A 115,343-nucleotide genomic window follows, 5' to 3' on the forward strand; every position below is an offset into this window, starting at 1 on the left:
GGCGAGCGTCAGCGCCGCGGTGAATGCGGCGATGACGGCCGGCAGCATCCGTCGCGTCGAGACCGTGACCTCCACCGCCCACCAGGTCGCCAGGGTGCCGAGGACGATGATTCCCTCGCTGCGCAGCCCCGAACACATCGGGAGCCAGAACGCGAGGAAGACCGCCGCGCCGGTGAGCATCGCCCACTGTGACCGCCGCACGGCGCCGCCCAGACGGGGCAGGAGGACTCGGCTGAGGATGAACCAGGCGGCCAGACCCGCGAAAAGCGACGGGAGCCGCATCCACAGGCCGGTCGTCGAGATGGTCGACCAGTACGCCAGGAAGTTGTAGTACCAGTCGAACGGTGCCTCGGGGATGCCGTAGAAGCGGTAGTAGTTCGCGAGATATCCGGCGTCGGCGGCGTTGCGCCCCATGTTGAGGATGTAACCGTCGTCGGGTGACCCCGCCCCGAGGAAGTGCCAGACCACCAGCGTCACCGTCACGCCGATGTCGGTGGGGCCGGGCCGCAGGACCCGGCGCCACCGGAGGCGCCGGCCGACTCGTCGGTGATAGCCGTGGATGCGGTCGAGGCGTCCGACGGCCACGAGCGCGACGATCGCGGCTCCGACACCGACGACCATCACCACCCACTTGAGGATCGACGGCGACGAGTCGAAGCGATCGTCGATCTCGAGGCGGACGTCGACACCCGGGGCGGCCCGGAGCTGTTCGGGCGTGAGGTCGGTGAAGATGCCGGCGATCTGCGGGTTCGACGCCGGTTCGGCGAGGCCGACGGCGCCGCCGCCCGCGATCGCCGGTCCCGGGGGCAGACCGACGAACTGCGCGCCGGTCGTCGTGGCGTCGGAGAAGATACGGAGTTCGGTACAACCGGCCAGCGCGTCCCGCGGCACCGAGGCGAGCGTCTTGTTGCGGTTGGTGACGGATACGCCGTTCGCGTCGGCGACGACGAACAGCCCGTTGTCCCGCGCTTTCACCGCGGCCGCGGGCATCGTCGACAGCACGACGGTCGACGTGTCGGCGGGGGTCGTCGACAGCACGCGACACGGGATCGAGATGTCGACGTTCCGGGCGGTCTGCGCCACGAGCGGAGCCGTGACCGATGCCGAAGTGCCGGTCTGTTGTGGCCATGTGATCGACGCCGTCGAGGTGCTGACGGGCAGGAACGGGGTCAGGACGCCGGCGACGACGGCGATGAGCCCGGCGACCGCGGCGACGAGCGCGACGGTGCGGGACTGCGGTGCGCCGGACGCACGCTGGGCAGCAGCTCCAACGGTGGTGTCGGCGTTGCCAGCGGACACTTCAGGCGACTTCGGCACAGGCGCATCGTAGTCAGCCATGCTGTGACAAACCCAAATCCCCTGACCGGATAGCTCGATGTGGCTTGGGTGGCTTCGACACGGCTCCTCGCTGCGCTCGTCACCTGCTCAACCAGCGGGAGAGGCGAGACCGCCGGAGTTCCGCCCGCTGGCCGAGCAGCGTCGTCCGAGCGCAGCGAGGCCGCCGGAGTCCCGCCCGCTGGCCGAGCAGCGTCGTCCGAGCGCAGCGAGGCCGCCGCGTCCGTCGAGGTCACGTCCCGCGCGCGACTCGGATCAGGAGAACCGCATGAGGATCGAGTGCACGGCCTGGGTGACGGTCATGCGGTCGTAGGTCTGCACGAACTCGAAGGTGCGCTCGAGATCGGGACCGGCGTCGTGCTGGTCGCGCGCCGAGAGCAGCGCCGCGAAATGCGGCCCGAGGACGGCGACATTCCACTCGTTGATCAGGTCGTCCTCCGCGTCGAGCGGCGCGCGATGGACGTTCCCGTCCCGGATGTCGGGCAACCCGACACCGTAGACCCCGGCCAGACCGGTCTTCTCCGACATCTCCCGCCACCGCTTGGCGGTTCGCGAGGTGAAGTGTTCGGCGAACTGGAAGGTGCCCAGCACGATCGCGGCACCACCGATGGCCGCCTGCTCCTCGAGTGCCTTGCTCATCTCGATGAGCAGGCGTTTGTTGCCCATACGCGGCGGGATCGAGGTCGACGCGATGCGGTACGGCGTCGACTTGTCCGGGCCGGGGGTGGTCCACACCGGCATCTCGGGCAGCGGCACGACGGTCCGGCTGGCGAGGACGGACGGGTCGGTCACGGCGGGATACAGGTCGCCGATACCGAAAGCGGCGCCCATCGTCTGGGCGGTGATCCGGGTGGCCTCGTCGTCGACGCCCTCGGCGATGACGACGGCATGGCTGCGTTCGGTGTGCGCGGCCAGCGCGTGGGCGAGGTGCGCGGCGTCGGAGCTGGTCTGCGACGTGAGCAGTTCGGCACCGGTGACGATGATGTCGGGTTCGACGAGGGAGAGCAGCGTGGCCGCGTGCTCGCTGCGGACGAGCCCGTCGACGCAGATGATCTTGCCGGCCGCCCGGGCGCGGGCGACGCGGGCGAGTGTCCGCTGCGGGCTGCGTTCGACGGCGTCGGGGAGGATGACCATGACGTGACGTTCGAGGCTGCGCGCCGTCTCGTCGTCGAGGTTGTCGATCAGGTCGAGATCGAGGGAGACCAGCAGCGGCAGGATCTTGGCCAGCGACTGCGCACGTTGGGACGCGGCCATCTTGCGCTTGCGCTCGTCGAGTACAGGGTGTTCTTCGACGAGACGGGCGGCGCGTTTGAGGGCGGCGGCGGTGGCGAGCCGGGTACCGGCCGGCCCCCGGAGCTGCAGTTCGACGGCGGCGAGAGCGCCATCGGACAGCCGGCAGACCGGCGCGAACTGCATGTGGAGCTCCAGATCATCGAACAGGGTGAATGATCGCGTTTCGGACACACGTGCCTCCCCGTCAGAGCGGAAAAGCGCTCCGATCGATCTGGTGGACGCGGTTTGCTTCACATCCTGTTCGCGGCATCAGCCTGTGGTCAGCGTAACAAACCACGAACCGTGGACATGGTCGAGAAGCCCTTGGTCCCTGAGGTCCCAAGCGGCGCAAGGTATTCGGCTGTGTATCCGGGTGCGGGTGTCAGTGCCTGTTCGTAGTTGGTGGGTACAGAGAGGTGTTACCGCGGCCGCGACCAACGGGGCGGAAGGTCGCGACCGCGGCTCCGGGCGGGTCCGGGGGTGTGGTGACCCGCTACTCGGTCTGTTGCGCCAGGTCAGCGGGCTGCGTCGGCCGCTGCCTTTTCGCCGCTGGCGCCGGCGTGGGTGAGCTCACCGGTGTAGCTCTCGAGGTGTGCGCGGACGAACCACTGGAATTTCTCCAGTTCGGCGGTGTGTCCGATGAGGATGTCCTCGGTGATCGGATCGATGTCGCCGATCTTCTTGATTCCGTCGCGGTGCGAGGTGATGAACCCGTCATAGACCAGGTCGAGCGCGCCGAGGTGGGCCTGCGCGGTGTCGCGTCCGATGGAGTAGTCGTTCCACGAGCGGTCGTTCTCGATCGCCTTGGCGGTGCCCTTCGGCGACGCGCCGAGCGTGGCGATGCGTTCGGCGATGGTGTCGGCGTAACCGCGGACGAGCTCGACCTGCGGGTCGATCATCTCGTGCACGCCGATGAAGTTCGCGCCGACGACGTTCCAATGGATGTGCTTGAGGGTGAGGTGCAGGTCGTTCAGCGCGCTGAGGCGCTCCTGCAGAATGCCCACGACCTCGTTGGCGGCTTCGTTGCTGAGTCCAGGTGCGGTGAATGAAGGCATGACTCGAAGCTAGGCCGGTATCGGCGGCGTGACGAGGACAGCCGGCCATGAGTGACGGAACCGAGACAGCACATCACAGTGAGATAACGAAGGCCTCGAGTGTGTTTGCCGCACCGACCGTGGGGAAACGACAAAACCCAGGTCGTCGCGGTGTCAGAGACCAGGTCAATACCCGCTGGAGCGCATCGGCGCGGGGTCGTACAACCCTGAACGACGAGCCGTCCCGAGGTCCAGTTCCGCAGCCGGAGCCGGGATGATCTCGGTGAACTTCTGCAGGCCGCCCCAGTCGCGTCCCCAGTTGTTTCGGAGGTACGTCGGCAGCAGGGTGGGTCGCAGCATCGCCTCGGTGATGCCGAGCGGACCGCCCGCGGTGCCCGACATCCAGGTCTGGCTGTTCTTCCGGGTGGCCTCGGCGTCGGGCATGATCCGCCATTGCGGTACCTCGAGGACGCCGTTGCGTACCTTCATCGGCTGCTGGCACGGGAAGACCATGCCGGGCAGCCAGTCGATGAAGACCGGGTCGGTCTGGCCCACGACGTCGTTGAGGGTGGCCAGGGTGCTGACCCGCGGTGGCGTCACCGCGACCCATTCCGACGGTGCGGCCGCGGTGTCGGCGACCTCGACCCGGACGACATCGGCCCGGGGCGGTGCGTCGGCGAGCGGGAACCGCAGGTTGCGCCAGGTGGGGCTCTCGCCGATGTCGATCGGGAACATCCGGCCGAGCGCGCTTACCCGCCCGTCGGCCTCCACGCGGCCGAACTGCATCGTGACCTTCTGGCCGGCGTGCACGACCCCGATGCCGTCGACCGCCTCGACCGATCCGGCGACTGCCATCGTCAGCAGCGGTGTGTCGTCGGAACGTTCGGGCAGCCGGTACCAGTCCGAGGTCAGCGAGCCGGTACCCGACGGCGAGCCGTAGCTGCCCAAGACGGGGGTCTGGGCGGGGTTCAGGCCGAACGGCAGACGCACCGTCGACCCGTTGACGCCTCGTGCACCCTGACCACCCTCGGTGCCGCCCTGCGCGGACGAGCTGTCGCCGGATTCGTCTGAGCCGGCGCCGGTCTGGGCGCTGTTCTGCGCGCCGGAGGTGGTCGACGACTCCGTGCTCTCGGTGGCGTCGACGGACAGGCGATCGGGTACGCCGTTCGGGGAGAAGCCCGTCGCGACCGGTCCGGCCAGCGCCGCGGCGATGCCGGGGGCGGGCCGACCGTCGACGGCCGCGGGCTGCAGCAGTCCGGCGGTCGGATCGGCCTCGACGAGGACGTCGTTGGCCAGCCCACACGAGTTCCCGGTGAGAGCGCGTGCGTTCGACTTCATCCACGACCACGAATCACGTTGCTCGTAGGCGCCTTTCGCGAACGAAGCGACCATGAACAGCACCATCAGCCCGGAGATGACCGGCAGCGGCGAGAACTTGAGCTTCGAATACCACTTGTCGGCCCCGCGCGTACGGGTCTGTTCGTCGACGAAGTCGTCGCGGAAGTGGAACCACAGGCCGGCAAGTGCGGTGGCGACCGCGGCGGCGAGGATGAACCAGGCGATGTTGATGCCGCCCACCGTCGGCGGGCGATCCCACCACGGGACGCCGTAGCTGCCGACGAACCACCAGCCGTTGGTGCCGGCGAAGGAGATCCCCGTGATCGCGAGCACCGCGGCGGCGAAGAAGCTGCGATTGCGTCGCGACCGCAGCACGGCCGGCGCCATCATGGCGCCCGCCGCGGCGGCGAGGCCCGCGGCGATGCCCGCGTACACACCGAAGTGGTGGGTCCACTTGGTCGGCGTGAAGGCGATGAAGAACATCGTGCCGAGGGTGGCGGCGACCAGTCGCCAGATAGGTGCGCGCGCAATGCCGTTGGGATGCTCCCGCCGAAGTAGGCGGAGCAACACGACGAACAGGCACAGGATCATCGCCAGCACGCCGAAGCGTCGTGCGAGCGTGCCGTCGGCGGTCGGCAGGATCAGGTAGTAGTACCGGATCGGTTCCTGCCACCACTCCAGCGTCGGGCCGACGTCGGAGGCGACCTTGTTACCCGCGATGAGCGGGGCGAGCGGCTGATCGGCGAAGATCTGGAACAGTACCGCGGTGCCGGCCGCCAGGATGGGCGCGAGCATCGGCAGCAGGCCGTCCCGGGACCGGCGCGACACCAGGGTCTTCACGATCGGTCGGATCCCGGCCAGCAGTGCGGCGACCGCCATCAGGCCGCCGGGCGCGAGCGCGAGGGTGAAGGCGGCGGTGACCACCGCGACGGCGTAGGGGAGCAGTCGACGGGTCGCGATCGCGCGTTCCACGCAGCACCAGGTGAGCAGAGCGCCGACGGCCTCGGCCGGTTCCGGACGCAGACCGTTGTTGAACGGCAACCAGATCGCGAGGAAGACGAACGCGGCCGACCACGCCGCCGGCGTGCTGTGCCGCACCGCGCGGCCCAGGCGCGGGATCACCTCTCGGCTGATGAGCCACCAGCCCAGCAAGCCGAGGAGGAAGGCCGGTAGTCGCATGAACGGTGCCGCGACGCTCACGTCCGTCATGGCCGAGATGACCTGGAAGTGCCAGCCGAACGGGTCCTGCGGCACACCGAAGTAGCGGAAGTAGTTGTCGGCGTACCCGGCGTCTCCGGTGATCCGGCCGACGATGAAGTTGTAGCCGTCGTCGGAGGTGTTGGCGCCCGCGAACCACCAGAAGGCGAGAATCGCGAACACCGCGACATCGGGCGGCCGGATCGTGAACCAGCCCGACGGCAGGAAACGCTTGTGGCTGCGGCCGTCCCGGCGGTCGAGGATGCCGAGCGCGATCAGCGAGACGATCGTCATGAGGATGCCGAGCACGATCGCGGTGAGCTTCAGCAGGGTCGGGGTGCTGACGTAGCGGGTGTCGATGGTGGCGCGCAGCGACAACCCGTCACGAGAGACATCGGCGGGCAGATCGCTGTAGACGCCGACGATCTGGGGACGCATCTCGTGGTCGGCCAGCGCAGAGCCGTGCGCGGCGCCGGAGTCCGCGGCGGGTTCGGGCAGGCCCTCGAATCGTCCGCTCACCCCCTCGCCGTCGGCCCGGAAGACGATGCGACAGTTCGGATTCGATTGCGCGGCCGCTCGATCGGTGTTCAGCAGGGCGACGTTGCGGTCGGTGAGGGTCAGTGCGTCGGACGTCGCCCGGACGAAGAGCCCGCGGGCCCCGGCGTCCTGGCCGCCTTCGGGGATCGTCGACAGCAGTACTCCGCCCTGGTCGGGCAGGCGGGTGGCGAGTGAACACGGAACCGACGTCTCCATGTCGATCGGCACGAAGGAGACCAGCGGGGCGGCGACATCGGAGACGTCGCCGCCCTGCGGCCACTGCAGTTCGGCGGTCGACTGGTTCACCGGCAACAGCGGGGTGAGGATCGCCAACAGGAATCCGAGCAGACCGGTGACGGTCGCGACGATCTTCGGGTTGACCGTGGTCGCCAGACGGGACGTACGAGGCGTACGGGACTCACTCATCGGATTGGGGCTCCACCCTGATCGAGCCGGCTCGTGACCAGCCCCATTGCGTCGTCTGTGCCGTGTCGATCCGCGCGTCCGGTGCGTCGGACACGAGCGGGGTCAGCTTCTCCAGTGCGCCCCAGTCGCGCACCCAGTCGTCCTGCAGGTACGTCGAGACCGCCGACGCGGACGTGGTGGCCTCCGAGATCCCCAATAGTCCCCCGTCCACGCCGGCCTGCCACGTCTTGGACTGGGAATTGGTCAGCGGATAGTCACCCAGGATGCGCCACTGTGGGACCTGGGCGACGCCGTGGGACACACCCATCGGCCGCTGGCACGGGAAGTGCGACGCCACCCCGAAGTCGATGAGGGTGGGTGCCGTCGAGCCGACGACCGCCTGCAGCGTCTGCAACCGCGGTGCGCGCGGCGGGGTGATCCCGATGAACTGCTTCTCGCCGAGGTTGTTGTCCTGCAGCGACAATCGCATCACGGTCGCACGCGGCGGGGCGGCCGACATCGGTACGCGCATGTTGCGCCAGGGCATGTTCAAGATCACGGGACCGGGGTCGATGGGCAGGATGTCGGGGCCGACCTGTTCGAAGTTCCCGTCCGCACCCGGGCGGCCGAACTGCACCACCATCTTCTGCCCGAAGTTGCGTACGCCGAAGGTGTCGATGGTCGAGACGGCGCCCGCGGTGCTGAACACGAGCAGCGGCGACGCGGCACGGTCGGCGGGCAGGTCGTACCAGCCGGTCGTGAGCCGGGCCTCGCCCGGATACCCGTAGCTGCCCAGGACCGGCGTGGTGGCGGGGTCGAGCCCGTACGGCAACTTGGCGGTGGAACCGTTCACGGTTTCCGGTCCGCGCCCGCCGGTGGTCCCGGCGCCCAGCCCGCCGGTGATCGCGAACGGGCGGGCCATACTCGCCGACACGTTCATCTGTCCGGGGCGCTGGCTACCCGGCTCGGGCTGGAGGTCGTCGGGAATCCCGTTCGGTGAGAACCCGACCGGGTTCTCACCGCGCAGCGCCTGCGTCGTGGTGGCGCCGTCGGCCGGGGTCAGCATGCCGGCGTTGGGGTCGAGTTCGACGAGGACATCGTCGGCGAGGCCACAGCTGTTGCCGCGCAGCGTTTTCAGGTTCTCGGCGAGTGCGGTCGACGCCGGGTACCGGGTCACCGCGGCTTTGGCGAACAGCAGCAACTCCACGATCACCAGCAGACCGGCGATCACCGCCAGTGGTGAGGACGCGAGAAAGAGTCGTCGGCGATCGGCTCGGGTCTCGCCGGGCCCGGTGTCGGCATGTGCGAGACCGCGATTGGCCACGTAGTCCAGCCGCAGGTGTTGCCAGACCGCGACCGCGGCCGCGAGCACGGCGAGGATGAGGAACAGCGTCGACGCCTGGTAGCCGGCGATGACGGGGGCGCGGTCGAACCAGGAGATGCCGTACTCGTAGAGGAACGGCCACGAGTTGTAACCGGCCATCGCGGCGGCCATCGCGAACAACAGTCCGGAGACGAAGACCGTCAGGTTTCGCGCCGAACGGGCCGCCGACTGGGCCACGGCGACGGTGGCCGCCGCCGCGATCGCCGCCGCCAGCCCGGCGAGCACGCCGAACTGGATGGTCCACTTGGTCGGCGTGAACGCGAACAGGAGGAGGGTGACCCCGACGGCGCCGATGAGACGCCAGACGGGTCCCGGGTCGACTCCGCGAATCCTCGTGCGCCGCAACATGACCGCGACCGTGACGAACAGGCCGGCGAGCAGCAGGAGCAGCGGTACGCGACGGGTGAGGGCGCCGTCGTCGGTCACGACCGAGATGAAGTAGTACCGCAGGAACTCCTGGTGCCAGGAGATGACCGGCCCGACCGAGTAGCGCAGCTTGATCGCTTCGAGGACGGTGACCAGGGTCTGATCGCGGAACACCACTATCAGCACCACCATGCCTGCGGCGGCGATCGGCGCGAGGAGGGCGAGCGTTGCCGCCCAACGGGATCCGTCCATCCGGTTCCGTCGGTCGATGAGGATGTGCAGCAGTGAGCGGGCCGCCACCAGCAGGATGGCCACGCCGACGACGCCGTGCGGGGCGAGCGCCAGGGTGAAGCCCGCGACGAGGGCGGCCAGCGCCGCCGGCAGGAGCCGGCGGGTCGCGATGGCGTATTCCGCTGCCCACCAGGTCAGCAGCGAACCGAGGACGATGATCCCCTCGCTGCGCAAGCCGCTGCAGAACGGCAACCAGAACGCGGTGAACGTCAGGGCGCCCGCCCAGATCGCCCACGAACTGCGCCGTACCGCCGGGCCGAGGCGTGGCAGCAGCACCCGGCTCAGGACGAACCACGAGACGAGGCCGGCGACGAGTTGCGGGATGTGCATCCACAGCACCGACGGCGAGACCGACGACCACGCCGCAAGGAAGCTGTAATACCAGTCGAACGGTGCTTCGGGGATGCCGTAGAAGCGGTAGTAGTTGGCGAGGTAGCCGAAACCGTCGGCGGTACGGCCCATGTTGAGGATGTAACCGTCGTCGGGCGAACCGGCCCCGAGGACGCTCCAAATCAGCAGGATCGCGGTGACGACCAGGTCGCTGGCCCGGGCTTTCAGTAAATGCCACCACGAGCGGGTGCGCGCGCCGATCCGCCGGTGGTACCCGCCGATGCGGTCGAGCAGCCCGAGCGCGACGACGGCGACGAGTACCGACAGCGTGGCGAGCACCATCACGATGATCTTGAGGATCGACGGGGACGACTCGTACCGGTTGTCGATGGCCACCTGCACGCGCAGGCCGTTACCAGCGGCGTCGCGTGCCTGTTCCGGGCTGAGGTTGCTGAAGATGCCGTCGACCTGCGGGCGGCGGTCCGGCGGCAGGGTCGTCGACTCGCCGAGCCCGACGAACTGCGCACCCGGGCCGGTGGGGGCGGAGAAGATGCGCAGTTCCGAGCATCGGCTCAGGTCGGCGCGGGAGGCGGTCGCGGCGAGACTGTTCCGGAAGGTCACGGTGATCGCGGCGTCGGTGGCGGTGACCCACAGCGACGACGACTTCGAGCGTGGTGCATTGGTCGGCATCGTGGCGAGGACCACGCCGTCCGGTGCCGACGCCAGCGTCGCGCACGGAATGCGGGCGTCGAGGGTCTGCGGGGTCTGCGCGATGAGCGGCGCCATCACCGACGACGTGTCGGCGTTCAGATCCTGCCCGGCCGGCCACTCGAAACCGGCATCGACGGCCTTGACCGGCAGCAGCGGGGTGAGGGCACACAGCACGATGCCGGCGATCCCCGCCACGATCGCGATCCACCGGGCGGTGCCCGCGGAGATCCTGGTCCCTTGCCCCGACGATGCCGGCCCCGACGAGGACGGTTCGGCGGAATCCTCAGGCGAGGTCGGGGCTGTCACAGGCACGGTGCCTCATCGTAAGCGACGTCCCCCGGGGTACCTAGGGCCCACCCCGCGGCTCTAAAGGTTGAGGTGCGTGAGCGCCGGTACCCCTGCTCCCTGATCCGAAAGAACGACACAACCATTGCGTCGAGAGCTGAGGAGCGGCCGGAGCTTGCGGAGGGCGCGGCCAACCACTGCTCCCTGAGGAGCGGCCGGAGCTTGCGGAGGGCGCGGCCAACCACTGCTCCCTGAGGAGCGGCCGGAGCTTGCGGAGGGCGCGTCACGAAGGGTCCCACACCGCAAAGACCGCACAGTTCTTGCCCGCAGGCGGAGACTACCAGCAACCACCGACAATCCAAGGTGGCAACTCCGCGCAGCAAAGATTCTGTTGGACAACGTATTTCGAGCTGCCGTTTACCCTTCTTTCGTGTACAGTCGAACGTACATTCGCAGCAACGGTTCTCGGGGGAGGTGACCGTCATGTCCGACACCACACGCGTCGGTGGCGATTCGACAGCGCCGCAACCGCGTGCCGTTGAGTTGGTGGCCGATCTCCACCGCACCCTCGACAAGTTGCAGACCGTGGATCTGTCACCGTGTACCGATGCCGAACTCGCTGAAGTGGCCGCGGAGACCGAACGCGCCATCGCACGTCTGACCGTCGCCGGAGACCGGCAGATCGATCAGGCCGTCGCTCGCGACCTGCCCCGCAAGGCCGGCTGCCGGACCCTCATGCAGTACATGACACATCGGCTACGAGTCTCGAACCCGATGCGCCGCCGTAAGCAGATGGACGCCACCGCCCACCGGACCAGCCTCGGCGGCGAGGTCCTCCCACCCGAATACCCCTGCCTCGCGGAAGCTTTCGCACAAGGCGCGGTCGGCACCGCGCACGTGCAGGCCGCATTGGATGTCCTCGACCGCATCCCGGTCGCCGTCGACCACGACATCAAGGTCGCCGCTGAGCGGCAGATGGCCGAGATCGCCACCGACCACACCCCCGCTGAGATCACCCAACTCGGTGCCCGCCTGCTCGCCCACCTCGACCCCGACGGCACCCTGTCCGACGACACCGACCAGAAACGACGCCGCGGCCTGTGGATCGGTCGGCAACGCGCCGATGGCACCGCCAAGATCTCCGGCACCCTGACACCCGCACTCGCCGCCCGACTCACCATGATGTTCGCCGTGTGGGGCAAACCCGGACTCAATAACCCCGACGACCCCGCCTCACCCCAAGGCCCGGCCGCCACCGCCGACCCCGACGCCCTGACCGCCGCCGCCGACCGCGACGGCCGCACTCTTGCCCAGACGAATCATGATGCGCTCGACGCCGCACTCACTGCGGGCTTCGCCGACGGGACTCTCGGGACGTCGCATCGCGGCCTGCCCGTGCAACTGATCGTCAAAGCCGAACTCTCCGACCTGGTCCGCGAAGCCGGACTCGCGACCACCGCCACCGGCGCCCTGCTGCCGATCCGGGACTTGATCGCGATGGCCGGTGACGTCCAGCCGTGGTTGGCGATCTTCAAAGACGCCACCACTGTGCCGCTGTACTTCGGGCGCGGCAGACGTCTGGCCACCCGCGAACAGCGCCTCGTCTCTTTCGCCCGCCCCGACGGGGAAGTGTGCTCGGCACCCGGGTGTGATCAGCCCGCCACCCAGGTCGACATGCATCACGCCCACAGGGATTGGGCCAAGGGCGGTCTCACCGACATCGACGACCTCGCCCCGGCCTGCCCGCGACATAACCGGATGGTCGGTGACCAGCCCGGGCAGTACACCACCCGCATCGCCCGGTCCGGACCCGACGAAGGCCGCTGCCTGTGGCGGTTGAACGCCGAACCCGGTGCACCGCCCAACCCCGAGCGCCTCAACCGCCGACCCGACATACCCCGGCGGTTCGCAGAACACCTGAACACCGTGCGCAACGAGATCCACGGACCTGCCACCAGGTCCGGCGATGACTCGCGCCCAACCCTTCGTGACGCGCCCTCCGCAAGCTCCGGGCGCTGCTCAGGGAGCAGCGGGCGCCCCGATGCCGTCGGCTACGGCGACCGCGGCCTCCGTCTCGAACTCGCTTATCGCGAACTGGTCCATCCGCGAACACCGCCGGAGCACCTCACCAGCCCACCGCTGACCCCGGTCGAAGCAGAACTCGCACGCATACTCACCGACCACCGGTGACGGCAAAGCAGATCGCCTCGCCGACTACCACCGCGGCGACCGGGCCGCCTAACCGTCAGTGCCGCAACGGCGCGGGACTCCACAGTCCGCTGCGGGTGGCGGTGCCGGTCTCGATCTCGGCGAGCGTGTCGACGTCGCCGTATGGCTCGTAGCGTTCGAGGGCGCCCCAGTCGCGTCCGATGTCGGCCATCAGATAGGTCGGCAGCGCCGTCGCCTGCTGGGAGACCTCGAGCCAGCCGAGCGGACCGCCGCCGAAGCGGTTCTGCCACGCCGACACCGCGGCTGCCAGGTCTGAGCCCGGCTTGATGCGCCACTTCGGGATCTCCGCGACCCCGACGTCGTGGGTGAACGGGCGCTGGCACGGGAACGCCAGGCCCGAAGTCCAGTCGATGTGGGCCGGATCGGTGCTGCCGACCACGTCCTGCAGGGTGTCCATCTGCGGGACCCGCGGCGGGGTGAGCACGATGAACCGGTCCTCGGCGAGGTTGTCGTCGGTCGCGACGATCCGCACGGCGGTGGTGTCGGACGGCAACTCGTCGGTGTTGTAGCGCAGGTTGCGCCACGACGGCCGTGGACCGGGATCGATCAGTTCGGTGTCGCCGGCGGCCTCGAGGTCGGCATCGCCGGTGTCGGGACCGATCGGGTCCGCGGTGTACTCGAGCATCACGTTCGGGTTGTCGTACTCACCGGCCACCGACATCGTGAGCAGCGGGCGGTCCCGCCAATCCGGCGGCAGCGCGTACCACCCGGAGGTGAGGCGGGCCGGGACCTGGTCGAGCTTGGAGTAGCTGCCCATGACCGGCGTCGAGGCGGGATCGAGGAAGAACGGGAGCGCCGCGGTACTGCCGTTGATCCCGGGTTCGGCGATCTCGCCGCCGCCGGTACCGCCGGGGTTGGAGTTGACGATGTCGGGGGACTGCCAGACGTCGCCGGACAGGACACCCAGCGACCCCTCGCTGGCCGTCGACTCGAGTGCTGTCGGCACACCGTTGGGGAAGAATCCCGAGGTGGACGGCACGCTGCCCGGTGCGGGCGGTGGTCCGCCGAGAGGGTTGGGCAGCGTCGGGTCGACCGGGCGGAGCATGTCGCGGTCGGGGTCGGACTCCACCCAGACCTTGTCGGCCATCCCGCACGGGTTGCCGGCGACGGCGGCGAAGTTGGACCGGGGTACCGAGTACGACGAGCTCTGGTGGATGCCGGCGAAGACCGCGGTGACGATCTGGAAGACGACCACCGCCATCGCCAGAAAGGCCAGCGGGGCGGCCGCCATCGAGGCGACCAGTCGTCGGTACCACCGCTGATGCGCGGCGTCGGCGCCGGTGGATTCCTCGACGTGCGGATCGGTCCCGGTGAACGGCTCGCGGAAGTGGAACCATAGCGCGACCAGCAGCAGGGCGAGCGCGGCGTAGAGCAGCACGCTGCCGAGCATGATGCCGCCGATCTTGACCTGCTCGACGCCCCACGGCATGCCCCACGCGGAGTAGTAGTAGTACGAGTTCGGCGCGGTGAAGGCGAGACCGCCGATGAACAGGACGAGCGCGCAGAACAGGGTGCGGTTTCGCCTCGAATGCATGGACTGCTGGCTGGCGGCGATGGCCGCGATCGCGGCGAGGGCGGCCGCGATACCGGCGAAGACGCCGAAGTGGTGGGTCCATTTGGTGGGGGTGAACATGAGGAACACCAGCGATGCGAAGGTGATCGCGACGATGCGGCGGGTCGGGCCGATGGCGGTCCCCGGGATACGGTTCTTGCGGACCAGCACTGCCGCCGAGACGACCAGCCCCAGGATCATGGCCAGTACCGCGAACCGACGGGCGATGGAACCGTCGGCGGAGAAGGCGAAGAGCGCCGAGTAGCGACCGATCTCGTTGTACCAGCTCATCGACGGCCCGAGCGCCGACTTCATACTCGACGCCTCGACGAACGACCGCAGGGTCAGGTTCGAGAACACGACGAAGACGACGAAGGTGCCGGCCGCGAGGATCGGCGCGATGAGCGCCACGAACGACCATCGCAGCGAGCGCTTGCGATCGCGGTCGGCGGTCTCGGGATCGCCGGATGCCGATCCCGCGGATTCGGTGTCGGCGGAGGACAGTTCGGCGACGACGCGGGCTCGCTTGATGAGCGCCATGATCATCGGGCGTGCGCCGGCGATCAGTGCCGCCACCGCGAGCAGGCCCGTCGGGCCGGCGGCGATGCTGAACGCTCCGATCAGGCACGCGACGGCGGCCGGCAGCATGCGACCGGTGGCGATGGCCCGTTCGACCGAACACCAGGTCAGCAGGGCGCCCAGGCAGATGATCGGTTCGGGCCGCAGGCCGTTGTTGAAGGGGAACCAGCACGCCAGGAACGCGAACGCCGCCGTCCAGGCGACCATCGGGCGGGTCAGCGCGGCACGTCCCAGGCGGGGCAGAACCTCGTGACTGACGATGAGCCACACCAGGATTCCGCACAACAGTGCGGGCAGACGCATCCACGGACTCGCCACCGAGATGTGGCTGAGCAGTCCGAAGACCTGGTAGTACCAGCCGAACGGCGCCTCGGGTGCGCCGTACCAGCGGAAGTAGTTCGCGGTGTAGTCGCTGTCCTGGGCCACCCTCGACATGGTCAGGAGGTAACCGTCGTCGGAGGTGTTGGGCCCGATCATGTGCCACACGATCAGCGCGCCGATCACCACGTAGTCGCGCGCATTGAGCCGCCACCACCGTGCCGGGAAGATCCGACGATGCCGTCGGCCGTCGGTTGAGTCCAGCGCTGCCAGAGCGGACAGAGCCAGTAGCGTCGACGCCACTCCGACGATCACGACCAGCCACTTCGAGATGGTCGGCGCGGTGTTGTAGCGCGAATCGATGGTGACGTGGGCGTCGAGCCCCGCGATGTCGGCCGCCGGCCCGGTGAGATCGGTGAAGAGGCCGGTCACCTGGGGGCGCTGGTCGGACGAGTACTTGAAGGCCTCTGTGTCCTCGGTCGTGCCGGCGAGTGGCTCGTCCTCGCCGTCCTCGTTCCGGGTGCCGCTCGTCATGCCGATGAACTCGGCGGTCACCGCGTCGGAATCGGCGTGCACGACGATCTCGCGGCACCCCTGGTCGCGCATGTCCTGCAGCGTCGCCGACACCAGCGAGACGTTGCGGATGACCACCTCGACGCCCTGCCGGTCCAGGGGCGCATCGGCAGCACCGGTCTTGCGGATGAACAGGCCGCGCTCACCGGACTTCGGTGCCTGCTTGGGAGTCGTCGACAGCAGCACCGATCCGCCGGGCGGCAGGTCGTTCACGGCAGTGCAGGGAATCGAGACATTGAGGTCGACCGGCGTGTAGCCGATCAGCGGGGCCGACACCGAACCGATCTGACCGTTCTGCGGCCAGTCGATCTCGGCCGTTCGCTGCGACACCGGCATGAGGGGAGTCGCGAGTGCGAGCAGGAATCCGAGCAGACCGGTGACGATGGCGACGATTCTCGCTCGTCGAACGGTCTGCGCTGGCACAAAGAGAGATGGTAACCGTTGGGACGTCTCGCCCCTGCCGGCGGCGGTGCGGGCACGACGGGCGGGTGTTCACGGTCGCTCCGCGGTGACGCAGGAACGCCGATCGCCAGGTCAGGGCCAGTAAGGTGAACGCCATGTCCGACGCCGAGGTGCCCGACCGTCTGCCGATCCTGCTGCTCAACGGCCCCAACCTGAACACCCTCGGCACCCGGGAGCCAGCCGTGTACGGCTCGGACACCCTGGCCGACGTGGTGGACCTGGCCGAGCGCACCGCTGCCGAGCTCGGTTTCGGGGTGCGCGCGGCGCAGACCAATCACGAGGGGCAGATGCTCGACTGGATCCACGAATCCGTCGGCGAGATCAGCGGCATCGTCATCAACCCCGGGGGATGGACCCACACCTCGGTCGCCCTCGCCGATGCGCTCGTCGTCCCCGATGTCCCGATCCTCGAGGTGCACATCAGCAACGTCCATCGGCGCGAGGCATTCCGGCATCACTCCTATGTGTCACCGATCGCCGCCGGGGTCATCGCCGGTTTCGGCATCCGCGGTTACGAATTCGCGGTTCGCCGGCTCGTCGATCTGATCGGCTGACCAGAGCGGCACGGTTCCCAGGAACCGTCCAGGTTTCTCCCAGGGAGGGAGCAGTGGGGGCCGATAGCTTTCGTCGTATGCACAAGCGAACCTCTGCCTCTGCCTCTGCCTCTTCTCGCCGCGTGCACGTAGCCATCGTGTCGGCGCTGCTGGCCGGGGGCCTGCTCCTCGGTGGCTGCACCACCGACGCTCCCAGCACGTCATCGGCCACGACCTCTGCGTCTTCGTCCGTGTCCTCCTCGATCACCACCGAAGACGCGTCAACCACCGCCACCACGATCTCGTCGTCCGCCGAAGCCGCTCAGGCGTTCCTGGCCACCCTGTCCGATGAACAACGCGAGCAGGTCACCTACGACTACGACGACGAGACCAAGACGACGTCGTGGTCGAACTTCCCGGTCACCTTCGTCGACCGCGCCGGGGTGAACCTCGCAGATCTGTCCGACGAGCAGCGGGCCGCCGCGATGAAGGTCCTGGAAGCGCTCCTCAGCGACGAGGGCTACGCCACCGTCACCGGAATCATGGGCGGTGACGAATATCTTCATGAGAAGAGCAGTTCGACGGAGGAGTCGCTCGGCCAGTACTACATCGCCTTCTTCGGCGATCCGTCTGATTCGAGTGCCTGGGAGATCCAGTTCGGCGGGCACCATCTCGGCATCAACGCCACACTCGATGGTGCGGCCGATGAGATCACCTTCGCTCCCACGCATCTGGGAATTCAGCCGGCGGTGTACACCGATTCCGACGGCAACGAGGTCCAACCGTTCGACGGCATCTACACCACGGCGTTCTCGTTCTACGACAGCCTGACCGACGAACAAAAGGCAACCCTGTACCAGGGGTCGACCGTCGCGAACATGGTGTGCGCTCCCGGAAGCACTTGTGATTACCCCACGGGGACAGGAATTTCGGGCGCTGATCTGACCGATGAGCAGAAGAAGCTACTGCTCGACGTCATCGCGAACTGGGTGGGCCTGTCCGACGAGGAGACCACCTCCGAGGCGCTCGCCGAGATCGAAGCGACGCTCGACGAGACCTACATCAACTGGTCGGGAGCCACCGTCTACGACATGACACAGGGTGACGGTATCTACTTCCAGATCTCCGGCCCCGACGTGTACATCGAATTCGCCGCGCAGCAGGGTTCCGCCGGTGCCGATGTCGAGGGCGTGACGACGTCGGGCTGGGGACACGTCCATACGATTTATCGCGATCCCGGCAACGACTACGCCGGCAGCGTGACCCAGCAAGCCGCCACCGGCATGGCCGGAGGAGCGGGCGGTCCCGGCGGGCAGGCTCCGGCTGGATCTCGCCCCGCCAGTGGTTAGTTGTCAGCCTCGGGCAGCCGCCGTCACGCGACTCGCGAGTCCCGAACTCATCGACTAGCGCAACCGTAGGGTTGCAGAACCTCCGGATTACTGCAACTATGGAGTTGCAGCAATCAACTTAGGCGAGGGAATATCGATGAGCGAGAACACAAACACACATGACGTGACCGATTCGGCGACAGGAGAATTCGACCGGATCGAGCGCGAGATCGCGATCGACGCACCCGCCGACCGGGTCTGGTCTCTGGTCAGCGAACCGGGATGGTTCATCAACGACAAGGCGATCACCGAGCACCGGATCGAACGCGACGGCGACCTGTCGACCATCCACGACCCGGTCCACGGCGCCTTCACGTTCCGCACCGTCGAACTCGACGAGCCGCGATACGCGGCGTTTCGATGGCTCGCCGATGCCGCTGATCCGCAATCGGATTCGACGCTCGTCGAGTTCTGGATCACGCCGGCGGACTCCGGCGTGCACCTCAAGGTCGTGGAGTCCGGCTTCGCGTCGCTGCCGGGAACGGAAGCGGAGCGACGCGCACGGTTCGACGGCAACAACGAGGGATGGACCATCGAACTCGAGCTGGCCCGAACACATCTCGGCGGCGTGCATGCCTGACGTCGCTCCCGTCGAGGTCTTCGCCGCGCTGTCCGACGAGAGCCGATGGCAGATCCTCACGCGACTGGGTTCGGAACCCGCGTCCGCATCACATCTCGCGGCCGAACTCCCGATCAGCAGGCAGGCGATCGCGAAACACCTTCGGGTCCTCACCGAGGCGGGACTGGTGACGTCCTCACGTGTCGGCCGCGAGATCCGTTACGAAGCCGTGGGGGCACAGCTGTCGCGGGTTGCGCATCGGCTCGACACCATCGGCCGTGGTTGGGATCGCCGTCTGGCCGACATCAAACTCCGCGCCGAGGAGGGCTGAGCCGCACGACAACCCTCCATGATCCGAAAGAAGCGACACCCATTGCTCCCTGAGGTGCGAGGAGCGATAGCGACGAGCCTCGAAGGGTCCTGGTGAGACGACTCGCCAGACCCTTCGTGACGCTCGCAAGTTCGCTCCTCAGGGAGCAGAGGGGGCGTCGACTCGCTCCCTCAGCTCAGAGAGCGCAGGGCTCCTCACGGGGCGGCTGTAGCGGAGGGAGCAGCGGAGCTGATCACCTCGTCGATCGCCCTGGCGGTGTCGGCGGCGTGGGGTGCGCGGATCATCGAGATGTGGTCGCCGGAGACGTCGTGAAAGGTCACTTCGCCGGTTGACATCCGCCGCCACAGGTCCGGGTCGTCGGGATTGGTGCGGGCGCGGATGACGCCTACGGGACCCGCGTACTCCCGGGGTCGGTACCGGCGGATCATCCTGGTGCCCAACCGGAAGAACACGATCCACTGCACCGGCGTCGGGAGCTCGACCATCCCGGCAGTGGGGACGAGGACGGCCAGCGCGAGCTCCTTCACGATTCGCTGGGGGAGTGGTTCGCGGGCGGGCGTGGGGTCGTCCCCGGTGCGGTCGGGCAGGGCGGTGTCGCGGGCACCGCCGCGCAGCGCACGCAGGCGTCCGACGATCCCGACCTTCTCGCCACGAACACGCTTGGCGAGTGCCGGGTCGAAGAGCGAGTCCAGAACGACGACTGGATCGCAGTTCTCGCCTGCCTTGGTCAGCTGCGCCGCGACCTCCATCGCGACGAACCCGCCCAGCGAGTAGCCGCCGACCTGGTACGGACCGTGTGGTTGCACCGATCGCATGTCGGCGATCGCGCGTCGTGCCGCGGCGCGCACGGAATGATCAGCGCGGCCGCGCTTTTCGACGCCACGCGACTGGATCGCGTAGACCGGCCGCTCGGTCTGCAGTGCTCGGACGACGGGCGTGAGACTGGTCGCCAGGCTGCCGGCGCCGGCCACCAGGAAGATCGGCCGGCCCGTGCCCTGCCGCAGCGGGATGAGGGTGGCCCCCGACGCGTTCGCCGACCGCTCCTTCGCGGCCGACTCGATGCGCTGGGCGAACAGCGCGATGGTCGGCGCCTCGGCGAGCATCGCGGTGTTGACGTCCAGTTGGAGGTGATGCTGCACCTCGGCCAGCATCTTCGCGGCGGCCAGCGAGTCGCCGCCGAGTTCGACGAAATCCTCGTTCCGGCCGATGGATTCGAGGCCGAGGATCTGGCACCAGAACCGGTGCAGCGCCATCTCGGTCATCCCACGGGGCGGTTCGTGATCCGGACGTGCGGGCGGAGGCGGCAGGGCCGCCCGGTCCACCTTGCCGCGTTCGTTGCGCGGGAGTTCGGCGAGCACGATGATGTCGCGCGGAATCATCCACGGGGTCAACGTCTTCCCGAGCTCCTGCCGGATCTCGGCCGGGGAGGGTGACCACTTCTCGGGGTCCACGGCGACGTGGGCGGTGAGCCGTGCCTCGTCGCGGTTGGCGGTGACGACCGCGTCGGTGGTCCAGGGCAGCGCGCGGATGGCGGCTTCCACCTCGAGCGGTTCGACGAGGTACCCGCGGATCTTGATCGCGTCATCACTGCGTCCGAGGAGCGCGAGTTCGCCGGACTCGTCGAAGCGTCCGAGATCGCCGGTGCGATAACGTGTCCGGCCGTCGTGCAACACGATGAAGCGCGTCGCCGTCAGCTCCGGATCCTGGTGGTAACCGGACGCTACATGGGCGGATTCGACGATGACCTCGCCCGTGCTGCCGACCGGCAGATCGTTGCCGTCCGCGTCGACGATCCGAACGTGCTTGTCTGACGCCGGCACGCCCACGGGGACGGCGCCGGGCTCGACGTCCCGCTCGGGCGGGAACAGGTTGAAGGCCAGGTTGCCGACCTCCGATGCGCCTGCCCAGCAGCAGAACACCCCGTCGGTCAGGATCGTGTCGCGGGCCAGCTGGATGTCGGCGCGGTGCGTCGGCTCACCGCAGGTGGACAGCAGTCGCAGTGAATCGACGGCGTCGTCGGCCGACAGCTCTCCCAGCCAGGATCGCAGCAGCGACGGGGTGCAGTGTGCGGTGGTCGCCTCCTGTGCGACGAGCCAGTCCCGGAGCCCGGTCGTGGTGCGGCGGCGGACATCCCAGAGCAGCATGGTCGACCCGTTGAGCAAGCTCATCGCGAGCGCGTCGAGGCCGCCGCCGAAGCTGAGGGGCAGTAGGACGACGGCGCGGTCGTCGGGTCGCATGCCGAGGAAGCGACGGCCGTCCCGGGCGTGGTTGACCGGCATCTTCTGCGCCAGCACCACGCCTTTGGGGGTGCCGGTCGAGCCCGAGGTGAACAGCAGGACCGCCGGATCGTCGGGGCCGGGCTGGTCCGCGATACGCGTCTGACCTGGTTCTCGGGCATCGGCTGCGGTGTCCAGGACATGGGCACCGGACCGTTCCAGCACGACCTCGCGTCGGTCCGGCGGCAGGAACGGGTCGAGAAGGACGAGGGGGCGTCCCGAACACAGCACCGCCAGCATCCCGATCACCGAGTCGATGTCGGATTCGATCTCCACCGCGACGGGTCGGTCCGGATCGGTGGTGGCGACGATCGTGCGCGCGAGGTCGTCGACCCGGGAGGCGGCGTCGGCGAACGTGATCGACTGCTCGGGGGTCTGGAGTGCGACGGCCTCACCACGTACCGCGGCGACGGCTCGCCATCGGGCCGCGGCGGTGTCGGCGGCGTCGACGCCCGGAAGGTCGGTGACGACCGTGGCGCCGGTGGGAGTCACCCGGGCTTCGGGAGGGTTATGGCTGTTCATGTCCTCAAACTTCCGCGGAGCGGGAAACGTCGACGGTCATGGACGGGCCAGGCGAACTCGAGCCCGGGCAACGGTGCCACGCCGCGCGGGACTCGGCCCCTCCTCCGGTCCCGACAGCTTGCCTGGCAAACCTACCCTTAGTCGCGCGAAGGAGCACGATCGGAGCGGGTGGGAGTACGGAAGCGGCCTGGTCGGCCGGGCATGACACCGGAAGCGGAGACATCCGGCCGGTCGGCGGTAACGTGTTCACCGGTCGTCGGACGGTGTGGTCCTGCATCGCCGTCCGCGACGACGGGTGTTCGAGGCGTGCGAGGAGAGATCGACGATGCAGTACGACGAAGTGGTTCTGGGACGTCGCAGCACCCGCGGGTTCACCTCCCACCCCGTGCCTCGCGAGCTCATCGAGGAGATCCTCACCCTCGCCATGCGAGCCCCGTCGTCGATGAACACACAACCGTGGAACTTCCACGTGATCACGGGCGAACCGTTGGATCGCATCCGCGCGGGCAACACCGAGCGCAACCTGGCCGGCGTTCCCCATTCGCGAGAGTTCCGGACGGGCGCGGAGAAGTTCACCGGGACGCACCGCGACCGTCAGGTCCAGGTGGCGAAGCAACTGTTCGGCGCGATGGGCATCGCCCGTGAGGACATGGAGATGCGGCAGGACTGGGTGCTGCGGGGGTTCCGTCAGTTCGACGCCCCGGTCTGCGTGATCGTGACCTACGACCGCATCCTCGACGGCAGCGACGACACCCCGTTCGATTGCGGCGCGGTCTCGAATGCGCTGGTCAACGCCGCCTGGTCGCGCGGTCTCGGCGCGGTCATCAACAGCCAGGGCATCATGCAGTCGCCCGTGGTTCGCGAGCACGCCGGGATCCCCGACGATCAGGTGATCATGAAGAGCATCGCGCTCGGCTGGCCGGATGAGACCTTCCCGGCCAATGCGGTGGTCTCCGAACGCAAGTCGGTCGCCGAGGCCGCGACGTTCGTCGGCTTCGAGTAGCGGTGACGCTGATCCTGCCGGGGCTCAGCGTGACAGCGCCGCACGCGCGGCCGCGGCCACGCCGCCGTGATGAATCGGGCCGTGGCCCGGGAGCATGATGTCGGCGTCGAGCTCGGTGAACCGTTGGACGCTGCGTCGCGCGGTGGGTTCGTCGTGTTGGAAGAGCGACGGGATGCACTGCGGGCCGGTGATCGACGAGATCTCGTGTCCGCTCACCAGTGCGTCGCCGGACACCAGGGCGCGGCCGTCGGCGACGAGGTAGGCGCTGTGGCCGTCGGTGTGGCCGGGGCTCGCCACGGGGACCGGTGCGCCCGGGAGGTCGAGCGGTCGGTGCCCATCGGTGGAGAACCCCGACGCCCGCGCGAGACCCGCGCGGCTGAGGACGCCGAGCGGAGTGGTCTTGGCCAGCCACGCCCACAGGCGGGGATTCGCCACCTGCGGGGCGAGATCGAGCGCGTTCGCCTGCTGGAGGTGATGGCGCAGCGCGTGATCCACCTCGACCGGGTCCATGTAGACGTCGAACCCGTACTGCGCCTGCAGCTTGACGAGACCACCCAGGTGGTCGACGTGGGCATGGGTGAGGAGCGCGCCACGTACGTCCTCGGGCTTGCGGCCGATCCGTTCGATGGACTCGACGACCTGGGCGGCCTGGCCCGGATAACCGCCGTCGATGAGCGTCAGCTCGCCGTCCTGCTCCAGCAGCACCCAGTTCACGACGTCGGTGGAGACGAAATGCGTTGTCGACGAATCGCCGTCGACCCGGGTGATCGTCATCGGTCGCGCGGTACGGAACGGGAGTCGCATCATCATCACTTCCGGACGACGAGCACGAACGGGCCGCGCTCGGTGACCTCGAAGCGCGGGTCGTCGAACACCGCCGGGTCGAAGGTGACCGTGTAGCGTTTCACGTTCGGATCGTTGGGATAGACGTCCTCGGCGAGGCGGAGCGTGTAACCGTCTGCGCTGTAACGGAACAGGAAGACATTCGGCGGGGTCCAGGGGGATCGGTCGAGCGCGTCGACGAGCTGGTCGGCGTTCTCGCTCTTCGCCCAACGCTCGATCGCGGCTGCGCGCTTGTCGAACTCGGCCAGAGGGTTCGCGTAGTGCGAGGTGAGTCCCTGGAATCCCCAATACGGGTAGATCGACAGGAAACCGAAGTCGGCGGTGAGGACGACGTTTTCGGTGCGCGGCCGGCCGGTCTGTTCACCGATCAGCTTGTCCAGCTCCGCGAAATAGGATTCGGCACCCGCCGGGCGGGCGTCGGCGCGTTCGCCGTATCCGTCGGTGTCGGTGTAGGCGGTGGTGATCTCGGTGGCGAGATGACCCGGGATGCTCTGTGCCATCGCGATTGCCGAGAGGACGGCGAGTGCGCCGACGACCACACGAACGTCGCCGAAGCGCCGTACCGCCGCATGCGCGAGGTCGACGACACCGAAGACGCCCGCCGCGCTCAGTGTGGCCACCAGGATCGGCTCGAGACGGAACGAGAGCAGGGTCGTGCCCAGGGCGGTCATCAGCATCGACAGCAGGCAGAAAAGATAGACCGTCACCACCGTGACGCCCATGGCCAGTGCGACGGTGCGGGTACGGAAGCGCAGCAGAATCCAGAGGAGGCCGATCATCGTGATCGCGCCCACGAGGTTCAGCCCGAACATCGGCAGCGGCAGCACCGAACCGCGTTCGGGCAGATAGTGTTCGGCGGTACCGCCGCTGGCGGGCGTGTTGGTCAGGCGTGCCCACAGGTAGGGCGCCCACACCAGCAGGGCGATCAGGCCGGAGATGACCCCGACGGCGACCAGACGACCGATCACCGCGAGCACGACACCGCGCCGGCGGCTGGTCACCGTGGCCGACGGAGTGGCCTTGTTCGACGCGCTCAGCCAGCCCTGGACGGCGAAGTAACCGGCCAGCAGGACAGCTGTGAGGGCGAACAGTCCGGTGTAGAGCGTGTAGGTAGCGGCAGAGATCCCCAGGAACACACCGGACGCCGCCACCGCAGGCCAACTCGTCGCGCCGCAGAGCGGACCCACGGGTCCGTCGGCGGCTCGGGTTCGTCCGCGCAGCGCGTAGGTCAGCGTGATCAGCATGGGTACGCCGATCAGCACCAGAATGGCCGCATACGGCTCCGGCGAGGCGTACAGCAACGTGACGGTGGTGACCGCGAGGCCCAGCGCGACACCGCGATCCGCGCCGAACATGCGGATGAACAGGATGACGCCGACGGCCGCGGCCACCGCCATCGACACGATCGCCCAGGTCTTGTAGGCCTCCCAGCCGGGTTGGCCGAGCAGGTTCGCGAACCGGCCGCCCCACCAGAACCAGCCGGCCGGGTAATAGGGCGGCAGATCGGTGTAGGTCATGTCCGCGAGGTGCGGGCTCGACGTCATGCGGGTGAGGTACTCGGTGCGGAACTCCTGGTCGACCGAGAGTCCGAAGAGGTAGAGACGTGTTGCGCCCAGCGGCATTCCGATGGTCACCGTGACGAAGCCCGACATCGCGGCCGCCGACAGCACCGGCACCAGCAGTCGGCCCTTGCCGTAGCGATAGAGCAGTGCGGCGATCACCAGGATGGCGATCGCCAGCACCTGTCCGGCGGTCGTCAGCGACCGGGTCACGTTGGAGGAGTTGAACGCCGGCCACTCGACGGTCCCGATGGCCGTCAGTCCCGCCATCGACACCAACCCGCCGACCACCACGGCGATCAGCAGCGACAGGACGGCCCGCCCGTGGTCCTTGCTGAGCTCGGGCTCCTTCCGGTTCTCGATGTCGGTGGCGGCGGAGCGATCGGTGGTGGCGGGATGCGTCATCGGTCGGCTGGGATCAGATCGGCAGCTTGCGGAAGATCGGACGCGGGATGTGGCGGAGCACCATCATGATGTAGCGGAACGGCCCGGGCACCCAGACGATCTCCTTGCCCTTGGTGGCCGCGGCCACCGCGAGGCGACCCACGTCCTCCTTGTCGACCGTGAGCGGCGCTTCCTTGACATGCGCCGACAACCGGGTGCGGACCTGGCCGGGGCGGATGACGAGGACGCGAGCACCGAAGGGGCGCAGCGCCTCTCCGAGCCCGAGGTAGAAGCCGTCGAGTCCGGCCTTGGTGGAGCCGTACACGAAGTTGCTGCGGCGCACGCGCTCACCGGCGACGGAGCTCATCGCGATGATCTGTCCGTGGCCCTGTGCCTTGAACTTCTCGCCCAGCAGGACTCCGACGGAAACGGCTGCGGTGTAGTTGATCTCGGCTTCGGCGACCGCGAGGCCGTGGTCCTGCCAGGCCTGCTCGTCGTCGCCCTGGATGCCGAAGGCGACGATCGCGACGTCGACGTCACCGTCGGCGAACGCCTTGTCGATGACCGCCCGGTGCGTGTCGGTGGCGCGGGCGTCGAAGTCGATCTGCGTGACCTCGGTGGCGCCGGCGTTTTTGGCCTTCTCCACCGCCGCGTCGGCGGTGGGATCACCCGGCAGGGTGGCGAGGATGACCCGCGCGGGGCCCTTGCTGAGGTACTCCGCGGTGATGGCGAGCCCGATCTCGGAGCTGCCGCCCAGGACCAGGATGGACTGTGGGACGCCCACGGCGTTGATCATTGTGTACTCGCTTTCGGTGACGTACAGGTCGGGTGCGTGTGCGGCGCGTCGAAAAGGCAGTCGGTCAGGCGAGTTCGAGTCGCCGACCCATGTCCGACATGAACACCCGGTCGGGGTCGATGCGACGACGCGTGGCGATCCACGCGTCGATCTCGGGGTACATGGCGTGGAAGTTCTCGGCCGAGGTGCGCGAGTCCTTGGCGGTGTAGAGGCGTCCACCCATCGCCATGACGCGGCGGTCGAGCTCGTTGAGGAACTCGGCGAGGCCGGCCTTGACCGGGAAGTCGAGGCAGACGTTCCACCCCTTGAACGGAAAGCTCAGGGGCGCGCGGTTGCCCTCGCCGAAGAGCTTGATGACGTTGAGGAAGCTGACATGGCCAGACGCCTGGATGTCCTCGATGAGCGCGGTGAACTCGCCCTCGTTGCCGGTCGGCACGATGAACTGGTATTGGCAGAAACCGCCGCCGCGTCCGTAGGCGTTGTTCCAGTCACCGAACACGTCGAGCATGTGGTAGAACTGCGCGAGATTCTTGACCTTGCCCTCACTGGGCGGCCCGATCCGGTAGTAGGCCTCGCCGACCGCGGAGAAGCTGAGCTTGTTGGCGAGCCCGCGCGGGAAGATGTCCGGGAAGCGGACCAGTGGCTTGTTGTTGAACGACAGCGGGTTGTCGCGGTACTTCTCCGGCAGTTCGTCGACGCGGGCGAGATTCCCCCGGGAGAACGTGCCGCGACCGAGCTTCGGCGGCGCGCTGATGGTGTCGAACCAGCCCGAGGCGTACTCGTATCCGTCCTCGAATCCGTCCTGGAGATGCAGGTCGAGGGTCTCTTGGAGCGAGCCGGTGCGCGCGGTGTCGGCGATGAAATAGGCGCTTTCGGTGCGCTTCATCTGGATCTTGGCGCGCAGCACGATGCCCGTCAGGCCGATGCCGCCGATGGTCGCCCAGAAGAGTTCGCCGTCCGGGTCGTCGGCCGAGCCGCCCTTCGTGAGGGTGAGGATCCGGCTGTCGGCGACGAGGAGCTGCATCTCGACGACGTGGTTGCCGAAGCTGCCCTGGCTGTGGTGGTTCTTCCCGTGGATGTCGTGCGCGATCGCGCCGCCCACCGTCACCTGTCGGGTACCCGGGAGCACCGGGACCCACAAGCCGTGGGGGAGCGCCGCCTGCATGAGCGTGTCCAGCGAGACGCCGGCGTCGAGGTCGACCGTGGCCGACTCGTCGTCGATCGCGTAGATCCTGGTCAGTGGGGTCATGTCGATCGTGAGGCCGCCACTGTTCTGGCCCGACTCGTTGTACGAGCGGCCCAGTCCGCGGGCGATGACGCCGCGCTTGAGGTAGTCCGGCTTGTCCGCGTTGTCGTCAGCCACGCGGGCCACCGCCTCGGCGATGACCTCTGGGTACGGCGTGGACAGGACGTGACCCTCGATCGGGGTGGTGCGAGACCAGCCCACCAGCTTGCGGGTCGTGATCGGCAGCAACTCTTCAGTAGACATCGCTAGAGAGGTTACCTGGGCGGGGTTCACAGACCGACCGTCATGCCGGGGACGCGGAGTCGTACCCATGACCTCCGAGCGCTCGTCGATGCCATCGAGAAACGCACCATTGACTGATGGCACGATACGTGGTGGCATGCATCACAGACGTAATACCGCGCACGACGAGGAGCCCGGCATGGAAGCGCTCAGAGATGTGACCCGTTCCGACGACGGAATCGACGAGGTGTCGCAGCGCCTACTGGCATCTGCCGCGCGGTTGTCGCGCAATGCACTGACCGAGATCGACTGGGATGCGCCGCTCGAGAAGGACAAGTACGGCTGCAGCCCGGAGTGGTCGACTCTCTATGGAACGGCCTACTGGGATGAGATGACCGAGCAGCAGCGGATCGCCCTCACCCGGCACGAGACGGCGTCGATCATGAGCATCGGCATCTGGTTCGAGATGATGCTGCAGGAGATGGTGATTCGCGATCAGTACCTCGGCGACTACCACCGCCCGGAGTTCCAGTTCGCCCTGACCGAGGTCGCCGACGAGTGTCGGCACTCGCTCATGTTCGCCAAGACGTCGTACAAGCTGACCGGGACCAGCTACACGCCGCACCCGCGCCTGGGTCGCTTCGGCAAGTTGTTCATGCGCGTCGCGGGCAGTGAAGTCGCCTACGCCGGAATCCTTGCCGCCGAGGAAGTCCTGGACGTGCTGCAGCGTGGCTGCATGCGTGACGATCGGGTGCTGCCGCTCGTGCGCACCGTCAACGAGATCCACGTCCTCGAGGAATCTCGCCACATGCGTTTCGCGCGTGAAGAGGTGCGCCAGTCCATGGCGGACGCCAGTTGGATTCGGCGACAACTCAGTTCGGTGATCACCGCGATGGCCGTGTCCTACATCCTCGTCAGCCTCGTCCGCCCGAAGGCCTACGCCGACGCCGGTCTGGACCACCGTCGGGCGGTCGGAGAGATGCGCCGCAACCACCATTTCCAGTCGATGGTCCGCTCGGGTTGCGCACACCTCATGGGCTTCCTCGACGAGGTGGGTCTGCTCACCCGGCCCGCGGCACGGATCTACCGCAAGGTGCACATGCTCTGACGGACTGAGGGCGATGGCCGCTGGTGATCACGAATCCTGGTGCGGCGGAGTGATGATCGCGGCGTTGACCAGCGAGAGCAGGTCTTCGATGCCGGTGCCGTCGGGCAATTGGTCGGCGAAGTCGGTCTCCAGTGCGGCCAGGCCGTGCGCCATGGCGAAGGTTGCGACGGCGATGAGGTTACCGGGCACGCCGCCGCCCCAACCGTGGTCGGCGGCGTCGGAGACGGTGCGCGTGTGCAACTCCCATCCGCGCGCCCGTGCCGCGATTAGGTCGGGCGCCTTGTTGTCGACGAGTCGTGAGCCCATCATCAGCGTGACCGTCGCGCGATTGTCGCGTGCGAACCGGACGTAGACCTGCCCCAGCGTGGCGACGGCCTCGCCGAGCGGGGCGTCGTCCGGCAGTTGCTCGAGCGCGCGCATGTGTTCGGTGTGGAGGTTGTCGAAACCGCGGACCGCGACCGCGGTGAACAACGCCCGACGATCGGCGAAGTGGTGGGCCACCGACTGATGCGTGATACCCACCCGGCGGGCGATCGCACGCAGGCTCGCGTTCTCGGGTCCGGCCTCGTCGAGTTCGGCGACAGCCGCGACGAGCAGAGCTTCACGGACCTCGGGCGCGGTCCGGCGTCGGATCGGGCAAGCCGGCTTCTGCATGCCCGCGATTATGGCTCACCGCGTTCGTGACGTGGCACGACCTCGCCCTCATGTGCGAGCCGGGCGGCGGGTCGGCCAGGACGTCGGCTTCGGATCTTCACGGTTGTGTTCCGATCTGGGCGTCCGACGGGCGATTCATTCTGCGACGATGGGTGCCATGGAGCCAGCCCACGCCAGTCCGGTCGACGGCACTCGATGAGAACGACCGTGCTGGGTGTGCCCAGTAGTGCCGGCGCCTACTGCGTGGGTGTAGAACGAGCGCCCGGCGCGTTGCGAGCTGCCGGCCTTGTCGAACAGCTGCGGGCGTCGGGCACGGACGTCGTCGATGCCGGCGATCTGACGACGCGGCTGTGGTTTCCCGACCGTGAGCGACCGTTCGCGCAGAACCTCGGCGAAGAGGCGGATGCACTCGTCGAGCTTTCCACCGCTGCGGCGAGCCTGCTCGCAGCGGAGCAACGTCTGCTCGTGCTCGGCGGAAGCTGCACAGTCGCCGTCGGACTCTGTGACGCGATGGCACGTGCCGGAGAACGGCCCAGCTCGTCTACATCGACCGGCATCTGGATCTCAACACCCCCCGCTCGACGACGGAGGGCTCACTGAGCTGGATGGGGATGGCACACGCGCTGGGTCTCGAGGGGGCCGCGCCGGAGTTGGTCGATCTGATGTACCGCACACCGTTGTTGCAGCCGTCGGACCTGGTCTACCTCGGCGTTGATCTGAGTCGAGAAACAACTGATTGGGAACGCGGACAGGCTGCAGAACACAGAATCGCGGTCGTCGACCAGACCGCGCTCTGCGACGACCCCCGAGGTGCGGCCGCCGACGCCCGCCGGATTCTGGCGTCCGGACCGTTCCTGGTGCATCTCGATGTCGACGTACTCGACTTTCTGGACGCGCCGATCGCCGAGAACGTGAACGGCCGAAACAGCGGGCCGACCATCGCGATCCTCGGACAGGCCCTCGGCGCGCTGCTACAAGACCCCGACTGCTGGGGAATGTCGATCGGGCAGCTCGACCCGGCGCATGCGTCGGCAGATCGAACCGCGATACCCAGGCTGGTGTCGGTGCTCGTCTCGGCACTGAGCTCCACCTAGCCCCGTGTGGTGACACCCGCTCACTTGCGTCTGTACCGGCTCGATCCGCGGTGAGCTGATCCGGCCGTGTCCCGAGTCACCGACCCATGGAATAGAACTCGTGATTGGGTGCCACCGCCGTCAGGTGTGCGAGTCGGTTCGACGCGGCGAAGAACGCAGTGATCGCCCCGACGTCCCAGATCTCGTCATCGGTGAGCCCCGCTTGCCGGGCGCGAGCCATGTCGCTGTCCGCGAACAGTTCTGGGGTCCTGGTCAGGGCGAGAGTGAGATCGACGATCGCGCGCTGACGCTCATCCAGGACCGCTCCGGCAGGGTTGGTTGCCACGTGATCGGAGAGGTGTGGATCCTTGGATCGCACGCGCAGGATGGCGCCGTGGGCGACGACGCAGTAGATGCATCTGTTCGCTCCGGACGAGGCGACGACGACCAACTCGCGTTCGGCTTTCGACAGCGGGCCCGGTTCCTCCATCAGGACGTCGTGATAGTCGAGGAACGCTCGTAGCTCGTTCGGGCGATGCCCCAGCGCGCGAAAGATGTTGGGGACGAAACCAGACTTCTCCGCGATGGGGTGGATGCGATCGCGAAGGTCATCCGGCAGGTCGGCGAGTTCGGTCAAGGGGAATCGGCTCGTGGTCATGGCAAGGCCTTCCGTCACAGGGGCGCACCCTGCTCGCTTCGCGAGGAGTCCATGGTCGCGCCTTGCGACGTGACTCACCACCCCCGGAAGAAGGGGTCACGGCCATCACGCATGGAGTTCATGGCGGAGGTCCGCGTCGGATGGCTTCGAAGCAAGACGCGGGCGTTCGGTGGACCTTGCCAACGTGCGATGTCACATATAGAGTCCCTGCCACTGGCAGGCAGAACGCGGCTCGGCAGGCATAAGGCCAGGTCGAGGCGCGGATGCCTGATGTCGATGGGGGTCCGATGAAGAAGTCCGTTGCGTATGCAGGCTCGTGGTGGATCGTGTGGGTGGTCATCGCGGTGATGTCCGTGTCGGCGTTCTACGTCGGCAAGCTGCGCCTGAGTGAGATCCCCGACCGGGCGATCGGCCACTCGCCGGCGGCGCCTGAGGCGGGCGTCGTGCGCGACAAATCGATCGAGTACGTGGTGACCGGCCCGGCGGGCTCGTCAGCGCGGGTGTCCTACATCGAGCCCGGGGGACGGGTCGTCGACGACAAGGTCTCCGTTCCGTGGCGGATGGTGCTCCGTACGCGCGAACTGACGACTTCCGTCGGGGTGCTCACTCAATCATCAGGTCGCGGCGCGGTGTCATGCGCGGTGCGGGTCAACGGATTCGAGCGAGCGAGGCAGACCGGCTCGGGTGCCGACGGCAGCACGGTCGCCAATTGTCTGGTTCCGGTGGCGTAGGTGAGCGCCGACGAAGGGGAGCGGCAGATGACCACCAGACGCGAGCGGTTCGCTCGACTCCGACAGGGACTCTCCACCGAGATCCGGCGGCCCGTTCGCCGCGAGGTGCTGCGCGGCAGGGCATCGCAGAGGCCGCGGTTCGCACGCTTTCTGTACGCCTGTTCGCTGCCGGTCATAGTCATCTGGTTGCTCATCGCCGGCGTTCTCAACATCGTTGTGCCCCAGCTGGAATCGACGGTCACCGAACATGCGCAGTCTTTCCTGCCCGACGAGGCGTCGTCGGTGCAGGCGCTGGTCAAGATGGGCGAGTACTTCGGCGGCGGGGGCAGCAACAACTTCGTCTACGTACTCATGGAGGGTGACGAACCGCTGGGGCCCGACGCCCGCACCTACTACAACGACCTGCTGGCTGCGCTGACCGCGGACACCGAACACGTCAATTCCGCGATGGACCTGTGGTCGAATCCCGATCTCGCTCCGGCTGCACAGAGTTCCGACGGTCACGTCGCCTACGTCCTGGTGAATCTCGCCGGGAACATGGGCACCGCGCTGGCCATGGAGTCGACCCAGTCCGCGCGGGACACGATCGCAGCGTCGACACCGCCACCCGGCGTCGACGTGCACGTCACCGGTCCGTCGGCGGTCGTCAACGACGAGATGGTGGCGATCAACGACTCCATCATCCTGCTGGTCTCGGTGTGCGCGTTGCTGGTCGGTGCCGTGCTGCTGCTCGTCTACCGGTCCGTGGTCACCGCGATGGTCCCGCTTCTCGGGGTGGGGCTGGCGTTGGCCGTGGCCCGCGCGACCATCTCGTTCCTGGCGGAGAACGAGATCATCAAGGTCTCGATCTTCGCGGCAGCACTGTCGGCGGTGATCGTCCTGGGCGCGGGCACCAACTACGGGATCTTCCTGGTGGGCCGATATCAGGAGGCGCGCCGAAAGGGACGTGACCCCGAAGACGCCTACTACGACGCACTGGCCGGCGTACAGCACATCGTTGTGGCGTCGGCGCTGACAGTGGCCGGTGCGATGGCGTGCCTCGCGGCAACGCGTCTGGCGATGTTCAGCACCTCCGGATTGCCGTGCACCATAGCCATTCTCATCACCCTCGCGGCTGCGCTCACCCTCGGCCCCGCGGTCCTGGCCCTCGCCACCAGGCTCGGGTTCGTGGAGCCGCGCGAGTCGGCGTCGCCACGACGCTGGCGCCGGATCGGAACCACCGTCGCTCGATGGCCGGCTCCGGTGCTCGCGGCCGCACTCGCGGTGCTCGCGGTCATGATCGTCCCGCTCGCCATGTACGCGCCGAGCTACAACGAACGTCGCGCCCAGCCGGCGGACTCACCGGCGAACGTGGGATTCGCTGCGGCAGATAGGCACCTGCCGCCCAACATCATGGCGCCGAGCGTGCTCATCGTCGAGTCCGACCATGACATGCGCAATGCGGCGGATCTGGTCGCTCTCGCGCAGATGACCGACGCCGTCGCCTCGATCGACGGGGTGAACGCGGTCCAGGGGATCACCCGCCCCCTTGGGCAGACCCTCGACCAAGGGACTCTCACGTCGCAGGCCGGGTACATCGGTAGCCGCTTCGGTCAGATGACATCGCTTCTGCGCGATCGGATCACCGATCTCGACGCGATCGGCGTAACGGTCGATCGTCTGGACACCGCCATCGACGGCCTCGACACCGCGCTGCAGCAAGGGGCGGCCGGCGCGGGATCCTTGTCCGATGCCACTGCGCAATTGCGGCGCACGAGCGAGTCGACGCTCACCAAGGTCGACGAACTGTCGGCGGGGATCGCACCGGTGCGTGGACTCGTCGAATCGGTTCCGCAGTGCCGGGACGTCGACGCATGCCGCACCGCACTGAGCGGGCTGTCTGTTCTCGATGACGTTCCGGCACTGCGCGAATCGGTCCGGGATCTCGCCGGCGGCACCCGCTCCCTGAGTGGCGCGTTGCCCACCGCCGCCGCGCAGATCCCGACGCTGCGCGCCACGGTCACCGACATCCGCGAGCTGATCGGCCCCTTGCGCACGACACTGGGTGCGCTGCTCCCGCAGGTCGGCGAGATCACCGACTTCCTCGACGAGGTCAGCGGGGCGTACTCGGCGGGCAGTCCCGCGGCCGGCGGGTTCTTCCTGCCCAGCCAGGCGCTGGAGAGTCCGCTCTTCCAGAGCGGCATCCCGTACTACTTCTCCGACGACGGCAAGGCGACGCGGATGATCGTCACCCCGCAGCGCGAAGGTTTCAGCCGCGACGCGATGGACGTGAGCGCGGAGGTGATCCCGACGTCACTGGCGGCGATCAAGAACACATCGCTCGCCGGATCGACCGTCAGCATCGGCGGGCCGGGCGGCATGCTCCTCAACATGGAGTCGTTCGCGCACGAGGACTTCATCGCGATCGTCGTCGCCGCCTTCGCCTTCGTGTTCTGCGTCGTCCTGTTCCTGCTGCGCAGTCTGGTCGCGGCACTCGCCGTGATCGGGACCGTCGGGCTTTCCTACCTGTCCGCGATGGGGGTATCGGTGTTCCTGTGGCAGGGTCTCATCGGTAATCCGCTCCACTGGTCGGTCGCACCCATCGCGTTCACCTTCCTGGTGGCGGTGGGCGCCGACTACAACATGCTGTTGGTCAGTCGTTTTCGAGAGGAGTACGGGGCGGGTGGCGGCACCGGCCTGATCCGCGCGATGGTCGGTACGGGCAGCGTGGTCACCCAGGCCGGACTCACCTTCGGGATCACGATGCTGGCCATGCTCGCCAGCTACGCCCACAACGTCGCGCAGATCGGCACGACCGTGGCGATCGGGCTGCTGATCGACACACTTCTCGTCCGCACGTTGGTGATGCCGGCGATCGCGCGACTGTCCGGTCGCTGGTTCTGGTGGCCGACGCCGTTCGTGTCGCTACCCGCGCGAGTGGCGGATCGGGCTACGACGACCATCGCCGACGACCGCCCCCTCGCCGAGGTGCGCGCGTAGGGCCCCGTCGACGGGTTTGACGCCTCGCTCCGACGGGCACGCGGATATCTCACGACCCGACGACAGGAGCGCGGCAGATGAGTCACAAGCCACCCAAGGACGTCCAGGAGGCTGCCCAGCGCGCGGTGCGATGGATCGACGACGGCAAGGCGGGTAAGGGGTTCACTGAAACCGGCCGCCATCGGGCCCACCAGTTGGCCGACGGCAAGGACGTCGACGACGACCAGATCAAGAAGATGCGCAACTACTTCTCTCGCCACGAGGTGGACAAGAACGCGACCGGGTTCAACAACGGCGAGGACGGCTTCCCGTCAGCGGGACGTGTGGCCTGGGATGCGTGGGGCGGCGACCCGGGACGCCGGTGGGCGAATGCGCAGAAGATCGAGGGTGACTGACCGGGCGTGGAGGTCCGGCCGTGATGTCTAACGAGGCGACTCGAGCGCATCCGCACCCAGCACTGCCGCAGCGGCGTTACGGCCCGGGATACCGCTGACCCCGCCGCCGCGACGAGCGCCCGCGCCGCACAACAGAAGTCGCGGATGCGGGGTCTCCACGCCCCACTGGCCGACTTCCGACACGGTCTCGGCCCACGGCCATTGCAACGGCCGGTGGAAGATGTGCCCGCCGGGCAGTCCGACGGCGTCCTCGAGGTCCTGCGGGGTCTTCGCCTCGATGCACGGCCGGCCGTTGGCATCGTGCGCGATCACCGCCTGGATCGGTTCCCCCAACACCGAATTCAACGAGGCGAAGGTCGCGCCGACAGCGTGCTCGACGGCGCCGGGTTCGTCGAACACGTCTGGTGGCATGTGCAGCCCGAAGAGCGTCAGCGTGTGTTTGCCCGCGAGCTCCGGGCCCAGGATCGACGGGTCGGTGAGCGTGTGGCAGTAGATCTCGCACGGCGGGACCTCCGGCACCTCACCACGATTCGCTTGCCGCCACGCGTCGTGCAGCTGGGTGGCGGTCTGGTTGATGTGAAAGGTCCCGGCGAAGGCCGACGCGGGCGGGGTCGACCCGTCGCGGAGTCGCGGTAGTCGGTCGAGCAGGAGGTTGATCTTGAGTTGCGACCCGCTGGCGTCTGGCTCGCAGGGGATCGGCGTCCCGTCGAGGAACGTGTTGAACACCTGCGGCGCGCACGCGGCATAGAGCATCGAACCGCGGAAGGTGCCGCTCGTCGTCTCGACGGTCCCGTCGCCGGGATCGACGCGGGTGATCTCGACGCCCGTTCTGATCTCGGCTCCCGCCGAGGTCGCCGCCTGGTAGAGCGCACCCGACACCGCGCCCATCCCGCCGACCGGGACGTCCCAGTCGCCGGTTCCGCCGCCGACCACGTGGTACAGGAAGCAGATGTTCTGGCGAAGGGACGGATCATCGAGGTCGGCGAAGGTGCCGATGAGTCCGTCGGTGGCGGCGATCCCGCGGATCAGGTCGTCGTCGAAGTACTGACGGAGCAGCGTGCCCAGCGGCAGCGTGGTGAGCGCCTCCCACAGTTCGGCGGTCGACGTGTCGGTGGTGGACTTGTCTGGGCCGACGACGAGGTCGTGCATGTCGGCGGCGGTCCGCAACGGCTGGGTCATGGTCGGGAAGACGCGGTCGGCGACCACGCCGAGCCGACGGTAGAACGACTGCCACGCGGTGAAACCGAGGTCGGAGCCGGTCACCCGCCGGAACGACGCGGCCGTCGCATCGTCATCGAGGTTGTCGACGAGGATGCCGCGCGCCGGATCCGACGGCAGGGGCGTGTACGACGAATAGCGCCGTCGGATGAGTGTGACGTCGAGGTCGAGGTCGGTGATGATCTGGCTCGGCATCAGCGAGACCAGGTACGAGTACCGCGACAACCGCGCGGAGAGACCGGCGAACGGCGTCGCCGACACCGTGGCGCCGCCGACGTGGTCGGCCTTCTCGAGGACGAGCACACGCCGGCCGGCACGAGCGAGGTAGGCCGCAGCGGTCAGGCCGTTGTGTCCCGCGCCCACCACGATGTCGTCGTACGACGCGTCGTCTCCGGTACTCATCGGTCAAGCGTTCCAGATCGACCGGCGGCGCAGGATGTGGTTGTCGACATATCCTGATGCGGTGGACATCCCCTCGGTCGAGCTCAGCAACGGCACCTCGATCCCCCTGGTGGGGCTCGGCACCTACAACATGCTCGGCCGGCCGGCTGTCAGCGCCGTCAGCTCGGCGATCAAGTCCGGTTACCGCCTCCTCGACACCGCGCCCCGGTACAGCAACGAGCTGAGTGTCGGGATGGGCCTGCACGGGACCGGCGTCCCGCGCGAGGAGATCGTCGTGCAGACCAAGCTGAGCGGCGGTGACCAGGGTTTCGACGAGGCGATCAACGCCGCCAAGGAGAGCGCTCGCCGGCTCGGTGTCGCGCATATCGACGTGTACCTCATCCACTGGCCGTGCCCGAGCCTGGGCCGCACCGTCGATTCCTGGAAAGCGTTGCTCACGCTCGCCGACGAGGGATACGTCCGCACACCCGGCGTCTCGAACTTCAAACAGCACCACCTGCAGATGCTCTTCGACGAGACTGGACGCTGGCCGGTTCTGAATCAGATCCAGTGCTCACCGTCGCTGCCGCGAACCGAGTTGCGGGAGTTCATGTCCGACAAGGGTATTCATGCTCAGGCGTGGCATCCGACCGGCCGCAAGGAAGGCCTGCTCGCCGACCCGGTCATCCTCCGGATCGCGCGCAAATACGGCAAGTCGCCGACGCAGATCGCATTGCGTTGGTCGGTGCAGAACGGCATCAGCGTCGTCCCGAAGTCGTCGCACACCGGCCGCCAGGTGGAGAACGCCGACCTGTTCGACTTCGCTCTCGACCCCGCCGACCTGGCCGAACTCGCCACCCTCGACCGCGGTGAGCGCGCCGCCCGTGACTCCGACGTCGACGAGGAGTTCTGACCCCGCCCGTCGACTGGGCGTCCGCTTTCGTTGACCGTGCGTTCTCGGGTCAGCGGATCTTGAAGATGACCATCCGCTGGACGACGAAGTTGATGACCGTCGCCGTGCCTTGGGCGACGACGTACGCCGCGAAGCTGTACAGCAGCGTCTCCTGCCAGGCATGCGACAGAAGCGTGTAGATGCCGACGTTGACGAAGTAGGTCACCACGTAGAGCGCGACGACCGACACGAACCGCGCCATGCTCGGTTCGGCTCGGAACGTCCATCGACGGTTCAGCAGGTACGCGACGGTGGTGCCGAGGATGAACCCCGCGGATTTCGCGGGCCAGAACGGCAGGTCCAGGCCGTATTGCAGGAGGATCGTCAGCCCGAAGTCCAGAAGTCCGGAGAACCCGCCGGTGATGACGAAGCGAACGAGCTGAGTCTTCAGACCGACGTTCGTCGACGCCTCTTCGTCGTCGAGGGGCAGCTCGATCGGCATCGGCGCATGGCGCGTGGCGAAGTCCTCGTGGCTCGGTTCTTCGTCATCGCGGACGTGGTCACCAGGGTCGGGTCGAGACACGCTGACACCCTAGCCGACGACGCCCTGGCAACCGTGCCGACGGGCGTGGCGGGGTTGCGACGCACAGTCGACGGGTCAGGCCCGCTGCGGGACCTCCGGCGGGATGGCCGCGAGGAGTGCGCGGGTGTAGTCGGTCGCGGGGTCGTGGAGGATGGTCGACGCCGGTCCGCTCTCGACGACCTTCCCGTCCTGCATCACCGCGACGGTGTCGCTGATCTGCTCGACGACGGCCAGGTCGTGCGCGATGAACAGGTACGTCAGACCCTTCTGACGCTGGAGTTCGGCGAGCAGGTCGAGGACGCTGGCCTGCACCGACACGTCGAGCGACGCCGTCGACTCGTCCAGGATCAGGACCTCCGGGTCGGACGCCAGCGCGCGGGCGATGCTCACCCGCTGCCGCTGGCCGCCGGACATCTCGTGCGGATAGCGGTCGAGGAAGGACGTGTCGAGGCTGACGTCGGCGAGCAACTCTTCGGCACGACTCCGCGTGCCGTCCCGGCCGTCGGTGAGGCCGTGCGTCCGCAGCGGTTCGGCGATCGACGCCGCTACCGTCATCCGCGGATCGAGCGAGGCGGCCGGGTCCTGGAACACCATGGCGACGCGGCGTCGGAGCAGGGCCTCGTCGGCACCGCGCGCCCCGATGGCCTCGACCCTCCGGCCGTCGAGGGTGACGGTCACGCTGCCCCGCACCGTCGTGCCCTGGGCGGACGTGATGAGGCCGGTGATCACGCCGGCCACGGTCGATTTCCCCGATCCCGATTCGCCGACGATCCCGAGCGTCCGGCCACGAGCGACCTGCAGGTCGACCCCGTCGGCGGCGTGCACCACCCGGCGCCCCGACGGGCCGCGGACCACATAGTCGACGCCCAGCCCCGTGACGCGGAGCAGTGGGTCGGCGTCGGTTCGCTTCTGAAGAGGCGACGCGCCATCACGTTCGGTGACCTTGCTCAACAGCGGACGTGAGTCCAGCAGTGTGCGGCTGTACTCGTCCTGCGGGTCGTCGAACAGCGTTGTGACGTCATTGTTCTCGACGATCCGGCCGGATCGCAGCACCATCACCCGGTCGGCGATCCGCCCGATGACGCCGAGGTCGTGGCTGATCCAGACCACCGCCATACCGCGCTCGCGCTGTAGTTTCGCGACGAGGTCGATGATCTGTGCCTGCGTGGTCACGTCGAGTGCGGTGGTGGCCTCGTCGGCGATGAGGAGTTCCGGATCGCAGGCCAACGCGATCGCGATCATGACGCGCTGCCGTTGGCCGCCGGACAACTGATGCGGGTATGCGCGCAAACGGCTTTCGGGGTCGGGCAGGTTCACGTCGCGCAGCAGGGTAAGGGCCCGTTCGCGCGCCTCGCCCCGCGAGAGGCCGAGATGCCGGCGCGGACCCTCGGTCAGTTGTTGTTCGACGGTGAGCAGGGGATTGAGGCTCGACGACGGGTCCTGGAAAACGAAGCCGACTCGCGAACCGTGGAGGGCCCGGAGTTTCGCCGGTGTGGCGCCGACGATTTCGGTGTCGCCGAGGCGGGCCGACCCGCGGACGTAGGCGCTGGGCGCGTCGAAGAGACCGGTGGCCGACAGCACACTGAGCGACTTGCCCGATCCGCTCTCCCCGACGATCCCGAGCGTCTCACCCGGCGCGACCGAGAAACTGATGCCGTGCACGATCTCTCGCGGACCGACACCGACGACGAGGTCCTCCACGCGCAGCACCGATCCGTCGGAGCTGACGTGTTTCGCGGTCGACGGTGTGGTCACCGTCGGCGACTTGCGTTCGTACCCGCGGTTGCGCAGCAGCGTGCGCTGGCGCGGGTCGAGCACATCGCGTACGCCGTCGCCGACGAGGTTGAACGCGAAGACCGTCACGAGGATCGCCAGACCGGGGAACACACCCATCCACCAGGCGGTGGTGATGAACCCCTGTGCGTCGAAGAGCATCCGGCCCCACGACGGGTCCGGCGGCTGGACGCCCAGACCGAGGAACGACAGCGCCGCCTCCGACAGGATCGCGAACGCGAGCGAGATGGAGGTCTGGACGATGACCGGACCCGAGATGTTGGGCAGCACATGCCGCATGAGGATGGCCGGTGTCCCCACCCCCATCGTGCGTGACGCCTGGACGTACCGGGTCTGTCGCACACGCAGGGTGTCGGCGCGCGCCACCCGGGCGAAGATCGGTATGTAGACGACGCCGATCGCGATCATCGCCGAGGTGACTCCCGGTCCCAGGATGGCGACGATGGCCAGCGCGAGCAGCAGTACCGGGAAAGAGAAGACCACATCGACGATCCGCATGAGCGCGGTGTCGAGGACGCCACCGGCGAAACCGGCGACCATACCGAGGATCACGCCGACGGTGAGGGAGATCGCCACTGCGATGACCGCCACGCGCATGCTCACCGACGCGGCGAGCACCACCCGGGAGAAGACGTCGCGACCCAGGTCGTCGGTCCCGAAGAGATGGGACCAACTGGGTGCCTGCAGCGCATTCGGGACGTCGATCTCGTTGGCGCCGTATGGAGCGATGAGCGGACCGAACACCGCGCACACGAGGACGACTGCGATGATGATCAGCCCGATCACCGAGGTGCGGTTGCGTAGCAGCAATCGCCAGGCCGAATCGGTCGACGTTCCGCTGTTGAGCTCGGTGCCGGCCGGTTCGTCGTCGACTCCGGTACCGGGCTCCGGCGGGTCGGGTGAGGTGAGGGTCATGACAGTCGAATCCTGGGATCGATGACGGCGTAGAGGATGTCGACGACGAGGTTGACGACCAGGAAGATCACCGCGATGAGCAGGATCGCACCCTGTAGAACCGGGTAGTCGCGCGCGGCGACCGAGTCGTAGACCAGCAGACCCAGTCCGGGCCAGGCGAACACGACCTCCACGACGATGACACCACCGAGCAGACCTGCGAACTGGATACCGGAGATGGTCAGCACGGGTACGAGCGCGTTGCGTCCGACGTGATCGAGGAGAACACGCTTGGTGCTCAGCCCTTTTGATTCGGCCGTCGTCACGAACGGTGCGTTCACCACGTCGAGCACCGACGAGCGCACGTAGCGCGTCATGATCGCCCCGGTCACCACCCCGACCGTGATCGCCGGCAGCACGAGGTGTTCGAGCCAACCGAGTGGGTCGTCGGCGAAGGGTTGGTACCCGGCCGATGGTAACCAGCCGAGCGCGGTGGAGAAGAGACCGATCAGCAGGATGCCCATCCAGAAGTCGGGCACGGAGATCCCGAACTGGCTCACCACGCGAATGACGTTGTCGGCCAACCGACCTTCCCGCAGTGCCGCCCAGAAACCGAGAGGGACGGCGATGAGCAATGCGACGACGATCGCCGCGGTCGCGAGTGTGATGGTGGCGGGAAGCCGATCGAAGAGCATCGTCGTGACCGGTTCGCTGTTGCGGAAGCTGACGCCCAGGTCGCCGGTGAAGGCACTGCCGACATAGTTCACCAGCTGTGATGCGAGCGGCTGGTCGAGTCCGGAGGCGCTGCGCAGGGCCTCATACGATTCCGGGGTGTAGCGGGTGCCGAGTGCGATGCGGACGGGATCACCGGGCACGACCTGCATCAGGAAGAACACCGCGACGATCACGCCGAGCAACACCGCGACCGTGTAGAGCAGCCGCACGATGATGAAGCGCGCCAGCGGCGAGTGCAATGCGGTCATCTCAGCTCCTCTCCAGCCGGGCATCGCGGAACCGGATGGCCTTGTCGGGTCGGACGACATATCCCCGGAGCTGCGTCACAAAAGCCTGGGTCGACGACGGGTTGTAGAGGTAGAGGTAGCTCACGTCGTCGGCGATGATGCTCGCGGCCTCGGCGTAGATCCGCTTGCGGGCCTCGACGTCGAGTTCGGTTCGGCCCCGGTCCAACAGCGCGTCGACCTCGGGGTTCGAGTACTTCTGCGAGTTCGACGTGCCCTCGGAATGGTGTTGGGCGTAGTAGAAGTCGTCCGGGTCGATGTTGCCCAGCCAGCCCAGTAGCAGGGCGTCGAAGTCGCCGGCGGCCTGGCGATCGAGCCATGCGCCGAAGTCGAGTTGTTCGATCCGCACGTCGATCCCGACGTCGGCGAGGTTCGACGCGATCACCTGCGCCGCCGTCACCGTCTCGGGATACTCGGTGGTCACCATCAGGCGCATGTCGAGTCCGCGGATGCCGGCCTGCCGGAGCAGGTCTCTGGCGTTCGCGACGGCGGCGTCGCGGTCGAGTCCGGCGGTATAGCGGTCGTAGGGTGCGAACCAGGGACTGGTCGAGGGGATCGCGAGCTCGTTGGGCGTCGCGGTCCCGTATCCGACGACCTGCGCGATCGAGTCCCGGTCGATCGCATACGCGACCGCCTGGCGGACCCGGGTGTCGTCGAACGGTGGGGCGTCGAAGTTCATCGTGACGTACCAGTAGTCGTTGGCGACCACGGTCCCGACATCGAGTGTGTCGTCGCGGCGCAGGATGCTGAGCTGCTGGGCGGGAATGGCGTCGGTCCAATCGATCTCACCCGACCGTAGTGCGGACACCGCGGTGGTGCCCTGTGAGATGAAGCTGTAGCGGACCCCGTCGACGGCGGGTGCGCCACCCCAGTAGTCGGGGTTGGCCGCGAGGACGATCGAGGCGCCGGGGGAGCGGGAGACGAAGCGGAACGGGCCTGTTCCCACGGGTGTGGTGGCGATCTCGCCGGATTCGACGTTGCGGCGGTTCACGATGGCCAGGCCCTTGAACCCGCCGATGCTGGTGAGGAGATTGGGCGTGGGAGCGGTGACGGTGAACCTGACCCGGCGTTCGTCGAGCGCGGTGATCGAGGCGATGGCATCGAGTTTGTATGCGTTGGAGAGCTCTTCGTCGATGATCCGACGGAAGGAGTATTCGACGTCGGCCGCGGTGAGTGGGTCGCCGTTGTGGAACGTGACCCCGTCGCGCAGGGTGAAGTCCCAGTTCAACCCGTCGGCGTCGACCACCCAGCTCTCGGCCAGGGCAGGCCGCATCTGCAGCTTCTCGTCGGGCTCGACGAGGGTGTCGAAGACGTTCTCGAGAACCTCGAACGTGAAGTAGGAACTCGATTTCTGCGGATCGAGCTGATCGGGCTCACCCGCGATGGCTGCCTTGATCGTGCTGGCGGTGTCCGATGATCCACCACCGCATGCGGCCAGCACGGACGTGCCCAGCAAGGCGGTTCCGGCGACACCGGCGACGCGAAGGAACCCGCGGCGATCGAGAACGTCGGGTCTGCGCGGCGGAAGCTGCTCGCGCACAGATGAATACACCGACCCGCTCGGCGAATCGGTCATCACTGTCCTCCCGCCCGGCGAGTGTTCGCCTCGGAGTCTCACCGCACGTCGGCCGCGCCACGGCATGCGTGAGGCGCCCTGCTGTGCAGTGTGCCCCAGCGGTACAGGTGGTGCAACCGTGCCATACCCCAGGGCAGGGCGGAGAATACCGGGAGAGGCAGGACGATCAGCCGTTGACCTTGGCGATCACGTTGTCGGCGTACCAGTTCAGATGGTCGATCTTGGTCTGCAGCGGCTCGGTGTCGTCGCCCATGACATACGGCAACCGGAAACCGACGATCACGTCGGTGATCCCCTTGTCTTCCAGCCGCTTACATCCGTCGACGGTGTAGGCGTCCATGGAGATCACGTGGATCTCGAACGGATCGTTGGTCTTTCCCTCGGCCATGCGGATCTCGTTGATCCGGTCCAGCAGCGTCTCGAGCTCCTCGGGCGGACCGCCACCGTGCATCCAACCGTCGCCGCGGATGACCGCGCGACGCAGCGCGGCGTCGGCGTGACCGCCCACGAGTAGCGGGATCGGTTCGGTGGGCGCGGGGGTCATCTTGATCTTGGGGATGTCGTAGAACTCGCCGTGGAACTCGAAGTACTCGCCGGTGGTCAGGCCGCGGATGATGTCCATGCACTCGTCCATCCGCTTGCCGCGGCGCTTGAAGTCCACGCCCATGAAGTCGTAGTCCTCGGGCCACGGACTCGTGCCGACGCCCATCGCGAAGCGGTTGTTCGTCAGGTACGCCACCGAGCTGGCCTGCTTGGCGACCAGCGCGGGCGGGCGGACCGGCAGCTTCACCACGAAGGGTGTGAAACGGATGGTCGAGGTGACCGCGCCGAGCGCCGCGGCCTGGATGAACGTCTCGATGAACGCCTTGCCGTCGAGGAACTCGCGATTGCCGTCGGGGGTGTACGGATACTTCGCGTCCGATTCCTCCGGATAGGCCAGCGAGTCGGGAATGGTGAAGCCGGCGTACCCCGCGGCTTCGGCGGCCTGCGCGAGCGGCGCGTAGTACGACGGATCGGTCATGGCCTCGGCATACGTGAACCGCATCATGCTCCTCGGGACGGCGGTGAAACTCCGTCCACAGTAGAACACGTTCTAGTTATTCGACATGGACTTCGTCATCGTCGCAGGTCTCCAGCGCGCAGGGGGATGGCAATTGTTGGCTGTGTCGGCCCAGGGTCAGCGAAGCCCCGCGAGGGGATTGTCCGTAGTCGCGCCGGGGCCCGGGTGTACCCGTAGTTCGCCGGTGCCGATTCGCTCGCCGCATGCCGAGCATGTCGGCTCGACCGTCATCGTCTGACCGCAGGAGTGTGTCGACACCACTGGTGCGCCGTCCTCGGCGGTCCACCGGTCACCCCACTGACGTAACGCGGCCAGAACCGTCCAGAGGTCCCGGCCCTTCTCGGTGAGGCGGTAGTCGTAGCGCACCGGGTTGTCCTGGTACGGCTCCTTCGCCAGGATCTCGTGTTCGACGAGGGTGTCCAGTCGCTGGGTCAACACGTTGCGCGCGATGCCGAGCCGCGACGAGAACTCGTCGAATCGCGTTACGCCGAACATCGCGTCCCGGACGATCAGCAGCGTCCACCATTCGCCGACGATCTCCAACGTTTGGGCGATCGAGCAGTTCATCTCGGCGAATGAGGCGCGGCGCATAGGATCGAGAGTAGTGGGTTGCGTGACGCAACTCAACCTGCTTGCATGAGTTGCGTGAAGCAACTCACCAGGCAAGAAGCCATTGACGGATTGTTGGACAGTTTCGGAGCGACCCCGACCGGAGACGGTCGATGGTCGGCGACCATCGACCGTTCCTGGTGGGGATGGTCGGGCCCGCACGGTGGTGCCATCGCGGCGCTGGCCGTCCGGGTCGGCGCCGATGCAGCGCCGGGTACGACGGTGCGCGCTCTCGATCTGCGATTCGTCGGCAAGCCCGACGGCGGGGAGTTGCTCCTGACGCCGACGGTCCGGGAGGTCGGTCGGCACACGAGGGTCGTCGACGTCACGGTCACCCAGGCGGGTGTCGACATCGCGTCGGCATCAGTCACGACCGGGCGGGTCGGGGAATCGGCACCCACCGATGTCATCGACCGGGTCGCGGGCGTTCCCGGCCCGGAAGGGCTCGACCCCTTCATGGTTCCGCCGGAGATCGTGCCGATGGGCGCGCAGCTCGATGTGCGACCGGTGGACGGTCCGCTCGCGCTCACCGGAGCCGACGAGGCCTGGATGCGGGCGTGGATCACCACCCGAACCCCGATGGCCGTCGACGCCGGTTACCTGGCCCTGCTGGCGGATTGCCTACCGCCCGCCGTCTTCCCGATTCTGACTGCGCCGCTTGCACTTCCGACGGTGGCATTCTCCATGCATGTGACGGCGCCGCTGGACGACGCCACTCCGGCGCCGATTCTCGTCCATACGCGTAACACCTCGACGTCCGGCGGCTGGTCGGTCGACGACACCACGCTGCGCGACCGCGGCGGCCGGCTCCTCGCCTCCGCGCGCCAGAGTCGCCGGGTTCTCGGATGGCCGGTCCGATGACGGTCACTCGAAGCGGCCCGGCGACGCCGGCGCCGACTGTCGCGCGGCCCAACCTCGTCCTGCTCATCCTGTCTGGGGCGGCGTTCATGGCCAGCCTCGACGTGTTCATCGTCAACGTCGCCTTCGACGACATCGGTGCCGACTTCACCGGTGCGACCCTGTCCCAGATGTCCTGGATCCTCAACGCATACGCCATCCTGTATGCGGCGCTCCTTGTTCCGGCGGGCCGGATCGTCGATCGGTACGGCCGCAAGGGCGGCTTCCTGCTCGGTCTCGCGATCTTCACCGCGGCGAGTGCCGCATGTGCCGCGGCGCAGGGCGTCTGGTGGCTGGTGGCATTCCGTGCACTGCAGGCGCTGGGTGCAGCGATTCTGACGCCGGCGAGTCTGGGTCTGGTCGTGGCGACGTTGCCGCCGGAACGTCGGGCCCGGTCGGTGCGCATCTGGGCGGCCACCGGCGCCTTGGCCGCGGCCTTCGGGCCGGCGGTCGGCGGTCTTCTCGTCGAGGCGTCGTGGCGCTGGGTGTTCCTGGTCAACGTGCCCGTCGGCGTGGCGGCGATCCTCGCCGGGGCGATCGTACTGTCACGTCCTGAAAACATCTCGGCGAGTGGCTTTCCCGACGCGTTGGGCGCGCTTCTCCTGGTTGTCTCGGTGGGGGCCTTGACACTCGGTCTGGTCCAGGGAAGTGAGTGGGGTTGGACGGACGCGCGGATCACAGGTGCGTGGATCGTCGCCGGGGTCGCCCTCGTCGGCTTCGTGCTCAGTTCGGCGCGTCATCCCGAACCGGTGATCTCGCCTGCACTGCTGCGGATCCGGGCCTTCTCGGTCGCGAACGTGACGATGCTGCTGTTCTCCATCCCTTTCGCCGGCGCACTTCTCGCGAACATCCTGTGGTTGCAGCGGGTCTGGGGCTTCTCGCCGATCGTGACGGGTCTCGCGGTGTCAACCGGACCGCTGATGGTCCCGATCTTCGCGGCCGTGTCCCATCGCCTCAGTGCGCGGGTCCCGGTGGGGCGACTCGTTGCGTTCGGTTGTGTGCTCTTCGGTCTCGGGTCCGTCCTCATCGCGCTGTCGGTCGACGCCACACCGGATTTCGCCACCGAGTTCCTGCCTGGCTGGCTGATCGGCGGTGTCGGAGTGGGTTTCGCGTTGCCGTCGATCCTGTCCTCGGCGACCGCCGACCTCCCCGCAGATCAGGCCGCGACCGGGAGCGCGGTGGTCAACATGAGTCGTCAGATCGGCATGTCGCTGGGTGTCAGCTTGCTGGTCGCGATCATCGGCACCTCGGCGGTGTACGCCGATGTGCACAACTCGTTCCTGACCGCCTGGTGGGTACTCGCGGGAATCGCTGCGCTGGGCGCGATCTCGGCGTTGGGGATGACCCCGCGAGCGGTGCTGAAGTCCGCTGCCTGAGGTGTGAGGACCCATTGCTCCCTGAGGTGTGAGGAGCGCAAGCCGCCGGGCCGAGCAAGCGACGAAGGAGCGCGTCGAGGTCGACGAGCCTCGAAGGGCATGGTGACGTGCCTTGTGAAACCCTTCGTGGCTCGCTTCGCTCGCAGCTCAGGGAGCAGAAGGGGGGGTGCGCTCGTCACGCACCTCAGGGAGCAGAAGGGGGGTGCGCTCGTCACGCACCTCAGGGAGCAGAAGGGGGGTGCGCTCGTCACGCACCTCATAGAGCAGTGAGAGAGCAAACGTTCAGGGACGCGTGAACCGCTCTCGGCGACCGAGGTCGCGAAGACGCACCCACTCGGCGAAGCCCTTCGGATCACGTTGCTGCACAAGGAAGAACCAGCCGAACCGGGCGTACTCCTGGGGCAGCAGCCTGCGGAGTCCCGGCTGGCTCATCAGGTAACCGCGGTTGCGGTAGGTGAAGAACCGCTTGGTGTCGTTGTCGGGGTACTGGGTGTGCATGCGACCGCCCAGGATCGGTCGGAATTCCGCCGAGCCGTCGGGGTGGAGGTATCCCGCGCGCAGGCAGGTGCCGAACCGCACGCCCGAGCGGACCAGCCGACGGTGCACCTCCACCTCGTCGCCGCGGAAGAACAGCCGCAGGTCCGGCACGCCCACCTGTTCGAGGCACCGTGCGGAGAACAACGCACCGTTGAACAGCGACGCGATGCCGGGCAGCAGATCGTCGTCCTGGGTTTCACCGGTGACATCTGACCCGCTCGCTTCGCTCCCGGCGTCGGCAAAGAGTTCCGACCGTTTACGGCGCCACACGAGTCCGCGTCGCAGCGGGAAGGCGAGGGTGTCCGGGTCGTCGAGGTTGGCGACCACCGGTGACACCTCGTCGAGGTCATGCCGTGCGGCGCAGTCGAGCAGCGTCGAGAGGACCGTCGGACCGTCGGGTCGGCCGTCGTCATCCGCGCACCAGACCCAGTCGGCGCCGAGGGCGAGCGCATGCAGCATGCCTAGCGCGAATCCGCCGGCACCGCCGAGATTGCGCTCCGATCCCAGATACGTCGTCGGAACCGGCTGCGCCGCTACGAGTTCGGCGACTTCAAGTTCGTCCGCGTTGTCGACGACGATCAGATGGTCGACGGGCCGGTCCTGGCCAGAGACCACGGCCAGCGACTCGGCGAGCAACTCCGCGCGACGGTGCGTGACCACGACCGCGATGACCTTCGGAGCGACGGCGCCGTCGGTCACTCCGGGGTCCCTTTCTTGTCCGCCTTCTCCAGGTCGGCGATCACCCTGCGGACGTGTGCCGCGGCGTCGGGGCCCTCGTACGCCTCGACGACCTCTTCGATGCCGCCTTCCATGCGGACCTGTCCGTGGTCGATCCACAGGGCGCGGTCGCACAGCTGGGCCAGGAACTCGTTGGAATGGCTGGCGAACACCAGGATTCCCGACCGCTCGACGAGCGCCTGGAGCCGACCCCGGGCCTTGCGCATGAAGTCGGCGTCGACGGCGCCGATGCCCTCGTCGAGGATGAGGATCTCCGGGTCGATGGAGGTCACCACGCCGAGTGCGATGCGCACCCGCATACCGGTGGAGTAGGTGCGCAGCGGCATCTGCAGGTAGTCGCCGAGCTCGGTGAACTCCGCGATGTCGTCGATCTTCTTGAGCATCTCCTTGCGCGTCATGCCCAGGAACATGCCGCGGATGATGATGTTCTCGTAGCCGGAGATCTCGGGGTCCATGCCGACGCCGAGGTCGAAGACGGGGGCGACCCGGCCGTGCACCCGGCAGGCGCCGCGCGTGGGTTCGTAGATGCCCGACAGCAGACGCAGCAGCGTCGACTTGCCGGCGCCGTTGTGCCCGACCAGCCCGATCCGGTCGCCGTGCTTGAGGTGCAGGTTGATGTCCTTGAGTGCCTCGACGACCACCACGTTCGACTCGGTGGAGCCGATGACGCCGCCAGCCGCGCCGATCACCGACTTCTTGAGCGACCGGGTCTTGGCGTCGAAGATCGGGAAGTCCACACACGCGTCCCACGTGTCCACGCGGACGCGGGTGTCTCCGAGATCGTTGTTCCTGGCCATCGAATCCGTCCCTACACCCAGTACGCCACGCGGGCCCGGTAGTTGCGCAACACCAGCATGGCCAGCACCCAGCCCACGGCGGTGCAGCCCAGGACGACGGCCCAGTGGTAGAACTCGACGGGCTCGCCCAGCAGCGGTCCGCGTGCGATCTCCAGATAGTGGAACATCGGGTTCAGCTCGACGAGCTTCAACCTCGACGACGCCTCGCCGGTCGCGTTCCCGAGGCTCTGCGTCGTCCAGATGATCGGCGTCATGAAGAAGACCAGCTGCACCGCGGTGGTGAGGAGCTGGCCGATGTCGCGGAATCGGGTCGACAGGATGCCGAACACGATCGTCACCCAGATCGAATTGACCACATACAGCGCGAGGGCCGGGACGATCAGCGTGACGGTCCAGTTGAGCGGAGGCGGGAAGATCAGGAACAGGATGACGATGATGACGACGTTGTGCGCGAAGATGATCAGCGCTCGCCACACGACGCGGTAGACGTGCACGCTCACGGGGGCCGGAAGCTGTTTGATCAGGCCCTCGTTCTTCGAGAAGACCTCGGAGCCCTCGAGGATCGAGCTCGAGATGAAGTTCCAGAAGATGAAGCCGAGCGCGACGTACGGCAGGAACACCCTGATGTCCATGCCGAAGAGCTCGCCGTAGAGCAGACCCATCGCGATCGCGGTCACACCGGTCGCGATCACGATCCACAGCGGCCCCAGGACCGAACGTCGGTAGCGCTGCTTGATGTCCTGCCAGCCGAGGTGGAACCACAGTTCGCGGCTCGCGAAACCGTCGCGGAGGTCCTTGACCGCGCGCGCGAAGCTGCGCGAATCAGAGCCCTGGGGACGCGCGGGGATCGCGTCGTCGTCTACTACCGCTGACACGAGGAGTCAGCGTACCCCTCGGCCCATCCGCTGCCCGCTGCCGGTTGAGCGGGTGACCCTCCGCCGGTTGAGCCGGTGTGGCGACCTAGAGGTACTGCCCCGTGCTGTGGCCGGGGCCGCCGGCACCACCGGGGGTGGGCATGCCGGGCGGCAGAGCACCCTGACGCATCTGCTCGAGCTGGGCGCGAGCGGCCATCTGCTGGGCGAACAGTGCGGTCTGGATGCCGTGGAAGAGTCCCTCGAGCCAGCCCACGAGCTGGGCCTGGGCGATGCGGAGCTCGGCATCCGACGGGGTGCCCTCGTCGGAGAAGGGGAGTGCGAGACGTTCGAGTTCTTCGCGCAGCTCGGGCGCGAGGCCTTCTTCGAGTTCACGCACCGACGACTGGTGGATCTCACGCAGGCGGTTCCGCGACGCGTCGTCGAGAGGAGCCGCACGGACCTCTTCGAGCAGCTGCTTGATCATCGTGCCGATGCGCATGACCTTGGCGGGTTGCTCGACCATGTCGGCGACGCTGGTCGATTCCGACGACTCGCCGTCCGTCTGCCCATCCGTGCCCGCGCCCACGACGATCACGTTGTCGGAGTCGCCGGCCGAGCCGAACGGTCCTGAGGTGGGGCCGGGTCCTGGAGTACCTTCGATAGCCATGCGTCCCATTGTGCCCGGACACCGCGAAACGGCAGATGGCCGACGTCTATCCTCGTGCCCATGGCTTTCGACGTCGCCTATGTGCGTGGATTGATTCCATCGCTCGGCGACGGCTGGATCCATCTCGACCCGCAGGCGGGGATGCAGATCCCCGATTCGGTCGCGACCGCTGTGACCACCAGTTTCCGCTCTCTGTCCGCCGCCCCGAGCGGGGTCTACCCGTCGGCTCGCGCGAGCGCGGAGGTGGTCGACGGTGCCCGGCGCGCGATCGCCGATCTCGTCGGCGGAGACGCCGCGGGTGTGGTGCTCGGACCGTCGCGGTACGTGCTGCTGGCCGGTCTGGCGGAGGCGCTCGCGCCGCATGCGTGGCTGCGGGGTGACGTCGTCGTCACGCGTCAGGACGACGAGCCGAACATCGTGCCGTGGCTCCGCGCGGCTGATCGTTACGGCGGCCGGGTGCGCTGGGCCGAGGTCGACGTCGAGACCGGCGGACTACCGGCCTGGCAGTTCGGCGATCTCGTCACGCCCGATACGGAGGTCGTCGCGGTGACCCTGGCGTCGTCCACGACGGGAGCCGTCACCGACATCAGCGAGATCGCGCCGCTGGTCCGCGAAGCCGGCGCGCTGCTGGTCGTCGACGCCACCAACGCGGCGCCGTACATCAGCCTGGACATCCACGACCTGGGTGCCGACGTCCTCGTCGTCTCGGCCGAGCGGTGGGGTGGTCCGCGCATGGCGGCCATGGCCTTCCGCGAACCCCACCTGATCGACCGGCTGAAGCTGATGTCGATGGACCCGTCCGCGCGCGGGCCCGCCCGGCTCGAACCCGAACCGCATCAGGGCGCGATGCTCGCCGGATTGGTCGCTTCGGTGGAACACCTCGCCGGACTCGACGAGGCCGGGATCGGCAAGCGTCGGCGGCGTCTCGTCACGTCGATGGACGGTGTCTACGAGTATCTGCAGCGCCTCAACTATTACCTGGTCACGACGCTGTCCCAGCTCAACCATGTGAACCTCGTGGGGACCGAGGAGAACCGGATACCGCTGGCGAGCTTCACCGTGGAGTCGGTGGGTGCCGACAAGGTCGTCCGGCGCCTGGCCGACAACGGTGTCTGCGCACTCGCCGACCTTCCCAACCGTGCCCTGGCTCGGATGGGCGCACCCGACTTCGGCGGTGCTGTCACGGTCGGGTTGGCCCCGTACTCGACCCCGTACGAGGTCGATCACCTGGTGCGAACGCTGGGTTCATTGGCCTGAAGTGCCCGGCAACCCTTCCGAAATTCACTATGGTGTTGTTTGGGTTAACGACAATGTATGTTGTCATGCTGTGTCGGCAAAAACGATTGATGGTCCAGAAAAGGGCCCGCCCCGGTCGCTCACCGCTGCGGAGGCCGAGAGCTGGATGAACCTCGTCGACGGCGGCTGGGCGCTCTTCGCCCGCGTCAACGACGAGTTCGCGAAACGCGGTCTATCCGTATCCGATCTGCGCATTCTCGAAGCGGTCTGTACCAACCGGCAGTTGAGCGTCAGCGAGGTCGCCGACGCCGTGCACATGCGGGTCAGCACGGTGTCGCGCATGATCGGCCGACTCAGTGACGACGGCAACATCCACCGGTTCGAGTCGAAGGCCGACGGCAGACACCGACTCGTGCGTCTGACCGATCACGGTCGGCGCACCCTCGCCCTCCATGTGAACGCCCGAGATCAGGTGATCCGGCAGTTCGTCGTCGACGCGATGACCCCGGAGGAGTTCACCGCCCTGGGCGTCGCGTTCCGCAAGATCCGCGAGGCCGTCGACGCCGCGGAGCCCGCGGCCTCCGACTGAGCCACTCTCAGCCCGCGACGCTCAGCAGTACCTTCCCGACCACGTCACCGCTGTTGAGATGGTCGTGCGCGGCGCCGGCGTCGGCGAGCGGGAACACGCGATCGACGACGGGTACGACCGTCCCGGCTTCGATCAGCGGCCAGGTCCGGGTCAGGGTCGACGCCACGACCTCGGCCTTGCCGCCGGGACCGTGCACGGGCCGGGCGCGCAGCGTCGTACCCATCACCGACAACCGCTTGGCCAGTAGATGTCCGAGGTTGATCTCGGTCGTGGTGCCGCCCTGCATGCCGATGATCACGAGGCGTCCATCAGTGCGCAGTGCTTTCAGGTTCGACTTCAGATACTTCGCGCCGATGATGTCGAGGATGACGTCGGCGCCGCCGGCGTCCTGGAGGATCTCGGCGAAGTCCTGGCTCGAGTAGTCGATGAGGATGTCGGCGCCGAACTCGCGGCAGCGCTCGAGCTTGTCCTGCGTGCGGGCGGTCACCGCGACGCGAGCGCCCATCGCGTGGGCGATCTGGGTGGCGTGGGTGCCGATGCCGCTGGACCCGCCGTGGATCAGCAGGAGCTCGCCGGTGGTCAGATGCGCGGTGTCGAAGATGTTCGACGACACGGTGCACGCCACCTCGGGCAGCGCCGCCGCGGACACCAGGTCGACGCCCTTGGGAACCGCCAGGAGCTGCTCGGCCGGGACCGCCACCTTCTCGGCGTAACCGCCGCCGGCGAGCAGCGCGCACACCTCGTCGCCCTCCGACCAGCCGCTGACCCCGTCGCCGAGGGCCGAGATCCGCCCTGAGACCTCGAGTCCGAGGGTGTCCGACGCACCGGGTGGCGGGGGATAGTTGCCCGCACGCTGCAGGATGTCGGCGCGGTTGACGCCGGCCGCGACCACATCGATCACGACTTCGCCGGACGCGGGAGTGGGGTCGGGCACATCGGACAGGGACAGGTTCTCTGATTCGACGACGATGGCTTTCACCTCTTCGATGGTGTCACAGCGCACCGCGGTGCCGGGCGGGGTCCGGTCCGGCGTTCGTGTGTAACCTTGCTCGTCAGGGAAGCGTGGCAGAGCGGCCGAATGCACTCGCCTTGAAAGCGAGCGTGGGTAAAACCACCGGGGGTTCAAATCCCTCCGCTTCCGCCAGAGGTGTTACTTGTTTGCGCAGGCAAGCCAGCCGCCTGAGTCCGCGCCACCCGTGTCCTGACTGCTCGACGCCGGCAGATGCCTGACGGTCTGCGGCGTTGACGACGGCCTTCAGATCGTCGTCTAGCGGATGACCTGCATCAGAGGGTGTTTGAGCAACAGTCTCTGTGGCGACCGTCGATGCGGCCCGCGAGTTGGCCTCACCTCACTGCATCGGTGCTCGACGGACCCGCTTTCCAGGGCTGCGGTGAACCTTGAAATTGACGGGGCCAATTTCAAGGTTAGTGCGTTAACCTTGAAATCACATCGTTGGTTTTCAAGGTTGGATCACCCAGTGGATCTCGAGAGATTGAGAAACAGCCCGGTCGGGGAGCTAGTGCCCATCAGGGGTTACGACCCTCGGTTCAACGAGGAGTACGAGTACTTCGGCTACGTCCCCAACAGACTGCCTGCGGGTTTCGAGTTGCAGGCGTCGACGTACTCGGTCGTTGTCGAAGCGACCGCAGCGCTCGCCCGAGCAGATCAGGCTTCTTCGCTGCTCCCCAATCCCACACTGCTGGCGCGGCCGGCGACGCGCCGCGAGGCAGTCAGCACGTCGGCCCTAGAAGGGACTTACGCGGCTCTGTCGGACGTGTTCGAGGCGGACTTCCTTGACAACGACGAGATGACCAGCTCAGTCAGTGAAGTTCGAAACTACGTAACCGCAGCGGAGCGCGCTTACGAGATGATCGGTCAAGGCCGATCGATCTCCATCCGAATGCTCGAAGACCTGCAAGCTGAACTACTCCGAGGCACACCCAGTGACGGTGCACACGCCGGTAGCGTGCGCACCTCTCAGGTCTTCATAGGTGTCGGCAACCGGCGTGTGGATTCGGCCCGCTTCGTTCCGCCTCCAGCGGACCATCGTTTGACCGATGGCTTGGAAGCGTGGCAAGCGTGGATACGCGAGGTCAACGACGTGCCCACGATCATCCGTGTTGCTGTGTCTCACTACCAGTTTGAGACGCTCCACCCGTTTCACGACGGAAACGGTCGCTTGGGTCGGCTCGTCGCGACTTTGCAGCTCATGTGCGCGGGCGAGTTGCGGTACCCCATCCTGAACTTGTCTCCATGGCTTGTGCAGAGGCGCTCTGAGTATCAAGAAGGATTGCTTCGCGTGTCACAGACGGGGGACTGGGACACGTGGATTTGCTTTATGTCTGCAGCAATTCACGCCGAGGCTCTCGAGGTTGTGGCCCGAGTCGATCGGCTACTCGCCCTGCGCGAGAGCTTCCAGCTGACACTGCGCGGGTCGAAGGGCGTCGCACTGCGTATCGCTGACGACTTGGTGGGGTACCCAATGATCACGGCCACCCTCGCTTCGAAGTTGTACGGCGTTTCGTACCAAGCAGCGAACTCTGCGATAGCGAAGTTAGTGGACCTGAAAATTCTTCGACAGCGTACCGCTGGTCGGTACGACCGGATCTTTCAGTGCGATTCCGTCCTGACTGCCCTGGAGTACTGAGCGACACCGAGGCCAGAGGAGAAAGATGATGAGCACCGGTGGATTCACCGTTGCGTCGTTCAACGTCAACGGGATCCGGGCGGCGCGTCGTCGCGGCTTCGACGCCTGGCTCGACGGACGGCAGCCCGACGTGGTCGGACTGCAGGAGTTGCGGTGTGGCATCGACGACGTCGGAGAGTTCGACTGTTACCACGCCGCCGTCGACGTCGGCTCCGTCGCCGGACGGAACGGTGTCGCGGTGCTCGCCCGGAACGAACCCGCCGCGGTGCGGACGTGGGTGACCCATCCGCCCAAGGCTCGCGGACTGTCCGCCTTCGCCCACGAGGGCCGCTACATCGAGGTCGATCTCGCCGATCGGCCGCTGACCGTCGCCAACCTCTACCTGCCCAAAGGTGGGCTTCCGGCCGAGTCGCAGCGCCCCGGCTCGATGCGTGAAGTACCGGACGGCGGCGCCAAATACGCACGCAAGCAACGCTTTCTGGCCGGGTTCACCCGTGAACTCGAGCGCAACCGGCTCGCCGCTCGCCGTGCCGGCCGGGAGTTCCTGCTCCTCGGCGACCTCAACGTGGCACACCTCGAACACGACGTCACCAACTGGCGCGCGGCCCGCAAGATGGAGGGCTTCCTGCCCGAGGAACGCGCCTGGTTCGGCGAGATCACCGGTCCGCGCCGGCTCGTCGACGTGGTACGCGCCCTGCACGGCGACCGTCCCGGACCGCTCACCTGGTGGAGCTGGGCGGGAGAGTCGTTCGTCAAGGACGTCGGATGGCGCATCGACCACCAGCTCGCCTCGCCCGCGCTTGCCCGGCGGGCACGCGCGGTGATGGTCGACAAGGAGGCGTCGCCGGACCTTCGGCTGTCCGATCACGCCCCGCTGGTTGTCGAGTACGCCGAGCCGTGATCCGGGGCTCCCGCGTCCCTGATCGATGGTGGTCGCCGAGTGGCTTCGACTCGGCGCCTCGCTGGCGCTCGGTGCCGGCTCAACCAGCGGTGGTTGCGGCTCGGGCAGTTGTGGTTGTCGGGTGGCTTCGACTCGGCGCCTCGCTGGCGCTCGGTGCCGGCTCAACCAGCGGTGGTTGCGGCTCGGGCAGTTGTGGTTGTCGGGTGGCTTCGACTCGGCGCCTCGCTGGCGCTCGGTGCCGGCTCAACCATCGGGAGGGTGGCTTCAGCCGGCGGATATATCGGCTTCACCAGCGGTGGGTGCGGTTGCGGCTGCGGCTCAACCAGCGGTGGTTGCGGCTCACCCGACCGTCAGCACCGCGCGGAGGTACTCCCACTCCATCCGTCCGTCGGTGAGATAGCGGTCGGCGTGGACGGCGATGGCGGCGTCGAGTTCGTCGACGCGCGCGGGGTCGTCACCGACGTTGCGGTACGCCATGATGGTCGGGCCGTAGTGGGCCTTGAAGAAATCGCGGAACGCCGCGCCGTCGTCGAACTCGCTGATCGCCACGGTCTCGGTGACGAATTCGTGGTCGGTCACACCGGTACCGAACAACGACCGCACGTGGTCGGCGTCGCCCCAGAGCGGCCCCGGCTGCGCACCGGGCGGCGGTGGCGGGGCGTACGGCTTCATGACCGCGAACAACTCACCGATGAATCCCGTTGGAGTCCAGTTGATCAGGCCGATCCGTCCGCCGGGACGCACGACTCGTAGGAGTTCGTCGGCACACCTCTGGTGACTCGGCGCGAACATGACGCCTACACACGACGTCGCGATGTCGAAGTCGTTGTCGTCGAACGGGAGATCTTCGGCGTCGGCGGTGCGCCAGGTGATCGGCAGGTCGCGGTGCCGGGCTTCGCCCACGGACAGGAGCTCGGGCGTGAGGTCGCTGGCGACGACGTGCCCGCCGGCTTCGGCCGCGGGCACGGCCACATTCCCCGCTCCGGCGGCGACGTCGAGGAGTTTGTCCCCGGCGGTGATGTGCAATGCGTCGACGAGGCGGCGGCCCAGCGGCGCGATGAGGTCGGCGACGGCTGGATAGTCGCCCGACGCCCACAGCTTGCGGTGGCGGGCCTTGATCTCGGCGTCGAACGGGGTGGGATGGGTCGTGGTCATGATGGCGGTCCCTCGAAGTCGTCGAATGGTGGTCGTCCGTGACCGGACACAACGAGCATCCGACGAAGTCCGACCCGTCCTCTAGACCAACATCTGTACTGGCGGCAGTTCAGTTTCCGTACTGGTTATCAGCCGGCGACGGGTGTGTACTGGGTGAAGACGTTTTGACACGGGGCCGGCTCGACCAGCAGTGGGGAGGCTGCGATGACATCGTATGGACAGTTCTGTCCGGTGGCCAAGGCGATGGAGTTGCTCGACGAGCGCTGGACGATTCTCATCGTCCGCGAACTGCTTTTGGGCAGTCGGCATTTCAACGAGTTGCGACGCGGGGTGCCGAAGATGTCGCCGGCTCTGCTCACCAAGCGCCTACGCAGTCTGGAACGTGCCGGGGTGATCAACCGCAGCGTTGTCGGCGGTCGTTCGGTGTACACGTTGACGACGATGGGTGAGGAGCTCACCACGGTCGTAGAGGCGTTGAGCGCGTGGGGTATCCGCTGGATCGGTGAGCTGGGCGACGCCGACCTCGACCCGCATCTGCTCCTGTGGGACATGCACCGCACCGTCCCGGTCGACCGGTGGCCGCGACGACGCACCATGGTGCAGTTCGTCTTTCACGATGTCATCGGCAAGGCGAGCACATGGTGGCTGGTCGTCGCGGGTGGTGAGGCGCAGGTGTGCGACTTCGACCCCGGTTACGAACTCGACGCCACCGTGATGACCGATCTGCGTACTCTCACCGAGATCTGGCGGGGCGACATCGACTGGCGTCTGGCGCTTGCCGCCGACCGCGTCGAGATCCACGGTGCCGCGGAGGTGGCACGAGACGTGCCGTCGTGGATCGGGCAGAGCATCTCCTCGGCGGTTCCGCGACCGGCGTGAGCGCCGCGGGCACCGTCAGGCGATGTCCCGGCGGAACGTTGTGTACCGGCCGATGACCGCGAACGCGGCGATGTAGGCGAGCATGACGAGGGCGCCGGCCCATTGCGGGAGCAGGTCGTCACTGCCACCGCCCATCGTGGCGAAGAAGCTGGAGCCGACAAGGGCGTCGGCGGCCGACCCGGGCAGGAACTTCGACACCGAGGACGTGACGTCGAAGGTCGCCAGCGCGATGCGTGCGATCGGTTCCACGAGCTGGGTGAAGGCCAGCAGGATCACGATCGCGGCGACCTGGTTGGACACCACCGCGCCGAACGCCACCCCCATCGCGGTCCACAGCACCATCACCAGCATCGACAGGGCGATCACCTCGAGGGTGGAGGTGTCGCCGAGGAATGCGCCGTCCCCGACCGTCGCGAGGATCGGTGCCGCCGTCGCGACGACCGCCAGAGTGCCGAGGACGCCGTAGAGGAGCCCCATCGGGATGCCGGCGATCAGCTTGGCCACCAACAGGATTCCGCGTCGCGGCTCGACGAGCAGACTCGCGGTGATCGTTTTGTGCCGGAACTCCCCGGTCACCGCGAGGCTGCCGATCACCAGGGCGAACACGTAACCGATCGGGCTGGTGAGGGCGTAGATCGAGCGGGCCAGATCGGCGCCGACGAGGGTCGTGGGTTGTTGCATGGCATTCTCGGTCGTCATCGAGAACGCCAGTGCCGCACCGATGAACCCGAGGTAGGCGACCATGGCGATGAGCAGGACCCACCACATCCGCGTGGAGGTGAACTTGCGGTACTCGGCGATCAGGGCGGCCCTCATCGGACTGCCCCCGGCGACGTCGGTGCCGAGTTCGGACCGGGATCGGCTGACCCGCCGGCGAAATGACTGGTCGGTGCGTCCGAAGACTTCGTGAGATGCAGGAAGACCGCCTCGAGGTCGGCGCCGACGTCGGCGAGCTGGTGCAGTTCGATGCCCGCGGTGAAGGCGGCCGTCCCGACCGTGGCCGCACTCACGCCGGGCACCCGGAAACCGTCGTGCGTGTCCTCGAGGTGCCACCCGCGTTCGCCGGCGAGTGCGACGAACGACGCGCGCGACGGAGTTCGGACGACGACCGCGTGCTCGGCCAGCGCCTCGAAGTCGGCGAGCGTGGAGGCCCGGACCAGTTTGCCGTTGCCGATCACCACCACGTCGTCGACGGTGCTCCGCACCTCGGCGAGCACGTGGCTGGAGACCAGGACCGTTCGACCCTCGTGGGCCAGTGACCGCAGCAGCCCGCGCAGCCACACGATGCCCTGGGGGTCGAGACCGTTGGCCGGCTCGTCGAGCAGGATGATCTGCGGATCGCCGAGCAGCGCGGTGGCCAGGCCGAGGCGCTGCCGCATGCCCATCGAGTAACCACCGACGCGGCGGTCCGCGGCCTGAGCGAGTCCGACGAAGTCGAGCACTTCCCGGCACCGCGACGTCGGGACCCCGACCTGCGGGGCGAGTGCCTTCAGGTGCCCGAGTCCGGTGCGCCCGGGGTGAAAGCTCGACGCCTCGAGCGCCGCGCCGACGTGCTGGGCGGGTCGCGGGATCTCCCGGAACGGGCGGTCGCCGATGAGTGCCCGGCCGGCGGTCGGTTCGACCAGGCCCAGGAGCATCCGCAGGGTCGTGGTCTTGCCCGAACCGTTCGGTCCGAGAAACCCGGTGACGCGACCGGGGGCAACGGTGAACGACAGGTCGTCGACCGCGGTAAGGCTGCCGAATCGCTTGGTGAGACCGTCGATCGTGATCGCGGGTGACTCCATCGGTGCCTTCCGTCGGTGGGCTGGCCCATACGCTATCAAACGCGCACGTGGTCAACCGCTTTCATGTCGAAACCCGCCGTGTACGAGTCACACCCGTTGCAGGACAACACATCCGACGACGCGGTCACAACCAGTCGCGTTTCCGGAACGACAGATAGAGTCCGACGACCACGACGAGGATCAGCGTCGTGCTGGTGATGAAGCCGAGTAGTCGCTCGAAACCGGGAAACGGCACGTTCTGTCCGTAAAAACCGGTGATGGCCGTCGGCACGGCGATGATCGCGGCCCACGCGGTCAGCTTCTTCATGACGGTGTTGAGTCGCGCGTCGGCGAGGGTCAGGTTGGTCTCGAAGACGGTGGTGATCATGTCGCGCAACGATTCCGTCCACTCCGACGCCCGGAGCGCGTGGTCGTAGAGGTCGGAGAAATGCGGGTCGAGTTCCGGCGGCGCGTGGTTGTCGAACCGCCGTCGTTGGATGCCGGCGATCACCTCGCGCATCGGCAGGACCACCCGTCGCAGGACGACGAGGTCCTTGCGCAGGTCGTAGGTTCGGCGCTGCAGTTCGCGGCCGGGGATGCGCTCGTCGAACAGCAGTGCCTCGAGGTCTTCGATCTCGTCGTCGAGACGTTGCACGGCGTCGAAGTGTCCGTCCACGACGACATCGAGCAATCCGTGCACGAGCGCGCCGATCCCGTATTGCGTGGCCCCGCTGTCCGACCAACGCCGCATGACCTCGTCGATGTCGAGCGCCGGGGTCGGTCGCACGGTGATGAGTGCGTTCCGTTTGACGAAGATCGAGATGCGGTGCAGGTCGAACATCCGCGCCCGACCGTTCGCGGAGGCACGGAAGTCGGTGGCCGCGGCGCCGTCGTCATCGTCCCGGTCGTCGGCCGGCGAGTCGCCGTCGTGTAGCGACACCGCGTAGACCATCACGAAGGTGTGCCCGGTGTAGGTGACTGTCTTGACCCGTTCGGCCGCCGCGACCGTGTCCTCGATCGCGAACGGGTCGAGGTCGAGTTCGGTCGCCAACCGGGACAGGGTCTCGTGGGTGGGGCTTTCCAGATCCGCCCAGATCAACTTCTCCGGATTGTCGAGACAGGTGGAGATCTCCTCGAGGTCGAAGCCATCCACCGGGTCGCCGTTCCGCCAGATCTGACCACGGATGCGTTCGACGCCGCGAGGTCCCGACACATCCGAGGGAACTGTCATGTGGCCATCGTGACACCCGTGGGGGTGTTCCGTCGGTGCGACAGGCAGGCGAGACGTCGACCACACCGGGTGGTCGTCGCCCGCGGGTAGCATCGAAATCGGTGTCTGTGGACGGGTGCGGACACCGATTCTCCAGGTAAGGCGGCGGCATGGTCGACAGCAGTTCCCGCGGACATCGCTTGATGCCCGCGCGCACGAGCGAACAGATCCGCGAGTGGTGCGATCGTTCGGCGGTACCGGGCGAGCGGCGCGAACTGTCGGACACCGCGGCGCTTCTCATCGCCTCCGGATACCTCACCCCGGGTGGTCGTGCCATCGTGGTGCGCCGGATCTCCACCGGTCGGCCGATGCCGTCCATGTCCGCGGGTTTCGGCGATCTGCGCCGCTTGCAGCGCGCGATCGTCCAGATCGAACACCAGTTGTCGAGCCCGGTGGTGCCCGGTGTGGTCGCGGCCGTGATGCGCAACCGGCTCAACGGCCTGCAACGACGCCGCGAGGACGCACGCAAGCAGATCGTCGCCGGTAAGGGTGTGTTCGCGTCGGGGACCCGGGCGATCCGACGCGAGCGACGGGAGAACGTCTATCTCGAGATCGAGGAACGAGACCGGTTGTTCGCCGGGCTGCTGTGCACTCCGACCCCCAACGTCAACGCGTCGAGCTATGTTCGTCGCGCCGGCACCGCCGCGTTCGACCGGATCGCCGGCGTGGTGGGGCAGGTCGCCGCGAAGTCGGGCAACTCGCAGGCGGGGCAGTGGGCGGACCAGTTCCTGTCGGGCGTGCGCGAGGCACCGGGTGGTGCCTCCCAGGCCGGTGCGCCGCGTGCCGCGGCCTTCGTCGACGGCTACGAGACGCTGCTGTTCATCACCGGTCACTACTACGACCGCATCCTCGGCAACCCCGCCTGGCGCTCCGACCATTTCGAGGTCCAGCGCACCCAGGTGAACCTGCACGCCGAAGTCGCCGAGATCGCCGCCGACGTCATCGCGTTGCGGGCGGTACGCATCGACCTCGACCGGGCCAAGCGCAATGGCGGCTTCGACCGCACCTTCGCCGCGCAGATCGATCAGCGTGAGACGACACTGCGACCGGTGTGGACCGAACTCATCGACCGTGTCCAGGCGCTCGGCGAGGTCGCGCATGTCGTCGAATCCGCGGCCGTCGAGCTGCAGGTCCTCGCCGAGTACAACAAAGCGGCGACCCTGGACGACCGCATCGACGCGTTGATCGCGCGGTCGGGCGACCGCGAGATCTCCGTCGACAACGCGAAACGGCTCACCGAACAGGTCCGCAGCGGCGAAGAGCAGTTGCGCATCTATCGGGATGTGTTGCAGGGCAACATCGCGCGGATCTCGCCGGCGGTGCCGCGCGAATTACCCGCTCGCTACGAGCCGTCGTGACCACGTGCTGAGGTAGTCCTTCTCGGTGGGGGACAGCCGCCGCAGGGTGTGCTTCTCGATGTCGACGACGGCCATCTGCGTGCTCGCCACGCACGCCGGACGACTGGTGGGTTCGGCGCCGGCGCTTCGAATCTCGTAACCGATGGTGAAGTCCACCGAACGGAAACCCTTGATACACATCCCGATTCGCAGCGGCGAGTCGTCGTGACGCAGCTGGGCCTGATATCGGATGTCGACGTGCACGATCATCGCGCTGGTGATAAGCGGGGCGTAGTCCTCGCCGGCGCTCAACAGCCACGCGATGCGCGCCTCCTCCATCAGCGTCACCATCCGCGCGTGGTTGATGTGTCCGAACGCGTCCATGTCCGACCAGCGCACCCCGACCTCGGCGACGAAGGCGAAGTCGCTCGGACCGAGTCCCGTGGTCGACGGTGGTTCGTGCCGCTCGGAACGCGCGTGGTGAACAGAAGGTGAAGCGGGCATCGTCGACTTTCCTCGGAGGTCCCGGTGCCCGTGAGATGCCGTGGTCACGACCTTCCACTCGGCTGAACGCCGGGTAGTCTGTGAGTCTAGATGTCCGCGTCGGGCCGATCCGGTCGGCGCGGACTCGCACGTGGTGACACGACGAGGTCCCGGGTGCACTCCGGGGGGATTGTCGGTGAGGGAGTTGGCGAGATGTCGAGGCGATTGATCGCGGGTCTGGTGTGCCTGATGGTGGGGATTCTGTCGACCCCGGCCATCGCCGACGCCGCTCCCAAACAGGTGGCGCGCATCGCCAAATCCGAGAAGCTGAGTGCGCTGCGTACCGACATCTGGGTCTTCTCACCGGCGATGAACGAGCGGATCAAGCTGTCGGTCCTCACCCCGGTCGGCGGCTCGACGCCGCGGTCGACGGTCTACATGCTCGACGGTGCCGGCGCCGAGGGTGAGGTCAGCGACTGGATCACGAAGGGTCGCGCCGGCCGCTTCTTCGCCGACAAGAACGTCAACGTCGTACTCCCCACCGGAGGAAAGGGCACCTTCTACACCGACTGGCAGAAGAAGGACGCCGCGCTCGGCAAGCCGATGTGGGAGACGTTCCTCACCAAGGAGCTGCCGCCGCTGATCGACGACCGGTTCGACGGCAACGGCCGCAACGCGGTCATCGGGCTGTCGATGGGTGGGCAGGCCGCGTTCTCCCTGGCCATCCGGCACCCGGAGATGTACACCGGCGTCGCCTCGCTCAGCGGCTGCCCGCCGGTGTCCGGTCCCGTCAACGAGGCCTACGTCCGTACGACGGTCGGTCGCGACGGCGGCGACGCCACCAACATGTGGGGCCCGTTCGGCTCCGCGGGCTGGCGCGCACACGACCCGAGTCTTCATCTCGACCGGTTGCGCGGAAAGAACATCTTCATCGCCGCCGGGTCCGGCGCCATCGGCCCCCTCGACCTCCAGCGTCAGATCGAGCCGGACGAGGGGCCGCGCGACGTCGTGACGGCATCCTCGTCGGCGCTCGAACTGGGTGCCTACCGCTGTTCGCTCGAGTTCGCCATCACGATGCGTGCCGCGGGGGTGCCCTACACCGACGGTTTCCGCCTCATCGGAACCCACACGTGGGCGTACTGGGAGCGCGACCTCGCGGCCCTGTGGCCGACCATCGGCCGGGGGCTCTGACCGGCTCGGTCGGCTCGCGGTCCAGGATCAGCTCCGGGGGCCGTCCCAGCCCTCGGCGAACCGCAGGAACACGTCGTCCTCGGCGGCGTTGGTGACGGTCACCCGCACGCCGTCGCCGTCGAACGGGCGGACCACCACCCCGGCGTCGACGCAGGCGCGCGCGAAGTCCATCGACGCCGCTCCCAGGTCGAGCCACACGAAGTTGGCCTGCGAATCGGGGACCCGGTAGCCCGCGTCGCGCAGTCGTGCGGTGACGCGGGCACGTTCGGCGACGACCGCGTCGGTGCGGGCCAGCAGCTGGTCGCCGGCGTCGAGGCTGGCGAGCGCGGCGGCCTGGGCGACGCTGCTGACCGAGAACGGAACGTGAACCTTGCCGAGGGCGGTGATGACCTCCGGATCGGCGATCGCGTAACCCACGCGCAGCCCGGCCAGCCCGTACGCCTTCGAGAAGGTGCGCAGCACCACGAGGTTGCGGAACTCGCGTCGGAGTTCGAGTGCGTCGTACGCCTGACTCGACGGCAGGCGCAGGTACTCGAAGTACGCCTCGTCGAGCGCGACGATGACGTCGGACGGCACGGTCTGCAGGAACTCCCGCAGGTCGGCTGCCTCGACCACGGTCCCGGTCGGGTTGTTCGGATTGCACACGAAGATCAACCGCGTGCGGTCGGTGACCGCGTCGGCCATCGCGCGCAGGTCGTAGGTCAGATCGCCGGTGAGCGGGACCTGGACCGGTGTCGCGCCCGCGACGCGCGTCGCCAGGGGATAGGTCTCGAAGGACCGCCACCCGAAGACCACCTCGTCGCCCGGTCCGCTGGTGACGAGGATGAGGTTCTGGCAGAGGATGACCGACCCGCATCCCACCTGGACCTCGTCTTCGGTGACCCCGAGGCTCTTGGCCAGCGCTGCGGTCAGCTCCACCATCCCGTTGTCGGGGTAGCGGTTCACGGCTGCGGCCGCCGCGCCGATGGCCTCGACGACGCTCGGCAACGGACCTTCGGTGACTTCGTTGCTGGCGAGTTTCACCGCTCCCGGAAACGTCTTGCCCGGTACGTATACGGGAAGGTCGTCCAGGTCGGGGCGGATTCGCAGGCTCACCCGACCAATGTAGGCCGCGACCCCGATGAGGCAGAAACCGGCTCTGACCAACCGGTTTGCTTGTGGACGCGGAGGGTGTGTAACCTTTCGACTCGGCAGTTCGAAAGGACTCCGCCAAGGAGGCGTGCCAGAGCGGCCGAATGGGACTCACTGCTAATGAGTTGTCTCGCTAAAACGGGACCGGAGGTTCAAATCCTCTCGCCTCCGCCACCGCAGTCGGCCGACGGCGGTACAACTGAATAGCACGCGCCCGTAGCTCAACGGATAGAGCATCTGACTACGGATCAGAAGGTTTGGGGTTCGAATCCCTACGGGCGCACAGAGAATCGCCAGGCGAGACCATGTCTCGCCTGGCGTTTTTGTTTCGTCTTCTCACCACGAGATGCTGATCCCCAACTATAGTTGCGATAATCTAACTTTAGTTGGAAGGGAGTCGGAGATGCAGCTGCACAAGCCGTTCGCGACGGTGACGCCGACCCTGGACGGCGACGTGCTCGACGTCCTTGCGAGCGCAGATGAGACATTCACGATCACTCAGGTCCAGCGTATTCTTGACTCCGCATCGGGAGAAGGTATTCGCAAGGTTCTCAACCGCCTCACCAAACAGGGCGTGGTGCTGCAGGACGAGGTGGGTAGGACCCACACTTACCGTCTCAACACCGAGCATCTAGCGGCTGACGCCATCATGGCGGTATCGCGCCTGAACTCGACTTTTCTGCGCCGACTCGAACAACACCTGGGCAGCTGGGGGAGCACGCTGCGTTACGCCGCCGTGTTCGGTTCGGCCGCAACGGGGCGGATGGCGCTCGACAGCGACATCGATTTGTTCCTGGTGCGGGGCCCTGATTCCTCCGACGACGGGGACGACGTGTGGGAACAACGGGTGACCGAACTCGCTCGACTGATCACCGCATGGACCGGTAACGACGGCCGGATTGTCGAGTACGCCGAGCAGGAGTTTCGGGCCGCGGCCTCTGCCGGTGAGCCTGTGCTCGACGATGTGTCGAAGCAGGGCCTGACCGTCGCGGGGACACGGTCCTGGTTCAACGCGCAGCTGCGTTCGGTGAGGAGGCCTTGATGGCCGGACAGCGGAACTGTGACTCCGGGGTCACCGCGGGGCGTCTGTCGAAGGCGAACGAATTTTTCGACGCCGCAGAACTTCTCGTCGACGAAATGCCCAACGCTGCCGGCGACTTGTACGTCGATGCGGGTATCGCTGCCGCGGACGCGATCTGCTGCGTGCGCCTCGGTGCGCACTCGAACACCGGCAACCACAGTGAGGCTGTTGCCCTGCTCCGGCGAGCGGACAGCGGATCCGAACGGCATCTGAATACTCTGCTCAATTTGAAGAACAAGGTTGCCTACACACATCAGGACCTGAGCTCCGCAGAGTTGAAGAAGATGAACCGCGCTGCGGAGCATTTGGTCGAGGCGGCGAAGCAGGCGGTTGCGGCTCGGGGGTAGCGCCGCGTGCAGAGAGTCTGGGGTTCGAATCCCTACGGGCGCACCACAAAGGCCCGTCACCGATCCCGGTGACGGGCCCTTTTCTGTGTGCACCGGAACCCTGGGTGGGTGGACGAGGTGCCGGTGCTGTCATCCATCCTCGCCGAGGTCCGGGACGTAGACACGAGTACGGCACTACCCCAATCGCCGGCGCCACCACTACGTGCGGAGGATCACCAACTGCTGAGTCGCCCGGGTCATCGACACGTAGCGGTCGTCGGGGTCGACGAGCACCACGAGGTCGAACTCGAGCCCCTTGGCGAGGGTGGGGGTGAGCGACCGCACGCGGTCGGTCCCGGCGAAGCCGGGTTCGCCGATCACACAGGCGATTCCGTCCGGATGCGTCGAGGTCCAGTCGTCGACCACCGTGTCGAGGCCTGCGCGGTCGCCGTAGGTGACCGGAATGCCCGCGCGCCGAACCGAAGTCGGCACGTTCGCGTCGGGGAGCGCCGCGCGGATGACGGGGGCGGCCGCATCCATGATCTCTTCCGGGGTCCGGTAGTTGATCGTGAGTCCCGCCGAGGTGACGTCGCGCAGACCGACGCGACGAAGTCGCTCTGCCCACGACTCGGGGAATCCGCGTCGTGCCTGCGCGCGGTCGCCGCCGACGGTGAAGCTCTTCGACGGGCAACGGTCGATCAGCATCTGCCACTGGGCGTCGGTGAGTTCCTGCGCTTCGTCGACGACGATGTGTGCGAACGGCCCGGACAGTGGGCGGGCGGTCTCGCTCACCGACCCGTCCCCGAGGTGGTGGCGCAGGTTCTCGTGCCGGAGCATCGTCATGAGTCCCTCGCCGTCGTCGTGGACCTCGGCGGCGATCAGATCGTCGACCACCTGGTCGATCCGCTCGCGTTCCCTCGTCAGGTCCGCGCGCCGCCGGCGACGTCGGGCCGACGCTGCCGGGTCCCCGATCCGGCGGTGGGCGCGGTCGAGGATCGGCAGGTCGGCATCGGTCCAGGCGTCGGGGACGCTGCGCTGGAGTGCACGTACCTCGCCGGGCGACAGCCACGGCGCACACATGCGGAGGAAGGCCGGCACCGACCACAGGTCACCGACGATCTCGGCGGCGTCCAGGATCGGCCACGCCCGCGAGAAGGCCGCCTCGAGTTCGTCATTCGCCGCCAACGCACGACGCAGCGCGTGCTGGGGCACGTCGTCGTCGTGTCGCGACGCGATGATCGACACCAGTTCTTCCCACACCTCGTCCCGCGCCTCGTTGTGTGCGGTTCCGCGCTCGGCTGCGTCGAAGGCGTCCGCCCAGTCGCCGGCGGTCAGAGTCGTCTCCGTCCAGGGTGTTTCGACCACGAACGGCGTCGTCGGCGGTTGTTCGTAGAACTTCACCGCCGGCTCGACCGCCTCGACCATGCGAGCCGACGACTTCAACCGTGCCACGTCGACGTCGGCTTCGGTTGTCGCCGAATCACCTTCGACGACGAGATCGGCGAGATTGCACGTCTGGACGCTCTCCTCGCCGAGGCTCGGCAGCACATCGGCGACGTAGGCGAGGTACGGCCGATGAGGTCCGACGACGAGCAACCCGCCCCGATGACCGGCGAGGCGCGGATCGGCGTAGACGAGGTAGGCGGCACGATGCAGCGCGACGACGGTCTTGCCGGTTCCCGGCCCGCCGTCGACGACGAGGGTCCCGTGCGAGTCGGCTCGGATGATCGCGTCCTGATCGGTGGCGATGGTGCCCAGAACATCTCGCATGCGCGGGGAACGACTGGCGCCGAGGTCGGCGAGGAACGCGGACTGCTCGTCGAGCGTCGCGTGGGAGGCGAGCACCGCGGGGTCGTCGACGAAGACCTCGTCCCAGTAGTCGGTGCTCCGGCCGTGGGTCCAGCGGTAGCGGCGTCGGCTCACCAGTCCCATCGGGTCGCGGCGGGTGGCGGCGAAGAACGGCGCGGCCAGCGGGGTGCGCCAGTCGACGAGCAGGGTCTCGCCGGCGGCATCGGTCAGCCCGAGCCGGCCGATGTAGAGGATCTCCCCGCCGTCGCGGACCAGCCGACCCAGGCACAGGTCGAGGCCGAACCGCCGCAGCGATCGGATGCGTGCGCCGAGCTGGTGGATCTCCATGTCGCGTCGACGGCCCGGCGACCCCTGCCACCGGCTTCGCGCCGAAGCTGCTGCAGGCGCTCGTCTGCGTCGGCCAAGTTGCGTCGAAGGTTCGTGGTGATCGAGGCGAAGTGTCGGGTGTCGTCGGTGACGAGGGCCGGATCGTTCTTCGGGGACAGGCTGTCGGGGAGGGCGAACACCGCGGTGGACGTTGACGTCGCGGTGTCGGGGACTGGGGTTTCGGGGACTGGGGGCACAGAGATGACTCCGAATCAGCAGGTGGCAGGGGTGGTCGTCGCAGGTGAGACAGCGATTCTGCACCAGAAAGGGCGGCTTGCGGCAAGCCCCTGTCCAGGTCTTATGGTGAAAGGGGCAGAGATCGGCGGGTGCGCAGGTGAAACGGACCCCGATATCACTTGTCCTGGACGTCCGCGCAGCTGTTGCCGCCCGCGGTGCTGTATGTGAAAGTACTTTCAGTTCACTACGGTGAACTCTTTTCGGTGGGGCCTGTCAGGGGGCTGCCGCCCCCGAGGGGCACGGGGGTGGGGCGGCAGCGCGGCCACGGTTTCCCCATCTCCGTCATCGGTGTTCGGGCTCATTCGACCGACTGGTTCGCTGTCGTCGCGGCATCGTCGTGGCCTGCGGTTTTCCGATCGTCGAGGTGGGCTCCCGACTTCGCGCCGTAAGGTCGGAGAGGGAATGACGCGCGGCGTCGAGCCGAACCGTAGGTTCGGTTGAGGCCGCGCCGCGTCGACGACGACGCTCGAGAATCCGACCGGAGGCCGACGATGGGACAGCCGTACGGGGGGCCGAACCCCGGCGCTCACGACCCTCGACGCCGCGACGGAGGCGGCAGCCAGACCGGCGGGTCGCCTCGCGATCTCTACGGGCAACCCGTCGCACCGCAGCTCTATCCGCCGCTCGGGTACGCCGCGGACGGGACCCCGATGTTCCGCCCCGGCCAGCCGACCAACACCGAGCTCACCATGGCCGAGCGCGCTGAGCGTGCCGAGGCCGAACGCGTCGCGGCCGCCGAGCGAGAGGCCGAAAGCGCCGACGGCCGACCGGGTTCACGCATTCGCAAGGTGCCCACCGCGACCCTGATCCTGACCCTGGGCGTGGTGGTGCTGCTCGTGGTGGCTTTCGTCGGGTTCCTCGGGCTGCGGGAGGAGGCACCGCAGGACCGCTTCGCCGACTCGCCGCCGGTCACCGACACCATGCCGATCCCACGCACCTTCGAACCACCCAGCCTCACCCCGCCCGACCCGGGACAGCAGCTTCCGGGCCAACCTGGTGAGCGCATCGATCCGCAGAACAAACCGGTGACCTACGAGGCGACCATCGACGGGCAGGCCACCATCCTCTACGTTGACAACAACGGCCTGCGCTCGGAGTTCGCCCCGACGAATCCGTGGACCGTCCAGTTCACCGGCGGGGTCAACCCGCTGCGCCTCCTGGTCATCGCGGGAACGGGTAGCTCGGTGAGTTGCTCGATCACGGTGGCGGGCGAGGTGGTGGTCGAAGACACCGTGACGCCGTCATCGGCCCGCCGGACCGCGTCCTGTATCGCCTGAACGGTTACATCTTCGGGGTCCCGGACCGGGTGATCGGTCGGGTGACCAGGTCGTCCGATGTGTGATCGGGGCGGTTGCTCGCTACCGTGGTCACGTGAGTTCTCCGCAGACAGCCCCTGACAGCGGTCAGTCCTCCGCCACCAACGACGAGTTCAAGACGATGCTCACGTGGCGAGGCGAAGACACCGATCGACTGGAACAGGTCCGCCTGGTCGTGTCCGGCGCACGACTCAAGGCCTATGGACGGATCATCGCCGCGGCGACCGCCGACCACGAGGCGTTCTCCGCGTCCTACGAACTGCAGACCACCGATGCCGGTGTGGTCAAGCGGCTCACCGTTCACCTGGTACGCACTGACGGTGAGACGCAGTTCGGCATCACGCGCGACGACGAGGGCACGTGGCTGATCCGTCGTCCCGATGGTGAGACCACCCGCTCGGACTTCGACGGCGCCGAAGACGTGGACCTCGCTCTGTCGCCGATGTTCAACGCCTTGCCGATCCGGCGACGTGCCCTCTCGGCGGCGACTCCCGGTGCGGTCGAGATCCCCGTCGCCTACATGTACCTGCCCAGCGGAGACGTGAAGCCGGCGACGATGTCGTACACCCCGGGCACGGACGGATTCCGTGTGGTGTCGCCGCTTGCGACCACCACCATCACCGTGGACGAGAACAACTTCGTCGTCGACTACCCGGGTCTCGCACGCCGGGTCTGACACGAAAGAAACACACCCGCACAACTCTTGATCCCTGAGGTGCGAGTAGCGCAAGCGACGAGCCTCGAAGGGCCTGGTGAGGCACCCTGCCAGACCCTTCGAGGCTCGCTTCGCTCGCACCTCAGCAACTGCGGCCTGGCAGCCGTCGTGGATCACGAAAGAACCGTTGTGCACGTGCGAGCCCTTCTACTGCTCCCTGAGGAGCGAGCTTGCGAGCGTCACGAAGGGTCTTGGTGAGTCGGGTTGCGAAGACCCTTCGTGACGCGCCCTCCGCAAGCTCCGGGCGCTCCTCAGGGAGCGGAGGGGGGTAGCCCTCCGCAAGCTCCGGGCGCTCCTCAGGGAGCAGGGGGCAGGTCGTTCTTTCGGATTAGGGAGCAGCTGCCAGGTCGGGGAGGCGGCACGACCGTGCAGTTGTCTCGTGGTCCGCGGCCTTCAGCCCACCCACACCCGGCCCTGATGGGCCTGACGGCGTAGTTCCTGCTGCCACCCGTCGTCGCCGACCGTCACCCCGGAGATCACCTCCGCGGCGCCGGAATGCAGTTGCTCGTACGCCTTCCGCGCGCGGTGCCCGTCGTCGACCAGCACTTCGGCGGTTCCGTGGTCGCGGAGTTCGTCGCGGACGGCGGTGAGGCGGTCGATGGTCTCGCTGAGGACGTTGAGCACGGCGATGCCGTTGGCCTCGATCATCGCGCGTTGCAGGGCGGGTGCGGTGCCGGCGACCCGGGTGCCGTCCCGGAAGCTGCCGGCGGCCAGGCGTAGGGCGAGGTCGCTCTCACCGGCCCCGACGGCGGCCGTGGCCGCGGCGGTCAGGTGTGGCAGATGCGAGATCGCGGCGACCGCCCGATCGTGCGCGTCGGGTGCGACCGGCACCACTCGCGAGCCGACCGTCACGGCCAGCGCGGCCACCGTGAGCCAGTCGTCGGCTGGGGTGTGATCGGTGGTGGTGACCGCCCACATGGCCCCGTCGAAGAGGGTGGCGTCGGTTGCCGCCCAGCCCGACGAACTGGTCCCGGCCATCGGATGCCCGCCGACGTATCGACCTCCGGGATGCAGATCGGCGAGTAGGCGCTCGACTTCCTGCTTGACGCTGATGACGTCGGTGACCAGGAGCCCGGGCGCGTTCTCGGCGATGGCCGTCACCAGGGGGCCGATCGTCGTCACCGGTGTCGCGAGCACGAGCAGTGCGTCCGACGACGCCGCGCGCCGAAGCGTCGCAACAAGATCCGCGGACGCGTCATACCCGTCGCCGATGGCCGCATCGACGGTCGTGGCCGACCGGTTGTAGCCGAACGCCTCGTGCCCGGCGTCGTGCAGGGCCCGCAGCAGCGAGCCGCCGATCAGGCCGAGACCCAGCACACAGACCGGCGTGGGAAGGGCGACAGCTGGGGACGACGGCGCGGCAGTCACCCTGACACGTTCCCATACCGGTCATGCCCGGTGAACCGGGACTTGGGAGTACCGGTGATAGGGGCTACGGTTTGTCGCATGGCCGGTGCCGGATTTGGGAAGTCGGGGTCGAACGCGCAGGACGTGGACGACGACATCGACGGTTTCGCCGTGGCGGTCGTCCGCGACGAGAGCGGTTGGAAGGTCACCGCGATGAAACCGTCGGCGCTCTCCGATCTCGAGGACGCCGAGACCCAGTTGCGTGAGCTGCGTTCGGCGGGCGCGGTCTTCGGGCTCCTCGACGTCGACGACGAGTTCTTCATCATCGTCCGCCCGTCGCCGACTGGGGCGCGTCTCCTGATCTCCGATGCGACCGCATCCGTCGACTACGACATCGCGGTCGACGCATTGGACGCCCTCAACATCGAGGTCCCCGACATCGATCCGGACGAGCTCGATCAGATCGATCCGTGGGAGGAAGGGGACCTCGGGTTGCTCGCGGACCTGGGACTGCCCGACGCGGTCATGAGCATCATCGTCGGGGACACCGATCTGTACGCCGACGAACAGCTCGGCATGATCGCGGCGCGGCTCGGTTTCGCCGACGAGCTGGGCAAGGTTCTCGACTCGCTCGGCCACTGAGCCCGCACGAAGCCGCGCGATGAGTGCGCCCGCCTGGGAGGCCATGGTCCGCTCCGCGCTCGACGCGGCGGCACTGTCGGGGACCGACGACGTACCCATCGGGGCAGTCGTGTTCGACCCCGAGGGCGTCGAACTGGCCCGCGCCGCCAACCGTCGCGAGGCCGATTCCGATCCGACGGCCCACGCCGAGGTGCTTGCTTTGCGTGCCGCGGCGCGGGCGTTCGGTGATGGATGGCGGCTCCCGGGATGCACTATCGCGGTGACCGTCGAACCGTGCACGATGTGTGCCGGAGCGATCACGCTGTCCCGGGTCGACGCCGTGGTCTTCGGGGCGTGGGAGCCCAAGACCGGTGCCGTCGGTTCGCTGTGGGACGTCGTCCGCGATCCACGGCTGGCGCATCGCCCCCAGGTCAAGGGCGGCGTCCTCGAAGCCGAGTGCCGCGCACTCATGGTCGACTTCTTCGCCACCCGACGACACCCGTGAACGCACGCGTCTCGGGGTCGTGAGACGCCAAGATCGGTGAGATCTCAGGGTGCGGACCGGTGGTCGGCGGCGGGCGGTCCTGGCAGATTGGACGTCAGCATCCCCGATCCGCGAGGAGTAATCATGACCGATCCGTCCGACAAGGTGACCGCGGCCTTCGACACCGCCAAGGCCAAGATCAACGAGCTCGCCGAGAGCGGCAAGGTCCAGAAGGCGCTGGGTACCGCGCGCGACAAGATCGACGAGTTCGTCGAGAGCAAGCAGGTCCAGGACGCGCTGGACACCGCCAAGGACAAGCTCAATGATCTCGCCGAGAACGAGAAGGTCCAAGAGGCGTTCAGTACCGCCAAGGACAAGATCAACGAGGTGTCCCAGAAGTTCAACAGCCGCTGACAGGTCGCTGAGCTGCGGTCATGCAGCTCAGCGCACACCTGTGGCACGGTGGGATGCGGGAGTCCGCTCCCCAGGCGGCGCCAGTGTCGAGCAGCCGGCGCGTCGGTCGTCGCCGAGTTCTTCCACATCGGACGGCACCCGGCCGCGCCGAACCTCACCGAGGAGGCTTCATGGGAACCACGGACGACGCCAAGAACAAGGCCGAAGAGCTCAAGGGTCGCGGCAAGGAAGCTGCCGGCAGCCTCACCGACGATCAGGACCTCAAGAACGAGGGCAAGGGCGACCAGGCGCAGGCCGAGGGCAAGCAGAAGATCACCGACGCCGCCGACGCAGTCAAGGGCAAGATCGACGACGTCAAGGACAAGCTGACCGGCCACTGATGCAGCTGGCCGCTCGACGAAGCCCGCCTGAGCAGCCGATTTAAGTCTGACCGCGGGTCTGCGGTACAGTCTTCGGCGGTGGCGTGTCCGAGCGGCCGAAGGTGCAGCACTCGAAATGCTGTGTGCGGTAACCCCGTACCGAGGGTTCAAATCCCTCCGCCACCGCCAGAAATGGCCCCCCATCCTCACGGATGGGGGGCCATTTCGCATCTCTGGGAGAGCGGTGGTCGGTCAGCCCATACTGAACGGCTTTCCGTACACGGCGATCGACTGCGACACGTTGTCGGTGGTGATGCTCACCTTGGCGTACGACCGGGCCTGCGCGTAACCGGCGCAGCCGTTCACCATCATGGTCTCGTTGGTGTACGCCAGCGTGCCCTTGCCGCCGGAGAAGCTGATCGACGACGAGTGGCCGGCGGCACCGAACGCGTCTTTGTACTCACGGTCGTTGATGACGTAGTTGACCGCCTGGCCGGGCCCGATGGTCACGCCGGCGCCGGTCTCGGCCGTCGTGGTCGCGCTCTGGAGGTCGAAGTCGGGTGCGGTCGCGCCGGCCCTGCTGTTCGAGTTACCGCCCAGCGTCAGCTGGCAGCCGACGATGTAGCCGGCGCCGACACCGATCTTCGCGGCCGGGTCGGACGTGGTCACCACATACTTGCCGGACACCCAGGCGTTGCGGTGCAGGGGCGTGGCGCCCATCGACGGGGTGATCCGCGCGGACTCTTTGCTGCGCGTGATGGTCACCGTCGTACCGTCTTTCAACTTCTTCGTGACGGATTGCCCGGGGAGTTGGACGGTGGTGTCGGCGTGTGCGGGTGCGGCATCGAGGACGGGTATCAGTGCCGCGCAGGCGACTGCGGTCGTGGACGCGATGATCCGGGTGCGCGCGGTGCGGCGCTTGGCGACGGTCATGGGAGCTCCGATTCGGCGGGTCATGGTGGTGGGCAACGGGTTCGCGGTCAGCCGATGGAGAACGGCTTGCCGTAGAGGTTCACCTTCTGGTGCACCTCGCCGGTGGTCTCGATCGTGGTGAATGCTCGCGCCTGGGCGTATCCGCCGCAGTTCTGCACGTCGATCTGCGCGTCGTCGTAACCGAGGTGGTAGGTACCGGCCTTCTCGATGTTCTTGGTGTTCAACACCACGAACGTGACGTCGCCGGCGGCCAGCGGGACGGTCAGGGTGCCCGACAGGGAGGGTGCGGTCGGGGTCAGCGATCCGGACAGACCGCCCTGAAGGCCCTTGATGTTCACCTGGCACCCGATGATGTAACCGGTGGACAGGGTGGCGGCGGCGCCGTTCGTCGCGGTTCCGTTGCTTCCGGGCAGCGTCGTCTCGCCGGCCGCGCCGACGCTCGGTCCTGCCTTGGCGGGCTTGAGATTCGGTGCGTACAAGGTGATTTGACCGCTGACCCAGGTGGTCCTGGACACCCCGTTGGCGGCCATCGACGCCGAGACCCGCGCGCTCTCCTCGGACCGGACGATCTGGATGCCCTCACCTTTCGCGGTGCCGCCCGGAAGCCGGACGAATGCATCTGCACCCGCCGACGCGGCGCCGGCCAGCAGCGCGGCAGTGACCGATCCGCCGATGAGTGCGGACAGTCCGACGGCCCGCAGGGTTCGTTGTGTCATCTCGTGCTCTCCTCGTGTCATCTACCCGTTCGGAAACGGGGTGTCGCATGCGCGTCGGGACTCATCGCAGGGGGAGGCCCGACAGTGCGGCAGGGTGGGATCGTAGGTGAACGTACCCTAAATATGAGATGAGTGAAAAACTATGTAGGGGGTTGACACCGACCCGCCTGGTAAAGGTAGCCTAACCTCTGCAAGGCGAGGGTCTCATGCCGGTGCGAGCCGGCGGAGCCGCCCGCGAGTTCTACGAGTTCGGCTGCACGGCAGACGAACTCGCTACACATACGGGGATGTGTGAGTCAGACGTCGGCTTCATGTTCGCCGCTGAGCGGCGCCCACGACACCCATGGCTCGCTGCCCGCGGTGCACACCGGTGACGCCGTCATCGACTTCGAACGGTTCTACGAGTCCGTGGAATGGATGGCCGAGCAACTGGTCTCCTGCGGGGTCCGCGCGGGCAGTCGGGTGGGCCTCGTGATCCGCACGGGTTGGGAGTTCGTGCTTGCCTGGCATTCCTTGCTGGAGGTCGACGCCGTCACGGTTCCGATCGTCCTCGGCCCATCGTGCGAACCGGCGCATTCGTGCGAGATCGGTTTCGTGCTTGCTCATGTCGACCAATGCATCGAGGTCGAGGATCTGGTCGAAGCCGCCGTGCCCCGGAAGCACTGTCGTCAGATGTACCGCGTCGGCGACGAGTTCGTCCTCGCTGCACTCCGGACGGCGGACATGCTCCGGAACGAGGGCGGCCTCGTCGTCGACCTCGGCGACGGATCACAAGACGCCACAGGCCAACTCATCGCCGAGGCGGAGCGGATGGTGGCAGACGTCGGGCTGCGTCGTGGCGAGTATGTGTCTTTCGAAGGCGATCTCGGTACTCGCGACACCATGGTCCGGATCCTCGCCTGCGCGTCGGCCGGTGCATGCGTCGCGGTCGACGCCCCGTACGGCGAGCCCCACTGGGGTGCCCCGACCACTCGCTGACCGATGCCCGATGACCGATGCCCGATGCTCAGCGCAGTGCGGCCGTGACTCGGTCCGCGAGGTCGGTCTCGCGACGCCTGCCGAGGAGCTCTACGACCTCGTCGATGCCGGATTTCGATGGCAACCACAGTGATTCGGCGAGCACCTGGAGGAGTCGGGTTCTGGTGAGCCGGGTCGGTCGCCGCCCGATCCGGGTCAGGATGTCCGCGGCGGACGACGCGGTTGCGTGCTCGGCCCGTCGAACGGCGAAGGTGTGCGGCCCGAAGTCGAGAAACACGGGCGTACCCGGCTCCAGTTCGAGCTCATCGATGAACCGCTTGATCGAGCCGGATCGTGCCTGAACCGATGCCCACGTGAAAGCCTGTGTGCCCAGCTCGGTCTCGAGTGTGACCGGTGAACCGGGGCCGATGCCGAGAAGGCCGGCGAGTGCGCTGGGTATGTTGAAACCCGTTCCGCGACACTGCGCGGGAGTGATCGTCGTCGACCAGTGCACGACGTCGTCTTCGCGGTACAGTCCGCGCGTTCGTCCCGGCGTCCGCCGCGGCCGATGTGGTCGTTCGCGTCGGGTGACGATGCCGTCGCGGATCTGGAATTCGCCGGCACCGGCATACGAACGGATTGTGGCCTCGCTGACGTCGTGACGACCGCGGATCGTCGCGATGACGTCGTCGAGGGGCACGGCCCCGTCACGGTCGGAGAGAATCGCATCGATCTGCAGATGGACCGGCTCGTATCGTGGAAGGCCCCATTTGGCAAGGCCGTAGCGGGTGCGGTCGGTTCTGACGATACGCTCGTCCGAGGCGAGCGCGTTTCGAATACTGTTGTGGGCACGCGGGATCGCCGAAGTCGCGTCGATGATGTCGTCGAAGGTCAACGGCGCGCCGCGGATCGAGAGCGCTGCGACGACGATCTCGCCCGTCGTCGACCGGGCGGCGATCGCGTGGCCGTCGAGTAGTTCGTATCCCGCCCGCAGTAGCCACCGTGCGGCCGAATCTCCGGACAGGCCCAGGTGATCCGCGATGGTGATGACCGAAGCCGCCTCGCCGGGGCGCGCCGCCGCCTCGACCGCCGACTTCGTGAACTCGGCGACCGAGCGCAGGCTGCCCCGGATGATCCAGTTCTCGCTCGTGCGCAGACCCGACGCCGCGGCCACCACCCGCCAGCACGGGGCCTCGACGCCGCCCACCGGAGTCCCGGCGAGCGTCGAGTCGGCTATGAGCGCAGCGGCGTCCGCGACCGGAGCGGCCCGGCGGTTGATCATCGCCGACAGGTCGGCGAGGGCCGGGTCCGCCTCGATCAACGAGCGCAGGCGGTGTCGTGTGGAGCGATCGATCTGGGTGACTCGCTCGCGGGACAACCCGAGAAGGTCGGCGACCTCCGACTGGGTGCGAGGGTTGGCAGCGTAGACGCGCTCGGTCAGCACCCGCCGCTCCTGGTCGGACAGTCCGGCGTCGAAGGCGGTGACCGCGTCGAGCGCGCGTCCGTCGTCCGGCGACCGTCTCGACGGTAAGGGTCCGTTGGCGTGCGCGGTCATGGATGGTGCTTTCTCGGCGGTCGGGTGACGTCGTGCAACGGTGGCCCGCCTCGGGTTCGCCGAACGCTCGCGAGGGCCTGCGCGGAGCACCTCACACGCTACCGGGACCCCGCGCACGCAGAGCTCGACCGGACCGACGACGTCCGGTGTCGGATTGTCCCCCGAGCACAAAGGTCCGGACGAAGTCTGGCCTCCGCGACCGTTTCCGTTCGCCCCTCGATTTCATAGTGTTCTGGATCACATCGACCACGACGATTTCGGAGGTAGCCCGGTGACCAGCACGTACTTCGCATGGGACCTGACCCATCGCGCCGACGCTCCGTGTGTTCGCGACGACGTGGTCGCCCTGGACTACGCCGGTTTCGCGCGTCGCGTCGAGGGTGTCGCCGAACAACTGGGCCGTGCTGGCGTTCGACCCGGGGACGTCGTGGCGACCTTTCTGCCCAACCGGATCGAACTTCTGGTCACGTTGATGGCGGCATGGCGGATCGGCGCGGTCGCCACTCCGGTCAACCCGGCATTCACCCCGGAGGAAGCCGAGTACCAGCTGGCGGATTCGGGAGCACGGGTCGTCATCGGGACCCGCGCAGCAGAACTGGGGTCCGACCGTGCCCGGTTCGACGTGGAGGAACTGGCGACGGCGCCGAGCGCGGACTGGCGGGGCTCACTGTCACCGGCCGCCGGCGACGACGCCTTGCTCATCTACACCTCCGGTTCCACGGGCAGGCCCAAGGGTGTCCGGTTGTCGCACGACAATCTGCACTACATGGCGTCGACCATGGTCACGCATTTCGGTCTCACCGCTGCCGACCATGCCCTCCTGGTGCTGCCGCTGTTCCACGTGAACGCCATCTGCGTGAGCTTCCTGGCGCCGATGCTCGCGGGCGGACAGCTCAGCATCACCGGGAAGTTCTCGCCGTCACGGTTCTTCGACGACGTCGCACGGCTCACCCCGACATACTTCTCCGCCGTACCGACCATCTACGCGCTCCTCGTGTCGCAGGAAGGTCTGACAGCCGAGGCCACCGGGTCTCTCCGGTTCGCGGTCTGCGGGGCCGCCCCGATCTCGAGAGAACTGCTCGGCCGGGTCGAGGGCGCCTTCGGGATACCTGTCGTCGAGGGTTACGGCCTGACCGAGGGCACCTGTGCGTCGGCCTGCAATCCGGTCGTCGGAGTACGCAAACTCGGGACGGTGGGCCCGGCGCTTCCGGGGCAGCGGATCGCCATCGTCGACGAACAGGGCACGGAGGTACCCACGGGTGAGATCGGTGAAGTCGTCATCAGTGGTCCGAATGTCATGCGCGGCTACCTGAATCGACCGGAGGCGACCGCGTCGACCATCGTCGGCGGCCGGCTGCACACCGGCGATGTGGGCCGCCTCGACGAGGACGGCTACCTCACCCTGGTGGACCGCATCAAGGACCTGATCATCCGCGGCGGGGAGAACATCTATCCCAAGGAGATCGAGAACGCGCTCGCGACGCATCCCGACGTGCTCGAGTGCGCGGTCGTGGGCGCACCCGACGAACTCTACGGTGAGTTGCCCGTCGCCTTCGTCGTCGCCTACCCACACCGTGGTGTCGACGCGGAGAAGCTGGCCGACCACCTCGTCGGGCGATTGGCAAAAATCAAGCAGCCGAGCACGATCCACGTCGTGGACCGACTGCCACGCAATCCGGTCGGGAAGATCGACAAACCGGCGCTGCGGTCCGGTCTCCGCAGTCCGCAGCCCATCTGATCCCCCTGATCGACACTATCTCGACGTCCCGCGGCGGACGCCGAGCCGGGGGCCCGCGCGCCGCGACCGGCGACGCCGGTCCCACACACCACAACCGACCCAACCACACGACAAGGAGTGCGCACCAATGGGACTCACACAACCAGACTTTCCCCAGGTGGATCCGGAGACATTTCTCCAGCGGCCGTTCTTCGATCGGATCCGCGTGCTGGGAGCACACTGGGCCGATCACGGCTTCGGCACGCCGAAGATGGTCCATCTGATCTATCTGATGAAAGTCTTCGTCTTCTACGGCGGTGTCGGGATCGTCCTCGCGACGCTGACGTCCGGACTCAACCCACTGCACGTGACCGAGTGGTGGAACCAGCCGATCGTCTATCAGAAGCTGGTCTTGTGGACCGTGCTGGTGGAGGTCCTGGGCATCGGAGGGTCGTGGGGGCCGCTGGCCGGACATTTCAAACCGATGACCGGCGGCTTCCTGTATTGGCTGCGGCCACAGACGATCCGGCTCCCACCGTGGCCCGGCAAGGTGCCCTTCACAAAGGGGGACTCCCGCACCGCGTTCGACATCGCGGTCTACGCGCTCATCCTTGCGAATCTTGCTGTCGCGATCGCACTCCCGGGTATCGCGTCGAACTCGCTGGACTCGGTGGTGGCCGACAACCAGGGACTGGTGAACCCCGTCCTGATGTACCCCCTCATCACGCTGTTCGTCGTGATCGGCCTGCGGGACAAGGTCATCTTCATCGCGGCTCGCTCTGAGCAGTATCTCCCGGCGATGATCTTCTTCGGCGTCCTCCCGTTCGTCGACATGATCCTGGCGCTCAAATTGCTCATCGTGTCGGTGTGGGTGGGTGCCGGCATCTCCAAGCTGGGGCATCACTTCTCGATGGTGATCCCGCCGATGCTGTCGAACACCCCGTGGTTGCCGAGCAAGAAGATCAAGCGGGCGCACTATCGCGACTTCCCCGAGGACATGCGGCCGTCGAAGCTGGCCGGCGGCGTCGGACACGTCCTGGGCACCATCGTCGAGGTCGTGACCCCACTGGTGTTGCTGTTCTCCACGAGCAAGTGGCTCACCGTGGCCGCGGTTGTCCTGATGGTGTCCTTCCACCTCTTCATCCTGTCGACGTTCCCACTGGCCGTGCCGCTCGAATGGAACCTGCTCTTCGCATACGCCTCGGTGTTCCTGTTCCTCGGGTTCCCGGCTTGGGACGGCTACGCGCTGTCCGACACGTCGGCGCCATGGGCGATGGTGCTGATCGCCGCCGCGCTCTGCTTCTTCCCCGTGCTCGGCAACCTCCGTCCGGACCTGGTCTCGTTCCTCCCGTCGATGCGCCAGTATGCGGGGAACTGGGCGTCGGCCACGTGGGCTTTCGCGCCGGGCGCCGAGGAGAAGCTCGACCAGCACATCGTGCGGCCCGCGAAGAACACCCGCACCCAGCTCCTCGCTTCCTACCCGGCCGAGGTCGCCGATGTCGTGATGCACCAGCTGCTGGCCTGGCGTTCGATGCACAGCCAGGGGCGCGCGCTGTACTCGCTGATGACCCGTCATCTGGGGGCCGACATCGACACCTACACGCTGAGGGAGGCGGAGTTCTCGTGTAACTCGCTGGTGGCCTTCAACTTCGGTGACGGACATCTCCACGACGAACGGCTCATCGCGGCGCTGCAGAAGCGGTGCGGCTTCGCGCCGGGCGAGTTCACGGTGGCCTGGATCGAGTCCCAGCCGATTCACCGGGGCACACAGCGGTTCAAGGTGATCGATGCGGCGCTGGGCGTCATCGAGACCGGAACCTACCGGGTGGTCGACGCGGTGAACGAGCAGCCGTGGCTGCCCAACGGGCCCATCCCGTTCCAGGTCGACTGGACTCTCGACGTTGACGCTCGCCGCGCCGTCACCGATCCTGAGGTGGTGCACGAACCGAAGATGCGTTCCGAGGACCGCAGCGCGACACCGGTCCGGCTGACCGATCAGGCGCCGCAGTGACCACAGCTGTCGTGGTCGGCGGCGGGCCCAACGGGCTCGCCGCCGCTCTGCACCTGGCGCGCAACGGTGTCGACGTGCAGGTCCTGGAGGCGGCCGAGGTCGTCGGTGGCGGGGCCCGGTCGGGCGAACTGACGGTCCCGGGCGTCATCCACGACCACTGTTCGGCCTTCCACCCGCTGGGCGTGGGATCGCCGTTCTGGGCGGAGGTCGGTCTCGAGCGGTACGGGCTGGTGTGGAAGTGGCCCGACGCCGACTGCGCGCACCCTCTCGATTCCGGCGACGCCGGACTGCTGTTCCGGTCGATCGGTGCCACCGCGGCGGGACTGGGCGCCGACGGATCGCGCTGGCAGTCGATGTTCGGTGACTTGGCCGAGCACTTCGACGATCTCGGCGACGACCTGCTCCGCCCGGTCGTGCACGTGCCCGGTCACCCGATTCGCCTCGCATCGTTCGGCCCGCGAGCCATCTTGCCGGCCACCGTGCTCGCGCGTTGGTTCCGTACCGAGCGTGCCCGTGCGCTGTACGGTGGGATCGCGGCACACCTGTTCTCCCGGTTGGACCGTCCGCTCACCGCGTCACTCGGGCTCATGATCGCCGCGAGCGGGCACCGCTACGGATGGCCGGTGGCCGAGGGCGGTTCGGGAGCGATCACCGCGGCGATCGTCGGCGCTCTGCGGGATTCGGGCGGCAAGATCGAGACCGGAGTCCGGGTGAGTTCGCGTGCCGACCTGCCGCGGGCGGACATCACACTCCTGGACCTGTCCCCGGCGCAGGTGCTCTCGATCTTCGGTGACGAGATGCCGGCTCGAATTCGCCGCGCGTACCGGCGTTATCGGATCGGGTCGTCGGCGTACAAGGTCGACTTCGCGATCGACGGGGACATCCCGTGGTCGAATCCGGACTGCCTGCGGGCCGGGACAGTACACCTCGGCGGGAGTTTCGCGGAGATCGCCCACACCGAGCGACAGCGAGCGGCCGGTGTGATGGTCCCACGGCCGTTCGTCCTGCTCGGTCAGCAGTACATCGCCGATCCCGGTCGCAGTGCGGGCAGCATCAATCCGATCTACGCGTACGCGCATGTCCCTCGAGGTTTCGACGGCGATGCCACCGAGCAGATCGTCGCGCAGATCGAGAGATTCGCACCGGGATTCCGCGACCGGATCGTGGCAACGACCGGCACGAGTACCGAACAACTCCACTCGTCGAACGCCAACTTCGCGGGTGGGGACATCATCGGCGGAGCGAACGACGGCCTGCAGATGGTCCTGCGACCCCGTGCCGCGCTCGATCCGTACGCGATCGGCGTACCGGGCGTGTACATCTGCTCTCAGGCCAGTCCACCCGGTGCCGGTATCCACGGGTTGTGCGGATACCACGCCGCCGAGTCGGCGTTGCGATACGCACGGTCGCGACGATGACCGCCTCGCGATCGTCGCGTGCGCTGTGGACAGCGGGGGACGCCGCGCGTGACCGGCTGGCCGGAGTCCCCGCGGCGGCCGGGTCCGAGCTGCTCGAGCAGGCCGCCGTGATCGCGAAGAACTTGCAGGAGAACGTGTCTGACATCGTCTCCGAGTTGAGTGCCATGATGGCCCGGGAGATCGATCAGCTCGACACCGATCCCAAGCTCGTGGAGCTGCTCGAGGCGAGCGTGCACGGCAACGTCTCGACGATCATCCACGTCCTGGCGAACGACATTCCGATCGAACACCTGCAACCGACCACCGCCGCAGTGGAATACGCGCTGCGTCTGGCGCAACGGGACGTGCCGTCGAACTCGCTCGTGCGTGCCTACCATCTCGGGCAGAACAGCGTGATGCGTGAATGTTACCGACTGGTCGAGGATCTCGCCCTCGACGCCGGACAGTCGATGGAGTTGGCCCGGCACATCTCCGATGTGTTGTCCGGATACATCGACTGGATCTCCCTGTACGTGTTCGAGGCGTACGAAGACGAACGCCGACGGTGGCTCGGCGTCGAGGGCAACGTGCAATCAGCGGCCATCCACTCGTTCCTCGACGGCGCCGAATCCGATGAGCGGGCCTTCGAGTCCGAGACCGGTTACGCGCTCGACCGCAGGCACCTCGCGCTCATCCTGTGGTCATTCGACGACGAACCCCGCGAACTGGTCGCGCTCACCCACGCGGCCCGCGAACTCGGTACCCGGTTGGGCGGAGGCTCCCCGCCGATCGTCACCGCGATCGACCGGTCGACGGTCTGGGCCTGGATTCCACTGGTCGGACGGGACGTCACCGACGGTTCGTCGGTGACCGCGGTGCGCTCGACCGTGCCGGCGGGAATCCGAGTCGCGGTGGGCCTTCCCGCATCCGGGGCACGGGGTTTCCGGAGAACCCACGAGCAGGCACTCGCCGCCTACTCGGTGGCGACCATGCCGGGTGGTGCGGCGAATCGGGTGATCGGATTCGGCGACCGAGGTGTGGCCGTGGTGTCCCTGCTGGCGCAGGACCTCGAGTCGACGCGGGCGTGGGTCCACGAAGTCCTCGGCGGACTCGCCGAGGACCTCCCGAACGCGAACATGCTGCGGGAGACGCTGTCGGTGTATTTCGCCACCAAGGAAAGCCACCTCCACACCGCTGAACGGCTCAACCTCCACCGCAACACGGTGAAGTATCGCGTCGGCAAGGCGCTCGCCGAGGTCCCGGCGGACCGCGATCGCCTGGATCTCGCTCTGGCGCTGACGGTGTGCGAGTTTCTCGGGCCGGTGATCCTCACGCGGTGAGCGTCGGTGTCCGATGTCGCGGTGTCAGGCGCCGTCGTTCGACGTCTGGATGTCCCGTCGGAGTTGTCCGGTGATCTCGTCGATCTTCGCTCCGGTCGTGGGCGCGAACCGCGAGTCGTCGAACCTGGGTTTGCCGTCGATGCGGAGGTCATAGCGTCGAAGCTGGTCGCGCACCGGATCTTTCATCTCCGCGAAGACCAGGGTGATGTCGTGGCTGCGGAGGTAGTCGTCGAGCTCGACGAGCTCGTCGACCGCGGTGGCGTCGATGTCGACGATGGGCTCTGCGGCGATGATCACGGTGTGCGGTTCCCGTCCCGCAGCTCGCGCGTCGCGGACCTTGCCGCGGACGTAGTCGTCGAAGATGCCGCCGTTGGCGAAGAACAACGGTGCGTCGAACCGGACGATGAGGACGCCCTCGATGCGCTCCGCCTCGGGGTGACGGGTCACGTCGTGATAGCCGCGGAGTCCGGGGACGCGGCCGAGTTCGGTCCGGTACGGGCGCCAGGCCAGGTTCACGAACGCGATGAACGAGAGCCCGATCGCGACCAGGATGCCCTGCAGGACACCGATGAGCGCGACGCCGAGGAAGGCAGCGATCGACAGCGCGCCCTCGACCCAGTTGGCGCGGAACAGTGCCACGACGCCCGAGATGTCGATCAACGAGATGGCCGCCGCGATCACGACGGCGGCCAGCGCGGCCGAGGGCAGATAGGCGGTGACACCCGGTGCGACAAAGATGAACACGACGATGAGGAGTGCCCCGACGACGGCGGCCAATTGCGATTTGGCCCCGGCCTGTTCGGCTACCGGTGTCCTGGACGACGACGCCGAGATCGCGAATCCGCTCAAGAACCCGGTCGCGATGTTCGCGGTGCCGATGGCCGCCATCTCCTGGCTGCCGTTGACCGTGTCGCCGGCGCGAGCGGCGAAAGTCCTTGACAGCACGCTGGTGTCGGCGAAGGCGATGAGCGCGATACCGACGGCCGGGCCGATGAGGCTGATGACGTCGTCGAGGGTCACGCCGTCCAGTGACGGTGAGGGGAACCCGCGCGGCATGGCGCCGACGACCGGCAGATCGTCGGACCAGCCGAACACTGCCACCGCGATGATAGATGCCACCACGGCCACCAACACGCCCGGAATGGCCCTGCGCCAGAACTTCAGCGCGAAGATGAGGACGAGGCAGGCGATCCCGATGGCCGAGGGGAGCAGTTCGGCCTCGCCGGACGCGACACCCTTGACGATGTTGATCGCTTCCTGGATGACCGAGTCACCGTCGACGCTGAAGCCCAGCAGCTTGGGCAGCTGGCTGAGCACGACGACAAGTGCGATGCCGTTGAGGTAGCCGATGCGGATCGGCTTGGACAGCAGGTCGGTGACGAATCCGAGCCGGAGCAAGCCGCCGATCAGGAGAACCAGGCCGACCTCGATGGCCAGAACGCCGGCGAGCGCGATCCGCTCCTCGTCGAAGGCGGCGAGCGGAATGATCGACGCGGCGATGATCGGGGCGAGCGACGAGTCCGGGCCGAGGACCAGGATGCGCGACGGTCCGACGACGGCGTAGACGAGCAGCGGTATGACGGTCGCGTAGAGGCCGGTGACCGGTGGCAACCCAGCGACTTCCGCGTACCCCATGCCGGCGGGAATGAGCAACGCCGTCAGGACGATCCCGGCGACGATGTCACCCTTCAGCCACGACCGCTCGTAGCTGCGGAGCACTCCCAATCCGGGCAGGAACCGTGAGACCGTTTCCGGTTGCATCAGGCGATTATGAGCCCTGGCGGCGGTTTCGGCTTCTCTTTGCCCAGTAGTCGTCGTGGCGTTTGCGATCGTGTCAGGCGGTTACCGACCGGGAGGCGGTTCGCGGGTCCGTTGCCCGCGTCGGGATCACGGGCGACAGAGCCAGGGCGATGGTGCCGGTGACCGTGAGATGGGCGGGGGCTTCGGCGTGCAGGGTGCGACGATGCCGGGACAGGTCGACGACGGTGATGTCGACCATGGCCGCACCCGCCAGATGTGACCCCGGGAAGGCGACGTCGAGCAGCGCGGAGTGGAGCGGAAGGGCGGCGTCGATGTGTACGACGACGCGGTCGTGGGTGACGACCGCAGAGGTGATCCGGGTGACCAGTGTCGGGAAGAACACCCCGGCCGGGCACAGGGATTGGCAGACGGGCTCGCCGTCGGCATCGAGGTAGAACGCGATCTTGCGGTGCAGCGATTCTGCGCGGAGGGACAGGTCGCCGGCGACGACGTCCGGTCCGACGGTGCGTAACGGTGTTCCCCACGTCGCGGTGTCGAACGATCTGGTCACGGTGACGCCTTTCAGAGAGGGCAGTATGTCGAACAAGGTCACCGCATCAGATGTACTCCGCATCATGTTGCTGGGGAACGCATCCGGGCGCTAAGAGTTCATCAATTCGATTGCTGGCCGTCGAAGATCTCGAGTGCGAAATCGCGAGCCGCGTCGAGAGCTCCCGGCTCGACCCCCATCCCGGCGGTCACCAGCGCGCCCTCGTGGAGGATGAACAGTCGCTGTGCCAGTGTGTGCGAGTCGGGCACGCCGGCCTTCGCCGCGATCGAGGCGAAGAGGTCCCGTAGCTCGTGTTTCTGTCCGACGATGATCGAGAACGCGGGATGCCCGGGATCGCTGATCTCGGCGTGCGCGTTGATCATCGCGCACCCTTTGTGACCGCGGTCCGCCGACCAGTCCCGCGTGGCGTCGAAGATCGCTGCGAGTTGTGCGCTCGGCGACGCATCGGCGGCGTCCAGTCGGGACCGGAGGAACTCTTGCCAGGCGGCGTTGCGGGCACGCAGATACTCGACGACCAGTTGCTCTTTGGAACCGAAGCGGTCATACAGCGTTCGTTTGGTGACGCCTGCGGCAGCGGCGATCGAGTCGACGCCAACGGCGTGGATGCCGTGTTCGTAGAACAGTGCCGAGGCCGCGACGAGGATGAGTCGGGCCTTGGGTGTCCACTCCACGGTCGAGGGTGTGGTCTCGGCAGGCACATGACAAAGACTACACCGATCGGTAAGGTCGGCTGCATGCAAACTTCACAGATCGGTATACCTGCGCGATGGGTGACAGTTGTCATGTCGGCGGTGTTCGTCGTCTGTTGGTCGTCGGGTTTCATCGGCGCGAAGCTGGGCGCCGGTGAGGCGCCCGTTCTCACGGTCCTCATGTGGCGCTTCCTGGTGGTCGCGGTCGTACTCGGGGTCGCGGTGTACTTCCGGTGGCGTCGGCGTGGCCTCGCGCCGATGTCCGGGCGAGCGATCGGTTCCCAGGTCGCCATCGGTGCGCTCTCGCAAGCCGGCTACACGGTCACGGTGTACTGGGCGATCGCACTCGGCGTCAGTACCGGGACGACCGCACTGATCGACGGTGTCCAACCGCTCGTCGTCGCCGCACTGGCAGGTCCGTTGCTCGGGGCGGTCACCCACCGACGACAGTGGTGGGGGCTGCTCGTCGGGGCGGCCGGGGTTGTACTGGTCACCTGGTCGGACGCGACGTCGTCGGCGGACGCGCCGTGGTGGGCGTACCTCGTGCCGCTACTCGGCATGGCCGCGCTGGTTGCCGCCACCTTCCTCGAACGACGCATCGTCGACCCGCCGTCACCCATGGTCATCCTGGCGATCCACTGCGGCGTCTCCGCGGTGATCTTCACCGCGGCAGGCCTTCTCGCTGGAGCGGCGGTGCCGCCGGCCGACCGCACCTTCTGGCTGGCGATCGCCTGGCTGTCGATCCTGTCGACGCTCGGCGGTTACGGGCTGTACTGGATACTCCTACGACGGTCCGGCGTCACCTCGGTGAACACGCTGATGTTCCTGATGCCGCCCGTCACCGCGGTGTGGGGCACCGCGATGTACGACGAATACTTCGGCTGGGCAACGGCTCTCGGGCTCGCCATGGCGGGTGGCGCCACCTGGGTCGTGAATCGGGCGGAGTCGTCGACCAAGGTGCGTGATCGGCGTCGGGCTGCCGAAGCTGTGGGGGCACTGTGATCCGCCTGGCGGGCCATATCGCCCCGACTCACCCGGTGGGATCGTCCGCCCGAACCCCGTCGGCGCGCCAGGTCACCGTGACGGGAACCTGGTCGTCCCACGGTTGCCGGGTGACGAGATCCGCAACGCGCACGTAGCCGCGTTCGAACTCGCCGACCGCCGGGTCGACGAGGCGGTACTCCTGCGTCTGACGGTGGATCGGCTGCGCGTCGAGCAGTACGATCCGGACCTCCCCGGGCTCGAAATGACAACGCCGCTGCAAGGATTCGATGAGCTGCTCGTTGGAGAGATGCCCGTCGCCGAAGTTCCATCCCATCGCTGTGCTGCAGATTCGTTCGCCGTCGGTCAGTACATACTCCGACTCCGCGACGCCGTTCTCATCCGGCCCGCTCGCTCCGCTTCCGGCGCCGGCCATCGCTCGGTGCGCCAACGTGAACAGCGCCCGACCGTGACTGTTGAACGAGCGGAACGCGTATCCCATGTAGAGAGGGATCTGGGCCGCTTCGGGACTGCCGTAGAAGCGTTCGAGCTGCGCGGCCGGCATCGACGCGATGGCGACGATGCCCTGTTCGATCTTCGCCGACGCGGACGGCTTGATGCACCACAGGCCGGTGTCCCAGTTCCCGGCGTAGTAGCGCATGCCCGGTAGGAACGAAACCTTCCGCGGCATCAGGTTTCCGACGATCACCGTACCGGCGGACACTGCGAAGAGCACTATCGGCCAGGGGGATTGGAGATCGGCGAGTCCGATGTCGGGGTGTCCCACGAAGATCGCCAGGATGCCGAACATCATGAAGACGTTCCACTCCAGCGGGACGCCCATCGGGATCGACGACAAGATGCCGAAATGGAAGATCAGCATGATCGTCGCCGCCACCGCGGTCACCCACCCGCCGTGGGAGAAGAACAGGACGAGCGGCACGAGTCCTTCGACCGCAGTGGAGAAGTGCGCGATCCATCGTGATCGACGGCCCGGCCGCAGGTCGTCGGGAAAGTCCTCGAAAAACTTCCGTTTGATCTTCGGGGAACGCCAGATCGGGTTGTTGGACATCATCGTCGCGATGACGAAGGGGAAGTGCTTGTTCAACTTCGACGTCGCTGCCCCGAGCCAGATGCAGAGGAAGACCAGCTTCGCGGCGATGATCATGTCGACCCCGCTGAAGAGGAACGCCACGGTGAACGCGCCGTAGACCTCACCGCGCGCCGCGAGGAAGACGGTCTTGTCACGCAGGCCGATCGCCGCGAGCACACCCAGGACGGCCCAGATCTGCCAGTTGGGGAGGACGCCGACGGTGGTGTCCAGCTCCGGGATCGCGCCGCTACCCGGACTGAACAGCGCTATGACCAGCAAGGCGAGCAGGGCGCCATAGAGGATGACGTCGACCGGGTTACGGGAATCACCGGCAGTCAACGGGATCCGCGGCCATGGTGGCTGCCGGATCGTCTTCGGACGTAGCCAGTAGAGGATCGAACCCAGCGGCGGGAAGAACCGGTTGTTCAGCGGACCGAACCCGCATCCCAGACCGACGACCTCGAACAGCATCGTGTAGAGCACGACCTTCTGGAAGACGATCGGCTCGTTGTACCAGTCGGTGACGTCGAAGAAGCCGTCGATCCCGGGTGTGCTGATCACGACGACCCAGCCGACAAGGACGTAGAGGAGGATCTTGCCGACGTAGAACAGGTGCAGCGCCACCGGTGTCCCGAACCCGACCTCGGCCCAGTGCCGCGCCATCGGCTTGATCTTCTCCGCGCGTGTGCCCTGACTCCAGGTCGGGAAGTCGATCTCCGGCGTGGTCTGCTTCAGGAATCCCATCGACCGAGAACCTAACAAACCAAGTGCTTGCTTGGTGCCGATTCGGTGACCCTGTGGAGAAACGTGGATGACATCCGATTCGGTGCAGACGTTGGAACCCGCCGCCGGCAGAATCGCCTAGCCTCGTCGTGTGGCAGCGTTCGATCAATTATCGCCCTCGGAGTCGAGCCTGCTCGTGTATTTCGACGTCGCGACGATAGGCCGAGGTGCCGCATACGCACAGCAGGGACGCGTAGCTCTCGAAGACTGGGACCCGTTATCCATGTCGGCGACCGGGACCTGCGTCGGTTCGAGTGGCGAACTGTACTCACTCGAGATCGAGTTCAGTGAGGGCGCCCGCGGATACGTGGTCGACGTCGCTGAATGCGACTGTCCGGTCGGTGCCAACTGCAAGCACGCCGTTGCTCTGGCGCTGGGGGTGATGCGTGCAGGACTCCTCGGTGCGTTGCCTCAACACGTTGGGCATGCATCAGCGCCGTGGCGGACGTTACTGGGCGACCTCGTCGCCGGTGCCACCCCGAAAGAGCCGGGATCGGCTCCCATCGGACTGCTCGTCGAGATCGACGATCCCGAGTGGATGAGCCTGAAGACGGTGACATTGCGCCTGGTGACCCCCGGCAAGAAGGGCAACTGGGTACGCACGGGGATCACGTGGAGTTCCATCGAGCCGGGACATGTGACCGAGTACTACAGGTCCACCACCGACCATCCGGCTGAGCACTTCGACCCCGTTCACCTGGCACGAGTCCGTGCCGTCCACCTTTGCGCCGGGGACAAACACCTGTACGGGACCTCCCAGGTTCACCGATTGGACCAGGCGTCCGCCGAGATCTGGACCGCTCTACGGGCGGCGGTCGACGATGGTGTCGTACTGGTGGCGCACAAGTCGACGGGCGCGAAAAAGGTCGAGTTGCTTCCACCCGCGTCGGCCGCGTTGACCGTCGATCGCGACGACGAGGGTCTCGTGGTGTCCGGCGGTGTCGACTTCCCGACCGTCGGGCCGTCTGCGGATGACGCTTTGATGCTGTTCGGCTCGGTACCTCACGGAGCGAGCCTGGTACGAGGCGGCACGATGTTCCTGGCGCCGCTCGTCGACGACGGGACGTCGAAAGCCCTCCGGGCACTGCTCGACGCCGGGACGATCAGGATTCCCGATACCGACATCGCGGAGTTCGCCGACGAGGTCCTCCCCGACCTCGCCGGTCGGATGTCCGTGACCGTGGCCGATGGCGCCGTGACCCGACCCGAGATCACCGGTCCCGACGCGGCAGTCACGCTTCGGGTCGCCGACGATGGCGGCGCGCACCTCGAGTGGGGTGTCGTCTACCGCGTGAACGGGAGCAGACGATTCTTCCCGTCCGGGCAGAGCTCTGGGTTCGGTGACGACGTGGCCGAACGTCGCCTGTGGAAGCAACTCCGTGGCCACCTCGAAGCTGCGGCTCGGGTGTGTGATCGATGGCAGATTCAGGTCGCCGGATTTCCGGGCAGCAAGTTCGCAGACGATCCGGAACTCGCCGAGATGAGTCGCGACAAGGCTCTCGCATCGGCATCGGTTGCGCTCCTGACCCGCCGCTACCGTTACTCGCCCGTCGACACTGCGCGGTTCGTCACCGAGGTCGCCCCGGAGCTGCGGGCTGACGGGATCGAGGTGGAGATCGTCGGCGAGCTCCCCGACTACCGTGCCGCCGAGGTCGTCCCCGAGATCGGTTTCGGTGCCGAACGGTCCGATGACAACGACTGGCTCGGCCTGTCGATCACCGTCGAGGTCGACGGCGTCGCAGTGCCGCTGCACCAGGTGCTGACGGCGTTGTCGAACGGAGCGACACACATGCTGTTGCCCGACGGGGCCTATTTCGTGCTCGACACCCCGGAGCTGCAACGCCTGGCCGAACTGGTGGCCGAGGCCCGCGCACTGGGTGAACTCGACCGCGGGCGGGTCCGCCGGGATACGCACAACGCCACTCTGTGGGACGAGCTGCTCGAACTCGGGACGGCCGACGACGATCTCACGAAGTGGCGCGAGCAGTTGCGTCGTCTGGCCGCCGCGACACCGCCGGCGCCTTGTCCGGTGCCGACCGGGCTGCGTGCGGACTTGCGTGACTATCAGAGGGCTGGCCTCGACTGGCTGAACTTCCTGTGGGAGAACAGAATCGGCGGAGTGCTCGCCGACGACATGGGGCTGGGCAAGACCCTCCAGTCCCTCGCGCTGATTGCGAAGGTCATCGAGGAGGAACCGCAGGCTCGCTTTCTCGTGGTCGCACCGACGAGCGTGATCTCGAACTGGGCGGTCGAAGCAGAACGGTTCGTACCAGGTTTGAGGATTGCAACGGTGACCGAGACGAGCGGACGGGCGAAGATCGCGTTCGCCGATCGTATCGCGGGAGCGCAACTGGTCGTCACCTCGTACGCGCTGATGCGCATCGGGATCGACGAGTTCACATCGGCCAGTTGGGCGGCCGTGTTCTTCGACGAGGCACAGTTCGTCAAGAACCACGCCAGCAAAGCTCATCAGTGCGCTCGCCGTCTTGATGCCGAGGTCAAGATCGCGATCACCGGCACGCCGCTGGAGAACAACCTGATGGAACTGTGGTCGCTGATGGCGTTGACCGTGCCGGGTCTGTTCCCGTCGGCGAAGACCTTCACGTCGTACTTCCGCAAACCGATCGAAAGTGGCACGGAGCCCGGGCGGTTGGCGTTGCTACGACGACGGATCCGTCCGATCATGCTGCGGCGCACGAAGCATCAGGTCGCCACAGACTTGCCCGCCAAGCAGGAACAGGTACTGTCGATCAGCCTGAACGCGAAGCACGACAAGCTGTATCAGACGCGCCTCACTCGGGAGCGGCAGAGCGTGCTCGGCCTGCTCGACGACTTCGACGGCAACCGGTTCCAGATCTTCCGATCGCTCACCATGCTCCGGCAACTGAGTCTGCACGCCGGGCTCGTCGACGAGAAGCACACCGACATCGACTCGGCCAAGATCGAGTTCCTCGTCGAGCAGATTCCCGAGCTCATCGCCGAAGGGCATTCCGCCCTGATCTTCAGCCAGTTCACCGGGTTTCTGAAACTCTTGGAAAGCGAGCTCGCCGGTGTCGGAATCGATTACAGCTATCTCGACGGATCGATGACCGCACGCCGGCGCTCCGCGGCGGTCAAACGTTTCACAAGTGGGTCGTCGAAGGTGTTCCTCATCAGCCTCAAGGCCGGCGGTTTCGGCCTCAACCTGACCGAGGCGGACTACTGCTTCGTGTGTGATCCGTGGTGGAATCCGGCGGCCGAGGCCCAGGCCGTGGACCGCGCCCATCGCATCGGTCAGACTCGTCCGGTCACGGTCTATCGTCTGGTGTCGGCGAACACGATCGAAGAGAAAGTGGTTGCGCTGCAGGAACGTAAACGCGACCTCTTCAACGCCGTCGTCGATGACGGCGACATGTTCGGTGCGGCCATCGACGCCGACGACATCCGCGAGTTGCTCGGCGGCTCGCCGGGGGTCTGACGAGCGAAGCCGCCTAGGGTCCGACGATGTGCGGCTCAGGTGGGTCGAAGCTGGGATTGTCCGGAAGCGGTGTCTGACCCAGACCGTCACCGATCTCCTTGATGGTCTTCACTCCCGACAGCTTCGACGCGCCGCGGCGGGCGAGCGAGTCGTCGTACCACTCGAACCACGGATAGCCGTATCGCTGGTACTCGGTGATCGTCGGCGGAGCATGGTGCGGCGCGGACCCGGTGAGATCGTGCCATGCGTCACTGTTGACGATCCGCAGGGTCGCCTCGATGGTGTCGCCGACCGCCCAGTTCTCCCGCGGTTCGAGCGGACTGGCGATGGACTGGGTGATCGACCCACCCGCGCCGAGGCCCATCGCGGAGTCGGATGTAGGTGCGGGACAGAAGTTCAGGGTGCCGAGATCAGCCGGCGGCTCCGGTGTCGCGCGTCGAGCAGCCAGGCGCTCTTTCCATGTCGACGCGCGGAGTGGTGTGACCTGGATGCGTATCGCGCCGTCGTCGGACCCGACGAGCTGCTCCGCGGCGGTGTAACCGGAGCCGAGTGGCATCGCGACGAACTGACGGACAGATCTCTCGTCGACGCGGAAACCGTCGAGCCAGGGTTGTTCGGGTACCTCGAAATAGTCCTCGGCGTCGAAGTCCACGGTCTGCGCGAAATCCTCGCCGGTGATCGCATCGATCCCGCCGACAGACATGCGTACGAGGAACGGGTAGTCGGTCGTGGAGGTGAAGCGAAACCATGCCGCCTCGGCCTGCCACATGGGGAGCAGCGTGTCGGATTCGGACCAATCGGCACGCCGGCCTCGAAGTCTGCCTGCGTTCGTGAGGTGGAAGCGTCCCAGCCCGGGCGGTAGACCGTATGTGGCCTGGTCATCGGGGACGCGCAGGGTTCGCTGCACTGCGATGGACAGGCGGGCCTCGGCGTGGACCTCGGGGAATGCGAAGTCCAAACAGTCGTCGTCGATGGTCAAAGGAATAGGGGGCCTCCGCGGAGTCGGTTGTGGCTTGAGGGTATGCACGGGGTCCGACATCTTCAGGCGTGCGCTGTCCTGCACCGGAATCGGCCACCTCGTCGTCAACCGTGGTGTACTGGATTGATGATGTACGTCGTGATTGCCGTCTTCGTGGTGGTCATGGCGGCGGCCCTCGTCGTCTTGTTGGGAATGGCCATCGGCGCGTTCTCGACGATGTTCACGGACATGCGCGACGACCGACGCGCCCGGAGGTCGGCGGCACGGTTGCGGTCGGGCGATCCGGGCCCGGCGCGGGCGCCTCAGGAATCCCCGGCGGATCCGCTGGGCGACCTCGCTGACACACTTCGACTCGCACAGGCTCGACGCTGGGAGTCGTGTCAGGCAATCCGCGAGCGACTGGACGGCGATTCCACTGACTGTGGGAAGGCCGGTGCCGGCGGGTTCAGGCTCCGTGCCCTGGACATCTGGTGCGGTCGGTCGCCCGAGGGGATCGACGTCGGATCCGACACCGGCGCACTCGACCGCTTCGCATCCGACCCGATAGGCCAGATCGCGTGGACGACTGCGGCGGTTGCCGACCGCATCAGTGAACTACCCGCGTGGCGTCTCGACTTCTTCGATCGCCACTCCGTGCGCGTCGACCTGGGCGGTGAGGTCACCGCCATCGCGAGCGCGGCCGTCGGACTTCGCGACCAGTTCGCGCTGCTCGGCGAGGCGCCGTCTGGACACCTGGCCGCCGACCCGGAAGTGGTCTCGACCTTCGCTGACAAATCGCTCCTCCTTTCGGGTCGACTCGACGAACTCGTGCGGCGGCTCGAGGCGTTCACCGGGTACGAGCAGATCGTCGCGCAGATTCAGCACCGCCAGGAGAAGCAAGCATGGCTCGACCGTGTCGGTGAGATCGACGATTTCGAGCACGCCGTCGCCACCGAATGGGATCGGGCCGAGGCCGATCGGGTGCGGCACCTGGCCGACGAATCGGATGTGCTGGCCTCGATCTACCTCGATGAGATTGCGCCGCTGGTGAAATCGCTGAGGCGCGATCGACTGTAGGCTTCTGGCACCGTGATCACTGTGGGGCAGTGACGATCTGGAACAGCACTTCCCGTCGGACGACGAAGCCGAGCTGCTCGTACAGTCGGATTGCGCCGACGTTGCGGGCATCAGCATGCAGGATCGGGATGTCGCCGCGTGTCCGGATGCGGTGCGCCAGGTCGAGTACGAGCCGGGACGCGAGTCCGTGCCCGCGGTGGTCGGGATCGGTGCAGACGGCGCTGATCTCGGTGTATCCCGGTGGGCTCAACCGTTCGCCACCCATCGCGATGAGGCGGCCGTTGCGTCGGATCCCGACGTAGGTGCCCATCTCGATGGTCCTCGGCCGGAACGGGCCAGGGCGCGTGAGTCGGACCAGTTCGGTCATCTCGGGCACATCCTCGTGCGCCAGTGTCACGGCTTCGTCGTCTGCTCGAGTGTCGAGTCCGGCGTCGATCATCTGCACGCCGGGCAGATACATCGTCGTATCCCATTCGGCGGGAGCTCGATTCGTGACCACCGGCAGGAACAGGGAGCCACCCGGACCGACGAGTTGGGCGGCGTCCGACCAGTCTTTCGCGGTGGGGGAGTCGGGCAGAGCCGCCATGGGGCATACGTCGGGGTGGTACCGCAGGGCCGCACCGTGGCGCTGCGCGAAGTGGGCATGCGGTCCGGTCAGGGCCGCGAGAGCCGGATTTTCGAGCATCGCGTGACCTGCGACGCCATGTTCGGATGTTCGTTCGTCGGTGATGCGGTCGGTCACACGGTGACGATACGCCCGCGCGGTGGGGGCCGGTGCTCGGGTGTCTTCGCACTTCAGGGTCGTCCGCCGAACCCAGGGCGTCCTGGCCCACGCAGCACCGTGACCCGCATCCAGGTCTCGGTGCCAGATAAGGGGACGTCAGGTCGAGGCTTTGTCGGACCCCTGGGCGAGTATCGACATATGACTGAATGGATACCGCTGATCGGCGGATTGGCTACTGCGTTGATCGGCGCGCTTGCTGTGACTGTGAAAGCGCGCGGCGACATGGCTACCAAGGGGAGCTGGGAGAGAATAATGCTGCTGATAGAGATCAGCGAGAAGCTGCCGGAAGGCAACCTGTGTCTTCGGCTCGACCAGTACAGGGATGTGCTCGTGCGCGGCGCACTACTGAGTTCCACCCGTGTTCGTGCCCGTTGGTTTCTTCTTCTGTTCGTTCCGGGTGGGATCCTCGCTCTCACCGGCAGCGGTATCGGACTCGCGGGAGTGATAGCCGACGACGCTGCAATGGAGTCGATCGCAATGTCGCTGTTCTGGACCGGTTTCGTAGTCATGTTGCTTGCGCTGTTCGTTCCGATGGCGCCGCAACTGCCGCCTGGGGCGCCGCGCCGCAAGGCCAACAGCGAATTGATTGAATTCAGAAGACAGGTTCTCGAGGATTTCCCGAACATCGAATCCGAGAAGGGCCTTTCGATAGCTTCGGATGTCCTCGCGGCGATGAGACGGTAAGTGGTGTAGCCCAAGAGTCTGAAGTTGGATCGTTTGATCACTGGATGACGATGCGCCCGGTTGGGTACGCGAGAATCCGATAGCCGACTCGTAGACCAGACGGTCGCCGAGTCCGAGAACTTCGGAGTCCTCAGGTCAGTACGATCTCCACTGGCACCGCGTTGCCGAGGGTGTGTCCGACAGGTGAGCTGGCCCGGACCTTGGCGTGCAGTTCGTCGAGCTTCTCGCGCGGTGCGTCGGAGTCGAGTGTGACTCTCGCGGTGATGGATTCGAAGCCTGCGTGACCTTCTGCAAGGCCGAGGAACACGTGCAGGTCGAGGTCGCCCTTCAGGTCGATTCGCAGGTCCTTTAGTTCGATGCCCGCAGTGGTGGCGTTCGCGGCATAGCCGACAGCCAGGCAGTTGCCCAGGGCGCCGAGCAACTGCTCGACCGGGTTGGGCGCCGTGTCGCCGCCACCGAGGACGGCGGGCTCATCTGACGCCACAGGCGGGAAGTTTCGAATACGGGCCTCGGATGCGAACGAACCGGTCCACCGGACGTGCGCGGCCCACGTTGTCTGTGCCTTGGTCGCATCTCCTTGGATCGCTGCGACCAATTGGCCGACGGCGTCTATGTCCACGTCGTTGAGGCGGGTGGCGGTCTCGGTCATGGTGCTCCTTCGACGGTCTGGTTGCCGACGAAGCTATCGGGCGCAGCTGAGTACGCCGACAGTCTGCATCACCGTGAGCGGAACACTTGGATGTTGTCGCAGCCAGGAGCATCCTGCACCACAGGGGTCAGTACCCCCGCGACCGCCAGACCTCAACTCGATGGCCAGACCTCGATCGAAGTCCAGGAGTCGAGATGAGGTTCGCCGGTGGCCGGGTCACCCAACGGACTGTTGAGTACAGACGCTGCGCCTGTCTACCAGGAGATCTCGATCTCCAGCTCGGACTCCTCGGTGCCCCGTTCGATCTCGATCTTCAACTGCACCGTGTCCGGGATGTCGACGCGCACTGTCTTGTTGTTCTCCACATACGACACTTCGTTGTGGCGTGCGATCGCGTCGGCGAGTTCGTGAATTCGCTTCGCTGCTTCTTCACGGGTGAGCTGTGTCTTGGTCTTGTGCTCGAACAGTTCGTCGCTCATCAGTCCATCTGAGCCCACCGCTGGAGCGCGGTCAAGCGTGTCGCGTGCCGAAGTCGAGAGTTCACCGCAGCTCAATGCGGTGGCAGTGGACGCGTCCAGTATATTGTTCAGCATGCTGAATAATATGGGTGAACGACGCGCCGTGCGTACGGCAGTGGAAGCTCGGGTGTGAGTGTGACACCCGTGGATCAGGTCTCGGTGCCGCTCGCACTGTTCGACTATGTGCCGGTCGTGCTGGGTGCGGTCGGAGCCTTCCTCGTCGCGCGACGCCTGGGGGCGGCGCTTGCGTACATCGGTGCCGCGATGATCTTCGCGGGTGGGTTTGCCAAGGCGACGGAGAAGCTCTTGTCGGCCACTGGTATCGCGGACATCCCGAGGCTCGCGGATGCCCTGTTCCCTGTGATGGGTTGCGGGTTCCTGCTTCTGGCCGCTAGCGCGTGGGGAGTCCGCAATATTGCTCTCGCGGCGCCCGTAGTGGGTGCGGCTGCCATCGGCGTCGCGGTACCGGATATCGCGGGCCGGTACCTGGTCGGTGTCATCGTCGGAGCCACCGCGCTGTACGCAGCTCTCGCGCGCGACGCATGGCGCGACCGAGATGTGACGACGGTGGCGTTTCTGGTGGTCTGTCTGGTGGGCACTTACACGTTGGGGCCGTTGGCAGGGCAGGAGCAGACGGTCGCGTTGCAGTGGATCGAGCAGTCGATCAACACGTTCAGTCAAGGAGCATTCGCTGTCGCGGCCTGGCGTCTGAGCGTCGGATCACGGAACAGAGTCTCGGTTGGGACGTTCGCCGAGGCGCAGCGAACACGTGTACCGAGACGCGGACCTAGGCGTTCCAGCTGATGTCGGTCCGCGCCAGTAGCGTGATCGTGTTGCGGTCCAGCCAGATTGGCGTGTTGATCGGCTGGGTGGCGTAGAGTCCGCGGCTCGCCGCGACGACGCGGTCGTACTGGCTCGGCCAGTTGATCTCGCTGGCGATGGCGTCGAGCGTGGGCCTCCCGCGACCAAGGGCGCGCCTCACGTGGGTCGGGGCGGGAAGCCGATCGGACTTGCTGGAGTTGCACACCTGGCAGGCCACCACAAGGTTGGTGAGTCCGTCGATACTTACGCGCGACCAGGGAAGGATGTGGTCGACGTGCCGGTTGCGCCGAATTGTGTTGCCGCAGTAGAAGCACACTGCCCCGAACTCGTCGACCAGTGCGTCGCCTGCTCGCTGCAGGGATACGCGGTCGGCGCCGAACAGATGGTGCGCTAAATCGGGGCCGTCGTCGAGGATGTACTTGTTCATGCGTCGAACGTCGTCGATCCAGGCGAGCTGAAAGGCCGGCTTGAGCAGCGGTGCCAAGCGGGCGAGCGCCGTGCATACGCCGGGGAACAAGGTCAGCTTGTCGCCGTGTGCGGTAACCACTTTCCGGGAGTCGGTCCCCATCCAGGAATCGTCGTACAGGAAGCGCGAGTTGGTGTCGCCTGATGTCAGGTTCTGGAGTAGTTTCAGCGGGTACCTCACCAGCGTGCGTTTGACTGTCGAGTGTGCGGCTCGATAAGCGTCAGAGTCGTGGGGCCCGCCGACTCTGAGCCCGCTCACCCGTGGCCCCACATTGGACGAACCCAGAGTCGCAACGACATTGAAGATGACTCCGCGACCGTCAGTGGACTGACGAAGTCGGTGACCGTCGAGCGGTCGCAGCTGTCGCGCGTACAGTTCGATGACGCGGTCGGTCAGGTCGTCGAGGCTGATGTCGACTTCAGCGTTTGCGTCGGCGGGAACCGACTCGACTGCGAGGTCCAACAGTGCGACGAGCACGGCCAGCTTGTACGTTGCCGTCCGCCTACCGCCCTCGAGAATCGCCACGAGTTTCTGCCCGAGCTCGAGCGGATCGGCGGGCGCGGACATGGGGTCGAGTCTATGTCGCTGCCAGCGGACGCATGTGCGCGACGACCTTCTCCCAGTTCTCGTAGTCCGGCTGCCCGAAGTGGATGTGCTCGCCCTGGAATTGCTCGACCCCACGCGCGGTCCGGTCGTCGATGATGTAATGGCCGAGATTCAGATTCTTGTGATGCGAGAGAATCAGGCGTTTGTAGGCGGGCGAGTCTTCGCCTCGACCGAAATGCAACTTCACCCAGAGCAGTTTCTCGGTCCAGGCCAGCGGATTGTCCCACGGTGCGGTGGACAGGATGTAGGTGTCGAACAGCCCGGACAATTCGTGAAACGCTTCGATGGCGCCGGGCATCGGCTCCATCAACGAGAAGATTCCGGGGACGTCATCGAGGTCGCCGTGGAACCGCTGCTGCTCGGCCTCGCTCAGTTTCGCGATGCCGGACTCGAAGTCGACGAGAGTGTTGTCCATGTCGATGTAGAGGACTTTCTTGGAAGGTGTGCTCATGGTTCCTCCTGTGGTGAGAATTGAACTGTCACATTGAGAGTGGGTCGCAGTCCCCGAGCGTCAGTCACTGTTGTGCTGGAGCCGCGGCTGCAGGTTGACGATCCTGTCACCGGCGGGCCTACCCCGTCGAACGGTCTGTAACCGTGGGGCCGGGTGAAGCCGGTCGTTGAGTCGGGGCAGCCCGTTGTCGACGAAGTCGAACCACTGGTAGAGCCCCGTGAACAGATGGTCGCGTCCGAAGCAGCGGGCGTCGACGCGTCGAACAGCCCAAAGGTCGGTTCCGTCGAGGACGAACTCGACGGTGGGGTAGTCACCCGCGAGATCGTCGAGTAGGCCCTGAGTGAATCGCGGGCGCCTGACGTCCGATTCGAGGTGCCCGAAGATGTCGATGCACGGAGCGTCAAGGGAGATGCCGATCGACGACGTGAAATGCGCTGTAGGAAGTGCGATGGTGGCGTCGGAACGGATGGGGAAGGACCCGCCGCAGAAGGTGGCGAGTTCGTCGCGGATCAGCAGGCGGAACCGATCCGGTCCGAGATTTTCGGGGTCGATCACCGGCGCCCGGTCTGGACGGGGCCGACCGACATCACAGATGAAGCTGGGATCCGGGACGTTCCAGACTTCGCGCAGCGTCTGCGCGGCGATCTCCGCCAAGGCGGCGGGTCCCTGGTGCCGTTCGCAGGTCAAGCGCCCGTCAGTTCGTTTCCGCCAACCGGACGTTCGAATGAGATCGTCCAAACCGGTTGTCTCACAGGCGATGGTGGCGTGCAATGACCCGTGTCTCCGCCGGCCGAATCGCAGAGCGAAGCGGAGGCCGGTGTTTTCCGTCGGCATGACGAAGACGATGTCGTCGAGTTCCATCGTTGCCAGCCGAGCTGTCAGCGTGCGTTCGAAGTGAGCCCACGCCGTTTCTACGGCTGCCTCGAAGGTGTCCTTGGCCATGGTTGTCTCCTTTCCGGCCACGTTCGACCTCGACGAGGACCCGAACGCGGGCGAGCTGGGGAGTGCTCTCGAATGGGAGCGGTGAGATGGTCCGCGCCGTAGCGGGCGCAGGATCACTTGACGCCCTCAGGATAGAACGCAGGTCCGACACTCTGTAGCCGGACATCGCGGAGAGGCTCTCGACCGAGAGCACCACGACCCACCGGTCAGTCCAACATCGATGATGTGTCAGACGGACCAGGCATCATGACCCCATGCCCCCGATCGACCTCCTGGCCGAAGCTGTTATGCGGATGAAAGCTGGTGCGCCACTCGCCAAGGTCACTGTCGTCGTGCCCGACCACGGCTCCGGACGGGATGTCCTCCACAGTCTGGCTCGAGCAGGGTCCGTGGCCAGCACTAGCGTTCTCACGCTTCAGCAAGTCGTCTCGAATCTCGCGGGTCCAACTCTCGCACCTCGCCTGGCACTCGCATATCCACTGCTGGAAGCCGCGATTGCGCGAGTCCTCGCCGACGTCCCGGGAGTCTTCACCGACGTCGCCGACCAATCCATCACGGCGCAAGCCCTCGCCGGCGCGGCTTGGGAACTCACCGCAATCGACGAGCCGCGGGTGGACTCACCGACGCCCCTGGTCGCCGACCTCCTCCGCGTATATCGCGCAGCGATCGAGCGTCTGATCACCAGGTACTACCTCCCGCACGAGGCGTATGCGATTGCAGTTGAACGTCTGGCCGACCTCGGCGCGGTGATCGTCTACCACCCTGTCAGCAGGACCCGCGCCGAGCAGAAGCTCCTGCGTGCACTCCAACAACACGGTGAGACCGTCGAACAGGCGGTCACCGTCTCGCCAACCCGGATCATCCACACCTCTGACGCCGACGACGAGGTCAGAGCCGTTGTCCGCCTCGTGCGCAAGCATCTGGCCGGGGGCACACCCGGCCACCGCATCGGCGTCTTCTACGGCAGCGATGACCCATACCTACCACTGCTCCACGAACACCTCACCGCCGGTCACATCGCCTTCACCGGGCCCGAATGCCACACGCTCGTCGACAGACCCACCGGCCGTGCACTACTCGGGCTGCTCAAGCTCGACCTCGACGGGATGCCGCGCCGCGAACTCTTCACCCTCCTCGCCGGGGGTGCAGTCCGGCGCCCCGAAATCGACGACGACCCGATCTCGCAACGTCGGCTCGAACGCCTCACCCGCGAGGACGAACCCATCGTCGGCGGCGCCGACTGGGAACGACTCACCCGTGTCGGTGCACATGAAGAGCATCATGCGATGGCCGTAGCGCTGTACACGTACGTCAGACAGCTGCAAGCCGACCTGCACGCCATCGTCGAAGCGCCCGACTGGACCACCGCGGCCGGACGGCTGGTTGCACTGGTCGACCGCTACTTCCGTACACCCACGCGCGAGGTCGCTGCGGCCGACTTTGCCACTACCCGGGCCGACTGCATCAGCCTTGCCGGCATGGACGGCATCGCACCGCCGCCGAACGCTGCGCGCGTTCTGGATGCGGTCAGCGTGCGCCTGACTGCGCACCGAACAATGCATGGAGACTCCGGCGCAGGCGTGACCATCGGACCGATCGCCGCGGGCGCCGGGCGCGACCTGGACGTCAGTGTCGTCATGGGCAGCGCTGAAGGGATCATCCCCGCACCCCGCCGCGACGATCCGCTGCTACCTGCAGAACTCACCGGCATCACCGCCCGCGAGCGTATGGAACGGCAACGTATCGCCTTTGCGAGTGCGGTCAGCACAGGGCGCACGGAACGGATCGTCACGTTCCCCCGCGGCAACCTGCGCGGTGGCGCGGAGAGGGTGCCGTCACGATGGCTCATCCCGGCGATGGGCGGACTGGCCGGTCGTGACGTCAATGTCGTGAACTGGCAACGCGAAACCGAGAACGTGGAGCCGATCGTCGCGGTCGAATCTTTCGACGTCGCCGCCCAGCGCGCCGACGACCGAATAGGTGCATCAGCCGCATCCGACACCGAATGGCGGCTCCGCGAGCTCGCAGCCGTCCCCGCCGATCAACGCCGCGGCGCCCTCGACGACCCGATCATCAACCTCGGCATGAACCTGCGCAGCGACCGCCTGAACGGCCGCTTCACCCGGTTCAACGGCAACCTGTCGACGGTCAAGGAGCTGATCACCACCTTCGACCGCCCGGTGTCGCCGACCGGTCTCGAACTCTGGGTGCAAAGTCCCTATCAGTACTTCCTCGAACACATTCTGCAGCTCCGTGCGCTGGGCGACCCCGACGAGGTCGCCCAGATCGACGCCCTCACCCGCGGCACTCTCATTCACACGATCCTCGAGCGCTACGTTCTCGACACCATCGACGGCGCCGAACTGGACCTCGCCCGTCTGCACCTCGTCGCCCATGAGGTACTCGACGAAGCGCAGGCCAACAGTCCCGGCTGGCTCGAGCAACTGTGGGCCAAAGACCGCGGCATCATGCTCCGCGATCTCGCCGACTGGCACAAGCACAACCGCGCCGACCAAGACGATGGCTGGCGCCCGACGCACGCTGAACAGACATTCGGCACCGACTCGGCAGCCGAGGTGTCACTGGCGTTCGGCGACAACAGAATCCGCTTCCGCGGCCAGATCGATCGCATCGACCGACACAGCGGCGGCCGCATCCGCGTCACCGACTACAAGACCGGCAAGGGTGACAAGTACAAGGACCTTTCCGACGTCGCTCCCACCAATTCGGGGCTACAGTTCCAGCTCCCCGTCTACGGACTGTTCGCCCGCACGCTAGGAGCCGACGTCGAGGCCCGGTACTGGTTCGTGACCTCCACAGGCAAGTTCGCCTCCATCGGCTATCCCGTCACCGACGACGTCATCGCGACCCTGATCGACGACATGGCCCTCGTCCACCGCTCGATTCTCGCCGGCCACTTCCCGCCCAAGGTCGAGGACACACACTGGGAGCTGCCGGTCATCGACCTCCTCGGCCGCGCCGGACTCCGCCGTGCCTGGGCTGCGTTGGAGGACGTTGACGAAATCGCCGACTATGTACGGAAGTACGGAGGCTGACATGACCGCACTCCCTCTTGCCGACCAAGCAGCCCGCGATCGGATCACCTCCGACACCGCCACCACCCTGTTCGTCGAAGCCGGCGCCGGCAGCGGCAAAACCCACTCCCTGGTCGGCCGCATCTGCCGGCTCGTCCTGCACGACGGCATCGAACTCGATCGGATCGCCGCCATCACGTTCACCGAGAAGGCCGCAGCCGAACTTCGCGAACGAATCCGAGTCGAGTTGGCTGAGCACGACACCGAACGTGCCCGCGGTGCCCTCGAACAGATCGACACCGCGGCCATCGGCACCCTGCATGCGTTCGCCGCCCGCATCATCAGTGAGCATCCACTCGAAGCCGGTGTACCCCCGCGCATCGCGGTCGTCGACGCGATGGGGTCGCAGCTGTCGTTCGAACGCCGCTGGCGACGCATGCGCACCCGCCTTTTCACCGACGCCGCGCCGCCGATTCTCGTCGACGCCATGGGCATCATCATGGCGGCCGGCGCCTCGCTCGATCAGATGCGCGCGCTCGCCGACGCACTCGACCGCAACTGGGACCGCCTCACCCTCGACGACAACCCACAAGGCATCGCTCCCGCACACATCGACCGCATGCTGTGGGAGGCAGACGCGATCGCCGACAACCTCGCCGATTGCCTCGACCTCGACGACAAGCTCGCGCAGAAGCTGACCGAGCTGCAGGAGTGGCGCATCCTTGTTGCGGCAGAACGCGATGCGACAGGATGGATACCTGTAGCGGCTCTCTGTCCAGGCCCGGGAAACGGTGGCGCAGGGAAGAACTGGCGCGGTGGGTCCGCTCAGGTCAAAGAGATCAAGACTCGAGTCAAGGCGTTGCGTGACGAGATCTGTCCCGACATCGTCGGCACCTATGTCGACGGCGCAGTTCGCGTGGTGGTGCGGCATCTGTCCGAGATCGTCCTCGACGAAGCGCGCGAGCGGCAGCGGAGCGGCCAACTCGAATTCCATGACCTACTCGTCCTCGCTCGCGACGTGCTCAGCAAGCACGCCGTCGCCGCGACCACCCACGAGCGCTACCAACGGGTGCTGCTCGACGAGTTCCAGGACACCGACCCGCTGCAACTCGAGCTGGCGCAACGTATCGTCGCCGGCACCGACGAAGCGGGCAGGCTGTTCACAGTGGGTGACCCCAAGCAGTCCATCTACCGCTTCCGCCGGGCCGACATCGCCGCCTACATGGCCGCGCGTGACCAGACCCCTGCCGCCGACGTCGTCCAACTGACGACCAACTTCCGCTCCACACGGCCGGTCATCGAATGGATCAACACGGTGTTCGGTCGGATGATCGTCGCCGACGGTCACGTCCAGGCGACCTACACGCCGCTAGACCCCGTGCCGAGCAGGCCTCGGTGGGACATCGAGTGGGGTCCGGAACCATTCGTATTCCCTGACAACGACGAGCCCGTCGACGATGAGGCTTCGCTGTCGCCGGCGGAGGCGATTCGAGCACGGGAGTCTCGCGATGTCGCCCGGATCATCGCAACGGCTGTCGACAAGGGCTGGTGTCGAGAGTCGCGAGCCGACGACGAGACCTACGGGCATGCGGCATTGACATGGAAAGACATCTGCATCCTCATCCCGTCGCGCACGGTTCTGCCCTTCCTGGAGAAGAGTCTGGATGCAGCAGGGATCGAGTTCCGTTCGGAAGCATCGAGTCTCGTCTATTCGACGCAGGAGGTTCATGACCTGCTGGTGACCTGTCGGGCGCTGGCCAACACCGCAGACGAAGCGGCGCTCGTCGCCGCGCTGCGCACACCGCTGTTCGGTTGTGGCGACGACGACCTGCTGCGATGGAGCGCAGCGAACGGCCGATGGAGTATCCACGCCGACGCTCCGACCGAGGTGCTCGGATCCTCACCCGTTGCCGCCGCTTATCGGTACCTGCGCGAGCTGTCATTCGAGCTCGGTGACCTGAATCCCAGTGCCCTGCTCAGCCGTTTGGCGACCGACCGACGCGTCTTCGAGGTCTCGATGGATTCGCCCCGACACCGCGATGTGTGGCGACGACTGCGGTTCGTCATCGATCAGGCTCGCGCGTGGTACGCCGAGGATCGGGGATCGTTGCGCGACTACATCGACTGGGCCGACACCCAGGCCGACGAGAACGCGCGTGTGGCCGAGACCGTCCTTCCCGAGATCGGCGTGGACGCCGTGCGGATCATGACCATCCACGCCGCCAAGGGTCTGCAGTTTCCGATGGTCGTGGTTGCCGGGATGAGCGGCGGATTCCGCACGCTGCCGGAGTCCTTGCTCTGGGATGCGAGCGGCACACTGCAGGCATGCGTGTCGAAGTCGGTGACGTCGAAGGGGTACAAGCCGGCAGCCGACGCGGAGAAGGCCCACGCCGAGGCTGAGAAGAAGCGCCTCCTCTACGTTGCCTGCACTCGCGCAGAGAGTCACCTCGCCGTTTCCGGATACACGGGCAAAGGTGCCTCGTGGAGTGTGACGCTGGCTCCCGCGCTGGACGGTCTACCGAACAGGGTGCCCGAGCTGATCGAACCGGTACGACGCGACGACGATCCGATCGAGCAGTTCGAGCGGCAGCCCTGGGATGAGTGGACAGCCGAGACGGCCGCAATCGAGGTGTCGTCGGCGTTGCGTGCGTCGTACTCGGCGACGCGGATAGTGCACGGTGATGATGCCGCCGAGGTTGCGCTGCTGGACCGCTACCGTGAGGCCGGCCTGCTGACAGTCGAAGCAGGAGAGAATGTTTCACCCGGCGTCGGAGGCGTCGACAGCGGGGCTTCGCTGGGCACCGCCCTGCACGGGGTCTTGGAGCAGACCGAGTTAGGCGCGGTCCTCGACGAGACCTTCGAGGCGGTGGCCCGCCAGGCTGCTGCTGCCGTCGGCATCGTCGATGTCGACCACTTCGTCGCACTGGCCCGATCTGCACTCGAGTCCGAATCCGTCCATCGCGCGGCTGTCGGCGAGCACTGGAAGGAGATGCAGCTCGCGGGGCTCGGTCCCGATGGCACAACGGTGGTCGAAGGCATCGCGGATCTGGTCTACCGCGACCCCGACGGCGGACTCGTCATCGCGGACTACAAGACCGACGTCGGAGTAACCGCGCACACGCTCGAGGCCTACTGGGCACAGTTGGCGATCTACGCCGATCTGCTGCGAAAGGCGACGGGTGAGAGGGTCGTTCGGTTGGAGTTGGTGTTCTGTCGGGTGGGGCAAGCGGCTGTGCTAGCAAGGAGTGCGCACTAGCGGCATCCCGTGGTCACATCGCTCCATGTTCGGCGAGTGGCAGCCCGCTGGTCGCCGGAGCGACCGTAAGCAGTTCGGATATTGCCGAGTGCTGAGTGGTGCTCGAAGGAACCGTTCGAGGTCGAACGACAGTCAGCGTATAGTCGATTCAGCGGTCACGGTCCGAAGGGCAAATGTGAATCCAATAGTGATGCACCCTGTGTCTCTTCAAGCGATCTGTTGAGCAAGAGCTCGAACCCCGGTTGCGAACTCATTCAGACTGAGAACCTTATGGCCACCCTGTAGAGAGTACGGCGAAATGCCCAATTGTTCTCGTGTCACGACAATTAGTTCACTAGGAACAATGCGCGGAATGGTCTTGGTCACCCACGGCCATCTCTCGCCAATCCATGATTCGCCGTTACTGTTCACGGTAACAAAATCAGGATCGAACGAGGCGCTGCCAGCAATCTCAAGCACTGCATATGCTCCGCGAGCCTCCTTCGCGAAGATTAATACTAGGTCGCCAGGCGCGAACCTTGGCCTCCCTCTTGCGGGACTGGAAAACCAGTGAGGATGGCGCCACTGTTCGAGGCTCGGCGCTCCATTCTCAGCTTTGATCCATAGCGTGCGGCTCGGGTCACGCGCATCCGTCAAGATGCGCTCAACGGCCGCGTCCGTAGTTTCTTGCGCGTCGACAGTCGCCGACTTCGGTGTTGCGGGCAACGCTGACGCTAACTCCTCCGCGCGAAGCAATGCAGCCTCGTCGACCTCGGTTGCACTCGACCACCACTCGTCGTAGATACGGCCTGCTTCGATAATCTCCGGAGCGATCAGCGAAACAGAGAGTTCCGCATTGTGGCGCGCAGTCAGGCCAAGACCGGAGGACGTGAGATTCGCCGAACCGGCCAGGCCAAAGTCGTCTGCGAGGTATACCTTTGCATGAAGTCTCGGGTGGGTGCGAACGCTGACGTCTGCTCGGAGCAATGATCTCAGTCCTGCTGCAGACAAGTAACCGCCTGCTAGGGCCACTGGGTCTAACTTGGTAAGCAATCTCCAGGTCGCCTCATGGCCGCGTGCGATCATGCTGATCTTGTGCGCCACGTCGACAGTCAGGTACGGGCTGGACAAGGACACTCCGCTGCGAGCCGACCGGAGTGCCTCGAACAGAGACGATCCAGCCCGAACCTGAGTCCGGTCCACGTTGGGAACCATTTCGTCACCATAGCTAGAAAACGCAGTGCGTCAGCCTGGTTTGGTCCGTTTGGCTCGCGCGGCTGCACGGACAGAACCTACTTCCCGTAAGAGTATTTCCGACTCCCTGCAGTAAGCGTGAGAGGGTCTGTGGCTTCTTTCTCGCGAGTGACGACACTAGCGTTCGAGCAAAGCGCCCAAACGCTCCTCGCTGATCACATGGATTCGTTCGCCGCGACGTTTGCGTTCGCGGACCTCGAACAGCTTGCTTCCCTCGCCGACCCCTACCGTATTCGCCATACTGCCGGCCCGGACGAGGACTGTCGTCCTGTCTGTGACCGTGGATTGGACGGTTCCGCCGGCGCGACTGATCATCTGCGCCAACTTGCGTTGCGACCCCATTGCGAACCGGCCTGTGAGCGTTACATGATGTCCCCGTATCGATTTCGGCCCGGACTTGTCTCTCATGTCGACATCTCGTAGCTGCCGAAGCGCCTGAGATGCTTGCAACCCGCTCACGTATCGAAGGCCGTGATGTGCGGTGGCGTGCCACATCCAACATTTCAGATCGTCGGGGATGTCCAAGTAGCGGATGCCGCCCACGTGACTGCTGTCGAAATCGTTGCCCGTCAGCAAGGTACCGGCTAGCAACCCGACCTGGTAGATGTCCACCCACGTTGCCCAGTTCTGTCGTTCGTCCATGTTGTTAGGGGAGTAGGCAGGGGTGTAGGCGTCGATGGCTGAGCGTCTGGGGGTCAGCGAATGTTTGGAAATACCGAAGTCGCCCAGAACGAGATGCCCATCTCGGATGAAGACGTTCGCGGGCTTGATGTCACGGTGGGTCACGCCACTTGCGTGCATGAGTGCGAGCACTTTCAGCAGGCGGCTGATCTCGCGACGGACTCGACCTGGAGTCCAACCGTGCCAGTCCCGGTCGTCTGCCAGATCGGCGACGGTCCCTTCGGGCATGTACTCCGTCACAAGGACATAGCGAGTGCGCCGGCCCGCCCCGGTGCCGAACGCAAACGAATCGAGAAGCTCGACCACCTCCGAGTATCCGGACAGCAGGTTGCCGAAGTGTGCCTCGCAATGCCAGTCGTCAGCGGACGCACAAATTTTGACGCAGACGGTGGTGGCTTTGCGTTGTCCGCGGCCCGACATTGCCGTCGCGCGGTACACAGAGCCGTAACCTCCACCGGCGATGTACGCCTGAATACAGTACTTCCGGCCATCGTCGTTGGTGATCGTCTGACCTGGGCGGAGCCGGGGTGAAGTCGACGCCATCGTTCAACGATAGGCGTCGCCGGCAGACGTGAGACCGAGAATCGAGAACCTTCGCATTGGTACCCAAGCCATGAAAGTCGCTTGTCACACCCCCGGCGGCAACTCCCCGAACCTGAACACGCGGTCGAAGACCTGTACGAAAGTCGATGAGACCGGGCCACCCGTCGGATTGGCATTGGCGTCCGCGGCACGTGGCCAGCGGTAGGTCACGGTGACGCTCACCGGAGTGAATCCGCTGACCCGGGTGTGTCCGGTCGGGCGGTTGGTGACACCAAGGTACTTTCCGGGCCGGAAGAGCAGCACCACGGCCGGCGACGAGACGGTGCCGCCCGCGACGTCGAACGTCGCCCACATCAGGGACGGGCAGTTAGGCGCGCGATCCAGCGATCGCGCCATCGGTGCGCGACGCGCTACCCATCGCAGTCCGGGCTGCCCGAAAGGGGGACCGACCGCGCGGAGGCCGAGCTTGACCTCCGACGAATTCAGATCGAGGCATAATCCTTGCCCCGCTGTTCCGGCCACCGGTTGGCTCCGTTGCGGAGCAGCTGATGCTGCGGGCGCGGCCAGGGTGATGGTCAGTAGCGCAACCGCGACCACGATCAGTTGATGGACGGCACGTAGGCGTGAGCCGGACATGGTTGTCTCCCCTGGGAGCGTCGGACGGTGGATGCAGTTGCGAAGCTACGCCGGTGAGGCGCCGCGGTTGCTGGATTCGGCCGAGGCGGTCAAATAACTGCGATCGAAGACGAGCCGGCGTCCCACACGAGTCCGCGACCCCGTGCCGCCGGTAGTAGTTCGAGCACCTTCTGCTGTACCTCAGCGACCGGATGGCCGAGCAGGACACCGTAAGCGACAGCCACGCTGGGTGTTCGCTGGTGTCCGGCCACGCAGTGCAACAGCACGGTTCTGCCCTGGGCGCGCAGACCACGAACCGCGTCTGCGGTGTCGGCGATCACGAACTCCAGGTTCGGGTTGTCGGCTGGATCGTCGGAGTCGATCAACCGTGATTCGACGATGTCGGCAGCGCCCGCGAAGCAAGTCTGACGTCGACCGACCCGGCACATCGACACCACTGCGTCAGCCCCATGGTCGACTGTGGCGTGCGTCCCCAACAACACGCCGTCGTCGTACGGATGCGCCACCACCTCGGTGGCGACATGCTCCCGATAGCGGACGTCTTCGACGGTCGGCCATCCCTTCGGATCTGCGCGCCCGTCGCGCGCGGCCAAGGTGCCGAGGCTCACCAGGTCCCGCGCATCGCTCGGCCGGTCCTCCGGTGAGCAACCCTGCCGAGGCCAACCGTGTACCGCGCGCCTCCAGGACCAGGGCACCGCGCTTGCGCCCCAACGGGCACCGAGTAGACCGCCCGCGATTGCTGCGACGGTGTCCGTGTCGTTCCCGATGCGGATGGCGGTATCGAGCGCGTGCTGCAGGTGGCGGCACGGAACGTCGTCCGGGATCGGCGTCTGCATGATCGCGGCGACGGCGGCCTGGAGCGCGGTCACTGTGAAACCGTTGGGAGTGAACGTTTTCGGATCTGCGGTCGTCGCCTCGTCGAGCCATTGCGACCACCGCGACCTGCGGTCGGAGGGCAACAGGTCGAGGCCGGTGGACACATCGACCCGCCCGGTGAGCACGGCTGTGCGGATGGCTTCGGACCACAGCACACACGAGTCGCCGGCCAGCGGGTCGGCGTGGGTCAGCTCCGCTACGGCGCGGGTGGCGATCGCCAGTCGGTCCCGGTCGTGGAGGTGCGCCAGCGCGACCGGTGCGGTTCGCATGAGCGCTCCGTTGCCTGCCGACCGCGGATGTGTCTGCGCAAATCGCGCTGCCTCTTCCCGCATGAGGGACCCGACGCGCTCATGGTTGGAAGCTGACCCGCGTCGAACGGCGCTCAGCACCGCGCGGGTCTGTACTCCGACATCTGGTGGGTTGCCGTCGAACCAACTCAGAAAGTTCGTCGCGATGGCGTCGATCGCGTCCTCAGAGGTGAGATCGGCGCCCTTGGCAGCAACGAGTGCGATCGCCATGGCCATCGACGTGTCGTCGCTCCACTCGCCGGGTGCGAAGTCGCCCAGTCCGCCGCCGAGCATCATCGGTCTCTCGTCAGAACCCAGACTTCTGCTTTCGAACTCGTACGGAACGCCGAGCGCGTCCCCGGCGGCTGTACCGAGGAGAACCCCTGCGGCTCGGTCGAGTTGGGCGATGGTGAGTCGACTCACGTGAGGTCCTTTCAGTCGGATGGGTGGGAACAAGCGGACATCCTCAATGGCGTCGGCCACGCTTGCGGTTCGTCCGGTGGTACGAGGCGCGCATCGCCTTGGATGCATACACGCTGTCCAGGGCGCCTGCGCTGATTCCGAAGCGGTCAAGCATCGCGATCTCGTCGGCGATGGCCGCACGGTCCTCGGGACGAGCCTCCTGCATGGCGTACTCGAGCTTCTGACGCGATCGTGCGAGGCGCCGCGTACCGCCGTCGATGTCGCCGGCCTCGTACGCTCGGGAGGCCTCCAGCTTGTCCTGCTGACCTTCTTGGTAGAGACGCTCGGAGTACACCTTCGGGTCAGGGACACGGCCTGCAGCCTCGTCGCCAGGGACGACGTTCGCGACGACGGGCAGCGACACCGTATGTTCCACGAGGGACGCGGTCTCGACGTAGCGCAGCTGCAACGTTGCCAGTTCGGTCAGGCCAAGGGCGGCAATAGAACCGACCTTCATGCGCAGCAGCAGTTTTCGTTCCTCGAGTGCGTAGAGATCACCCAGCTCGATCATCACCTCACCATCGCCGATCTGGTGTGCGGGAAGATCATTGAACAACGCGAGCTCTTGGACGCGCTGGTCGTATCGAACGGTCAAGGTGGCCGCTTGCGCCGACTTCGAGAGCAGGCCGTCGACCTCACCCGCGATGGCAGCACCGGCGGCATCCGGATTATCGGCGAACACATGATTTCCGTTGCCGGCGCGCGAGATCGCCGACAACAACGTTTCGTCGTACCCGCGGCCGTAGCCCATGGTGGAGGTGACGATCCCTTTGGATCCTGCTTTCGCCGTGATGCCCGCGAACTCGTCGACGTCGCGGATCCCGCTGTTGATGTGACCGTCGCTGATCACCAGGACGGTCCCGCCGCGGATGCCGGCAGACTCGCCGGCGCGCCGTATCTCCTGCAGGCCGCGTAGATAACCCGACGACAAGTCGGTGCAACCGCCGGTTTCGATGGCCCTGATCGCGTCGGCGGCGCGCTGCTTGTCCATCAACGTCGAAGCAGGCAGCGCCACCTGGGCCGTGTCGTCGAACGTGACGACGCCGAACACGTCAAGCGGGTCGAGTTGGGCGACCACCCCGGCCAGCGCCTTCTTGGCGCCGTCGAGCGGCGCGCCGGACATGGAGCCGCTGCGGTCGAGAACGACCTGCAGGGCCGTCGGGGGCCGGTTCGCAGTCGGCGCCTCCGGTGCTACTAGCTCCACGAGAACCGTCAGCTCATCGGCGGATTCCAGGGCGACGACGTCGACATCGAGTGCGGCAGAGAGCTTCATGATGCTCCTTCGGTGGTGAGGTGGGCGCGTGTGCCCTGGAGAGGTGAGGCCCGTGCTGCGGACGGCGGGGAAATGGGCCTTGAGACACCCTTTACGCAGTAATGCGATTAGTAGTTTGCGCAAATTATCGCATAGTGTCAAGCGGTGGCTTCGAGA

Annotated in this window: 92 protein-coding genes, 4 tRNA genes and 2 pseudogenes (2 of these 98 running past the window's edge); 46 read left to right on the forward strand and 52 right to left on the reverse strand. The window is 66.8% G+C overall.

Annotated elements, in window-relative coordinates; genetic code table 11:
* The 5 genes from GR168_RS01520 to GR168_RS01540 form a co-directional block, all read right to left on the reverse strand.
* Window positions 1-1,338, reverse strand: partial view of an arabinosyltransferase domain-containing protein gene (locus tag GR168_RS01520; RefSeq protein WP_203235881.1) — the 5' portion only. It extends 2,073 nt beyond the left edge of the window; 1,338 of the gene's 3,411 nt are visible here — the first part of the coding sequence; its start codon is at window positions 1,336-1,338; the stop codon falls past the left edge of the window.
* A 252-nt stretch (window positions 1,339-1,590) separates the two neighbouring features.
* Window positions 1,591-2,799: a DICT sensory domain-containing protein gene (locus tag GR168_RS01525; RefSeq protein ID WP_068970989.1), complete on the reverse strand. Its 1,209-nt coding sequence runs from the start codon at window positions 2,797-2,799 to the stop codon at window positions 1,591-1,593.
* Between the two features lie 323 nt (window positions 2,800-3,122).
* Window positions 3,123-3,662 carry a DNA starvation/stationary phase protection protein gene (locus GR168_RS01530; RefSeq protein ID WP_159369826.1) on the reverse strand — a complete coding sequence of 180 codons (540 nt, stop codon included), beginning with the start codon at window positions 3,660-3,662 and terminating at the stop codon, window positions 3,123-3,125.
* A gap of 165 nt (window positions 3,663-3,827) precedes the next feature.
* On the reverse strand, window positions 3,828-7,139 hold the full coding sequence (locus GR168_RS01535) for an arabinosyltransferase domain-containing protein (RefSeq protein WP_159369827.1): 3,312 nt from the start codon (window positions 7,137-7,139) through the stop codon (window positions 3,828-3,830).
* Window positions 7,132-10,512: an arabinosyltransferase domain-containing protein gene (locus GR168_RS01540; RefSeq protein ID WP_203235882.1), complete on the reverse strand. Its 3,381-nt coding sequence runs from the start codon at window positions 10,510-10,512 to the stop codon at window positions 7,132-7,134. The genes GR168_RS01535 and GR168_RS01540 overlap by 8 nt, the downstream gene beginning before the upstream one ends.
* Window positions 10,513-10,968: 456 nt before the next feature.
* Here GR168_RS01540 and GR168_RS01545 point away from each other — a divergent pair, with 456 nt between their 5' ends.
* Window positions 10,969-12,675 carry an HNH endonuclease signature motif containing protein gene (locus GR168_RS01545; protein WP_159369828.1) on the forward strand — a complete coding sequence of 569 codons (1,707 nt, stop codon included), beginning with the start codon at window positions 10,969-10,971 and terminating at the stop codon, window positions 12,673-12,675.
* Window positions 12,676-12,730: 55 nt separating this feature from the next.
* On the opposite strand, the gene GR168_RS01550 is transcribed toward GR168_RS01545, so the two are convergent.
* The gene (locus GR168_RS01550) at window positions 12,731-16,159 is read right to left on the reverse strand and encodes an arabinosyltransferase domain-containing protein (protein ID WP_159369829.1); all 3,429 of its coding nucleotides are present in this window, start codon (window positions 16,157-16,159) and stop codon (window positions 12,731-12,733) included.
* A 134-nt stretch (window positions 16,160-16,293) separates the two neighbouring features.
* Between GR168_RS01550 and aroQ the strand changes: the two genes are divergently transcribed.
* The 4 genes from aroQ to GR168_RS01570 all read left to right on the forward strand — a co-directional run bounded on the left by aroQ (window position 16,294) and on the right by GR168_RS01570 (window position 19,009).
* Window positions 16,294-16,752 (forward strand): type II 3-dehydroquinate dehydratase, encoded by a 459-nt coding sequence (aroQ, locus tag GR168_RS01555; protein ID WP_159369830.1) that lies wholly within the window; start codon window positions 16,294-16,296, stop codon window positions 16,750-16,752.
* Between the two features lie 77 nt (window positions 16,753-16,829).
* A complete protein-coding gene (locus GR168_RS01560; protein WP_159369831.1) occupies window positions 16,830-18,080 on the forward strand; it encodes a DUF3500 domain-containing protein in 1,251 nt (416 codons plus the stop codon).
* Between the two features lie 136 nt (window positions 18,081-18,216).
* On the forward strand, window positions 18,217-18,699 hold the full coding sequence (locus GR168_RS01565) for an SRPBCC domain-containing protein (protein WP_159369832.1): 483 nt from the start codon (window positions 18,217-18,219) through the stop codon (window positions 18,697-18,699).
* Window positions 18,692-19,009: a metalloregulator ArsR/SmtB family transcription factor gene (locus tag GR168_RS01570; RefSeq protein ID WP_068971647.1), complete on the forward strand. Its 318-nt coding sequence runs from the start codon at window positions 18,692-18,694 to the stop codon at window positions 19,007-19,009. Before GR168_RS01565 ends, GR168_RS01570 begins: the two co-directional genes overlap by 8 nt.
* A 194-nt stretch (window positions 19,010-19,203) precedes the next feature.
* Here the strand turns inward: GR168_RS01570 and GR168_RS01575 are convergent, their stop codons facing one another.
* Window positions 19,204-21,807 carry an AMP-binding protein gene (locus tag GR168_RS01575; RefSeq protein ID WP_159369833.1) on the reverse strand — a complete coding sequence of 868 codons (2,604 nt, stop codon included), beginning with the start codon at window positions 21,805-21,807 and terminating at the stop codon, window positions 19,204-19,206.
* Between the two features lie 325 nt (window positions 21,808-22,132).
* On the opposite strand from GR168_RS01575, the gene GR168_RS01580 reads away from it, so the two are divergent.
* Window positions 22,133-22,810 (forward strand): nitroreductase, encoded by a 678-nt coding sequence (locus tag GR168_RS01580; RefSeq protein WP_159369834.1) that lies wholly within the window; start codon window positions 22,133-22,135, stop codon window positions 22,808-22,810.
* 24 nt (window positions 22,811-22,834) lie between these two features.
* Here the strand turns inward: GR168_RS01580 and GR168_RS01585 are convergent, their stop codons facing one another.
* The 4 genes from GR168_RS01585 to GR168_RS01600 form a co-directional block, all read right to left on the reverse strand.
* Window positions 22,835-23,614, reverse strand: coding sequence for an MBL fold metallo-hydrolase (locus GR168_RS01585; RefSeq protein WP_159371783.1), 780 nt, complete (start codon window positions 23,612-23,614; stop codon window positions 22,835-22,837).
* Between the two features lie 5 nt (window positions 23,615-23,619).
* The gene (locus GR168_RS01590) at window positions 23,620-25,617 is read right to left on the reverse strand and encodes a galactan 5-O-arabinofuranosyltransferase (RefSeq protein ID WP_159369835.1); all 1,998 of its coding nucleotides are present in this window, start codon (window positions 25,615-25,617) and stop codon (window positions 23,620-23,622) included.
* 13 nt (window positions 25,618-25,630) lie between these two features.
* Window positions 25,631-26,392, reverse strand: a complete 762-nt coding sequence (locus GR168_RS01595; RefSeq protein WP_065631239.1) for a decaprenylphospho-beta-D-erythro-pentofuranosid-2-ulose 2-reductase — start codon at window positions 26,390-26,392, stop codon at window positions 25,631-25,633.
* A gap of 64 nt (window positions 26,393-26,456) precedes the next feature.
* On the reverse strand, window positions 26,457-27,881 hold the full coding sequence (locus GR168_RS01600; RefSeq protein WP_159369836.1) for an FAD-binding oxidoreductase: 1,425 nt from the start codon (window positions 27,879-27,881) through the stop codon (window positions 26,457-26,459).
* Between the two features lie 178 nt (window positions 27,882-28,059).
* Between GR168_RS01600 and GR168_RS01605 the strand changes: the two genes are divergently transcribed.
* Window positions 28,060-28,968, forward strand: a complete 909-nt coding sequence (locus GR168_RS01605) for a diiron oxygenase (protein WP_137810763.1) — start codon at window positions 28,060-28,062, stop codon at window positions 28,966-28,968.
* A gap of 27 nt (window positions 28,969-28,995) precedes the next feature.
* Here GR168_RS01605 and GR168_RS01610 read toward each other — a convergent pair whose 3' ends face one another.
* Complete coding sequence (locus GR168_RS01610; protein ID WP_159369837.1) at window positions 28,996-29,622, reverse strand: TetR/AcrR family transcriptional regulator; 627 nt, start codon at window positions 29,620-29,622, stop codon at window positions 28,996-28,998.
* 195 nt (window positions 29,623-29,817) lie between these two features.
* Here GR168_RS01610 and GR168_RS24205 point away from each other — a divergent pair.
* Window positions 29,818-30,716 (forward strand): annotated as a pseudogene (locus GR168_RS24205) (arginase family protein).
* A gap of 76 nt (window positions 30,717-30,792) precedes the next feature.
* On the opposite strand, the gene GR168_RS01620 reads toward GR168_RS24205, so the two are convergent.
* Window positions 30,793-31,353: a peroxidase-related enzyme gene (locus GR168_RS01620; RefSeq protein ID WP_159369838.1), complete on the reverse strand. Its 561-nt coding sequence runs from the start codon at window positions 31,351-31,353 to the stop codon at window positions 30,793-30,795.
* A 287-nt stretch (window positions 31,354-31,640) separates the two neighbouring features.
* Between GR168_RS01620 and GR168_RS01625 the strand changes: the two genes are divergently transcribed.
* From GR168_RS01625 to GR168_RS01635, 3 genes are all read left to right on the forward strand, one after another.
* Complete coding sequence (locus tag GR168_RS01625; RefSeq protein WP_159369839.1) at window positions 31,641-32,084, forward strand: MmpS family transport accessory protein; 444 nt, start codon at window positions 31,641-31,643, stop codon at window positions 32,082-32,084.
* A gap of 27 nt (window positions 32,085-32,111) precedes the next feature.
* Window positions 32,112-35,063, forward strand: a complete 2,952-nt coding sequence (locus tag GR168_RS01630; protein WP_159369840.1) for an RND family transporter — start codon at window positions 32,112-32,114, stop codon at window positions 35,061-35,063.
* 77 nt (window positions 35,064-35,140) lie between these two features.
* Window positions 35,141-35,458 carry a hypothetical protein gene (locus tag GR168_RS01635; RefSeq protein ID WP_159369841.1) on the forward strand — a complete coding sequence of 106 codons (318 nt, stop codon included), beginning with the start codon at window positions 35,141-35,143 and terminating at the stop codon, window positions 35,456-35,458.
* Between the two features lie 27 nt (window positions 35,459-35,485).
* Here the strand turns inward: GR168_RS01635 and GR168_RS01640 are convergent, their stop codons facing one another.
* The gene (locus tag GR168_RS01640; protein WP_159369842.1) at window positions 35,486-37,078 is read right to left on the reverse strand and encodes an NAD(P)/FAD-dependent oxidoreductase; all 1,593 of its coding nucleotides are present in this window, start codon (window positions 37,076-37,078) and stop codon (window positions 35,486-35,488) included.
* A 61-nt stretch (window positions 37,079-37,139) separates the two neighbouring features.
* On the opposite strand from GR168_RS01640, the gene GR168_RS01645 reads away from it, so the two are divergent.
* On the forward strand, window positions 37,140-37,970 hold the full coding sequence (locus tag GR168_RS01645) for an aldo/keto reductase (RefSeq protein ID WP_159369843.1): 831 nt from the start codon (window positions 37,140-37,142) through the stop codon (window positions 37,968-37,970).
* Window positions 37,971-38,019: 49 nt separating this feature from the next.
* Here the strand turns inward: GR168_RS01645 and GR168_RS01650 are convergent, their stop codons facing one another.
* The 6 genes from GR168_RS01650 to GR168_RS01675 form a co-directional block, all read right to left on the reverse strand.
* Window positions 38,020-38,532 (reverse strand): GtrA family protein, encoded by a 513-nt coding sequence (locus GR168_RS01650; protein WP_083229456.1) that lies wholly within the window; start codon window positions 38,530-38,532, stop codon window positions 38,020-38,022.
* Window positions 38,533-38,607: 75 nt separating this feature from the next.
* Entirely contained in the window at window positions 38,608-41,241 is a 2,634-nt protein-coding gene (locus GR168_RS01655) for a dipeptide ABC transporter ATP-binding protein (RefSeq protein ID WP_159369844.1), read from the reverse strand.
* Window positions 41,238-42,203: an ABC transporter permease gene (locus GR168_RS01660; protein WP_159369845.1), complete on the reverse strand. Its 966-nt coding sequence runs from the start codon at window positions 42,201-42,203 to the stop codon at window positions 41,238-41,240. Before GR168_RS01660 ends, GR168_RS01655 begins: the two co-directional genes overlap by 4 nt.
* 1 nt (window position 42,204) lies before the next feature.
* A complete protein-coding gene (locus tag GR168_RS01665) occupies window positions 42,205-43,815 on the reverse strand; it encodes an ABC transporter substrate-binding protein (RefSeq protein WP_159369846.1) in 1,611 nt (536 codons plus the stop codon).
* Window positions 43,816-43,981: 166 nt separating this feature from the next.
* Entirely contained in the window at window positions 43,982-44,860 is an 879-nt protein-coding gene (locus GR168_RS01670; RefSeq protein ID WP_065631365.1) for a TIGR03619 family F420-dependent LLM class oxidoreductase, read from the reverse strand.
* Between the two features lie 132 nt (window positions 44,861-44,992).
* Window positions 44,993-45,466 carry a helix-turn-helix domain-containing protein gene (locus GR168_RS01675; RefSeq protein WP_065631230.1) on the reverse strand — a complete coding sequence of 158 codons (474 nt, stop codon included), beginning with the start codon at window positions 45,464-45,466 and terminating at the stop codon, window positions 44,993-44,995.
* A gap of 54 nt (window positions 45,467-45,520) precedes the next feature.
* On the opposite strand from GR168_RS01675, the gene GR168_RS01680 reads away from it, so the two are divergent.
* Both GR168_RS01680 and GR168_RS01685 read left to right on the forward strand, forming a co-directional pair.
* Window positions 45,521-46,345 (forward strand): thioesterase family protein, encoded by an 825-nt coding sequence (locus GR168_RS01680; RefSeq protein ID WP_159371784.1) that lies wholly within the window; start codon window positions 45,521-45,523, stop codon window positions 46,343-46,345.
* Complete coding sequence (locus GR168_RS01685) at window positions 46,330-47,757, forward strand: DHA2 family efflux MFS transporter permease subunit (RefSeq protein ID WP_159369847.1); 1,428 nt, start codon at window positions 46,330-46,332, stop codon at window positions 47,755-47,757. Before GR168_RS01680 ends, GR168_RS01685 begins: the two co-directional genes overlap by 16 nt.
* A gap of 282 nt (window positions 47,758-48,039) precedes the next feature.
* Here GR168_RS01685 and GR168_RS01690 read toward each other — a convergent pair whose 3' ends face one another.
* The 4 genes from GR168_RS01690 to GR168_RS01705 form a co-directional block, all read right to left on the reverse strand.
* Complete coding sequence (locus tag GR168_RS01690; protein ID WP_159369848.1) at window positions 48,040-48,993, reverse strand: glycosyltransferase family 2 protein; 954 nt, start codon at window positions 48,991-48,993, stop codon at window positions 48,040-48,042.
* Entirely contained in the window at window positions 48,990-49,829 is an 840-nt protein-coding gene (locus GR168_RS01695; protein WP_137810774.1) for an ABC transporter ATP-binding protein, read from the reverse strand. The genes GR168_RS01690 and GR168_RS01695 overlap by 4 nt, the downstream gene beginning before the upstream one ends.
* Before the next feature lie 11 nt (window positions 49,830-49,840).
* Window positions 49,841-50,704, reverse strand: a complete 864-nt coding sequence (locus GR168_RS01700) for an ABC transporter permease (RefSeq protein WP_065631226.1) — start codon at window positions 50,702-50,704, stop codon at window positions 49,841-49,843.
* An 85-nt stretch (window positions 50,705-50,789) separates the two neighbouring features.
* Window positions 50,790-51,350: a bacterial proteasome activator family protein gene (locus GR168_RS01705; protein WP_068971149.1), complete on the reverse strand. Its 561-nt coding sequence runs from the start codon at window positions 51,348-51,350 to the stop codon at window positions 50,790-50,792.
* Window positions 51,351-51,410: 60 nt separating this feature from the next.
* Between GR168_RS01705 and GR168_RS01710 the strand changes: the two genes are divergently transcribed.
* Window positions 51,411-52,607 carry a cysteine desulfurase-like protein gene (locus GR168_RS01710; protein ID WP_159369849.1) on the forward strand — a complete coding sequence of 399 codons (1,197 nt, stop codon included), beginning with the start codon at window positions 51,411-51,413 and terminating at the stop codon, window positions 52,605-52,607.
* A 145-nt stretch (window positions 52,608-52,752) separates the two neighbouring features.
* A complete protein-coding gene (locus GR168_RS01715) occupies window positions 52,753-53,175 on the forward strand; it encodes a MarR family transcriptional regulator (RefSeq protein ID WP_159369850.1) in 423 nt (140 codons plus the stop codon).
* 7 nt (window positions 53,176-53,182) lie between these two features.
* Here the strand turns inward: GR168_RS01715 and GR168_RS01720 are convergent, their stop codons facing one another.
* On the reverse strand, window positions 53,183-54,154 hold the full coding sequence (locus tag GR168_RS01720; protein WP_159369851.1) for an NAD(P)H-quinone oxidoreductase: 972 nt from the start codon (window positions 54,152-54,154) through the stop codon (window positions 53,183-53,185).
* A 77-nt stretch (window positions 54,155-54,231) separates the two neighbouring features.
* Between GR168_RS01720 and GR168_RS01725 the strand changes: the two genes are divergently transcribed.
* The 3 genes from GR168_RS01725 (at window position 54,232) to GR168_RS01735 (ending at window position 56,724) form a co-directional block, all read left to right on the forward strand.
* A tRNA-Ser gene (locus GR168_RS01725) sits at window positions 54,232-54,319 on the forward strand.
* A 334-nt stretch (window positions 54,320-54,653) separates the two neighbouring features.
* Window positions 54,654-55,823 (forward strand): Fic/DOC family N-terminal domain-containing protein, encoded by a 1,170-nt coding sequence (locus tag GR168_RS01730; protein ID WP_159369852.1) that lies wholly within the window; start codon window positions 54,654-54,656, stop codon window positions 55,821-55,823.
* A gap of 28 nt (window positions 55,824-55,851) precedes the next feature.
* Window positions 55,852-56,724, forward strand: a complete 873-nt coding sequence (locus GR168_RS01735) for an exodeoxyribonuclease III (RefSeq protein WP_159371785.1) — start codon at window positions 55,852-55,854, stop codon at window positions 56,722-56,724.
* A gap of 339 nt (window positions 56,725-57,063) precedes the next feature.
* Here the strand turns inward: GR168_RS01735 and GR168_RS01740 are convergent, their stop codons facing one another.
* Complete coding sequence (locus GR168_RS01740) at window positions 57,064-57,879, reverse strand: methyltransferase domain-containing protein (RefSeq protein WP_159369853.1); 816 nt, start codon at window positions 57,877-57,879, stop codon at window positions 57,064-57,066.
* A 204-nt stretch (window positions 57,880-58,083) separates the two neighbouring features.
* Here GR168_RS01740 and GR168_RS01745 point away from each other — a divergent pair, with 204 nt between their 5' ends.
* Entirely contained in the window at window positions 58,084-58,758 is a 675-nt protein-coding gene (locus GR168_RS01745; RefSeq protein WP_159369854.1) for a helix-turn-helix domain-containing protein, read from the forward strand.
* A gap of 15 nt (window positions 58,759-58,773) precedes the next feature.
* Here the strand turns inward: GR168_RS01745 and GR168_RS01750 are convergent, their stop codons facing one another.
* The 3 genes from GR168_RS01750 to GR168_RS01760 form a co-directional block, all read right to left on the reverse strand.
* On the reverse strand, window positions 58,774-59,574 hold the full coding sequence (locus tag GR168_RS01750) for an ABC transporter permease subunit (RefSeq protein WP_159369855.1): 801 nt from the start codon (window positions 59,572-59,574) through the stop codon (window positions 58,774-58,776).
* A complete protein-coding gene (locus GR168_RS01755; RefSeq protein WP_159369856.1) occupies window positions 59,571-60,542 on the reverse strand; it encodes an ATP-binding cassette domain-containing protein in 972 nt (323 codons plus the stop codon). The genes GR168_RS01750 and GR168_RS01755 overlap by 4 nt, the downstream gene beginning before the upstream one ends.
* A gap of 124 nt (window positions 60,543-60,666) precedes the next feature.
* Window positions 60,667-61,752: a magnesium transporter CorA family protein gene (locus GR168_RS01760; protein WP_159369857.1), complete on the reverse strand. Its 1,086-nt coding sequence runs from the start codon at window positions 61,750-61,752 to the stop codon at window positions 60,667-60,669.
* A 149-nt stretch (window positions 61,753-61,901) separates the two neighbouring features.
* Between GR168_RS01760 and GR168_RS01765 the strand changes: the two genes are divergently transcribed.
* Window positions 61,902-63,149 carry a hypothetical protein gene (locus GR168_RS01765; RefSeq protein ID WP_159369858.1) on the forward strand — a complete coding sequence of 416 codons (1,248 nt, stop codon included), beginning with the start codon at window positions 61,902-61,904 and terminating at the stop codon, window positions 63,147-63,149.
* Here the strand turns inward: GR168_RS01765 and GR168_RS01770 are convergent.
* Window positions 63,123-63,632 (reverse strand): thioesterase family protein, encoded by a 510-nt coding sequence (locus GR168_RS01770; RefSeq protein ID WP_159369859.1) that lies wholly within the window; start codon window positions 63,630-63,632, stop codon window positions 63,123-63,125. The two genes, GR168_RS01765 and GR168_RS01770, sit on opposite strands and share 27 nt — an antisense overlap.
* 192 nt (window positions 63,633-63,824) lie before the next feature.
* On the opposite strand from GR168_RS01770, the gene GR168_RS01775 reads away from it, so the two are divergent.
* The gene (locus tag GR168_RS01775; RefSeq protein WP_058250980.1) at window positions 63,825-64,802 is read left to right on the forward strand and encodes an alpha/beta hydrolase family protein; all 978 of its coding nucleotides are present in this window, start codon (window positions 63,825-63,827) and stop codon (window positions 64,800-64,802) included.
* A 27-nt stretch (window positions 64,803-64,829) separates the two neighbouring features.
* Here the strand turns inward: GR168_RS01775 and hisC are convergent, their stop codons facing one another.
* Window positions 64,830-65,897, reverse strand: a complete 1,068-nt coding sequence (gene hisC, locus GR168_RS01780) for a histidinol-phosphate transaminase (protein ID WP_159369860.1) — start codon at window positions 65,895-65,897, stop codon at window positions 64,830-64,832.
* A gap of 118 nt (window positions 65,898-66,015) precedes the next feature.
* Here hisC and GR168_RS01785 point away from each other — a divergent pair.
* The 4 genes from GR168_RS01785 to GR168_RS01800 all read left to right on the forward strand — a co-directional run bounded on the left by GR168_RS01785 (window position 66,016) and on the right by GR168_RS01800 (window position 67,361).
* Window positions 66,016-66,107, forward strand: a tRNA-Ser gene (locus GR168_RS01785).
* Between the two features lie 36 nt (window positions 66,108-66,143).
* Window positions 66,144-66,216: transfer RNA gene (locus GR168_RS01790), tRNA-Arg, on the forward strand.
* A 120-nt stretch (window positions 66,217-66,336) separates the two neighbouring features.
* Window positions 66,337-66,975, forward strand: a complete 639-nt coding sequence (locus tag GR168_RS01795; protein ID WP_159369861.1) for a nucleotidyltransferase domain-containing protein — start codon at window positions 66,337-66,339, stop codon at window positions 66,973-66,975.
* A complete protein-coding gene (locus tag GR168_RS01800; RefSeq protein ID WP_159369862.1) occupies window positions 66,975-67,361 on the forward strand; it encodes a hypothetical protein in 387 nt (128 codons plus the stop codon). Before GR168_RS01795 ends, GR168_RS01800 begins: the two co-directional genes overlap by 1 nt.
* A 198-nt stretch (window positions 67,362-67,559) precedes the next feature.
* Here the strand turns inward: GR168_RS01800 and helR are convergent.
* Window positions 67,560-69,655: pseudogene (helR, locus tag GR168_RS01805) on the reverse strand (RNA polymerase recycling motor ATPase HelR).
* Window positions 69,656-70,243: 588 nt separating this feature from the next.
* On the opposite strand from helR, the gene GR168_RS01810 reads away from it, so the two are divergent.
* Both GR168_RS01810 and GR168_RS01815 read left to right on the forward strand, forming a co-directional pair.
* A complete protein-coding gene (locus GR168_RS01810) occupies window positions 70,244-71,029 on the forward strand; it encodes a hypothetical protein (protein WP_159369863.1) in 786 nt (261 codons plus the stop codon).
* 160 nt (window positions 71,030-71,189) lie between these two features.
* Window positions 71,190-71,744, forward strand: a complete 555-nt coding sequence (locus GR168_RS01815; RefSeq protein ID WP_078111979.1) for a putative glycolipid-binding domain-containing protein — start codon at window positions 71,190-71,192, stop codon at window positions 71,742-71,744.
* 432 nt (window positions 71,745-72,176) lie between these two features.
* Here GR168_RS01815 and GR168_RS01820 read toward each other — a convergent pair whose 3' ends face one another.
* Entirely contained in the window at window positions 72,177-73,151 is a 975-nt protein-coding gene (locus tag GR168_RS01820) for a prephenate dehydrogenase (RefSeq protein WP_078111845.1), read from the reverse strand.
* Between the two features lie 78 nt (window positions 73,152-73,229).
* Between GR168_RS01820 and GR168_RS01825 the strand changes: the two genes are divergently transcribed.
* The 5 genes from GR168_RS01825 (at window position 73,230) to GR168_RS01845 (ending at window position 75,197) form a co-directional block, all read left to right on the forward strand.
* On the forward strand, window positions 73,230-73,772 hold the full coding sequence (locus GR168_RS01825; RefSeq protein ID WP_058250986.1) for a tRNA adenosine deaminase-associated protein: 543 nt from the start codon (window positions 73,230-73,232) through the stop codon (window positions 73,770-73,772).
* A gap of 19 nt (window positions 73,773-73,791) precedes the next feature.
* Window positions 73,792-74,256: a nucleoside deaminase gene (locus GR168_RS01830; protein WP_203235883.1), complete on the forward strand. Its 465-nt coding sequence runs from the start codon at window positions 73,792-73,794 to the stop codon at window positions 74,254-74,256.
* Between the two features lie 123 nt (window positions 74,257-74,379).
* Window positions 74,380-74,649 carry a hypothetical protein gene (locus tag GR168_RS01835; RefSeq protein ID WP_159369864.1) on the forward strand — a complete coding sequence of 90 codons (270 nt, stop codon included), beginning with the start codon at window positions 74,380-74,382 and terminating at the stop codon, window positions 74,647-74,649.
* Window positions 74,650-74,819: 170 nt separating this feature from the next.
* Window positions 74,820-75,029: a CsbD family protein gene (locus GR168_RS01840; protein ID WP_058250988.1), complete on the forward strand. Its 210-nt coding sequence runs from the start codon at window positions 74,820-74,822 to the stop codon at window positions 75,027-75,029.
* A 77-nt stretch (window positions 75,030-75,106) separates the two neighbouring features.
* Window positions 75,107-75,197 (forward strand) — tRNA-Ser (locus tag GR168_RS01845).
* 63 nt (window positions 75,198-75,260) lie between these two features.
* On the opposite strand, the gene GR168_RS01850 is transcribed toward GR168_RS01845, so the two are convergent.
* On the reverse strand, window positions 75,261-75,941 hold the full coding sequence (locus tag GR168_RS01850; protein WP_238994991.1) for an MspA family porin: 681 nt from the start codon (window positions 75,939-75,941) through the stop codon (window positions 75,261-75,263).
* 47 nt (window positions 75,942-75,988) lie between these two features.
* On the reverse strand, window positions 75,989-76,657 hold the full coding sequence (locus GR168_RS01855) for an MspA family porin (protein ID WP_159369866.1): 669 nt from the start codon (window positions 76,655-76,657) through the stop codon (window positions 75,989-75,991).
* Window positions 76,658-76,948: 291 nt separating this feature from the next.
* On the opposite strand from GR168_RS01855, the gene GR168_RS01860 reads away from it, so the two are divergent.
* Window positions 76,949-77,635: an AMP-binding protein gene (locus tag GR168_RS01860; protein ID WP_238994992.1), complete on the forward strand. Its 687-nt coding sequence runs from the start codon at window positions 76,949-76,951 to the stop codon at window positions 77,633-77,635.
* Window positions 77,636-77,663: 28 nt separating this feature from the next.
* Here GR168_RS01860 and GR168_RS01865 read toward each other — a convergent pair whose 3' ends face one another.
* Window positions 77,664-79,169 carry a sigma factor-like helix-turn-helix DNA-binding protein gene (locus GR168_RS01865; RefSeq protein WP_159369867.1) on the reverse strand — a complete coding sequence of 502 codons (1,506 nt, stop codon included), beginning with the start codon at window positions 79,167-79,169 and terminating at the stop codon, window positions 77,664-77,666.
* Window positions 79,170-79,440: 271 nt separating this feature from the next.
* On the opposite strand from GR168_RS01865, the gene GR168_RS01870 reads away from it, so the two are divergent.
* The 4 genes from GR168_RS01870 to GR168_RS01885 all read left to right on the forward strand — a co-directional run bounded on the left by GR168_RS01870 (window position 79,441) and on the right by GR168_RS01885 (window position 85,634).
* Entirely contained in the window at window positions 79,441-80,907 is a 1,467-nt protein-coding gene (locus tag GR168_RS01870) for an AMP-binding protein (protein WP_159369868.1), read from the forward strand.
* 127 nt (window positions 80,908-81,034) lie between these two features.
* Window positions 81,035-82,897 carry a DUF3556 domain-containing protein gene (locus tag GR168_RS01875; RefSeq protein WP_159369869.1) on the forward strand — a complete coding sequence of 621 codons (1,863 nt, stop codon included), beginning with the start codon at window positions 81,035-81,037 and terminating at the stop codon, window positions 82,895-82,897.
* Window positions 82,894-84,315, forward strand: coding sequence for an NAD(P)/FAD-dependent oxidoreductase (locus tag GR168_RS01880; protein WP_159369870.1), 1,422 nt, complete (start codon window positions 82,894-82,896; stop codon window positions 84,313-84,315). The genes GR168_RS01875 and GR168_RS01880 overlap by 4 nt, the downstream gene beginning before the upstream one ends.
* A complete protein-coding gene (locus tag GR168_RS01885; RefSeq protein ID WP_159369871.1) occupies window positions 84,312-85,634 on the forward strand; it encodes a helix-turn-helix domain-containing protein in 1,323 nt (440 codons plus the stop codon). The genes GR168_RS01880 and GR168_RS01885 overlap by 4 nt, the downstream gene beginning before the upstream one ends.
* A 24-nt stretch (window positions 85,635-85,658) precedes the next feature.
* Here the strand turns inward: GR168_RS01885 and GR168_RS01890 are convergent, their stop codons facing one another.
* The 3 genes from GR168_RS01890 to GR168_RS01900 all read right to left on the reverse strand — a co-directional run bounded on the left by GR168_RS01890 (window position 85,659) and on the right by GR168_RS01900 (window position 88,643).
* On the reverse strand, window positions 85,659-87,395 hold the full coding sequence (locus GR168_RS01890) for a SulP family inorganic anion transporter (RefSeq protein ID WP_159369872.1): 1,737 nt from the start codon (window positions 87,393-87,395) through the stop codon (window positions 85,659-85,661).
* Between the two features lie 73 nt (window positions 87,396-87,468).
* Window positions 87,469-87,945 carry a hypothetical protein gene (locus tag GR168_RS01895; protein WP_238994993.1) on the reverse strand — a complete coding sequence of 159 codons (477 nt, stop codon included), beginning with the start codon at window positions 87,943-87,945 and terminating at the stop codon, window positions 87,469-87,471.
* A gap of 101 nt (window positions 87,946-88,046) precedes the next feature.
* Complete coding sequence (locus GR168_RS01900; protein WP_238994994.1) at window positions 88,047-88,643, reverse strand: TetR/AcrR family transcriptional regulator; 597 nt, start codon at window positions 88,641-88,643, stop codon at window positions 88,047-88,049.
* A 36-nt stretch (window positions 88,644-88,679) separates the two neighbouring features.
* On the opposite strand from GR168_RS01900, the gene GR168_RS01905 reads away from it, so the two are divergent.
* Window positions 88,680-89,636, forward strand: a complete 957-nt coding sequence (locus tag GR168_RS01905; RefSeq protein ID WP_203235884.1) for a DMT family transporter — start codon at window positions 88,680-88,682, stop codon at window positions 89,634-89,636.
* 28 nt (window positions 89,637-89,664) lie between these two features.
* Here GR168_RS01905 and GR168_RS01910 read toward each other — a convergent pair whose 3' ends face one another.
* On the reverse strand, window positions 89,665-91,452 hold the full coding sequence (locus tag GR168_RS01910; RefSeq protein WP_159369875.1) for a DUF3556 domain-containing protein: 1,788 nt from the start codon (window positions 91,450-91,452) through the stop codon (window positions 89,665-89,667).
* 130 nt (window positions 91,453-91,582) lie between these two features.
* On the opposite strand from GR168_RS01910, the gene GR168_RS01915 reads away from it, so the two are divergent.
* Window positions 91,583-94,948 (forward strand): DEAD/DEAH box helicase, encoded by a 3,366-nt coding sequence (locus tag GR168_RS01915; RefSeq protein WP_238994995.1) that lies wholly within the window; start codon window positions 91,583-91,585, stop codon window positions 94,946-94,948.
* Between the two features lie 13 nt (window positions 94,949-94,961).
* Here the strand turns inward: GR168_RS01915 and GR168_RS01920 are convergent, their stop codons facing one another.
* On the reverse strand, window positions 94,962-95,927 hold the full coding sequence (locus GR168_RS01920; RefSeq protein ID WP_238994996.1) for a hypothetical protein: 966 nt from the start codon (window positions 95,925-95,927) through the stop codon (window positions 94,962-94,964).
* A gap of 126 nt (window positions 95,928-96,053) precedes the next feature.
* Between GR168_RS01920 and GR168_RS01925 the strand changes: the two genes are divergently transcribed.
* Window positions 96,054-96,983, forward strand: coding sequence for a hypothetical protein (locus GR168_RS01925; protein ID WP_137810115.1), 930 nt, complete (start codon window positions 96,054-96,056; stop codon window positions 96,981-96,983).
* Window positions 96,984-96,999: 16 nt separating this feature from the next.
* On the opposite strand, the gene GR168_RS01930 is transcribed toward GR168_RS01925, so the two are convergent.
* On the reverse strand, window positions 97,000-97,725 hold the full coding sequence (locus GR168_RS01930; RefSeq protein ID WP_137810114.1) for a GNAT family N-acetyltransferase: 726 nt from the start codon (window positions 97,723-97,725) through the stop codon (window positions 97,000-97,002).
* Between the two features lie 180 nt (window positions 97,726-97,905).
* On the opposite strand from GR168_RS01930, the gene GR168_RS01935 reads away from it, so the two are divergent.
* Window positions 97,906-98,451, forward strand: coding sequence for a hypothetical protein (locus GR168_RS01935; protein ID WP_159369876.1), 546 nt, complete (start codon window positions 97,906-97,908; stop codon window positions 98,449-98,451).
* Window positions 98,452-98,581: 130 nt separating this feature from the next.
* Here GR168_RS01935 and GR168_RS01940 read toward each other — a convergent pair whose 3' ends face one another.
* Together GR168_RS01940 and GR168_RS01945 are read right to left on the reverse strand one after the other, a co-directional pair.
* Window positions 98,582-99,100: an OsmC family protein gene (locus tag GR168_RS01940; RefSeq protein ID WP_065631194.1), complete on the reverse strand. Its 519-nt coding sequence runs from the start codon at window positions 99,098-99,100 to the stop codon at window positions 98,582-98,584.
* 254 nt (window positions 99,101-99,354) lie between these two features.
* Window positions 99,355-99,579, reverse strand: coding sequence for an amphi-Trp domain-containing protein (locus GR168_RS01945; RefSeq protein ID WP_065631193.1), 225 nt, complete (start codon window positions 99,577-99,579; stop codon window positions 99,355-99,357).
* Window positions 99,580-99,762: 183 nt separating this feature from the next.
* On the opposite strand from GR168_RS01945, the gene GR168_RS01950 reads away from it, so the two are divergent.
* On the forward strand, window positions 99,763-100,422 hold the full coding sequence (locus GR168_RS01950) for a hypothetical protein (RefSeq protein WP_159369877.1): 660 nt from the start codon (window positions 99,763-99,765) through the stop codon (window positions 100,420-100,422).
* On the opposite strand, the gene GR168_RS01955 is transcribed toward GR168_RS01950, so the two are convergent.
* The 3 genes from GR168_RS01955 to GR168_RS01965 are packed head-to-tail and all read right to left on the reverse strand — an operon-like array spanning window position 100,406 to window position 102,905.
* A complete protein-coding gene (locus tag GR168_RS01955) occupies window positions 100,406-101,473 on the reverse strand; it encodes an HNH endonuclease (RefSeq protein WP_159369878.1) in 1,068 nt (355 codons plus the stop codon). The two genes, GR168_RS01950 and GR168_RS01955, sit on opposite strands and share 17 nt — an antisense overlap.
* Before the next feature lie 10 nt (window positions 101,474-101,483).
* The gene (locus GR168_RS01960) at window positions 101,484-101,963 is read right to left on the reverse strand and encodes a hypothetical protein (protein ID WP_065631191.1); all 480 of its coding nucleotides are present in this window, start codon (window positions 101,961-101,963) and stop codon (window positions 101,484-101,486) included.
* A gap of 60 nt (window positions 101,964-102,023) precedes the next feature.
* A complete protein-coding gene (locus GR168_RS01965) occupies window positions 102,024-102,905 on the reverse strand; it encodes a hypothetical protein (protein WP_159369879.1) in 882 nt (293 codons plus the stop codon).
* A 389-nt stretch (window positions 102,906-103,294) separates the two neighbouring features.
* Between GR168_RS01965 and GR168_RS01970 the strand changes: the two genes are divergently transcribed.
* Complete coding sequence (locus GR168_RS01970) at window positions 103,295-105,961, forward strand: PD-(D/E)XK nuclease family protein (protein ID WP_238994997.1); 2,667 nt, start codon at window positions 103,295-103,297, stop codon at window positions 105,959-105,961.
* A 1-nt stretch (window position 105,962) separates the two neighbouring features.
* Window positions 105,963-109,196 carry a UvrD-helicase domain-containing protein gene (locus GR168_RS01975; RefSeq protein ID WP_159369881.1) on the forward strand — a complete coding sequence of 1,078 codons (3,234 nt, stop codon included), beginning with the start codon at window positions 105,963-105,965 and terminating at the stop codon, window positions 109,194-109,196.
* Between the two features lie 207 nt (window positions 109,197-109,403).
* On the opposite strand, the gene GR168_RS01980 is transcribed toward GR168_RS01975, so the two are convergent.
* From GR168_RS01980 to GR168_RS02000, 5 genes are all read right to left on the reverse strand, one after another.
* Window positions 109,404-110,390: a phospholipase D-like domain-containing protein gene (locus tag GR168_RS01980; RefSeq protein WP_238994998.1), complete on the reverse strand. Its 987-nt coding sequence runs from the start codon at window positions 110,388-110,390 to the stop codon at window positions 109,404-109,406.
* A gap of 156 nt (window positions 110,391-110,546) precedes the next feature.
* Window positions 110,547-111,653 (reverse strand): protein kinase, encoded by a 1,107-nt coding sequence (locus tag GR168_RS01985; RefSeq protein ID WP_159369883.1) that lies wholly within the window; start codon window positions 111,651-111,653, stop codon window positions 110,547-110,549.
* Window positions 111,654-111,737: 84 nt separating this feature from the next.
* Window positions 111,738-112,289, reverse strand: a complete 552-nt coding sequence (locus tag GR168_RS01990; RefSeq protein WP_137810106.1) for an LppP/LprE family lipoprotein — start codon at window positions 112,287-112,289, stop codon at window positions 111,738-111,740.
* A gap of 89 nt (window positions 112,290-112,378) precedes the next feature.
* Complete coding sequence (locus GR168_RS01995) at window positions 112,379-113,875, reverse strand: ADP-ribosylglycohydrolase family protein (protein ID WP_065631183.1); 1,497 nt, start codon at window positions 113,873-113,875, stop codon at window positions 112,379-112,381.
* Window positions 113,876-113,918: 43 nt separating this feature from the next.
* Entirely contained in the window at window positions 113,919-115,187 is a 1,269-nt protein-coding gene (locus GR168_RS02000) for a VWA domain-containing protein (RefSeq protein ID WP_159369884.1), read from the reverse strand.
* A 144-nt stretch (window positions 115,188-115,331) separates the two neighbouring features.
* Between GR168_RS02000 and GR168_RS02005 the strand changes: the two genes are divergently transcribed.
* Window positions 115,332-115,343, forward strand: partial view of an NUDIX hydrolase gene (locus GR168_RS02005; RefSeq protein WP_065631181.1) — the start only. The gene runs 708 nt beyond the window's last position; only the first 12 of its 720 coding nucleotides appear in the window; it begins with the start codon at window positions 115,332-115,334; its stop codon lies beyond the right edge, outside the window.

Source organism: Gordonia sp. JH63, from assembly GCF_009856645.1.
Classification (GTDB): Bacteria; Actinomycetota; Actinomycetes; order Mycobacteriales; family Mycobacteriaceae; genus Gordonia; species Gordonia hongkongensis.

Bases quoted from the DNA above. Each gene is read 5' to 3' on its own strand.
- GR168_RS01770 (WP_159369859.1), bottom strand. From the start codon at position 63,632: ATGCCCGCTTCACCTTCTGTTCACCACGCGCGTTCCGAGCGGCACGAA.
- GR168_RS01850 (WP_238994991.1), bottom strand. From the start codon at position 75,941: ATGACCGTCGCCAAGCGCCGCACCGCGCGCACCCGGATCATCGCGTCC.
- GR168_RS01530 (WP_159369826.1), bottom strand. From the start codon at position 3,662: ATGCCTTCATTCACCGCACCTGGACTCAGCAACGAAGCCGCCAACGAG.
- GR168_RS01835 (WP_159369864.1), top strand. From the start codon at position 74,380: ATGACCGATCCGTCCGACAAGGTGACCGCGGCCTTCGACACCGCCAAG.
- GR168_RS01775 (WP_058250980.1), top strand. From the start codon at position 63,825: ATGTCGAGGCGATTGATCGCGGGTCTGGTGTGCCTGATGGTGGGGATT.
- GR168_RS01875 (WP_159369869.1), top strand. From the start codon at position 81,035: ATGGGACTCACACAACCAGACTTTCCCCAGGTGGATCCGGAGACATTT.
- GR168_RS01800 (WP_159369862.1), top strand. From the start codon at position 66,975: ATGGCCGGACAGCGGAACTGTGACTCCGGGGTCACCGCGGGGCGTCTG.
- GR168_RS01830 (WP_203235883.1), top strand. From the start codon at position 73,792: ATGAGTGCGCCCGCCTGGGAGGCCATGGTCCGCTCCGCGCTCGACGCG.
- GR168_RS01975 (WP_159369881.1), top strand. From the start codon at position 105,963: ATGACCGCACTCCCTCTTGCCGACCAAGCAGCCCGCGATCGGATCACC.
- GR168_RS01605 (WP_137810763.1), top strand. From the start codon at position 28,060: ATGGAAGCGCTCAGAGATGTGACCCGTTCCGACGACGGAATCGACGAG.
- GR168_RS01985 (WP_159369883.1), bottom strand. From the start codon at position 111,653: ATGGCGTCGACTTCACCCCGGCTCCGCCCAGGTCAGACGATCACCAAC.
- GR168_RS01910 (WP_159369875.1), bottom strand. From the start codon at position 91,452: ATGGGATTCCTGAAGCAGACCACGCCGGAGATCGACTTCCCGACCTGG.
- GR168_RS01810 (WP_159369863.1), top strand. From the start codon at position 70,244: ATGGGACAGCCGTACGGGGGGCCGAACCCCGGCGCTCACGACCCTCGA.
- GR168_RS01685 (WP_159369847.1), top strand. From the start codon at position 46,330: ATGGCCGGTCCGATGACGGTCACTCGAAGCGGCCCGGCGACGCCGGCG.
- GR168_RS01635 (WP_159369841.1), top strand. From the start codon at position 35,141: ATGAGTCACAAGCCACCCAAGGACGTCCAGGAGGCTGCCCAGCGCGCG.
- GR168_RS01705 (WP_068971149.1), bottom strand. From the start codon at position 51,350: ATGGCTATCGAAGGTACTCCAGGACCCGGCCCCACCTCAGGACCGTTC.
- GR168_RS01655 (WP_159369844.1), bottom strand. From the start codon at position 41,241: ATGACCCTCACCTCACCCGACCCGCCGGAGCCCGGTACCGGAGTCGAC.
- GR168_RS01610 (WP_159369837.1), bottom strand. From the start codon at position 29,622: ATGCAGAAGCCGGCTTGCCCGATCCGACGCCGGACCGCGCCCGAGGTC.
- GR168_RS01980 (WP_238994998.1), bottom strand. From the start codon at position 110,390: ATGGTTCCCAACGTGGACCGGACTCAGGTTCGGGCTGGATCGTCTCTG.
- GR168_RS01715 (WP_159369850.1), top strand. From the start codon at position 52,753: ATGAACCTCGTCGACGGCGGCTGGGCGCTCTTCGCCCGCGTCAACGAC.
- GR168_RS01535 (WP_159369827.1), bottom strand. From the start codon at position 7,139: ATGAGTGAGTCCCGTACGCCTCGTACGTCCCGTCTGGCGACCACGGTC.
- GR168_RS01600 (WP_159369836.1), bottom strand. From the start codon at position 27,881: ATGTCTACTGAAGAGTTGCTGCCGATCACGACCCGCAAGCTGGTGGGC.
- GR168_RS01585 (WP_159371783.1), bottom strand. From the start codon at position 23,614: ATGCGACTCCCGTTCCGTACCGCGCGACCGATGACGATCACCCGGGTC.
- GR168_RS01945 (WP_065631193.1), bottom strand. From the start codon at position 99,579: ATGAGCGACGAACTGTTCGAGCACAAGACCAAGACACAGCTCACCCGT.
- GR168_RS01865 (WP_159369867.1), bottom strand. From the start codon at position 79,169: ATGACCGCGCACGCCAACGGACCCTTACCGTCGAGACGGTCGCCGGAC.
- GR168_RS01965 (WP_159369879.1), bottom strand. From the start codon at position 102,905: ATGGCCAAGGACACCTTCGAGGCAGCCGTAGAAACGGCGTGGGCTCAC.
- GR168_RS01580 (WP_159369834.1), top strand. From the start codon at position 22,133: ATGCAGTACGACGAAGTGGTTCTGGGACGTCGCAGCACCCGCGGGTTC.
- GR168_RS01740 (WP_159369853.1), bottom strand. From the start codon at position 57,879: ATGACCACGACCCATCCCACCCCGTTCGACGCCGAGATCAAGGCCCGC.
- GR168_RS01675 (WP_065631230.1), bottom strand. From the start codon at position 45,466: ATGCGCCGCGCCTCATTCGCCGAGATGAACTGCTCGATCGCCCAAACG.
- GR168_RS01750 (WP_159369855.1), bottom strand. From the start codon at position 59,574: ATGAGGGCCGCCCTGATCGCCGAGTACCGCAAGTTCACCTCCACGCGG.
- GR168_RS01565 (WP_159369832.1), top strand. From the start codon at position 18,217: ATGAGCGAGAACACAAACACACATGACGTGACCGATTCGGCGACAGGA.
- GR168_RS01710 (WP_159369849.1), top strand. From the start codon at position 51,411: ATGGCTTTCGACGTCGCCTATGTGCGTGGATTGATTCCATCGCTCGGC.
- GR168_RS01925 (WP_137810115.1), top strand. From the start codon at position 96,054: ATGATGTACGTCGTGATTGCCGTCTTCGTGGTGGTCATGGCGGCGGCC.
- GR168_RS01760 (WP_159369857.1), bottom strand. From the start codon at position 61,752: ATGACAGTTCCCTCGGATGTGTCGGGACCTCGCGGCGTCGAACGCATC.
- GR168_RS01745 (WP_159369854.1), top strand. From the start codon at position 58,084: ATGACATCGTATGGACAGTTCTGTCCGGTGGCCAAGGCGATGGAGTTG.
- GR168_RS01625 (WP_159369839.1), top strand. From the start codon at position 31,641: ATGAAGAAGTCCGTTGCGTATGCAGGCTCGTGGTGGATCGTGTGGGTG.
- GR168_RS01620 (WP_159369838.1), bottom strand. From the start codon at position 31,353: ATGACCACGAGCCGATTCCCCTTGACCGAACTCGCCGACCTGCCGGAT.
- GR168_RS01570 (WP_068971647.1), top strand. From the start codon at position 18,692: ATGCCTGACGTCGCTCCCGTCGAGGTCTTCGCCGCGCTGTCCGACGAG.
- GR168_RS01840 (WP_058250988.1), top strand. From the start codon at position 74,820: ATGGGAACCACGGACGACGCCAAGAACAAGGCCGAAGAGCTCAAGGGT.
- GR168_RS01795 (WP_159369861.1), top strand. From the start codon at position 66,337: ATGCAGCTGCACAAGCCGTTCGCGACGGTGACGCCGACCCTGGACGGC.
- GR168_RS01905 (WP_203235884.1), top strand. From the start codon at position 88,680: ATGCAAACTTCACAGATCGGTATACCTGCGCGATGGGTGACAGTTGTC.
- GR168_RS01590 (WP_159369835.1), bottom strand. From the start codon at position 25,617: ATGACGCATCCCGCCACCACCGATCGCTCCGCCGCCACCGACATCGAG.
- GR168_RS01940 (WP_065631194.1), bottom strand. From the start codon at position 99,100: ATGACCGAGACCGCCACCCGCCTCAACGACGTGGACATAGACGCCGTC.
- GR168_RS01935 (WP_159369876.1), top strand. From the start codon at position 97,906: ATGACTGAATGGATACCGCTGATCGGCGGATTGGCTACTGCGTTGATC.
- GR168_RS01630 (WP_159369840.1), top strand. From the start codon at position 32,112: ATGACCACCAGACGCGAGCGGTTCGCTCGACTCCGACAGGGACTCTCC.
- GR168_RS01955 (WP_159369878.1), bottom strand. From the start codon at position 101,473: ATGTCCGCGCCCGCCGATCCGCTCGAGCTCGGGCAGAAACTCGTGGCG.
- GR168_RS01640 (WP_159369842.1), bottom strand. From the start codon at position 37,078: ATGAGTACCGGAGACGACGCGTCGTACGACGACATCGTGGTGGGCGCG.
- GR168_RS01890 (WP_159369872.1), bottom strand. From the start codon at position 87,395: ATGCAACCGGAAACGGTCTCACGGTTCCTGCCCGGATTGGGAGTGCTC.
- GR168_RS01960 (WP_065631191.1), bottom strand. From the start codon at position 101,963: ATGAGCACACCTTCCAAGAAAGTCCTCTACATCGACATGGACAACACT.
- GR168_RS01825 (WP_058250986.1), top strand. From the start codon at position 73,230: ATGGCCGGTGCCGGATTTGGGAAGTCGGGGTCGAACGCGCAGGACGTG.
- GR168_RS01695 (WP_137810774.1), bottom strand. From the start codon at position 49,829: ATGGCCAGGAACAACGATCTCGGAGACACCCGCGTCCGCGTGGACACG.
- GR168_RS01670 (WP_065631365.1), bottom strand. From the start codon at position 44,860: ATGCGGTTCACGTATGCCGAGGCCATGACCGATCCGTCGTACTACGCG.
- GR168_RS01815 (WP_078111979.1), top strand. From the start codon at position 71,190: ATGCTCACGTGGCGAGGCGAAGACACCGATCGACTGGAACAGGTCCGC.
- GR168_RS01885 (WP_159369871.1), top strand. From the start codon at position 84,312: ATGACCGCCTCGCGATCGTCGCGTGCGCTGTGGACAGCGGGGGACGCC.
- GR168_RS01560 (WP_159369831.1), top strand. From the start codon at position 16,830: ATGCACAAGCGAACCTCTGCCTCTGCCTCTGCCTCTTCTCGCCGCGTG.
- aroQ (WP_159369830.1), top strand. From the start codon at position 16,294: ATGTCCGACGCCGAGGTGCCCGACCGTCTGCCGATCCTGCTGCTCAAC.
- GR168_RS01660 (WP_159369845.1), bottom strand. From the start codon at position 42,203: ATGACCGCATTGCACTCGCCGCTGGCGCGCTTCATCATCGTGCGGCTG.
- GR168_RS01545 (WP_159369828.1), top strand. From the start codon at position 10,969: ATGTCCGACACCACACGCGTCGGTGGCGATTCGACAGCGCCGCAACCG.
- GR168_RS02000 (WP_159369884.1), bottom strand. From the start codon at position 115,187: ATGAAGCTCTCTGCCGCACTCGATGTCGACGTCGTCGCCCTGGAATCC.
- GR168_RS01595 (WP_065631239.1), bottom strand. From the start codon at position 26,392: ATGATCAACGCCGTGGGCGTCCCACAGTCCATCCTGGTCCTGGGCGGC.
- GR168_RS01990 (WP_137810106.1), bottom strand. From the start codon at position 112,289: ATGTCCGGCTCACGCCTACGTGCCGTCCATCAACTGATCGTGGTCGCG.
- GR168_RS01575 (WP_159369833.1), bottom strand. From the start codon at position 21,807: ATGAACAGCCATAACCCTCCCGAAGCCCGGGTGACTCCCACCGGCGCC.
- GR168_RS01735 (WP_159371785.1), top strand. From the start codon at position 55,852: ATGAGCACCGGTGGATTCACCGTTGCGTCGTTCAACGTCAACGGGATC.
- GR168_RS01755 (WP_159369856.1), bottom strand. From the start codon at position 60,542: ATGGAGTCACCCGCGATCACGATCGACGGTCTCACCAAGCGATTCGGC.
- GR168_RS01665 (WP_159369846.1), bottom strand. From the start codon at position 43,815: ATGACCGATTCGCCGAGCGGGTCGGTGTATTCATCTGTGCGCGAGCAG.
- GR168_RS01855 (WP_159369866.1), bottom strand. From the start codon at position 76,657: ATGACACAACGAACCCTGCGGGCCGTCGGACTGTCCGCACTCATCGGC.
- GR168_RS01765 (WP_159369858.1), top strand. From the start codon at position 61,902: ATGGTCGACAGCAGTTCCCGCGGACATCGCTTGATGCCCGCGCGCACG.